Source organism: Vibrio hyugaensis, assembly GCF_002906655.1.
GTDB classification, from domain to species: domain Bacteria; phylum Pseudomonadota; class Gammaproteobacteria; order Enterobacterales; family Vibrionaceae; genus Vibrio; species Vibrio hyugaensis.
Genome location: NZ_CP025795.1, coordinates 922,742 through 1,038,084, shown reverse-complemented (window position 1 = coordinate 1,038,084; position 115,343 = coordinate 922,742). Strand labels below are relative to the sequence as shown.

The 115,343-nt window shown below is 43.6% G+C and carries 82 protein-coding genes and 7 pseudogenes (2 of these 89 running past the window's edge); 28 read left to right on the top strand and 61 right to left on the bottom strand.

Annotated elements, in window-relative coordinates; all coding sequences use genetic code 11:
• The 5 genes and pseudogenes from C1S74_RS21745 to C1S74_RS21725 all read left to right on the top strand — a co-directional run.
• A protein-coding gene (locus tag C1S74_RS21745) for a serine/threonine-protein kinase (protein WP_045399862.1) crosses the window boundary here: on the top strand, positions 1 to 1,904 show its 3' portion. It extends 241 nt beyond the left edge of the window; only the last 1,904 of its 2,145 coding nucleotides appear in the window; the start codon falls outside the window, past its left edge; its stop codon occupies positions 1,902 to 1,904.
• A 122-nt stretch (positions 1,905 to 2,026) separates the two neighbouring features.
• Positions 2,027 to 3,571, top strand: coding sequence for a response regulator (locus C1S74_RS21740; protein ID WP_045399859.1), 1,545 nt, complete (start codon positions 2,027 to 2,029; stop codon positions 3,569 to 3,571).
• Positions 3,572 to 3,574: 3 nt separating this feature from the next.
• On the top strand, positions 3,575 to 3,910 hold the full coding sequence (locus C1S74_RS21735) for an Hpt domain-containing protein (protein ID WP_045399856.1): 336 nt from the start codon (positions 3,575 to 3,577) through the stop codon (positions 3,908 to 3,910).
• A gap of 45 nt (positions 3,911 to 3,955) precedes the next feature.
• On the top strand, positions 3,956 to 4,144 hold the full coding sequence (locus tag C1S74_RS21730) for a hypothetical protein (RefSeq protein WP_045399854.1): 189 nt from the start codon (positions 3,956 to 3,958) through the stop codon (positions 4,142 to 4,144).
• 154 nt (positions 4,145 to 4,298) lie between these two features.
• Positions 4,299 to 4,449, top strand: a pseudogene (locus C1S74_RS21725) (IS256 family transposase); the annotation flags it as partial.
• Positions 4,450 to 4,481: 32 nt separating this feature from the next.
• Here C1S74_RS21725 and C1S74_RS21720 read toward each other — a convergent pair.
• Both C1S74_RS21720 and C1S74_RS21715 read right to left on the bottom strand, forming a co-directional pair.
• A pseudogene (locus tag C1S74_RS21720) lies at positions 4,482 to 4,679 on the bottom strand (DUF3465 domain-containing protein); the annotation flags it as partial.
• A gap of 127 nt (positions 4,680 to 4,806) precedes the next feature.
• A pseudogene (locus C1S74_RS21715) lies at positions 4,807 to 5,106 on the bottom strand (MazG nucleotide pyrophosphohydrolase domain-containing protein); the annotation flags it as partial.
• A 293-nt stretch (positions 5,107 to 5,399) separates the two neighbouring features.
• Here C1S74_RS21715 and gloA point away from each other — a divergent pair.
• Together gloA and C1S74_RS21705 are read left to right on the top strand one after the other, a co-directional pair.
• The gene (gloA, locus tag C1S74_RS21710) at positions 5,400 to 5,786 is read left to right on the top strand and encodes a lactoylglutathione lyase (protein ID WP_045399852.1); all 387 of its coding nucleotides are present in this window, start codon (positions 5,400 to 5,402) and stop codon (positions 5,784 to 5,786) included.
• Between the two features lie 11 nt (positions 5,787 to 5,797).
• Complete coding sequence (locus C1S74_RS21705) at positions 5,798 to 6,898, top strand: alkene reductase (protein ID WP_045399849.1); 1,101 nt, start codon at positions 5,798 to 5,800, stop codon at positions 6,896 to 6,898.
• Positions 6,899 to 7,003: 105 nt separating this feature from the next.
• On the opposite strand, the gene C1S74_RS21700 is transcribed toward C1S74_RS21705, so the two are convergent.
• On the bottom strand, positions 7,004 to 7,279 hold the full coding sequence (locus C1S74_RS21700; protein WP_045399846.1) for a nitrogenase-stabilizing/protective protein NifW: 276 nt from the start codon (positions 7,277 to 7,279) through the stop codon (positions 7,004 to 7,006).
• 128 nt (positions 7,280 to 7,407) lie between these two features.
• Positions 7,408 to 8,349, bottom strand: coding sequence for a glycosyltransferase family 2 protein (locus tag C1S74_RS21695; protein WP_045399844.1), 942 nt, complete (start codon positions 8,347 to 8,349; stop codon positions 7,408 to 7,410).
• Between the two features lie 286 nt (positions 8,350 to 8,635).
• Here C1S74_RS21695 and C1S74_RS21690 point away from each other — a divergent pair, with 286 nt between their 5' ends.
• Together C1S74_RS21690 and C1S74_RS21685 are read left to right on the top strand one after the other, a co-directional pair.
• Positions 8,636 to 9,787: a glycosyltransferase family 4 protein gene (locus tag C1S74_RS21690; protein ID WP_045399932.1), complete on the top strand. Its 1,152-nt coding sequence runs from the start codon at positions 8,636 to 8,638 to the stop codon at positions 9,785 to 9,787.
• A gap of 55 nt (positions 9,788 to 9,842) precedes the next feature.
• The gene (locus tag C1S74_RS21685) at positions 9,843 to 11,690 is read left to right on the top strand and encodes an acyltransferase family protein (protein ID WP_045399842.1); all 1,848 of its coding nucleotides are present in this window, start codon (positions 9,843 to 9,845) and stop codon (positions 11,688 to 11,690) included.
• Positions 11,691 to 11,760: 70 nt separating this feature from the next.
• Here the strand turns inward: C1S74_RS21685 and C1S74_RS21680 are convergent, their stop codons facing one another.
• From C1S74_RS21680 to C1S74_RS21655, 6 genes are all read right to left on the bottom strand, one after another.
• Positions 11,761 to 12,231, bottom strand: coding sequence for an RES family NAD+ phosphorylase (locus C1S74_RS21680; RefSeq protein WP_045399840.1), 471 nt, complete (start codon positions 12,229 to 12,231; stop codon positions 11,761 to 11,763).
• Between the two features lies 1 nt (position 12,232).
• Complete coding sequence (parS, locus tag C1S74_RS21675; protein WP_045399837.1) at positions 12,233 to 12,685, bottom strand: type II RES/Xre toxin-antitoxin system antitoxin; 453 nt, start codon at positions 12,683 to 12,685, stop codon at positions 12,233 to 12,235.
• 274 nt (positions 12,686 to 12,959) lie between these two features.
• A complete protein-coding gene (locus C1S74_RS21670; protein ID WP_045399834.1) occupies positions 12,960 to 14,372 on the bottom strand; it encodes a coniferyl aldehyde dehydrogenase in 1,413 nt (470 codons plus the stop codon).
• A 128-nt stretch (positions 14,373 to 14,500) separates the two neighbouring features.
• Positions 14,501 to 14,911 carry a GNAT family N-acetyltransferase gene (locus C1S74_RS21665; RefSeq protein WP_045399832.1) on the bottom strand — a complete coding sequence of 137 codons (411 nt, stop codon included), beginning with the start codon at positions 14,909 to 14,911 and terminating at the stop codon, positions 14,501 to 14,503.
• 65 nt (positions 14,912 to 14,976) lie between these two features.
• Entirely contained in the window at positions 14,977 to 15,537 is a 561-nt protein-coding gene (locus C1S74_RS21660) for a GNAT family N-acetyltransferase (RefSeq protein WP_045399830.1), read from the bottom strand.
• Positions 15,538 to 15,555: 18 nt separating this feature from the next.
• Complete coding sequence (locus C1S74_RS21655; protein WP_045399828.1) at positions 15,556 to 16,008, bottom strand: NUDIX hydrolase; 453 nt, start codon at positions 16,006 to 16,008, stop codon at positions 15,556 to 15,558.
• Positions 16,009 to 16,158: 150 nt separating this feature from the next.
• Here C1S74_RS21655 and C1S74_RS21650 point away from each other — a divergent pair, with 150 nt between their 5' ends.
• A complete protein-coding gene (locus C1S74_RS21650) occupies positions 16,159 to 17,058 on the top strand; it encodes a DMT family transporter (RefSeq protein WP_045399825.1) in 900 nt (299 codons plus the stop codon).
• A 74-nt stretch (positions 17,059 to 17,132) separates the two neighbouring features.
• Here C1S74_RS21650 and C1S74_RS21645 read toward each other — a convergent pair whose 3' ends face one another.
• On the bottom strand, positions 17,133 to 17,447 hold the full coding sequence (locus C1S74_RS21645) for a DMT family transporter (RefSeq protein WP_045399823.1): 315 nt from the start codon (positions 17,445 to 17,447) through the stop codon (positions 17,133 to 17,135).
• A 367-nt stretch (positions 17,448 to 17,814) separates the two neighbouring features.
• Between C1S74_RS21645 and C1S74_RS21635 the strand changes: the two genes are divergently transcribed.
• Positions 17,815 to 19,179: an endonuclease/exonuclease/phosphatase family protein gene (locus tag C1S74_RS21635; protein ID WP_045399820.1), complete on the top strand. Its 1,365-nt coding sequence runs from the start codon at positions 17,815 to 17,817 to the stop codon at positions 19,177 to 19,179.
• A gap of 79 nt (positions 19,180 to 19,258) precedes the next feature.
• Here the strand turns inward: C1S74_RS21635 and C1S74_RS21630 are convergent, their stop codons facing one another.
• The 5 genes from C1S74_RS21630 to C1S74_RS21610 form a co-directional block, all read right to left on the bottom strand.
• Complete coding sequence (locus tag C1S74_RS21630) at positions 19,259 to 19,798, bottom strand: phosphatase PAP2 family protein (RefSeq protein ID WP_045399819.1); 540 nt, start codon at positions 19,796 to 19,798, stop codon at positions 19,259 to 19,261.
• 362 nt (positions 19,799 to 20,160) lie between these two features.
• Positions 20,161 to 20,694 (bottom strand): hypothetical protein, encoded by a 534-nt coding sequence (locus C1S74_RS21625; protein ID WP_045399816.1) that lies wholly within the window; start codon positions 20,692 to 20,694, stop codon positions 20,161 to 20,163.
• Entirely contained in the window at positions 20,688 to 21,074 is a 387-nt protein-coding gene (locus tag C1S74_RS21620; protein ID WP_038867763.1) for an MAPEG family protein, read from the bottom strand. The genes C1S74_RS21625 and C1S74_RS21620 overlap by 7 nt, the downstream gene beginning before the upstream one ends.
• An 82-nt stretch (positions 21,075 to 21,156) precedes the next feature.
• Entirely contained in the window at positions 21,157 to 22,062 is a 906-nt protein-coding gene (gene rarD, locus C1S74_RS21615) for an EamA family transporter RarD (protein WP_045399815.1), read from the bottom strand.
• 79 nt (positions 22,063 to 22,141) lie between these two features.
• Positions 22,142 to 22,864 carry a sulfite exporter TauE/SafE family protein gene (locus tag C1S74_RS21610; RefSeq protein WP_038867766.1) on the bottom strand — a complete coding sequence of 241 codons (723 nt, stop codon included), beginning with the start codon at positions 22,862 to 22,864 and terminating at the stop codon, positions 22,142 to 22,144.
• A 356-nt stretch (positions 22,865 to 23,220) separates the two neighbouring features.
• Here C1S74_RS21610 and C1S74_RS21605 point away from each other — a divergent pair, with 356 nt between their 5' ends.
• Positions 23,221 to 23,766 (top strand): type II secretion system protein, encoded by a 546-nt coding sequence (locus C1S74_RS21605; RefSeq protein WP_038867769.1) that lies wholly within the window; start codon positions 23,221 to 23,223, stop codon positions 23,764 to 23,766.
• A gap of 47 nt (positions 23,767 to 23,813) precedes the next feature.
• Here C1S74_RS21605 and C1S74_RS21600 read toward each other — a convergent pair whose 3' ends face one another.
• Entirely contained in the window at positions 23,814 to 24,794 is a 981-nt protein-coding gene (locus C1S74_RS21600; RefSeq protein WP_038867771.1) for a chemotaxis protein, read from the bottom strand.
• Positions 24,795 to 25,056: 262 nt separating this feature from the next.
• A complete protein-coding gene (locus C1S74_RS21590; protein WP_045399813.1) occupies positions 25,057 to 25,779 on the bottom strand; it encodes a nitroreductase family protein in 723 nt (240 codons plus the stop codon).
• A 695-nt stretch (positions 25,780 to 26,474) separates the two neighbouring features.
• Between C1S74_RS21590 and C1S74_RS21580 the strand changes: the two genes are divergently transcribed.
• Positions 26,475 to 27,083 (top strand): response regulator transcription factor, encoded by a 609-nt coding sequence (locus tag C1S74_RS21580; protein ID WP_045399811.1) that lies wholly within the window; start codon positions 26,475 to 26,477, stop codon positions 27,081 to 27,083.
• Here the strand turns inward: C1S74_RS21580 and C1S74_RS21575 are convergent.
• From C1S74_RS21575 to C1S74_RS21480, 20 genes and pseudogenes are all read right to left on the bottom strand, one after another.
• The gene (locus C1S74_RS21575) at positions 27,080 to 27,967 is read right to left on the bottom strand and encodes a LysR family transcriptional regulator (protein ID WP_045399929.1); all 888 of its coding nucleotides are present in this window, start codon (positions 27,965 to 27,967) and stop codon (positions 27,080 to 27,082) included. The two genes, C1S74_RS21580 and C1S74_RS21575, sit on opposite strands and share 4 nt — an antisense overlap.
• Before the next feature lie 182 nt (positions 27,968 to 28,149).
• Positions 28,150 to 29,532 (bottom strand): GGDEF domain-containing protein, encoded by a 1,383-nt coding sequence (locus tag C1S74_RS21570; RefSeq protein WP_045399810.1) that lies wholly within the window; start codon positions 29,530 to 29,532, stop codon positions 28,150 to 28,152.
• A 10-nt stretch (positions 29,533 to 29,542) separates the two neighbouring features.
• Positions 29,543 to 30,139, bottom strand: a complete 597-nt coding sequence (locus C1S74_RS21565) for a response regulator transcription factor (RefSeq protein WP_045399807.1) — start codon at positions 30,137 to 30,139, stop codon at positions 29,543 to 29,545.
• 4 nt (positions 30,140 to 30,143) lie between these two features.
• Positions 30,144 to 31,298: an EAL domain-containing response regulator gene (locus C1S74_RS21560; protein ID WP_045399806.1), complete on the bottom strand. Its 1,155-nt coding sequence runs from the start codon at positions 31,296 to 31,298 to the stop codon at positions 30,144 to 30,146.
• A complete protein-coding gene (locus C1S74_RS21555; RefSeq protein WP_045399804.1) occupies positions 31,291 to 34,941 on the bottom strand; it encodes an ATP-binding protein in 3,651 nt (1,216 codons plus the stop codon). Before C1S74_RS21555 ends, C1S74_RS21560 begins: the two co-directional genes overlap by 8 nt.
• Before the next feature lie 290 nt (positions 34,942 to 35,231).
• A complete protein-coding gene (locus tag C1S74_RS21550) occupies positions 35,232 to 37,157 on the bottom strand; it encodes a diguanylate cyclase domain-containing protein (RefSeq protein WP_045399803.1) in 1,926 nt (641 codons plus the stop codon).
• Complete coding sequence (locus C1S74_RS21545) at positions 37,154 to 37,693, bottom strand: YfiR family protein (RefSeq protein ID WP_045399801.1); 540 nt, start codon at positions 37,691 to 37,693, stop codon at positions 37,154 to 37,156. The genes C1S74_RS21550 and C1S74_RS21545 overlap by 4 nt, the downstream gene beginning before the upstream one ends.
• Positions 37,687 to 39,843 carry a TonB-dependent receptor plug domain-containing protein gene (locus C1S74_RS21540; RefSeq protein WP_045399799.1) on the bottom strand — a complete coding sequence of 719 codons (2,157 nt, stop codon included), beginning with the start codon at positions 39,841 to 39,843 and terminating at the stop codon, positions 37,687 to 37,689. The genes C1S74_RS21545 and C1S74_RS21540 overlap by 7 nt, the downstream gene beginning before the upstream one ends.
• Before the next feature lie 244 nt (positions 39,844 to 40,087).
• Positions 40,088 to 40,498, bottom strand: a complete 411-nt coding sequence (locus tag C1S74_RS21535) for a hypothetical protein (protein ID WP_045399797.1) — start codon at positions 40,496 to 40,498, stop codon at positions 40,088 to 40,090.
• A 99-nt stretch (positions 40,499 to 40,597) separates the two neighbouring features.
• A pseudogene (locus C1S74_RS21530) lies at positions 40,598 to 41,084 on the bottom strand (hypothetical protein).
• Positions 41,085 to 41,105: 21 nt separating this feature from the next.
• On the bottom strand, positions 41,106 to 41,549 hold the full coding sequence (locus C1S74_RS21525) for an imm11 family protein (RefSeq protein ID WP_045399928.1): 444 nt from the start codon (positions 41,547 to 41,549) through the stop codon (positions 41,106 to 41,108).
• A 202-nt stretch (positions 41,550 to 41,751) separates the two neighbouring features.
• Positions 41,752 to 42,105, bottom strand: coding sequence for a hypothetical protein (locus tag C1S74_RS21520; protein ID WP_045399796.1), 354 nt, complete (start codon positions 42,103 to 42,105; stop codon positions 41,752 to 41,754).
• Complete coding sequence (locus C1S74_RS21515; RefSeq protein ID WP_045399795.1) at positions 42,102 to 42,629, bottom strand: hypothetical protein; 528 nt, start codon at positions 42,627 to 42,629, stop codon at positions 42,102 to 42,104. The genes C1S74_RS21520 and C1S74_RS21515 overlap by 4 nt, the downstream gene beginning before the upstream one ends.
• Complete coding sequence (locus tag C1S74_RS21510; RefSeq protein WP_045399794.1) at positions 42,619 to 43,401, bottom strand: AHH domain-containing protein; 783 nt, start codon at positions 43,399 to 43,401, stop codon at positions 42,619 to 42,621. Before C1S74_RS21510 ends, C1S74_RS21515 begins: the two co-directional genes overlap by 11 nt.
• Positions 43,401 to 44,918 carry a PAAR-like domain-containing protein gene (locus C1S74_RS21505; RefSeq protein WP_082039049.1) on the bottom strand — a complete coding sequence of 506 codons (1,518 nt, stop codon included), beginning with the start codon at positions 44,916 to 44,918 and terminating at the stop codon, positions 43,401 to 43,403. Before C1S74_RS21505 ends, C1S74_RS21510 begins: the two co-directional genes overlap by 1 nt.
• A 149-nt stretch (positions 44,919 to 45,067) precedes the next feature.
• Entirely contained in the window at positions 45,068 to 45,859 is a 792-nt protein-coding gene (gene icmH / locus C1S74_RS21500; RefSeq protein ID WP_045399793.1) for a type IVB secretion system protein IcmH/DotU, read from the bottom strand.
• A complete protein-coding gene (gene tssK, locus C1S74_RS21495; protein ID WP_045399792.1) occupies positions 45,856 to 47,181 on the bottom strand; it encodes a type VI secretion system baseplate subunit TssK in 1,326 nt (441 codons plus the stop codon). Before tssK ends, icmH begins: the two co-directional genes overlap by 4 nt.
• An 11-nt stretch (positions 47,182 to 47,192) precedes the next feature.
• The gene (gene tssJ, locus C1S74_RS21490) at positions 47,193 to 47,693 is read right to left on the bottom strand and encodes a type VI secretion system lipoprotein TssJ (protein ID WP_081094945.1); all 501 of its coding nucleotides are present in this window, start codon (positions 47,691 to 47,693) and stop codon (positions 47,193 to 47,195) included.
• 59 nt (positions 47,694 to 47,752) lie between these two features.
• A complete protein-coding gene (locus C1S74_RS21485; protein WP_425275345.1) occupies positions 47,753 to 49,204 on the bottom strand; it encodes an FHA domain-containing protein in 1,452 nt (483 codons plus the stop codon).
• A 9-nt stretch (positions 49,205 to 49,213) separates the two neighbouring features.
• On the bottom strand, positions 49,214 to 49,813 hold the full coding sequence (locus tag C1S74_RS21480) for a hypothetical protein (protein WP_045399790.1): 600 nt from the start codon (positions 49,811 to 49,813) through the stop codon (positions 49,214 to 49,216).
• Positions 49,814 to 50,437: 624 nt separating this feature from the next.
• Between C1S74_RS21480 and C1S74_RS21475 the strand changes: the two genes are divergently transcribed.
• From C1S74_RS21475 to C1S74_RS21465, 3 genes are read left to right on the top strand one after another with little or no spacing between them, the layout of a single operon-like run.
• Positions 50,438 to 51,745 (top strand): type VI secretion system ImpA family N-terminal domain-containing protein, encoded by a 1,308-nt coding sequence (locus tag C1S74_RS21475; protein WP_045399787.1) that lies wholly within the window; start codon positions 50,438 to 50,440, stop codon positions 51,743 to 51,745.
• Between the two features lie 28 nt (positions 51,746 to 51,773).
• Positions 51,774 to 55,163, top strand: coding sequence for a type VI secretion system membrane subunit TssM (tssM, locus tag C1S74_RS21470; protein ID WP_045399784.1), 3,390 nt, complete (start codon positions 51,774 to 51,776; stop codon positions 55,161 to 55,163).
• Positions 55,164 to 55,195: 32 nt separating this feature from the next.
• Entirely contained in the window at positions 55,196 to 55,648 is a 453-nt protein-coding gene (locus C1S74_RS21465) for an Lrp/AsnC family transcriptional regulator (protein ID WP_009705245.1), read from the top strand.
• A 66-nt stretch (positions 55,649 to 55,714) separates the two neighbouring features.
• On the opposite strand, the gene tssG is transcribed toward C1S74_RS21465, so the two are convergent.
• The 13 genes from tssG to C1S74_RS21400 form a co-directional block, all read right to left on the bottom strand.
• Positions 55,715 to 56,713: a type VI secretion system baseplate subunit TssG gene (gene tssG, locus C1S74_RS21460; RefSeq protein WP_045399781.1), complete on the bottom strand. Its 999-nt coding sequence runs from the start codon at positions 56,711 to 56,713 to the stop codon at positions 55,715 to 55,717.
• Entirely contained in the window at positions 56,710 to 58,458 is a 1,749-nt protein-coding gene (gene tssF / locus C1S74_RS21455; protein WP_045399778.1) for a type VI secretion system baseplate subunit TssF, read from the bottom strand. The genes tssG and tssF overlap by 4 nt, the downstream gene beginning before the upstream one ends.
• A gap of 13 nt (positions 58,459 to 58,471) precedes the next feature.
• Complete coding sequence (gene tssE / locus C1S74_RS21450) at positions 58,472 to 58,882, bottom strand: type VI secretion system baseplate subunit TssE (RefSeq protein ID WP_045399776.1); 411 nt, start codon at positions 58,880 to 58,882, stop codon at positions 58,472 to 58,474.
• A 61-nt stretch (positions 58,883 to 58,943) separates the two neighbouring features.
• Positions 58,944 to 60,419 carry a type VI secretion system contractile sheath large subunit gene (tssC, locus tag C1S74_RS21445; RefSeq protein WP_045399773.1) on the bottom strand — a complete coding sequence of 492 codons (1,476 nt, stop codon included), beginning with the start codon at positions 60,417 to 60,419 and terminating at the stop codon, positions 58,944 to 58,946.
• Between the two features lie 8 nt (positions 60,420 to 60,427).
• A complete protein-coding gene (tssB, locus tag C1S74_RS21440; protein WP_045399771.1) occupies positions 60,428 to 60,934 on the bottom strand; it encodes a type VI secretion system contractile sheath small subunit in 507 nt (168 codons plus the stop codon).
• Between the two features lie 26 nt (positions 60,935 to 60,960).
• Positions 60,961 to 62,538: a type VI secretion system protein TssA gene (tssA, locus tag C1S74_RS21435; RefSeq protein ID WP_045399768.1), complete on the bottom strand. Its 1,578-nt coding sequence runs from the start codon at positions 62,536 to 62,538 to the stop codon at positions 60,961 to 60,963.
• A 2-nt stretch (positions 62,539 to 62,540) separates the two neighbouring features.
• Complete coding sequence (locus C1S74_RS21430; protein WP_045399765.1) at positions 62,541 to 64,547, bottom strand: serine/threonine protein kinase; 2,007 nt, start codon at positions 64,545 to 64,547, stop codon at positions 62,541 to 62,543.
• A gap of 230 nt (positions 64,548 to 64,777) precedes the next feature.
• Positions 64,778 to 65,722: a hypothetical protein gene (locus tag C1S74_RS21425; RefSeq protein WP_045399762.1), complete on the bottom strand. Its 945-nt coding sequence runs from the start codon at positions 65,720 to 65,722 to the stop codon at positions 64,778 to 64,780.
• Positions 65,715 to 66,707 carry a DUF2169 family type VI secretion system accessory protein gene (locus C1S74_RS21420; protein WP_045399759.1) on the bottom strand — a complete coding sequence of 331 codons (993 nt, stop codon included), beginning with the start codon at positions 66,705 to 66,707 and terminating at the stop codon, positions 65,715 to 65,717. The genes C1S74_RS21425 and C1S74_RS21420 overlap by 8 nt, the downstream gene beginning before the upstream one ends.
• Positions 66,688 to 68,007, bottom strand: coding sequence for a hypothetical protein (locus C1S74_RS21415; protein ID WP_045399756.1), 1,320 nt, complete (start codon positions 68,005 to 68,007; stop codon positions 66,688 to 66,690). The genes C1S74_RS21420 and C1S74_RS21415 overlap by 20 nt, the downstream gene beginning before the upstream one ends.
• Before the next feature lie 57 nt (positions 68,008 to 68,064).
• Positions 68,065 to 68,550 carry a hypothetical protein gene (locus tag C1S74_RS21410; RefSeq protein WP_038867841.1) on the bottom strand — a complete coding sequence of 162 codons (486 nt, stop codon included), beginning with the start codon at positions 68,548 to 68,550 and terminating at the stop codon, positions 68,065 to 68,067.
• Complete coding sequence (locus C1S74_RS21405; RefSeq protein ID WP_045399753.1) at positions 68,550 to 70,628, bottom strand: type VI secretion system Vgr family protein; 2,079 nt, start codon at positions 70,626 to 70,628, stop codon at positions 68,550 to 68,552. Before C1S74_RS21405 ends, C1S74_RS21410 begins: the two co-directional genes overlap by 1 nt.
• A gap of 72 nt (positions 70,629 to 70,700) precedes the next feature.
• Positions 70,701 to 71,219 (bottom strand): Hcp family type VI secretion system effector, encoded by a 519-nt coding sequence (locus tag C1S74_RS21400; RefSeq protein WP_038867845.1) that lies wholly within the window; start codon positions 71,217 to 71,219, stop codon positions 70,701 to 70,703.
• Positions 71,220 to 71,673: 454 nt separating this feature from the next.
• Between C1S74_RS21400 and tssH the strand changes: the two genes are divergently transcribed.
• Positions 71,674 to 74,355 (top strand): type VI secretion system ATPase TssH, encoded by a 2,682-nt coding sequence (gene tssH / locus C1S74_RS21395; RefSeq protein WP_045399923.1) that lies wholly within the window; start codon positions 71,674 to 71,676, stop codon positions 74,353 to 74,355.
• Positions 74,342 to 75,970: a sigma-54-dependent Fis family transcriptional regulator gene (locus C1S74_RS21390; protein WP_045399750.1), complete on the top strand. Its 1,629-nt coding sequence runs from the start codon at positions 74,342 to 74,344 to the stop codon at positions 75,968 to 75,970. The genes tssH and C1S74_RS21390 overlap by 14 nt, the downstream gene beginning before the upstream one ends.
• A gap of 91 nt (positions 75,971 to 76,061) precedes the next feature.
• On the opposite strand, the gene C1S74_RS21385 is transcribed toward C1S74_RS21390, so the two are convergent.
• From C1S74_RS21385 to C1S74_RS21365, 6 genes and pseudogenes are all read right to left on the bottom strand, one after another.
• Positions 76,062 to 80,819, bottom strand: a complete 4,758-nt coding sequence (locus C1S74_RS21385) for an OmpA family protein (RefSeq protein ID WP_231578846.1) — start codon at positions 80,817 to 80,819, stop codon at positions 76,062 to 76,064.
• A complete protein-coding gene (locus C1S74_RS21380) occupies positions 80,813 to 82,120 on the bottom strand; it encodes a TolB family protein (RefSeq protein ID WP_045399747.1) in 1,308 nt (435 codons plus the stop codon). Before C1S74_RS21380 ends, C1S74_RS21385 begins: the two co-directional genes overlap by 7 nt.
• A 65-nt stretch (positions 82,121 to 82,185) precedes the next feature.
• Positions 82,186 to 82,716: a hypothetical protein gene (locus C1S74_RS21375; protein ID WP_045399744.1), complete on the bottom strand. Its 531-nt coding sequence runs from the start codon at positions 82,714 to 82,716 to the stop codon at positions 82,186 to 82,188.
• Positions 82,717 to 82,793: 77 nt separating this feature from the next.
• A complete protein-coding gene (locus C1S74_RS27145) occupies positions 82,794 to 82,958 on the bottom strand; it encodes a hypothetical protein (RefSeq protein WP_425275344.1) in 165 nt (54 codons plus the stop codon).
• 220 nt (positions 82,959 to 83,178) lie between these two features.
• A pseudogene (locus C1S74_RS21370) lies at positions 83,179 to 84,490 on the bottom strand (hypothetical protein); the annotation flags it as partial.
• A gap of 770 nt (positions 84,491 to 85,260) precedes the next feature.
• Positions 85,261 to 97,467 (bottom strand): tandem large repeat, encoded by a 12,207-nt coding sequence (locus tag C1S74_RS21365; protein WP_103415409.1) that lies wholly within the window; start codon positions 97,465 to 97,467, stop codon positions 85,261 to 85,263.
• 293 nt (positions 97,468 to 97,760) lie between these two features.
• On the opposite strand from C1S74_RS21365, the pseudogene C1S74_RS21360 reads away from it, so the two are divergent.
• The 3 genes and pseudogenes from C1S74_RS21360 to cqsA all read left to right on the top strand — a co-directional run bounded on the left by C1S74_RS21360 (position 97,761) and on the right by cqsA (position 101,559).
• A pseudogene (locus tag C1S74_RS21360) lies at positions 97,761 to 98,725 on the top strand (peptidoglycan DD-metalloendopeptidase family protein).
• A 288-nt stretch (positions 98,726 to 99,013) separates the two neighbouring features.
• On the top strand, positions 99,014 to 99,958 hold the full coding sequence (gene ylqF, locus C1S74_RS21355; protein ID WP_045402784.1) for a ribosome biogenesis GTPase YlqF: 945 nt from the start codon (positions 99,014 to 99,016) through the stop codon (positions 99,956 to 99,958).
• A 418-nt stretch (positions 99,959 to 100,376) separates the two neighbouring features.
• A pseudogene (cqsA, locus tag C1S74_RS21350) lies at positions 100,377 to 101,559 on the top strand (alpha-hydroxyketone-type quorum-sensing autoinducer synthase).
• Between the two features lie 100 nt (positions 101,560 to 101,659).
• Here cqsA and C1S74_RS21345 read toward each other — a convergent pair.
• Positions 101,660 to 103,705, bottom strand: coding sequence for a hybrid sensor histidine kinase/response regulator (locus tag C1S74_RS21345; RefSeq protein WP_045402779.1), 2,046 nt, complete (start codon positions 103,703 to 103,705; stop codon positions 101,660 to 101,662).
• Positions 103,706 to 104,008: 303 nt separating this feature from the next.
• Between C1S74_RS21345 and C1S74_RS21340 the strand changes: the two genes are divergently transcribed.
• On the top strand, positions 104,009 to 104,644 hold the full coding sequence (locus C1S74_RS21340) for an HAD family hydrolase (RefSeq protein ID WP_045402778.1): 636 nt from the start codon (positions 104,009 to 104,011) through the stop codon (positions 104,642 to 104,644).
• A 62-nt stretch (positions 104,645 to 104,706) separates the two neighbouring features.
• On the opposite strand, the gene C1S74_RS21335 is transcribed toward C1S74_RS21340, so the two are convergent.
• Complete coding sequence (locus C1S74_RS21335) at positions 104,707 to 105,255, bottom strand: GNAT family N-acetyltransferase (RefSeq protein WP_045402775.1); 549 nt, start codon at positions 105,253 to 105,255, stop codon at positions 104,707 to 104,709.
• Between the two features lie 293 nt (positions 105,256 to 105,548).
• On the opposite strand from C1S74_RS21335, the gene C1S74_RS21330 reads away from it, so the two are divergent.
• From C1S74_RS21330 to C1S74_RS21315, 4 genes are all read left to right on the top strand, one after another.
• A complete protein-coding gene (locus tag C1S74_RS21330) occupies positions 105,549 to 106,673 on the top strand; it encodes an acyl-CoA desaturase (RefSeq protein ID WP_045402773.1) in 1,125 nt (374 codons plus the stop codon).
• A 381-nt stretch (positions 106,674 to 107,054) separates the two neighbouring features.
• On the top strand, positions 107,055 to 108,422 hold the full coding sequence (dcuC, locus tag C1S74_RS21325; protein WP_045402770.1) for an anaerobic C4-dicarboxylate transporter DcuC: 1,368 nt from the start codon (positions 107,055 to 107,057) through the stop codon (positions 108,420 to 108,422).
• Positions 108,423 to 108,648: 226 nt separating this feature from the next.
• Positions 108,649 to 109,239, top strand: a complete 591-nt coding sequence (locus tag C1S74_RS21320; RefSeq protein WP_045402766.1) for a LemA family protein — start codon at positions 108,649 to 108,651, stop codon at positions 109,237 to 109,239.
• A complete protein-coding gene (locus tag C1S74_RS21315; RefSeq protein ID WP_045402764.1) occupies positions 109,239 to 111,107 on the top strand; it encodes a M48 family metallopeptidase in 1,869 nt (622 codons plus the stop codon). The genes C1S74_RS21320 and C1S74_RS21315 overlap by 1 nt, the downstream gene beginning before the upstream one ends.
• Before the next feature lie 99 nt (positions 111,108 to 111,206).
• Here C1S74_RS21315 and C1S74_RS21310 read toward each other — a convergent pair whose 3' ends face one another.
• Positions 111,207 to 111,563 carry a hypothetical protein gene (locus C1S74_RS21310; RefSeq protein WP_045402763.1) on the bottom strand — a complete coding sequence of 119 codons (357 nt, stop codon included), beginning with the start codon at positions 111,561 to 111,563 and terminating at the stop codon, positions 111,207 to 111,209.
• A 576-nt stretch (positions 111,564 to 112,139) separates the two neighbouring features.
• Here C1S74_RS21310 and C1S74_RS21305 point away from each other — a divergent pair.
• Both C1S74_RS21305 and C1S74_RS21300 read left to right on the top strand, forming a co-directional pair.
• The gene (locus C1S74_RS21305) at positions 112,140 to 113,372 is read left to right on the top strand and encodes an L-lactate MFS transporter (RefSeq protein WP_045402759.1); all 1,233 of its coding nucleotides are present in this window, start codon (positions 112,140 to 112,142) and stop codon (positions 113,370 to 113,372) included.
• Between the two features lie 106 nt (positions 113,373 to 113,478).
• Positions 113,479 to 115,119: a VRR-NUC domain-containing protein gene (locus tag C1S74_RS21300; protein ID WP_045402758.1), complete on the top strand. Its 1,641-nt coding sequence runs from the start codon at positions 113,479 to 113,481 to the stop codon at positions 115,117 to 115,119.
• Here the strand turns inward: C1S74_RS21300 and C1S74_RS21295 are convergent.
• Positions 115,116 to 115,343, bottom strand: partial view of a tetratricopeptide repeat protein gene (locus tag C1S74_RS21295; RefSeq protein ID WP_045402757.1) — the 3' end only. Its footprint extends 846 nt past the window's final position; the window shows 228 of its 1,074 coding nt (coding positions 847-1,074); its start codon lies beyond the right edge, outside the window — the gene reads right to left on this strand; the stop codon is at positions 115,116 to 115,118. The genes C1S74_RS21300 and C1S74_RS21295 overlap by 4 nt on opposite strands.

Sequence of the window (115,343 nt, the reverse complement as noted above, 5' to 3'; positions counted from 1 at the left end):
CTTTGCTTGGTGAAACCATTAAGAACCGCTATGAGATCGAATCACTCATCGGGCATGGCGGTTTATGTGATGTTTACCTGGCCAAAGATAAAATTCTTGAGTCATCAGGAGCGGAAACGCCCTACGTCGCACTAAAAATTCTACAAGAAGAGTTTTCTTCTCAACCAGAAACAGCACGTATGCTTATTCGAGAAGCACAGCAAACTCAGAAGCTTAGCCATCCAAATATTATTCGAGTTTACGATTTCGGGGTAGATGGTAACGTGTACTTTCTAGTAATGGAGTACGTTGATGGTGAAACATTAGAAACTTTGATTCAACGCTCAAGACCCGATGGGCTTAAGTTTAAACCGTCTCGATCCATCTTGAACGAAACACTGGACGCACTCTCGTACGCCCATTCTCTCGGCGTAGTGCACGCTGACCTTAAGCCTGCGAACATCATTCTGACTTCTGAAGGAAAAGTTAAACTTCTAGACTTTGGGGTCTCCAAAACACAGCAGCTAAAACATGACCAATATGCCGCGAAACGCAAAGCTCAACAAAGTGACACGTTAGGCTATACGCCCAATTACGCTTCGCTTGATATTCTTGCTGGGAAAGAGCCTCAATTTAGTGATGACATATTTGCTTTCTGCTGCATCACCTATGAGTTATTGAGTTGTAAGCACCCCTTCTCTCGCACACCCGTTGACGAGGCATTAAAGAAGAACATTCGTGCGGCTAAACCAGCAAACTTACCCTTCATTAAATGGCCTTTGTTCTCGAAAGTGTTAACCAATGGGGTGGCACCTAAACACCTTAGCGCTGAATACATTAAACAGCACATTAATAGAGCACGATGGCCAGTTTTGACGAGTGTCGCGGCCTCATTTGCCGTTGCCACACTTTTAGGATTGCTATTTCAACAGCAACAACGCCAAATTACTCAGCTTGAAGTCGCACTTGATCAACAAGCTGCAAACATTACATCAGCCCAAGCGCTACTTGATACCGTACCAGAAAACACTAAATTGCTCATTGATACACAAGGTGACTTACACCCTGTCATCAAGTCTGGCTTTTTACGATTATATAAACCCTATCTACTTGGCGAGTTTGAATCAAAGATTGACGATGTACTCAACTCTGATGTCACCACCTATCCAAACTACGACAAAATTGAAGACATTCTTCAACAAGCCAAAGTCTATTACCCAGATTCACATAAGATCGAAGTACTCGCATTGGATATTCAATCCAGCAAGCATTCAACATTGCTCTCGATTGCAAGGCAGATTAACAGCCAACTCGAGAAATCAAGTTACAGCAAATTGGAAGGTTCGAAATCAATTTACGACCTCAAGCAAGAATTACATCAAATTCATCAGGAGTACCCGTTTGTCCCAAGCTCACTTGCTAGTGAGGTGTTTGGCCAACACTTAAATGAAGCCTTACAACTGAGAGATGCTGCAGCCTTGGTTACATTAATCAAAGTAGGAAATACCTTCTTCGCAGATTCCGAAGAACATCGCCAAAATATCGCAATCAGCAATGCGATGAAAGATGCAGTTTTGGAGATGAAGCTCTATGAGACTGCGAAAGATAGCCAAAGTCCGCTGCCTTTCCCGGCCGATGCCGCACGCCTACTTTATCAAGAAGAATTTGAGGGCCTCTATTACCGTTTAAAACAAGCAAGAACAACAGTAAACTTGGACAAACTGGTTAAAGATATTGACCTATTTGCTGAAAACTTTCCGAACGGATTTCAAGATATTAACGATTTAAGATTCCAAACCGCAGATAAGTATCTGCAATTCTCCGACATCCTTTTGAACAAAAGGAAGTCTAAAAGTGCAAGACGAGCGATGAAGAAGGCAAATGAGCTTCTAAAAAGAGTAGAAACGGACTCAGTACAGAGTTAATTAGCGCAAATGTTGATGAGGGGCATATTGCCCCTTTTTAATCGCAGAAACAGCTTGCCTTTATGCAATCCGATGACTAGTTTTATTTTAGAGGGTACTAATCTGTAAAAATAGGAAGAAGTTTGACCACAGGGAAGATCGAAGTCGATAACATCAACATTTTGGTGATAGATGACTGCTCAACATCATCAACGTTGATCAGGCATCAACTTGTTGCGCTCGGCGCGAAGGTTTCCAACATTACTTGTGTAAACAGTGCGCAAGAATCACTTTTGGCTGTCAAAACTCGTTTCTATTCGTTTATTGTCATGGATTACCACTTGTCGACCAAACTGACTGGCTTAGATCTGATCAACTTGATGAGTCGTGCAAAACTCATTTCAGACACTACAGCCGTATTGATGATCTCTGGCGATGCAACGCAAGAGACCGTGTTAACTGCCCTGTCTGGACGAGTTCGTCACTTACTGACAAAGCCCCTTCAAACCAAAGCGCTGAAGAACAAAATGTTAACGGCCTTACAGGAACAACATCAACTTGCGGAAGTTCGTCACCAGTTGAATAAGACGGACAAACTCACGCTCGCAGGTGTCGCACGCCTTCATAAAAACTATGCACAAAGCGTGTGTGTTGAATCTTTACTTATCGACACACTTATCGAATCTAAGCAGTTTGATGTGCTGGAAAACTTTTTACCTTTTTGTGCTGAAAAGGAACATGCAAGCCGCATTTGCGCAGAAGCTTTTGTGCAGCACAAACAAGGCAATATTCGTGAAGCTGTCACTATCCTCGCCGACTACGTTACGCGTAACCCGCTTTGCTTGCGTGCAATAGATAACCTAGTTGGTCTTTATGAAAATCTTGGTCAGCAAAACAATGCATCTATATTAGCCATTCGAGCGTTTGAGTTAACACCAAGTAGCAGCACCAGGTTGGTTACGGTATCGAGAATCCTTTCCAAGCTCGGACAAGTAGATCGACTGTATGACGTTGGCTATATGTACGCATCAAATGTCTCATCTACAGATCCACATTGGTTGTCAGCGATGAATGCTTATGTCGATACAATCAGTGAGCACTTTAAAACGATGAGCTCGACTAATGATAAGAAGCGCGTCCTTTTGAAACTGAATGAGTTTTGTTTGTTGGCAGAGAAACAGTTGAATCGAAGTCAACAAGTTGATCTCGCGGCCTTAAAGCAGATGATGCAATGCAAGCTACTGTTGCTAGAATCAAGGCCAGAGCATGCGCATAAAAAACTAATGCAATCTTTGAGCTATTACTACTCAGTACCCAGCCAAACGCCTTTATTACTGTTAAAGCAAGCCATTCCGCTGATGGATTTTTTTGGCGAGTTTGCAATAAAACGCAGTCTACTTACTTTAGTCGCAGCTAAGTCTGCGGTTCCTTTAAAAGAGCAAAGTCATCACAACATGAGTGAGCTAGAACTGAGGAAGAAGTACCCTTTCTCAACAGAGATTAGATTGAGAAACCTTTCCGATAGCAACATATCAGCGCCGGATACCATCTTGGATGAAAGTATCGAATTTCTAACACAGCGACCGCTACCACCAAACTGGTCAAACTGGTTGAAAGATTACCTTTCTGGTTCCTGCTCGACGCGGTTACCTGTGCCTTTTAACTTACACATGCCACAGTGGAGATGAGATATGATCAATTTCGAAGTACTTAACACCTACATGGACAACGATGTCGACATTATCTTTGCTGTTTTTTCAACCTATATGGAGGACTACGAGGACGGTTTAGATAGGATTAATCAATTAAATGCAGAACAAAATTGGCCGGAACTCTTCCTACTTTCTCATAGTTTGAAAGGCATACTTTCCAGCTTTGGAGAAGAGGCTGCGGTTTCCGCTCTTGGTAAAGTTGAAGAACACACACGTGACAATATCGCTCCCGATACCGCAGATATCGCTATAATTAATAAAGAGCTTGTCACCATTAATAAACAAATTAACGATTATTTAGTCAATATGGACTGAAAACGATTGGAAAACAGCAAAACGTCAACGGGGAAAAGCTAGGCTATGAACACAAACCACTTCCAAGAGTTAATAGATTCTTTAAAGGATCTTACCCCAACTCAAAAGAAATACTTGATAAACAAGACTCGATTATCTTTGGAGCAGAGTGATATTTTGCAAAAGAAGGATTTACTCACCCCAGAGGAATTGGAGGCGTTACTTGCTCCAATGCCAACAACAAATACTAAATAAATTCAGTAAACGCGATAGTAAGATTAAGAGACACAACAGACCTGTGAATAAGAGTCTGATACTTATTAATAAGCTATCGACACGGAAAAACGAGACTGTTCTGAATTCTGTGTAACTGTCTAAACTTAAGCCAACATGGCTAAGAATGGACACTATGGATAAGAAAGCACTTGAAGCTTTTGCTCGTGAAGGTGCGAAGTCAATCAAAACCGAATCTGATATTGAAAATGTTAATCAAGGTGACCGTTGAAACAGCGCTCAATGCTGAACTGGATGAGCACCTTGGTTATGAAAAGCACTCTTCATAAACTCGCCCCAATACTCGTAATGGATACTCGGCCAAATCAATGTTGTGCGCGACGAGAAGAGTTTGATGGGAGTCGAGCTTGAGAATGAATTTTTGGTGTCGAGAGCCTTGATTATCACCTGGCAGTATATGAACAACCGTTCTAACTCCTCTCACCTGAACATCACTTTGATGCGATTGATACGCTTATTTCAGGACTTGATCATTCGCGATCGAGACACTTGGCATCCCAACAGCTCAGCCAACCATTAGCGTGAATAAGTATTTAGTCAGTTTAATTTTTGTTGCCTTGTTTTACCTCGAATTCATTTTTCATTTTCGACTTTTGTTCAGCTTTTACGTCTGCCCAACTTCAACCGTTTTCAATTGCGGTCACTCGCGCTTGGTACTTCTCTACCGCTCGATTGAGTACAGATTTAGCGTTGATGCCCTCCTCTTTTTCTAGCGCTATAAGAAGATTCAGATAGTTCCACAGTACATCACCCAGTTCGTCTTCTAAGTAGCATGCTCGCCCTTTGGCTTTCTCTTCACTCACTTCTTCAAGTTCTTGGTATAAGGCTTCGAAATAGGTGTTGGAACCTTGATACCATGTGTTGTTCTTGTCGTATTCAGCTTTTCGCTGAGCAACTTCGAACAAGGCTTTAAAGCTGTCCATTCCTTTCTCCCTTTCTACACCATGATTTATGCATTCAATCTGATAGATTGTTCACTCTAAGTAATTTAAATTCTAAATAAAAGTGCCAATCATTCAGTACGTTTATACCATTATCAGAATAAACAAAAGCAACCTAAAACCGCCAAGTTAATAACGATTTATTATGCAAACAATAATTAATGACAATTTGATGTTTTTACACTTAATCATTATCTTATTAACCAATAACGTTGTTTGTTGGGATGCAGTTGATACTCCAGCAGCCGCTCAAAGCCGAGATAAGAAGGTTAAATATGAAATTTCTTCACACCATGATCCGTGTTGCTGATCTTGATAAATCAATTGAGTTCTATACCAAGGTGCTTGGCATGACTGAACTTGACCGTTTCGAGAACCCTGAATACCGTTACACATTAGTTTTTGTTGGTAACGCAAACCAACCAGACAGCGCAACGATCGAACTGACTTATAACTGGGATACAGATAGCTATGAGCTCGGAAACGCGTTTGGTCATATGGCTTTAGGTTGTGAAGATATTTACGCGGCATGCGACAAAATCAAAGCGCTTGGCGGCAATATCACACGTGAACCGGGTCCGATGAAAGGCGGCGAAACGCACATAGCCTTCATCAAAGACCCTGACGGTTACCAAATCGAATTAATCCAAACTAGCAAATAACGAGGTTTCTCATGAAAGATGTATTGTTCCAACCCGTTCAACTGGGTTCTCTAACACTTCAAAACCGTATCGTTATGCCGCCAATGACCCGATCACGAGCGAGCCAACCAGGTAACGTAGCAAACGATATGATGGCGGAATACTACGCTCAGCGAGCATCTGCTGGTTTGATCGTCGCTGAAGGTACTCAAATCTCACCAATGGGCCAAGGCTATGCTTGGACCCCTGGTATTTACAGCCAAGAACAAATTGCAGGCTGGAAAAAAGTGACTGATGCGGTTCACGTTAAAGGCGGCGCTATCTTTGCTCAACTTTGGCACGTAGGCCGTGTCACCCACCCTGACAACATTGGTGGTCAACAACCGATTTCACCTTCTGCATTGAGAGCACAAAATGTAAAAGTATTCATCGACAATGGTAGTGACGAACCAGGTTTTGTTGACGTAGTCGAGCCGCGTGAAATGACTCAAGCAGACATCAAAGTCGTTATCGAAGAATATCGCCAAGCAGCATTGAATGCGATTAAAGCAGGATTTGATGGCATCGAATTACACGCAGCCAATGGTTACCTTGTCAATCAGTTCATCGATTCTGAAGCAAACAACCGCACAGATGAATACGGTGGCTCTATCGAAAACCGTCTGCGCTTTTTAGGTGAAGTGGTTGAAGCAATGACTCAAGCGATTGGAGCTGAGCGCGTTGGTGTTCGTCTTGCTCCGTTTACTTCACTCAACGGCACGGTCGATAAAACACCGGTAGAAACATACACCGCTGCAGCAGCCTTACTAGATGAGCTTAACGTTGTGTACATGCACATTGCTGAAGTAGACTGGGACGATGCACCAGATACGCCGACTGAGTTTAAAGCTGCGGTTCGTGAAGCTTACAAAGGCACCATTATTTACGCAGGTCGTTACAACACTGAAAAAGCGGCAGAAGCACTACAAAGTGGCCAGGCAGATATGGTTGGTTTTGGCCGTCCATTCATCGCAAACCCTGACTTACCAAACCGTATTAAAAACGACTATCCGTTAGCTGCACACGATCCAGCAACCTTGTTTGGTGGCGCTGAGAAAGGCTTAGTTGACTACCCAGAATATCAAGCAAGTTAACTTTTCCGTTCACAAAAATAATAGAACCCCGCTATCATTGGCGGGGTTCTTTTTTATGTCGAAGTTTAACAATGTCGTCAACGGTAACTGAGGCAATGGTACCCCTTACCTTCTTTGGCATGTGGTACACCCACGACAAGCTGAGCGCGTAGTTTTGTCCAACAAGCTACGCTGCACTTTACAGTAAGCGTTTTTCAAAGCGCGACGAGCAGAAAACCAATCTTCTGGTTTAGTCAAAATCAAATAGCCATTGAAGCGTTTCACTAACTCGACTCGGTGTTTATCAATAAAGCGACTATCAAAACCGATATCAAAATACTCCAACGCTTCTTCTATATGGGTAAAGCTGGCAATTTTCGCTTGAATATCACTTTCACTCATAACCTTGTTTATTCTAAGTAGTCGAGAAGTAACTTAACCACGAGTGTATTGCGCTTTCCAATTTCAATCTTTGATTTTGTACAGCTTCCGGCCCTCTCTTCATCGCTTAAACATTCGCGCTAGCACCACTATTCCGGAATAAACTTTACATTCGATAACACTAACGCTTTGCCATCCACCATAATGCGTCGTAACCGTCGAGGTTGAGGGTCTTGAATCCAAGAGCGCATGTTGAGTGCTATCGCCTTTGAGTAAGACTTAGCTCCTCGATAGTAGTCAGCATATCCTTCTAAGATTCTTGCGTTCGCTTTTTTAAGCGCTGAGGGAGAAATATCATATTTTGATGCACTCTTTCGATAGGTATCTAGAATGCCATTCAAACAAGCTAATTGTTGCAGTTTACGACTTTTGGTATTGGTGATGGACCCTTGACGAATCAGATAACCCACTTGGATAGAATTCACCACGCCCACTTGGTAATTTTCACATATTCTTAGCCACAACTCCCAATCCTCAGCGTAGGGCAATTCCGCTTTGAACATAGGGAACGCTTCTATAAGCTTTGCATCCAGCATAACCGTGGATGTTCCAATAATATTATTGGCAATGATCGTATCCAGTGGCTTACTAAGCAGCAGTACTTCATCTGGCTCGTTCTGGAGTTGGTTCCAAAACTGAAAACAGTCAGTAAACGCCTCATAGCTTTCCGAAACATGAACATAGTTGCTAAAGCTAAGTGCCAAGTCAGGATGACTTTTGTGCAAGGCGACCTGGATTTTCAACTTATCAGGCAACCAAAAGTCATCCGCATCAAGAAAAGCAATGTAGTCGCCCGTTGCCTCTTTTACTCCCAAGTTTCTCGCCTCTGCTACACCCACCCCTTCAGTATTCAGGTATCTGAGCCTGTGGTCGAGCAATGATTCGAGATAGCGCTGTGTACTAAGGTCACCGCCATCATTAATGACGATAACCTCAAAGTTACGGTGCGTTTGATGGAACACACTGTCTAGAGCTTTGGGTAAGTATTCCAAGCATTGATAAGTTGGAATGATAATAGTGACTTTGTCCATGTCCCGATGCCTCTCAACCTGTCAGTTCGTTTTTGACTCATTGAGGCTAGCAATAACCAGACCAAGCCAATTTAGGATTAATTTCTTATTATCAAACTCAATTTGCCAAGTGTTAGCAGTTTTTCTCAATACAGGAGATCAATTTGAGAACAGCGGGAATTTTCCAATCATTTTTGTTCTCAAAATAGAAATTAATCGCCAACCCATTGATTTTATGCCCATAATACTTTGGTTTGTTTTTTGCAGCTCCCTCTTCGACCGTGAACAAAAAGAGGCGAGCAATAATATGAAAAAAGTCGCGTTTATTACTCCTAGTTACCCCGTGCTAAGTGAAACTTTCATTCAAACCGAAGTGGATGCAATTCAAGCATGCGGTCACGATGTAACGGTTTTTACGTTTGAAATCGAGCCTTGCGAAGCGTTTTTTAATTACGATGTTATCGAAATTGGCTCTCACATTCAGGTTGAGAATTGGAATCATCTTCATATACCCGGCTTTTTCAAAGCGTGTAGCTTTGCCTTCAAACAATCTGGTATTCCTAAAAAATCGTTAATGGGAACGGGGTTAAAACTGGCGATGCAACTTGCAGATCAAGGAATCGGTCACGTTCACGCTCATTTCTGTCAGCACACCGCAGCACATGCGATTGTCGCCGCCAAGTTACTCAACATTTCTTGCTCTTTTGTAGCTCACGGACACGACGTGTATGAATCTCCGTTTGATGTAAAAGAGAAAATTAACGCCAGTGACTTCACAATAGCCGTTTGTGATGACATGTATAACGACTTCAAAAGCATGACAAATGGAAACGTAAAGCTACTCCACTGTGGCGTGAAACCTGAACAGTTTACACCAGAGAAAAGAACAGACTCAGACCAATTACGATTGGTTTTTTTAGGGCGCTTCGTTGAGCAAAAAGGCCTTCAATATTTACTCGAAGCGTTGGTCCCTATCGCCAACAAACTCAATGTTCATCTTGATGTTATTGGCACTGGGCCGATGAAAAAAGAGTTTGTATCGCTAACCAGCCAACTTGGATTGACTCACTGTGTCTCATTTCTTGGCGCTAAGCCCCATAGTTGGGTAAAAGAAAATTTATCAAAATACGATTGCCTCGTGGCACCATTTTGCTTCTCACGTACTGGCTGTGTCGACACTGGCCCCCTAGTGCTCAAAGAGGCGATGGCAGTTGGAACACCGGTTATTACCTCAAATGTTATGGGCTGCAAAGAGATAGTGACTAATGAGACGGGCTTATTTGTAAAGCAGCACAGTATCGAAGATATCACTCAATGCATCAATCAATTCGCTGAGTTACCTCAGAATAAACGTAAAGAAATGGGAAAATGCGGACGACAGAGAGTGCTCAAGTACTTTAATGCTTATCGACAAGCTCAGAAGCTTTCTCAGTGGATAGAACAACCGAATAGTAATTAAGTCCCCCCGGTCTGGGGATGAACGACAAACGTTGGCAGAATGGATGGAGAAGATTATGACTTACCGAGCAGAAATTGATGGATTGAGGGCACTGGCGGTCATACTCGTGATCTTGTTTCATGCAGACATTGAAGCCTTTGCTGGTGGCTTTATCGGTGTCGATGTCTTTTTCGTGATCAGTGGCTATCTCATTACCACAATCGTCATTAACGATTTAGACAAAAACCAATTTAGTCTTGCTGACTTTTATGAGCGTCGTATCCGCAGAATATTACCCTTATTATTGCTTGTAATCGCTGTGAGCTACGTATTGTCCTGGTGGCTATTCCTCCCTCAAGCGCACAAAGAAGTAAGTGAGTTTTCTGTCTCGTCCATTTTATCCGCGTCTAACGTTTTGCTTTACCTCAAAGGACACAATTACTTTGGTTTAGAAGAGCAAGCCAACCCGCTCTTTCATACTTGGAGCCTAGGTGTTGAGGAGCAATACTACATTGTCATCCCATTGCTACTGATGCTGCTTGCTCGCAACAATGTTATGTCCTACCTCACTTTTTTTATCGGCGTATTTTTACTGAGCTTAATGACGGTCTGGTATGCGAGCGGCGACCCAGATTTCGCCTTCTATATGATTTTCTCACGTGCATGGGAACTAGCTGCGGGGTCAATGCTTGCGCTCGTAATGCGAAAAACCGTCGTAAAACCAAATAATACGCTCGCAATGATCGGCATTGTTTTGGTCATGGCCTCAGCACTTTTATTCGACAAATCCAAAGACGGCGCAGGCATCATGTTAATGATTCCTGTCATAGGCACAGCACTGATCATTCTATTCTCGGCCAGCGATAATATTTGTGGTAAGACGCTTAGCCTTAAATGGGTCGTATTTATTGGTTTAATCAGTTACAGCCTGTACCTTTGGCACATTCCACTTTTGGTATTTTATCGATATGTTCTGACTGCAGGGCAAGAATTTAGCTTCCTCACCTATGTCGGTATATTATCTTTGCTGTCCTACATAACTTGGCGGTTTGTGGAAAAACCGTTCCGTAGTCGAAGAAAAATCGGCATGAAAACATTAACAGCCTCGCTCATATTGATGACCATGCCCCTCCTTACTTTTGGCTTTATTGGACATACAAGTGGAGGATTCCCTGATAGAAATGCTTTCTTTGAAGCCATGCGTGTCAACAATGGTTATGGTCTGGCTTGCAACGGTAACACAGAAGTTAATGAGAGCTGTTCTTCATCGTCAGAACCGACTGTTGCAGTGCTAGGGAACAGTCATAGCATGGTGTTTGTTCAACAACTGGCGTATGAAACCCCAACAGGTGTCGTTCAACTAACCCAAGACTCTTGTGCTGTGGGTTATGTTGATGTCACTCCTGGCGTTAGCGGGCAATCTTGCAACGATTTCTTCACCGACGCTATCGAGACCATTGTAAATACCCCTTCTATTCGCCAAGTTGTGATTTCATCTAACTTTGGTAAAGAGCTTTCCACCCAAAGCTATCGAGCTTCGTTTACTCAACTTTTAAATGGGTTGAAAGACAAAGAAGTTGTGGTATTTGGCCCAACTCCATCAGCCCCTTTTGCTATTGGAGAGTGCTTATGGAAAGTCCGCTTGTTCGGAGAAGAAAAAGGGACAGAATGCGACTTTGCCCCTAAGCGAACACACCAGCAAAATATCACAATGCTTGCCCAATACTTCGAGCAATTCGAACACGTAGAGTTTGTCGACCTTACCGATTACATTTGTCAAAAAGGCAATTGTACGATGAAAATCGGCACCAACAATGCCATGTACACCGATGCGAGCCACTTATCCTACAAGGGTGCAGAAGTAGTATTGAACAGTTATCAAAGCGAAGCGGTGGGGATTCAACAACTGACCGCAAAGAACTAAGAAGCGCAACGCCAAAGCGTAATTAAAAATAGAAAGCTCAGCGTCCTATTCCAATTAAAGCTGAGCCTCTTTATTTAAAGATTCTAGGGTCGAAAGCAAAGTCGAGCTTCTCCGCCTTTTTCAGGATGTCCTTCATCTTTGGATGGTTAGGATTAACGACATAATTATTATCACGAGGAGAAATCGTCGAAGGTACTTGCAATGCCGAAAACTCTGGGTGTGGATCATTAAGGAATTGATCGCCAATGTACTGGGTAGACTCACTGGCAGGAATGGCTCGCCAAGTCACTGGCAAGTCTTCTTCATCCAAAGCGGCGATCAGATATTCTGGCATCTCGATACGATATAAATCGTAGAGTTTGGTGATCGCAGGATCGTTGTTGACGTGAACAAACACTTCTAAAGAGCAAAGTGATTCAGATTCCGAAAAATAGAGGGCTTCGGTCCCTTTTGAATTCCATCGCCCTCCGTAAAGCTTTGCCCCGATCGGGCTAAATGGGGATTCAGAAAACTTCTTTTGCGTAAGTCGATAGAGCTTCATACTACGAGAATACCCCGTGCTCTAATCGTCCAATCAAGTCTTTGACTATCTCGAAATCAACCGTAGTTGATACCATATCGAGTGGGCGCTTTCCCCCTAAGCCATATACGTTTTCTCGCATCCAACTCAGAGCGCGCTCTTCATCATCAAACAACTCGGTTGCCAGTTTGAGCAGCATCGCCAAACGGTAGATGGCATCACTCTCTTGTGTATTAAAACGTTCTTCGTTTTTTAAACGTCGTTTAATCGTACTGACCGGGATAAGCGTAACGTGTTGGAATTCGTTTTGAGAGAGTTTCACACGCTCAACGATATTACGATACACCTTTGGTTCAAAGCCTTTATGAACTGCATCGGTACGACCGGTTTCGGCATCTTCAATGCCCAGCATAAACCAAAAATTTGCCTTGGCTGGCAGCTTAGGTTTAAAGCTTTTTAATGTTGCTGTTGCCATATTGAACTCCTGCAGACCAAATGGTCTTATTATTATGGTCCATATGAGCCATATTAGCAATCGAACAAAATACGTTCAGAGTACACTTGTCAGTTTGAACTCGTATCGCTCTGTATCCAGGCACTATCCATCTCATTCAACACAGTAATGTGGCAAGATCGCGCGCCAATAAAGGATGACCTTCACACACCGCTCTTGCCTCTGTCGAATTTTCTCAATCGACAAAAGGTATCGGGACTGAAGTGATAACGAGGGCGCTAAATCTCCAACAAAGTTAACGCAAAAAGAACTTTTGCAACGCTTTGATGGCCATACTACGACGCTCCATCAACATCCCTACACGTGGTAGCCACGTTGGAGTATGCAAAATAGTTTTAGCATGACTAAAGGTTCTAAAACCTTCTTCACCGTGATAGCGACCGATACCAGATTCACCGATACCGCCAAATGGTGCGTCTTCTGCGCCTACATGCAAGATGGTATCATTCACGCCAACCCCGCCACTGTGGGTGTTACGGGTAATATGCTCAACAGTGCGTTTGTCGTCTGACATGATGTAGAGCGCAAGTGGGCGTTGATTCTGGTTGATATAGCTGATGACTTCTTGCATATCACGGTAAGGCTTAATTGGCATAAGGGGGCCAAAAATCTCTTCCTGCATAATAGTCATCTCTTCTGAAACATTGGTGACCAAATGCGGGTATAATCGTCGGCCTTCTGAACTCGTCTCGGGCACGGTATGTACTTCTGCGCCCTTGGCTTTAGCATCTTCCAGCACAGCCTTTAAACGGTCGTACTGGCGTTGGTTGATGATGTGAGTAAAGCCTTGGTCGTTTTGATCTTTTAAGTAAAGCGCGTCAAAACGCTGTAGGAAGAGCGCAACAAACTCATTGACTCTTCCCTCCGGTACAAAAGCATAATCTGGAGCAACGCAAATTTGCCCCGCATTAATACACTTACCGAACAAAATAGCATCGACCGCTTTATTTAAGTTGGCGTCTTCCGCCACGATAACCGGAGACTTTCCGCCAAGCTCCAATGTAATTGGCGTTAAGTTCTCTGCCGCGGCACGAGCAACCGCACGGCCAACATTGGTTGATCCAGTAAACAGCAAGTGATCAAACGGTAACTTGCTGAATGCTTGAGCAACCTCTGCTTCCCCTTCGACAACAATGACATCATCGGGCAATGCTCGACATATCTCAGTGATCACTTTATTTGTGAGTGGCGTAAATTCACTCAGCTTCATCATGACTCGGTTTCCGGCTGCAAGAGCTGTTACCAAAGGGGACAAGCTAAGAATGACCGGGAAATTCCAAGGAGAAATAATGCCAACAACACCAACAGGTTGGTACTCCACCGTAACTTTTGAGGGAGCAAGCAATAAACCAGCATGACGACGGCTTGGTTTACACCATTTGTTGAGGCGTTTTAGGGTGTAGTTGATTTGAGCAACGGTCGGCAGTACATCTGTCATTGCTGTATCAAACTCAGAGCGGTAGCCAAAATCTTCACTCAACGCTTCAACTAAATCTTGTTGGTTATCCAAGATAGTCTGCTTGAGAAGATTAAGCTTTTGCTTTCTGGCGTCTAAGCTCGGGAATGGTTCTGAGTTATACGCCGCTCTGACTTTATCTAACTTCTGCTGTAGTAATTGACCCACTTCGACGTCGACGATCGCGTTCATGTTTATCTCCTTGTGCACCCGATAACGGGCAATGTCGCACTTATGTACGATTCAAAGTTAACACAAGGGCAACATTCTGACTATTAACGCAATAAGGAAGTTAGAGTTCAAACTCAGATTTATTTTGCTTAAAGCGCAAGCTTCATTTTGTAGTAAGGAATTTCAGATTTGTAGAAGCGTTCACCCTCAACTTGCATCCCAAACTTTTCATAGAAAGCCAGAGCAGATTCCCTCGCATCACACCAAAAATATTCAACGGGTGACAACTGTAGATTCGCTAAAATATATCGAATCAGCGAAGACCCAATGCTTAATCTTCGAAACTCCGGCAACACCGCAAATTTGCGCAGTCTTGCTTTGTTGTCATCAAGATAGATTGAGGCAATACCAACCAAAACATCATTCACAAACGCCCCAAAGTGTTCAGCGTCTTCATCACCCTCTACTATGCAATGCTCGATAGCCTTCTGGGGCCACAATACCTTATGGCGAATAGGCATTACTTCTTGCCAAGTAATGGGACGAATACTTATTTCCATCGCTCTGTTCCTTTGCTATTTGTTCTTTCTTTTATATCGCCACATTTACTTTTAGGTTATGTTTATCAAACACTGATTTCAGCTAATTTCAATTCATAAATGCCTAATCGCTGAGAAGGGTCCAACGTTTCAAAATCATGATCAACGTATTCTTTTAAAGAGGCTCCCGCTCGTTCCGCTACTTTAATACTCGCGATGTTATCTTCCATACAATGAAACTGAATCAAGCTCGCGTGCCCTCTTCCCTTCACTAACGGGATAATGACAGAGAGCACTTGATTGACGACACGATGACCACGCCCACTTTCTGCAAGCCAATAACCCACCTCTGTTACGCGTGTCTCTTCGTTCACACCTTTAATACCGAGAACGCCGACAAATTGATTATCCAGTAAAAGCGCAAACCAGTGTGCTTCGCTTGCACGACTGTTGATACGTTGAGAAATGTAACGCACGGCTTCGCGTCGATTCTTTACGAACTCTGTCCATGGCAGATAACGAGACAGGCTGTCGCGGCTTTTATTGACAACTTCAAGTAACGTATTGGCGTGCTTGGTCATTAATGGCTCTATCGTAATACGTTCAGAGATTTGCAGCGGTTGACGCGTTTCATACCCTTCGTACATCGTTTTTCCTGTTTGAATCTAGCTCTGTTTAATAAGAGTAAATGGTGTTGGTGCTTTATCTACATAGTTTTGCCACACATGATCATACAGTTGATGCTGGTTAGCAAAAGGAGCAAGTTGTTTTGCCTCTTCTAACGAACACCAACGGTAATCGATATGTTCGTGGTTCAATACCACTTCTTGGTTGGGTTTACAAAACATAACAAAGCAAGGAATGACCATGATTCGGTTCTTATGGGCTTCATAAAACTGCTCAAGAAAATCCGCACTGTGAAGCTCGACGTCTTCAATTTGTGTTTCTTCTTTGAGCTCTCGAACGATCGTTTGCCAGCCAATTTCCTCTTCTTCGACACCACCAGCTACATGACACCAATAACCACCTTTGACTCGCTCTAACAACAACATCTTCTTTATGCCGTCGAATTCGGAAATCACCACACCAGATACATGCGTTGCTTGAATAGGAATCATCCCTTTCTCCTTATGTATTTATTATTTTTATATCTAAACGAGACAGTCTACCTTGGTTCAAGAAGATCCGGAGCCTTAATCACAAGGTGCTGATCTTTTTGTCAGTCTAGTATGCTAAAGTGCGATCTCCCTCAATAAACGAGCCGTAAGATGCCTAATTCAATCAACTCGATGATTCCCATTGGCGTGCGCTTTATGGTGCTCTCTGCCTTTGGTTTCGCTCTCATGTCAGCCACTGTTAAGCATGTCAGCTTACATGGCATACCTGTATTTGAAATTGTCGCAGCAAGGGCTTTAGTTTCACTCGTGATCAGTTACCTAGATGTAAAACGCAAAGGCATATCGGTTTGGGGCAATAACAAACCCTTGTTGTTTGCGCGAGGCGCGGTTGGCACGATGGCGCTCATGTGTGTGTACTATTCCGTTACGACGCTGCCATTAGCAGAAGCAACTATTTTTCAGTACATTCACCCTGTATTTACAGCACTACTCGCGGTCTTCTTCCTTAAAGAACGCATTCAGTTTTCCACTCTAATTTGTATTGTGCTGTGTTTATTGGGTGTCTACGTCATGGTCAGTTCGGAAACGGGCCCTAATGCTGAACATGCCCTTCCGATGTTCAGTGTTATGATCGCGATATTAGGTGCATTTGGTAGTTCGATTGCGTACGTGATTGTTCGGAAGCTCAGTCAGACAGAAGACAGCTCCGTTATTATCTTCTATTTTCCATTGGTTGCGCTTCCAGCATCTATCCTGCTCATCGGAGATCAGTTCGTGATGCCGGATTTGTACTTAACCTTGATGCTCGTTCTCGTTGGTGTATTTACCCAAATTGGCCAACTTGGTTTAACCAAGGCCATGCAAACTCAGGAAGCCGGTAAAGCCTCCGCCTACTCTTATGTCCAAATCATATTCTCTGTACTGCTGGGGATCATATTCTTTGGTGAGTTACCGTCCGCTTGGACTTACTTAGGGGGAGCACTGATTGTTACAGGCGCGCTTATCAACGTATTTGGACAGCACTTAAAGTTGCCATTTATCAAACGCTAACAAGGCAAGAACCTGCTTTAAAATGCGAAAAGCCAGAGTCTGACTCTGGCTTTTACTTATCAGTGATTGAGAGCTTAAGCCGCAAACTTTAAGCCTGCAATACCAGCAACAATCAACAGTAAGCTGATGAGCTTGACCAATGTCGCTGGTTCATTGAATAAATAGATACTGGCAATCGCCGTCCCTATCGCACCAATCCCCACCCAAACACCATAAGCAATACCAAGTGGTAATGTTCTAAGCGCAATACCAAGCAACCAAAAGCTTAACGCCATAAAGCCAATAGTGAATGCTGACGCGCCAAGCTTGCTGAAGCCTTCTGAGTATTTAAGCCCAACAGCCCATGCTACTTCGCATAGACCCGCAAGAAAAAGAATTGCCCAAGCCATTAAGAGATTCCTAGCAATTGGGGCCGTCCCCGATAGTGATGAGAGCGGTGAGGTCGTCCTCACTTCTGGTACGTGCACAGTATAAAGAAAAACGTCTCCCACCTAAACTCAGTTTGTATGCGAACAAAATCCATCTAATTCAATCAATAAACCCTATAAATCTGTTCCAATTAAATAAAATAGACATCATTATTTAACAGATTGTATATAACCTTCTGCTGTTGAAAATGATGCACTTATTGCATTAATCACACAAAACCTGATCATTAGTGCAACTACGCAATCGTTTGTGTGACAAAGATCGCTTACAAAAGTTACTGATAACTTTAGTATTTGCGCGAACCCAATTATAAGGTATTGCATACTAATGAAATACATCAAAACCCCTTTAGCTCTCCTAATCGGCGCTGCGTTACTTACTGGCTGCAACGACGACACTGAATACGTAGATGTTCAACCTAAAGAAGTAAAGATCGCCACTTATAACCTCTCTTTTGATCGTAATACTTTTGAAGATCTCGTTGCAGAAATGCAAGTTGAACCAGCGAAGCAAACTGAGCTGGTAACCGCTTACCTTGACGGCACAATCGCCGACGAAGATAAAACAATGGCTGAGAAAGTCATTCAAATTCGTAACGTCGCAGCCATCATTCAAAAAAACCGACCTGATGTTCTGATGATGGCGGAATTCAATAATGATGGTACTGGAGAAGATAAAGTCGCACTGGAAGGTTTCCAGAAAAACTACCTATCTATCGCACAAAGCCTTGAAGGCGCCGGTGGCGAAGCTAACCTTGAGCCTATTGAGTATCCTTACGCAGAATCTTACTCAACCAACACAGGCTTAAACAGTGACCTTGACCTAGATAACAATGGCACTGCAGGCCAACTTCCTGGCGATGCATGGGGCTTTGGTTTCTATCATGGTCAATACGCATTTGCACTGATGTCTAAATACAAAATTGACACAGAAAACACACGAACTTTCCAAGAGTTCAAGTGGAAAGACATGGAAGGGGCAGAAATCCCAACCATCACTATCTGTGACGGTTCACAAACGATCCCTGATGGCATGGCCTGTGGTGACGATTGGTACACAGCAGAAGAGTGGGATGTTGTTCGTCTGTCTTCTAAAAACCACGTAGATGCGCCGATTATTATCCCAACAGAAAAAGGCGACGAAGTTGTCCATCTATTGATGTCTCACCCTACTCCACCAGTATTCGATCCAGGCAAAAACAAAGTTCAAAACGGTGCAGAAGTTGAGTTCTGGCATCACTATGTACAAGGTAAAGAATACTTCTACGATGATGCAGGCAACAAAGGTGGCTTAGCTGAAGGTGCGAAGTTTGTGATGATGGGTGACCAAAACCTTGACCCATTGGATGGCGATGGCTTTAGTGAAATCATGCAAGACTTCCACAATGATCCGTTGGTAAACCAAGATGTGATGAATGGCGAGCTTTACCCAACAAGCTATGGTGCAGCCGAGCACGCGGTAGACAAAAATTCAACACATCCAATTCCAAACCGCATTACGTCTACATTCGGTCTTGGTGTTGACTATGCGATGCCATCAGCGAACCTAAACGTGGCTGATTCTGGTGTTTACTGGGCAGCGTCATATGAAGAAGGTCGTAAGCTGTTTAACGACGACCGTATCGGTAAGTACGGCAATGGCAAAGATGTCTCTTCAGACCACCGTATGATTTGGATTAAAGCTCAGTTCTAAAAACTGCGCTTAGAAAAGAAGAATCATAAAACAGGAGCCTCGGGTATGCCGAGGCTCTTTTGATCGTGATAGCAGAAGTTTACCAATGATAAGTTAGCGATACACCAACGTCTTCACTCGTCACCCATGGGACAAGCTGCACATTTTCATCATAAGCGTCAGTGAAGACATACGCGCTCAACGTACCTAAAGCAGCACCAGCAAGAACATCACGCCAATAATGTTTTTTGGCCTCCACACGCCCTACACCCACCAGTGCTGCAACGCCATATGCAGGTAAACCAGCTTCCCAACCATAACGTAAATAAAGGTTTGTTGCCGAAGCAAAAGCGTTAGCCGTATGGTTGGATGGGAAACTGTCGTTACCACTTTTATCCGGACGTTCTGCATCTATAGTGGTTTTACCGATCAAACCGATGCCTGAAGCAGCACCAATGCTGAACCCCGCTTGCCAAAAGCCTTCCCAATCCCCTTTGTAAGCAGGGACGGCCGCTGCGGTAGCAACCAGGCCATACGCACCAATGTCTGTCAGAACATCCCAATCTTTTTCACTCATTGCATACACAGACTGAGACCCCATTATGGAGACCACACCAACCAAACGTACAATTTTCTTCATTAATACAACCAATTATGATTAAACTCGGGCGAAAACTATCACAGCTATCGCGACTCTTCGACCCGAAACTGTAACAATTCATCCGTGAATTGATTGTGAAAAAAAAGCCAAACACAAGAGATGTGATTGGCTATATATACTTGTGAACAATCTGGTTCACTAACAACGTCAGTTGGCTAGGTGACCCTCGGCTTAAAGGGTCACCCTAACTTAAGCATTAGATGTGCCAATTTTCAGTTACAACTCAACCAATTGATATTCAACTAATGTCAATTAATCAACACGAATAGCCATCAATTGAACATTATTGAAAGTGCAATATGCGAACGTATTTTCGCAAATAGCAACCAATAAGGGAAAATTCAGGGGTTACGAGCCAAATCTCTCGCTAAAATTAACGCCAAACCAAACACTTGAAGAAACAAGCCAATACTTTTATACCAAGCCATGTTTTCCTCCAACTCTGACATCACTTCACTGATCTCCAAGTTTTCAAGGTAATAGCTATCAATTCTATTTCGATCGTTACCTTGAGCGTGATTAATTTCTGCCATCAGAGTTGGAAGTTGAGTGATTTCGATTGGGCTGACCTTTTCACCAGTCCAAGCAGACAAATGCGCTCTGAGTACCTTGTTCATTTCTTCGGAGACACTCTGGCTTTGAGCTAAATGTAAATGCAATAACAGCACTTCTCGTTTTCGCTCTAGCGTTTCAACCCTGTTCCAAGCAAGTTGAATCGAATAAAGATTATCAGCTTTTTGATCAGCAAGAAGGCTTGTCTCTTTTCCAAGTTTATCCAACACCACACTGGTTAAGATAATTGCTGCTATGTTCAGTACTAAGCCAACCAGAACAAGCAGCCAAGCTGGGGGTAAATACGTTGATTTTTTTACCATAAGTGATCGTAGGGCAAGTAGATTAAGTTAAGTGCAACTAAACCAATCATAGTCAAGAAGGTTAACTTCATCCCGGTAACACGACCTTTCAGCTCTTCTCCAAGTATCCCTTTTGCATGAATGACGCGGCCAATGACGAACGTGATACCAGCAAGATGTATCCACCAGACTGGGGCGCCATTGTATTCAAGTAATGCCATGAGAATGAGGGTGATGGGAATATATTCGCTTGCATTACTTTGCGCACTGCGAGCAATTTGAAGCGCTTCAACGCCCCCGTCAGCATAAGCAATTTTGTTACTTCGTCTTTGTTTGATGACTTGAAAAGCAAGCCAGATGAGCAGTAATGTGAGGACAGAAGCGTAGAGAGCGGTAATCATGACAATTCCTTCTTTAGAGTTCATTATGGGTTAACTATATATTAAATATAAGCTAGCCCTATGAACCTAAAGAAGGAATCAATTAAAGTGAGTGGTTGGCAAGCTTTTTTCGCTTGGCAAGTTTGGCGATCCCTTCAAAGATAGTAAATAGCAGCCCTACCCAAATAAATGCAAATGTCACGGCTTTTACGCTATCGAATACTTCTCCAAAAAATACAACGGCTAAAACAAACTGTAAACTCGGCTCGATGTATTGCATCAAACCAACCGTTGATAAGTTAGTAATACGAATAGCAATGGAGTAGAAAATTAACGGTAATAGCGTAACCGGAGCACTCCCCAAATAGAGCATAAATGTTGTTACATCAACCGTTGATGCTAGTTGACCAAAGCTCCACTGTTTAATAAATAAATACGTTAAGGCAAACGGTGTTAACACAATGGCTTCGACAAAAAGCGTTGTACTCCAGTCATAATTGATCTTTTTCTTGAATAAGCCATAGAGTGAAAAGAACAACCCCATCGTCAACGCAACTAAAGGTAACTGACCATATTGAATCACCTGGTAGATAACACCAATTGATGCCAGTAATATCGCAATAAACTGCCCTTTTGAAAGCTTATCACCTAAGACAAACACCCCAAGGGCCACTGAGACAAGCGGGCCTATAAAAAAGCCTAAGCTAGCATCAATAACACGGTTATTCGTTAACGCCCACGTAAACGCCACCCAGGATATACACATCAAACTACTGGCAACAAACGTATACCATAGTGATTTTTTATCTTGCCAAATTGCCGTCCATTTAGGCCAATGGCGGGTGATCGCCAAAACCATAATAAAACCAACCGGAACTGAACCAATAATGCGCAGTGCCAATAGTTCATCCATTGAAGCATTAGGTAAAAAACGATAGTAAATAGGCAGTAATCCCCAGATTACAAAGGACAACGCTGCCATGAAATTGCCGTAACGACTGTTGTTCATAACTAACTCGACAAAGAAAAGTGACGCGATTCTATAGTGAGAACGCGTTTTGTAAAGCGAATTTGACCTTCTCGGATAACTACAAAGAGAGACCTTGGATCACCGCAGTAATACCACTAACAAAGCACAGTGTGAGAGCGCCAAAACGAATCTTTTCTTTTGGTAAAGACTGCGTTGTTTTTACCGCTAACCAGTAACCAAGTGCGGCCGCTGGTAGCAAGGGCAAAGTAATCACCAGATGATGTAAGTTAAAGAAACCCACAGGGATCTGAACAATCAAAGAGATAATAGAACTGAACACAAAAAACGCTGACAGGTTACCACGTAACTGATTTGCTTCTTGATGCTGCAATAAAAGCGCCATTGGTGGTCCACCAATAGCAGAACTCGTACCAAATAAACCAGAAAAGAATCCAGCAAAAGTCATACGACCTGGCGTAGGTTCAATACGAAATGGCAACACGCTGACGGAAACGGCAAACAGAACCAAAAAGCCAATCCATAAAGTTAATGCTTCTGTCGAAACGAAAAACAGTAAGACACCACCAGCAATTGATCCGGGAACACGTCCAATCAGTGCCATCTTTAAACCGCCAATTTCGACGCTGCTTCTGTGCTTCATCGCATTCATTAACGAGATAAACAATGCGACCAAACAGATAGGTGCAGGCACATACTCTGGAGCCCAGAGAATGAGTAGTGGCGCGGCGACAATAGCAAGGCCAAATCCAATCGCGGTTTGAACGTAAGAGCCTAAGAAGATCAGCCCCATAGCAAGCAAGTTTGTAGAATCGAATTCCATCGATGTCATTCTTATATTTGATTTTATGATTAGAAAGCAGAATGAATATCAGATAGTAATAATTCCCCTACTCTCGCCCTGCGTAGGATTCATCAAAGCGCACTAAAACACAATCAAAATGTGTCAACATTTGAACTTCTTAGTCTCAGTTTCTACGACTTTACAATTCATACAGATTTGCAACGCTAGATTTACGATTTCCGCACTATTCAGCACAAATAAACGGCACTATAATCACACTCCATTTTAGAGTGGATGCACCATATAAATTCACCATTAATGGAAATTAATAGTCTATAGCACCATATAAATTAAAAACATTAGACTATCGTATCAACCTAATTAAAAGATGATTTATGAAAAGAAAATCAGGTTTTACTTTAATTGAGCTTGTTGTTGTTATCGTTATCCTTGGTATTTTGGCTGTCACCGCTGCTCCGCGCTTTTTAAACATTCAAGACGATGCTCGTGAAGCTCGCTTGGAAGGGATGAAAGGTGCGATAGCTTCTGGCCTAGGGATCGGTTTTGGGAAAATGGCTGTAGCGGGTTTAGAGCACTATCGTTACGTCTCGAATATTGGTCCTGATACCGGAATTACACCAAACACACCAGCAATGGATCTTCCGTTTCCTGGCTGTGAGGTCAATGGAAGCAACAGTTGTACTTTTCGTTATGGTTATGCCGACGCCGATGAATCTAGTCTAAGTATTCTCGTAGCAGAGTTAGACGATAGACACGGTGAAAGTGATTGGCGTGTCGAATCTGACGAAGATGAGATCACTGCCTATATCTACGCTCGAGACGACGGTAAATCAGATGCGACACAATGCGCAATTAAATATACGCCGCCAGTCAACCAAAGTGGGGAATATACGTTAGAGATTTTACCTTGCTCTAAATAACCAAAAGGCTGCCAAATTGGCAGCCTTTTTGTTCACTGTCGGATAGACTACGCAAAATTAAACACGTGTTTATCCATCATATTCACCATACGACCTATCTCAGGCTTGGTGATGGTGTCATTCGCACCAAGAGATAATGCCTTCGCGCGGTTGTCTTCACTCATCAAAGAAGAGAACATCACAATTGGAGTTTGGTTGTACGCTTCTGTATCACGCAGTCGTTTCACTAAGTGCATGCCGTCCATACGAGGCATCTCAACGTCAGTGACGACAGCATCAAGCAACTCACGCACTGGTAAGTTTTCTTCTTTCGCCACTTCAATCAAGCTCATTAGCTTTTCATACGCTTCACCACCATCTTTACAAGTGATCACGTTATAACCCGCAGAAGCCAAGGTATCTTGAATCAAAGAACGAATAAATGCAGAGTCATCCACAACCATAATAGTTTTAGCATTACGTTTGCCAACCATTCGCTGGTTCAAATCAACCGATTTATCGCCCGTCACATCGTATTTTTCCATGCTCAGTTCTGGGTTGATGTCAGCAATGATTTTTTCGAAATCGAGAATCATGATTAAGTTGCCATCTTTACGCACAACGGCAACGACACAATCTTGCTCCCCAGCTTCTAGAAACTGGCTTGGAGATTCAACATCATTCCAAGAAATACGATGAATACGAGAAATACTGTCGATCAAGAAGCCATTAGTCATCTTGTTAAAGTCAGTAACGATAACAAACTTACGTTCTAAATCACGGCGTGTCGGGACACCTAACCAACCAGCAAGATCAACAAGAGGCGTAAGCACTTCACGAGAAGAAAAGACACCAATCATGTGCGGTTGGGCGTTCGGATAATCAGTCGTCTCTGGGACGCGAATCACTTCACGAACCTTAGCGACGTTAATGCCGTAAAAACATGTTTTTGTGCTGCCATCTGGCATTTGTTTTTCTAGATGGAACTCAATGATTTCAAGTTCATTGGTGCCACTTTCAGTCAAAATGGTGCTGGTTACGTTACTCATAAACCCAATTATCCAAAATACGCATCAAGAAAAAGAGGCTTGATGCAATGCCACAGAGAATCACTTCACAGGCGAAAAATCCAAGAGTCCTTTTGTAGTCGTTGAGACAGAATTTGTAAATAATCAAAAGGATGCGAACTGCACACTTCTCTATCAAATGCTGAAATTTTGTCTCATTTTTGAACAAAACACATTCAACGACTCAATATCGCAGTTTACTCACTACTGTTAACGGCATAGCGACAGAAAAGTTTAGTGTTAATTAATGTGATTTAATCACGCTGTCGTTAGCAACGCGATGACGTTCTCCATACACGCCTTCTTCACTTCTTACACCGCAGCTGATGATCATGGTGATCTGGTCACTACCACGTAACCCAAGAAGCTGCTTTACTCGTTTTGAATCAAAGCCTTCCATTGGGCACGTGTCGTACCCCTTTTCACGCATCGCATACATAAACGTCATCGCGGCTAAAGAAACACTCTTGTGCAAACAAACACGAATATCCGACTTACTGACTTCGCGAACCATTGGCTTATTGCGCCCCAACCACCAACTGTATAACTTGCGTACAACGCCACGAAGACCAAATGCATCATTGTTGTAAACCATTGGAATCAGTTTTTCGTAATACATAAGAGCGCGCTTAGCCGCAGCGTCGTCACGGTTTTCAAAAGCTTGACGCACAGTCTCTGCGTTGCGCTTGGCGCGCTCTTGCCAGTTATGAGTCGTAGCAACAAACACAACCAGTTCATTCGCCGTTTTCGCTGCATTTTGCCCCATACAAAACTCTGCAAGTTGCTCACGTTTTTCAGATGAAATAACACGATGAAATTCCCACATCTGCATGTTGCTGCTGTTTGGGCTTAATGTTGTCAGCTCAAGGGCATCCGCGACATCATTGTGGTTAAAATCAGCACTGGCATCGTACTTACGTACAGAACGACGGGAGTGAACAATGGATTCAAAAGAAGGTTGGCTCATAACAGACTCAAAATAGAACAAAAAAGGGATCTTTACTGATTCATCTCAGCACTGCAAGAGATGACTTCAGAAACGGTGTCATTGATAGTGTGAAAGTCGACAAAGTTTGAATTGATGGTTTGGGCTGTAAGAGCACCGACTACGGTAATCGTAAACGTACTAAAATAACGGCACCTAAAATCAGGAAACAAATTTATTGTATTTTTTATCCTATTTAGCACTTCTTCTGCTCCATAAGAGCAGTAAGACAGAAACACTCAAAACAATGATTGCTGACTGCAAATCACTCCTTTTATTTTAAATGAGTGATGTCATCGTAATTGAGGTCTGTTGACCTTTCGAGCTGATTTTTGCAGCGAATTGTTGGATATTTATACAAGACAGAGACTTTGCTGTGTAGCTAGCCTACATGAGAAGTCGATAACGCAGTAGAAATGACCAACAAACGCTGCCCAAAGGGTTCGGCTAAAAAAGAGACGGGCAGATTGATATACAACAACCGAACTATAAAAGATTTCATCCAATTGATTTAATTAGCATTACAATAGACCATTCCAACATATGAGACAGTAAGTTTCAAATAATGAAATTGTCATTTTCACCAATTCCACACAGATTTTTCCTACAATCCTCCTACGTTAAATGAGTGCTGAAAGGAAGCAGCGGTAAATTGAAATATAAGGTGAGGCATAACTATGAATAACGTTCTTATTATCGACGACCAACCGTTATATAGTGAAGCTCTGGCTTCTCTCGTTCAAAGCGCATTCCCATCCGTCAACATTGTCGAATCAATCGACAGTGCAGAGGTGATGGAGTTAATTCGTACTCAACCGATCGATTTGGTTATTTTAGATGTTGTGCTTGGGGACAGAGACGGTATGCGTTTAGCTAAGAATATTCTGGCAACAGGTTACCAAGGAAAGATCCTGTTTATTTCATCCCGAGATTATTCAAGCTTATCTAAAGCCGCATTTGAAATGGGTGCACACGGCTTTTTGAATAAGAATGAAGCGAAAGCGACGATCATGGATGCGATTCTGAGCGTGACACGTGGTTATTCAATGTTTAAAGCGACGCACAACCAATCATCAAGTAACGTCACTTTATCCAATCGTGAAGCCATGGTTTTCCACTATTTAACGCAAGGTTACTCAAATAAAAAGATTTCTGAGCAACTGTCACTAAGCGCGAAAACCATCAGCACTTACAAAACACGTATCCTCAAAAAGTACCATGCAGAATCCGTTGTTGAACTGCTCAACACGCTGCCTCAAGAGGAATTCGGCACCTTGTACTGTTAACGGAACACATATTTCGAGATAGCATCGGTGAGTAGCTGATGCATCGAATTGTAGCGATGAGTTTGCTTCATCTGTACCACAACTTTGGGGCGGCCATTTGGGTAAAAGCTCTCTGGTACTGGGATAAAACAATAGCCTTTAATCGGATTTTGATATTCAAGTAAGATCGTCGCTGCATTTTTGAGTTTAATCGCCTCCAACAAGCTTGTAATATTCCCCATCGTAGCCACTCGGTTTACATTCAATCCTCTTTGTTCCAACGCACGCTCCGTCACTTGCTCTCGCTCTTTCCAACCACTCATTTCTAATAAGATGAAAGGAAGATTGCAGGCTTTCTCTAACTCATTGATACCCAACTCTTCAGGTACAACAATAACAGTTGGTGCATAACCAACGAACTGTTGATGAATTGCTTTAGGATACTCTTCATTAAAGTAATGCAGTTGCATGTCCACTTTGCCTTCCAAGATGTCCTCAATCGTGTGATCGGTATTGCTAAACACACTGATGTGGGCATTTGGAAACAGAGCCATCAAATCCACAAGAAGAAGGTGCCCGAAAGAATATTGCGCAGATTGAGGTAAGCAGATCGTAATATTCTTTTCATAAGAAAGAGGATCAAATTCACGTCGAATCAAGCAAGATTCGAGCTGATCCAGTACACTAGTAATTTCCGGCAACTTACGCTTTAAATAGTCTGTGGGTTCAAAATGATGGGCATGACGTATAAAAAGCTCGTCTTCTAATTGAGTGCGCAATCGAGTGAGATATTTGCTGATAGACGCCTCACTTTTACCTAGGGCTTTCGCCACAGGTTTTAGTTGCCGATGACGCTCCAGTAGCACCAGTATTTTTAGGAGGTTTAGGTCGAGATCTTTATTCACAGTGTCGTTACCAAATCGAATCAAAGATAAAAGTTGTTTTTTATACTTACCTTCAGCCAAAGACAAAGAAAGCAGCCTTTGCATTGGCTGCTCTACTATAAAAGACCAAAGTAACTTTTAGGTCAAGTTTATCAAACTCTTATCTCACGACTTAATGACAATAAAGTGAATCAGATTAATTATCAGCTTTGGGACACAACCTTATCGCTGCGGTGACGTTTAGTCTCATAGAGATCCTCATCAGCACGCATGATGACATCATTTAATGTTTCATGTTCAGAACTCGTTGCAAGCCCGGTACTCACGCTCACGTCAATATTTAAGGTTTTTAAACGGTTCTCTCCCACTGCAAATTGCAGCTTCTTCGCTAACATCAGTGACTTGCTCTCACTGCACCGAGGTAGGATGGCAATAAACTCATCTCCTCCCGTCCGGATAAGGTAATCCGTCGTCCTAAACACTTTCTTCATTGCGTCAGCAATAATGACAATCACCTCGTCCCCAACATGGTGACCGTATTTGTCATTGATACGCTTCACTCTATCGCCATCAATTGCAATCACGGTGAAAGGTGTCATTTTGATTTTGTTCTTAAATGCTTGCTCCTTAAACACCTTGCGATTAAACAGGCCTGTCAGTTCATCTTTCGTTGCATCGCTGATTGCATTCGCTAATTGAATCTTGCTCTCTTTTGACTCTTGCGCCTTCGAGTAGTAGCCATAAATTGAGGCAAACATGATCAGGAATAAAAAACCAAAATCGATCAGTATCTTACTGAATGGGTACTTGTAGACGATTAAGTTGTTGTTATCGGCAACATAGGTTTGCGTGTAGGCAAAATCAGGCCAAGGATAACGCGGATAATACACAACGACGTGCTTATTACCGTTATTGATATCCACTTTCAACGCTTTACCTTCTTCCGTGAGTGAGTCAAGAAAGATTTGTTCGCCAAACTCGCCGACAATATCTCCCTGATAGTAGACCGGGCTAATAACATTAAACGCCCGACTGTCAGAATATGTCGTCTTAAACGGCTGAGAAATTAAAATACGATCAGCTAGCTGATTCTTCCAAGCCGCCAATACACACGATTTAGTTTCTTTACACCAATCGATGTCAAAAGGCGCAGACAAATTCTCAAGCTCATCGATTGGGCTCTCGAGTATGAGTTTATTTGCCGTGTAAGAACGAAAATAGAGCACAACATCAATACGCTCATAAACGTTTGATAAATATCCTTCTGCTTCATTCAGTACTTTGCGCGCTACCGCTTCGACGTAATCCAGCTCGCTGCCTGGCTCTAGTGCATAAATGGCGTCTTGAATACTGAACTCTGTGATGTCACTAATTTCCTGTGCGGTCAGGCCTTCATAACGGGCCAGTTCTGACTCCATTAATAGACCAAGCAACGTCACCTTTTGCTTGGTCTTGGAGATACCCTGTGTATAGATTTTGAATTGCTTCACTTCATGAGAAATCAACATGGCACCAATCATGGTTATTGAACTTATGAACAAAAGCGCTGCAAAGAAAAAAGATAAGTAAATATTTTTGAGATTCATCCTTTACCTTCTATGTATCAACAACTTTTGAAAGCTCCACGATGTTTTTCACGTTGAACTTCACCATTACCCTGCGCTTATAAGTGCTGACTGTCTTATCACTGATCGACAACACATCAGCAATATCGCGGTTACTTTTCCCTTGAAGTAACAGCTTCATTACTGCACTCTCTCGGCTCGATAGCATTGGGACATTTCTGTCTTCCTCTACCGTTTGTTTGAACTTGAAAAACGAATACCCTTTCATAACTGCTTCTATGGCATCTTTTAAGATTTCGTGATTTTCTGATTTACAGACATAGCCATCGGCACCAGAGCGAAATGCCATTTGGCTATACATGTGGCTTGTCTCGGCAGAAAAGAAAATGACTTTTCCATTAAAGCCGTGGGATTTAATACGCTTATAAAAATCGTATCCATCACAATCAGCAAGGTTTACGTCTAAGATCAATAAGCCTATGCTTCCTTTGAGTATTCTTAACGCCTCTTTTGAGCTTGTTGCTGTCATCACCTCATTGGCGATATCCAAACTTTCTACAAGCGATTTAATGGCAACACTAACAAGTGGGTGATCATCAAAGATCAGGCAGTTCATTTTATTCATCATTCTTTTAATTCAGTATCGTTATAGCTTCTAAAGGCATTGGTTTATCGATGTAATAACCTTGGAAAACATCGATTGTGTATTGGCGCATGGTTTGCAGCGTAACCTCGTCTTCCACCCCCTCTGCGACAACGCTAATGTTGAGACTTTTTGCTAATGCGCATATCGCCAACACAATGTTTTTCTTTTTCGGATCGTTTACTAACCCCTGTATAAACGAACGGTCGATTTTCAGTTCGTTAAAAGGCAATTGTGCGAGTTTTTCTAGCGATGACGAACCCGTACCAAAATCATCGATACTGACCGTCACGCCACTCATTCTGAACTTAAGTAGGTTTTTGTAGAGTGCCGCACTGGTTTGAAAGGTATCACGCTCAGTAATTTCAATCGTAAACCGATCTGGGCTAATACCATTTTCGCAGCAACGCTGAATAAACTGGCTGGCAAAATCACAATCTTCTAGATTATCGTGATCAACGTTAATAGAGATTTTTTGGTTTAACCCATGATGCTTAATGTCGTTTAACGCATTACTAAACACAGCATCAAACAGATCCGCTGACAAATGACAACGTTCGACAATAGACAAAAAACTGTCTGGCGGCAGTACACCATGAGTAGGATGAAACCAACGGGCTAAGGCTTCATACCCAATGATTTCGCCAGTATGTGCATCCGCCAACGGTTGATAGTAGTTTTTTATTCGCCCTTCTCTCAATGCGAGCAAAAACTCTTGGTCTTGAACATCAAAACATTGATCAAACTGAGAAACTTTTTCAGGTTCACGCCTTGCAAGGGTTAGCATGTCGATAACTTGTTGCTCTTCATAAGGTTTTAACAACTTGCCAAGCACTTCAAAGCTAAAGGTTTCACACATAGCACGAACTGCCGTCACTATCGATAGCTCCATTGCACTCACAAGAACAACATTTCCTTGGTAGTCAATGTGATCGAGCATCTCCATCATGTCGATTCCATCTTTCTCTGGCATCTGCAAATCACAAAAGATAATGTCGATATAAACGTCTTTCGCATACGCAATCGCACTATCTGCGTTATCAAATGTAACTACATCAACACCGTTACGCAGCAGCATCTGCTTTAGTAAAGTAATCTGTAATGGATGGTCATCGATCACCATCGCTTTAAGTGGTTTATTCATGCGCTTTAATCCAGTGTCCTGCGAGGTCGATTTCTTGTTCTATACGGTTAATAAGTCCTGTGACATGCGAGTCAAAATCAGCGTCACTTGCTTGTTCAGCTTCAACACATAATTCAACCAAGAGGGTGATTCCTATCGCGCCTAGCGCCCCTTTAATTCCGTGGATAATTTGCGCCTTCTCTTGTTTACTTTCTGCCACTTTTAAGTTTGTTACGTCTTGCGTCATTGAGCTTTTAAACACATTGGCGATCTCTTTTGCATCTTGCGCTCGGAACTTACCTATCCATTCGGGCCATAGGTTTGATTTTTGTTCACTTAAGTAAGGCAATAGCTTCAACTTGAGTTGCTCTAGGTCATATGGCTTATAAAGAATGTCGTCAATGCCAATGTTTTTTGCGCGTTCGTTTGCTAGTCGAGAATCCTCCGCAGTCACGCCAATGACAGGGATTTTAGAAAGCGTCGCGCTCGCTTTGAGTTTGTTCACCAACGCAAAGCCATCCATCTCTGGCATATGGAAATCAGTTAAGACTAAGGTAACGTGCTCATCTTGATTTACGTATTGCCATGCTTCTAAACCATTACTCACAATGACAGGCTCTATACCCAGTTCTCGTAATTGCATGGTAATAACGCTTTGGTTGATTGGGTTGTCTTCTGCAACCAAGACCGTGCCATGCTTCCATGAGACGTTGTCTGCAGGCTTGATTATCTCTACAGCAGGTGTACAACCTTGACTCAACAGATTTAGTAACGAATCCGGGTATTTAGCTTCTGTTGCGGTCAACGAACATATGACATCACAACCACAATTCAAATTAAGCCCTTGATACTTACCTTCCTCAGAAAACTTTCCAGTTAGACTTGAGGATATGTCCGTCGACTCCATCCCCCAGACCGCACACCAGTCACGGATATTGGCAGGCAACGTTGGTGAGTAGCTATAAGCAATCGCAGGTTGCGCTTGGGGCTGACACAACTTGATAGGCAGTTTGACAACAATGGTAGTACCGAGGCCAAACTCAGAGTTAATCTGAAGATCACCTCCCATGCATTCTACAAGGCCATCGACAATACTAAGTCCCAACCCAGTACCACCGAATTTGCGTGTGATCGTATCGTCTGCTTGAACAAAGGGTTGGAGGATTCCATCGAGCTGCGCTTCCGTCATTCCTATACCTGTGTCCGCAATTTTTAGAATCAGTTGTTCTTGATTGAGTGCAATGCTGATACGAATTTCACCATCAGACGTAAACTTCACCGCATTTGACAGAATATTGGTCGTAATTTGAACTAAGCGAACCGCATCCACTTTCAACCATGGGTTGATAAAAGGCTTGATAGTGACACGATAATCCAACCCTTTACTCTGCGCTTTTGGCTCGAAGCTACGCACGACATCGCACAAGGTAGTTACGATGTTGGTTTTGATTGGCGTCACCTTTAATTGGCCAGCTTCCAGTTTTGAATAATCTAAGATTTCATCCACCAGCAAATTGAGGTGATTAAGTGAACGCATTGCCTGTGTAACAATTTCTTTATTAGTGTCGCAGCGCGCCTGTCGCTCTAGTAGGTCTAGCAAGCCATGTGCAGCGGATAGCGGCGTTCTTAGTTCATGACTCATGGTAGCTAAAAAGTTTTCACGTGCTCGAACAGCGGTTTGGGCTTTTTCTTGTGCATCAATCAGCGCGAATTCACGTTCTTTTTGTTCTGTAATATCTTGAAGCACAGTGAGAACGAACTTCTTCTTACTGCTTGGCGAAAGAATGGTTTTTCGCTCACGATACACGTGCTGGATACCAACTTTACAGCCGGTAGATGCGGTTGTATCTGTAATGCGTTTGCCTCCGATGACTTCACCAAGTTCGCGAGCATTATCTACCAATGGTTTTGCGGTTTTGCGATCTAGAATTGTGCAGCCCTTGCATCGCCCATTGAGATACAAAGAGCAATTACTCATTTGAATCTGGTTGTCTTCTCCATGAATGAAAACGATGCTGTTGATCTCTTGAATAATTCCCATCAACCACTGTTTCTCTTTCTCTTCATTGGTGGCATTGAGTTCAGCGAGGTTCACTTTCAATTTGAGGTGCGCTAATACGAAGTAGACCACAGCAAGAAGAGCTACAAAGATGACAGCAATAAACAGAACAATGATGGTGATCTCTTGTTCGTCGTAACCATAGACAAGGTTGAAGTTTCGGTACGTTCGGCTTAGCTTGTCGATCTCTTTGGCATCTATCGTGTCTATGATGCTGTCTAAGATTTTCTTTAAATTGGTATTGTGGTTAGCAACCGCGAAGGCAATCGACAGCGTCAGAACGTCCTTTTCACTGATCAACAACCCATCAATGTTATCTTGTGCGATCATGCTATGAACAATGTCATCAGGCACGTAAGCAACATCGATCCCACCCGATTTCAAGTCACTCAGCAACTTTTTTAAGTCGTCATAGCGTGTAAACCGCTCTTCTTTCCAAGAATCAAGATTAACTAATCCCTGCTTTTTCAAGCTCATTAATATGCCCGACTTTGCATCGTGTCGTGGATAGTTCTCAACATCTAATGCTTCGATCGCAACAAAGTTGTTATGCATAAAAGGTTTAGTAATCAACCAATCTGACGAGCGAGCATAGTCAACATAAGCAACAGGCACTAGATCAGAAGAGAATGCGGTTAAGCCGCTATCTAGGCTGTTCGTTGGTGGCACGTACTCAAACTTTAAGCCCGTTCTTGAACGAATAAGGTCAATGAAATCTGGAAGAAAGCCGTCCAAACTGCCCGAATGCGGGTTCCGATAGAGAAACGGAAATGCTTCTTCGCTGCTGCTGTAAGTAATGGCTTTATTGCTATCTAGCTCACGACGGTACTCAACCAACAACTTGTCATTTACGTGGTAAGGATTTTTCGAAGCCACTGAACGGATGTTCTTTCCGCGGCGCTCCCAATTTAAGATCTTGTTGATTCGCTTTACAAGATCTTGGTTGGATTTTGAGGTGATGAAGCTTACCTCTTCGGCATTGAGCCAACTAGGAATATCTACCGTTCCTTCTACAATGTCATTCTGATCCAAGTATTGGTTGATGGCGACGTACGTCGAGATTAGCGCGTTTGCACGACCGCTACGCACTTCCTCAAATGCCTTAATACGCGTTTTAACCGTGCGTACTTTAGTCGCTCCCGCTTCTTTTACGGAATCACAGTATACTGAGCCCTCTACGCAAACCCATTGAAGCTCTCGAGGATCACGTTGGTTATAACTGCTGTCTCGATACCAAACAGCAACCGTGCTAGAAAAAAACGGTTCGGAAAACAAGAAGCGGCGGGTTCTTTCCGGTGTTTTGCTAAAACCAACGGCACCATCAACCGTACCATTTTCGATGTCAGCTAAAAGTGCGGGAATCGTACCGTAAGGACGAAGCTCCAGCTTGAGGTTGAGTACCTTGGCAATATTCGTCAGGTACTCTAGATTGATACCATAGAAAACACCGATTTCATTACGAACGTCGGAATTATCTGAATGCTGAGCGATAACCCCTACAACAACCGTTTCTTCTGGCCCACCCGCTGCAAAAGAGCAACTTGAAAGCGCAATAACGAAGAATGCGAAAATGATTACAATGTTTTTTCTTAGAATGCTAAGCATAACTGACTTCCACGATTTGGGAGGCCAGACTAATTTGCACAGCTTAAATGTCAAACTTCGAAACTTAGAGGATTGGGTTTATCCTATTGATAACATTGCGCTTTTTGAATAAAAGTAGGACGATTCTTACAACATTATCCAACTTAGACTACAACATAATTGCGTTCACCATCTCATCATCAACATAATTCAGGTAATCCAACGACTGAAGAGCACAACATGGGTTGCATACTTTGAAGTTTGAGATTACCAATGGAGTAACCACACACCTTGCATTCGTGACCGTTGATTTAGTCCATGATACAAGAAGGTTCCAAACAACCCTGATATTGATTCTTCCCGCTCTTTTTCGCAAGATACATAGCCATGTCTGCTGCATTGATTTTTTCATCTAATGTCGCGTTGTCTTCTCGCGCCCAATAACTCATACCAATACTTGCGGAAATATGGCAAGTAACGTTACCAAAATGAAACGGCTTCGCTAAGCTTTCTATAATGCGCTGAGCAATCGGCTCACAACTTGAAGCATCACGAACAGCTATCAAGAATTCGTCACCCGCTAGGCGAGACACAAGATCCCTTCGCGCGACACAATTCACCAAACGCTGAGCAACGACCTTCAATAGTTGATCACCAATCGAATGCCCATATTGGTCATTGACGGCTTTAAAACCGTCTAAATCTAAGAACAAAATATGCTGCGATGCACCTACATCATGCTTTTCTTGTAGTCGGCGTAACGCTTTTGAACGATTCGCTAAACCTGTTAAAGGATCGTGGTTCGCTTGATAGTTAAGACGTTTTAATTCGATATCAACCGCCAAATCCGTAAATGAAACGACAAACGCTTCTGCACGGCCATTTTCACTCTTCAAAGCTCGAACCTTCAGCTCACACGGCATCACACGCCCTTGTTGGTTTTTTACATCAACGTGCGTTTTGTAGTGACCCGTTTTCAATAACCTTAATTTAATCGCTTTCGTCACTTCAAAAGGTGAAAACAATTCTAGACCTTTTAGTGCATTAACCTCACCAAACCACTGTGTCGCAGATTGATTTTGAGTTTGAACGCTTAAAGCTCGATTCAATACCAATATCGCGTCTTGGTTTTGGTCAAACATCAAGTCGAGTAGCTTACGTCTTTGCTCTGATAACGTTTGCTCAGTGATGTCCTGAAGCTGAATCAAGCTGCTCTTTTCAGTGTCCATCGGATTGCAAGAAATAAGATAACGTTTAGTTTTATCTAAACTGCGAACCTCTAACCCTTTCACCGTTGTGTGAGTGTCGATCGCAAACATAATACGCTCTACTTTCAGCACAGGTTCAAAGTGGCTCATGAGAAGACTTCTTGCATCCAAATTGGCTTCCACTCCTTTTAGTTCTTTTGCTGCTATTGGGTTGAAGTACGTTACCTGATGATGTGAAGACACGACCAAAACACAACGTTGCATTGCATCCAATGCACTGTGGATATAGCGGTTTTTGTCCTCAACTCGCTTCAATACCTGCGCTACTTGAGATTCACGTTCAGCAAGGCTCATCGTCATTTCATTAAAGCATTCTGTCAGTTTGCCCACTTCATCTTGATGGTATACTGGCAGCGCTTTACGGATTACCCCAACACGACTCATATGCTCGACAGAGCGATGCAAAGACAAAAGTGGCAACGAAATTAATGAGTGTAGTAACTTTGCCAACGCCCACGCACACAACGAAAGTAAGAAAACGATAACGCCAAGCGATAACCACATTTTCCGTTCGTTTATTAATAGGTTCTCTAAAGAAACCCATATTTCGAGTGCGCCCAACTTCTCATCGCCTAATAAGACATCGTTATGACGCATCACAACGTTGAGATGTGAACAAATCACCTGACGCTCTTGCCAATGGCAACCTGCTGGCAAATCTTCTATCGACGCAATTGTTTTGTCATGCTGATTGATCACGACCGCGGAAATAATGTCAGGGTCGAAACTCAGGTTGGTCAGTTGCTCTTTTGCCGTGTATGCATCATCAAACATCAATGCCGCTTGTAGGGTGTTCGCCACCCCTTGGCCAAGAATATCAATACGACGCTCCAACGCCTTTTCTTGTGCAAGTACCACGTATTGAATCGCGAGCGTACCAAGACCAATGACAATAAGAGTAATCATTAGCCATGTAGGCAACATCATCTTATGCCTTAAAGGCAAACGAGCGAGACGAGAGCGGATCATGGCGCGACCTCATCTTCAACCAATAAGGAGATACTCAATAGTTGGGCACGCAGTTGTATCTGTGTTGGCGCGACGTGACTACGAGATACCATAGGACGAATACGATTGTTTACCTTAACAAAAGCGACCATGCCCCCTATTTTCACGAACTCTTCGCCATTACTGATCAACAACGAATGAGGGTATTGATCGCGCAACACTAAGATTTGGGACTTCTTTGCTTGCGGTATGTACAAGATATGGCAGGTGTTCGGCGTCACCGGATTTGATAAATCATAGTAACGAGACAACTGCGGCTTACGAGCAACGATGTTTTTAAGGTGCTCGCCAACAGAGTCACTTTCAGACACACAATACTCAACTGGGGCGATGGATTCCCCCGTCGCCATCCAATCGGCGAGCAAAGCAAAACGATATAAATAAACGGCTTTCAGATCCGCATCATCGTATTGAGCGAAGGCAAACGTCGCGCTGAGCAGTGCCCAAATCGTTATTACCCATTTCACTGCTGAGCTTCGCTCAAACCGTTTTACCATTGGGCGTAGTTCCAATCGAGCGTTAGCCAGTATTGCGTTCCATTAGCGAAAGGGTTGTAGTTGTTGGGAAACTCTTTGCTTTGGTCTGCACCTAGATTTTCTACCGACGCTGTAATTTGTGGCAAACAATCGTTGTATTGCCAACTTACCGATGCATCAAAGGAAACCACTTCTGGCCAGTTATAGTCTTTATTCGCTACGTTAACCGGATTCAAAGCCGACTCGTAATCATCGTGTAACTTAGATTCAGAAACATACTGACCAGTCACACTGACCCACCATTGTGGCGTGATGTCCCACATTACCTGTGCATTAACAAAATGATTCGGTTCATTTTCAATCATACGTTTCACGGCCTTGTTGTTAGAGCAAATGGCACCCTCACAATGGCCAACAATACGCTTGTAACTGTAATTGGCGTTTATTTGAATGTCTTGACGAGGTTGCCACTTCACAGAAACCTCCCCACCAAAACTTTCACTCCAGATCGGATCAACTAAGCTGGATGTGTATTGCTCTACAACAGTACCAACCGTGCCCGGTGATGAGTCACCAGTAACAATCGCTTGTGTCGCAGAATCCGTTTTATAAACACGAATATTTTCATGACGAGTATAAAAGCCACCAATATTGAATTGCAGTTTGTTCTCATCCCACAAACGGTATCCAAGCTCGTAGGTCGAGACTGATTCTACATCTAGGTCTTCATTCCCTTTTAATAGGTAACTGTAATAGTAGTCATAATAATTACCGTCGCTGAACTGTACGTTTTCCATATAATGGTTTTCACGCATATACGTATTCAGTTCCAATCGTGACGGCGTCACTATTGCTTTACCCCAACCCGCCCACAATCGTTGGTTATTCGCGAGCTCATAACTCAAACGCACCTGTGGTTGTGGATCGAGATGATGAGTAAGGTTGTTGTATTGCCAGCGATTACCTAATGTCAGTTTGGTTCTCTCGTCCAACGGAATACTCCAGTTGGCATACAGACCATACGATTGGTTGAGAAAATCTGGACTGTCCGATAAGCGCAAATAAGGCATCGTCATTTCATCGTGTTTATCGAAAGTTCCAAACTGTTCATCAATAAGCCGAATATTGGCACCAACAGTAAACTCGGTTCCCCATAGATTTGAAAAGGTATAATGGGAGTCTAGATCTGTTCGGAAAAATCGCGCATTATCGTGTGAAATGTCGTTAGAGCTGTAGGTTAACCAAACTTCATTTTCCCATCGGTCTCCGCTAGGACGATCAAAAATATGATGCCCCCCAACGAAGTACTCTTGCATGGTCATTTCGGTTTCATAAAAGTTGACCGGTTCTGCTCCGGGCATGACAAAGTGAGGCTGATAATTACCCCAGTTGTAGTCTTCGCGAGAGCGAATACCACCAGCTTGTAAACTCAACGTGTGTTCATGCTTTTGATAATCTAATCGGCCACCAAAGCGTTCAGTGTATGCGTTAAAGTGTTGCAGCGGTGCCACGCGGGCCTCATCACTTGTCCAAGGCATGTGATCAACAAACTCACCATAAACACTGTAGTTGGTGTACTCACCAATCGATCCTGCATGATGCAATTGATATTCACTGTAGCCATAATTACCAAAGCTTGCTGACACCTTCCCTTTTGCTGAGCCTTCTGCTTCTTTAGTGATGACGTTGATGACTCCTGTTACGGCATTACCACCCCACACTGTCCCAACCGGGCCCAATACGATTTCTATTTGGGCAATGTTGTCCATGCTAACGGGAATTAAATCCCAATTAACGCCGGATGACATTGGATTGAACACACTGCGGCCATCTACCATGACCAACATCTTGTTGTTAAGTGTTTCATTATTGCCACGCACACTGACCCCCCAATCGTAATTGGAGAACTTGGCGACATGAAGACCGGGTGCCAAAGATAATGCATCAGCCACAGAACGAGCACCAGAGCGTTGGATCTCTTTGGCTGTAATCACATAAACCGAAGCTGGCGTGTCCGCAAGGGATTGAGAGGTACGAGTTGCCGAAACAACTTTAGTGTCTGCCAACGAGCACAGTGGCATCTCTAGCAGGGAATCAAGATCATAGTTAGCATCAGCTGGAGCAACAGCTATAAAAGTGGATGCAATCACGAGGTTTAACGACAAACGCATATGGGTTTTCTCAACGTTTGAACGCTAAATATCAATGTTATGGGGAAGAGGTTCAAACGCTAATTTACAGTGTATCTATATGAGTACAGTGTACCATTTGCCCTAGTGTGGTTCATTTTAAACCAACGCCAATTACGCTGAGTTATTTTTGTCGATACGATTAATGGATATGTCAGATAGTGAGTGTAATGGGTGTTGGATGTAGAGAGTAAAAAGCGCCGAAAGGCGCTTTAATAGAAACGTTTTAATTCCAAACGGGCTCGCCGTACTCTTCACAGCGTTTTTTATCATAGTATTCAATACGCCCACCTTTACCGACAAACTGTGCCTGCACTACCATTCCTGCATCCACAAACTCTCGGAAATAATCACATGACACATGAAAACTGCTGTCCTGAATGACTACAGGTACCCATTCGTAACCGCCGCTACGAGGTAAGTAAGACTTGAATACAATGACCCCGTCATCAGAAACCTCAATCGCTTGATCATATTCATTAAGTTTGTAGAAACGCTGCCCATCAAGTTCGGCTTTCGCATGTTCAATAGTTTCTTGAGTTGCCGTAGAAGTCAGTGTTTGATTCGGCATTGTTTGACAGCCGACGACCGATGTTGCCGCCGCCAAAAGCAAAGTTAATTTCATTGTTCTATTCATTATTTCCTAACCACTATGTATTCATTAGCCACGTTCACATCTTTTATTTGTTAGAGTTGTATCCGATTGAATAAAAGAAAAAGCGCCTTTCGGCGCTTATTATACATCTCTTACCCAAACGTCTTTGACGTCTTTTTTAAGAAGGTCAATCACACTTTGGTGAATGAAAACCAGGCCAAAATCTTCTTCTAGTTTAAATATTAATCGTTCTTCTAAGGGAATATTTTCTAATTTAGAGAAGTCAAACGCTGTTGACTCGATGTCTAACCAGCTCAACTTGCCGTATTGTTTTTTTATCCGTCAATTTATAAGTTTGATGGATGTAAGGCATACGATAATCTTCGTAAACTTTAATTTCATCATCAGATGGCTGGCTTGGAGAACAATCCACGCGAGCGTCTAACCACTCTACTCCGTGTACGACCAGTTTCTCCTCTTTTGACGCAATATCGCTGATGATAAATAGCTTTGGAGAAAAGGTCATTTCCAAAAGCAAATCGGGCTCTACTGGCACTATTGGCTTAGGGCTTTGCTGGAATGGGAAGTCAGTCAAAGATTGTTTAGATAAAACTACGTAGTTAGTCATTATTATATTTACCTACTTACACTAGACTCGGGGCGTCTCTTCGGATGTATCAAATGAAAAGGCAACGATACTAGTATTTATTTTACCCTCCTCATCTAAACGGACAAGCGCTTCAAACAACTCGATTGAGAAGAACGTTTTTGTCATTCCGACAGGTTTAAAAACGTGCCTCTTGCTATCCGAAAGTTCCTTGATCTTTTCATCAGATAAGTAAAAACGAGTAGTTACGTCAGTCACTTTTATGCTTTTATCATATTCAACCACATCTACTAAGTTATCTACTGCTATTATGTAGCGCTCAGTTAACACTCCGCCTCCGGAACAGGTTAATTTTGCGGGATAAACTTCAACACCATATGGGTCGAAACTCATAATTAGTTCAGCAATAGGCTTACTGACATTAAAAGCACCGCCTCTGATTAAATCTAATGCTTCAATTTCATAGGTATCATCATCTTTCCACACAATCTCACTTTTACAAGAAGTGGGAGTGAAATCATTATCATCATAGAAAGACGACCGACTATCAACGGAAGTAAATAATGATTCACCCTCGTTAAAGTCCTCATTTATGTATGCTATTTGCATTTTAAACGTGGAAAGCTCCAAATTTCATAACGTAAACTAGGTTGACAACCAGTACAAATACGATCAGTTATGTTGGAAACTAAAAATCAATCAAAACATCAAATTTATTTGTAAATAGGTCTTCATATAAGTCTTTAGAAAAAAAAACATGCCCTTCTTCATTTGTAAAAAATGAACCTCCATCTCGTGATATTAGTTCTAATTTATAATAACCAGACAAAAAATCATCTGGTTTAAAGTAACGGATTGATATAACACTCTCAGTTAAATTAAGAGCATCAATATGACGTATTTTCCTTTTGACATAATCATTTATAAAAATACTTAATCCGTATGTTTGGGATATATATATATCCGGCTCAACTTTAACAAGTCGGATTTTATAATTATCCAAGCTAGCTAGGTCATCAATTTTAAGCACTGTATAATTCATGACATTTCCCATTCAACTGACCAATCGGAAACCTTTTGATACTTTGCATATGAAAAACTCTTAACAGAATTGATTTTCTCTATAATTGATTTATGAAAAAAAACAACGATAGCCCCATAAGAGGGCTTGAATACCAACCTTTCCTCGATGGGTATTTCTGATAAGAGATCAAAGTTAAACCCCTTAACTTCATCCTCTATATCGATAATATTATAACAATGAAGATAAACAAACTCTTTCTCTTTAATCTTAGCAGGAACAAGTGAGTTTTTGTATAGCATTAATTCTGATAACACTGCAAGAAAATCCAGGTCAAATAATATCTCAGTGTTGACAGAAACATCAAATGGAGCATCGATAGCGCTGAAACTCTTTAAGCTAATACATTCAAAGTTAACATGCATGGTTGTAGATATAGCTTTATCCATTAACAAACTAAATCCACGTTCGTCTTCCATGTTCACTACAAAATTTACCTTTGAGTAGTCATTTGATAACACATAATATTCTTCACTAATTGGCATTATATACAACCCTTGAATTTTCTATTTCGTAGATAGTTAACAACCTAGAATGGTCACTTGTCATTAAGTCATTTTTACTAAATGGGTAACTGTGTAATCTTGTTTCACACTCTCTCCCCTCTTTCTTTAGACTTTCTTTTTCCACACCACCACAACCAATATTTCCTTTCAAATAATCAACTCCCGTTTTATGTAAAACGATCTTAAAGTTGGTTATATATTTCAATTTTATAGCTGATATGTAATCGATATTCAGTAATACTTTCTTTTGCTCTTCTAAGGAATCACCTGGACATATCCCCTTACTTAACAAAAGTGAGATCATTTTTTTTATCAGCATTGATGATATTACATGATAAGAAGGCGAGTCTTCAATAGTCGGTATCGCATCACTAGTATGACTACTATAATGAAGAGGTACATTCAATTGACAAGCGACTTGAGGAGACGTCGGTAAACCAACAATATTCCTCGGATGATTTACATTGTACTTACTGAGACGCAATAGTGTTTTATAGTCACTTTTTAGTGTTTTTAGACTTGCCACTGATATAATGTGATGCCCTGTGATGTGACTTGATAATGCTTTGGAGTGCCACGGATGTCTATCTGGGTACTTGATACTTGGCTTCAAGACCTTATTAGCAATAGGCCAATAGTCTTTTCGTCCCAAGACACCTTGACTACCAATCTTAATGTTATTAATTATCTGATTTTTGTTTTCTTTCTCGTATAGCTTTACAGATAAAAGCTTTGCCATTAGCACTGTCATTATTTTTTCCTAGAGCCTAGCCTTGCCTTACAAGGGTGGAGTTTGCTTTTCTTATTTTTGCCGCACAACTTGCATACATAGTCTGCTTTGTTTTTGTCCTCATTCGCCTTTGCAGAGTTCCTTCCTGACTGAGCAGACTCACCGGTATTATGTTTTACTTTTGCTGGGTAAGTTTTCTCGCCCTTACCTAAGATACGAGCAAAAAGATCATCAAACTCGCCCATCGCTTCTTTTAGTTTGTCCGGTACCATCTTATCGATGATTTTTACCTCATCCGCTAACTTCAAGAAATACGCACCGAGCTCATCTGCTCCCATTCTGTTTGCGTATGAAGCCAACTCAGTTGCGACTTCAATACAAGGTTTTAGAACATCGCTAACAATCTGGCTGGTTTGCTTGGCGTAATCCACCCAATCTAACGTACGCAAGAATTTTTCAGGATCGCCTTTACCCATGCCTCTTAAAACAGCTAGCAAAGTATCTTTTGATGTTCCTTTGCCGCCTTTTAGCGCAACTTTACACGTACCTTTGACTGCACTACCAAATGTTGGAACGCAGCCGACAAGGGTAAGTGAAAGCGCTAACCAGTTTTCAGGCTTATCGCGCTCTTCTTCAGTCAACAAGGTCATAATGTTCGCAGATAAATCGCGCACGTCAGCGGCTTGGTCCACCACTGGAATCATTGTCAGAGCAGTGTTGGCTATGATCTGCTCAACCGAAGCGTCATCGTTGAAATCACCAAGAATCACCCCCCAAATCCAGCTGGCAGCACCAGACATTCGCGTCCAAGCATTTTCCCAGAAACCAACCTCGCCTTTCTTTGTTTCTTCAATGATCAGTTGAGCGTTCGCACTCGGATTAAAGTTCGGATTGGTCTTAGTTGGGACATTCGGCATGAAGTCGCGGATGTCCTCACCGTACTCTATGGCAAACTCACCCGGAGCTACCCCGCCAACCGATGCTTTACCACTGTTATCCAATGTACCTTCAAATACGGCGCCAGATTGATCAGTGAGAGTGTAAGTTGCGCCTTGAACGGGTTCACCGTCTGAATATGAGAGGTATAAGTCTACCGTATACGTCCCTTCCTGGTCTTCCGTAACAGAAACCGATGGGTTTTGTGCGCCACCCAAACACATGGTGTTGGCTTTGTTCATGGTCATTTGATCGGATAGGCGACATACGCCCTTGCCTTCAAACTTAACCGTTGGTGAGGCTGAAATGAATTTTGCTTCGGCTTCTATGGTGCCGGATGCGACGCCTTTTTTATCACCGCCCGCATCGCCGGTACTTTTTGAAAACGTACTGCCTTTGATTGCGACACTGTTACCACCATCCATAGAGATAGTCGTTGTGCCACCGGCAAGGTCTGCTGATTTAGCATTGTTGCCATAAGGGATAGGAACGATCGGCTTACCGACCTTCGTTAAACAAACATCTGGGAGCGTTGCATTCGCTTCACCACCTGAGCCTTTATGAACTATTGAAAGTCCATTTGCACCAACTGTTACGCCCATAACCAATCCATTTGAATTTTGTTGATTGAATAATAAAAGAGATCGCATATTGCAACCTCTCTAAATGACTAGTGAATACCACTAAATCGCCAGTGATATTCACGATAAAACTTAAAACTGGCAGAAGATCTCAATTTGAGATCTTCTGGTTATTGATACATTTCCAACAACTTTTGAAACTTAAGGTCGATCACCATGTAGGTCGCGACATACATGATCCCAAAGGTGATCGCGCTCACCCCTAAAATCAGCTTGGGTGAAATCACCCTTTTTAACGGCTTCTTAAGGTATTTGGCCTTAAGGTTAACGAGAGAGACTTTCTCTTGCTCGGCTAAACGTTCATCACGCACGAGTCGATAGATAGTGCTACCGATTTCCGCGAGTTTTTCGTTGCCTCGCTCTTCGCGTCCGTACTTACCTTGGAAGCCAAGTTGAAGCAGTAAATAGAGGAACTCGATGACGTGTCGGTACTTGCGAGGGTCTGCTTTTAAGCGCTCCAAAATCACGAAGAACTTGTCACCACCAGAGGTCTCATTATGGAACTCTGACAACAAACTGTTCTGGCTCCAATGACTGTTTGCTCCCCACTCCTGACGACAGACAGACTCATCTATTGCTGCGCACAAGCAGTAGCGGATAACCAAAATGGATGCGCGATCCAATTCCATTTCGTTGAGCTTACGTTCGCCCTTTCTGATCTCACGAGCCACTTGTTCACGAAACGGCATTGGGTCATCTAGCCATGGAATCGACGACATACAAGACAGACTCGCGATCAACCAAGAGAATTGGTCGACTAACGGGTTGATACCCATACTCTCGATGTTGAGGTCTTGAACGGCGATATTGCGCGACAAATCAGGCGCTGGCATCACCTCCATCGGTTTGCCAGGCTCTGGTTGAAATAGAACGACGGTTACATCGGTTTCTGCATAACTCATAGACGTACAGCCCAAAGTTGCAATGACAAGTTAGCGAAATCACCCGCGACATGAATCGCAATCGCCGCTGTGTTTTTCAGTGCTGACCACTCTTCGCCCGTCTTATCCAGCTCGAAGTAGGTGTAACCCGCATGGTATGGCAGCGCACGAGGTACAACTGGCATTGGTTTGATCTCGATACCTGGTAACTGCAGGTTAATCAGATCACGAATGTTATCGATAGAACCGATCTTCGTTTGGCTAACAAACTGGGTATGTAAGATATCCAGCGTAACATCAGCTTTAACGGCAAGAATAAAGGTCGTAGTATCGATGATCTTGCTGTCTGGGATTGCTGCTGTTCGAATGCCGTAGTTTTGGTCTCTCAACGTGAGTGGCATTGCGCGCTGTTCAGACATCACACTTAGTGTCATCTTCGCGCTATCAAGCGTTCGCGATAGACAGCTGGTCAAATCGCCGTGATTGTACTTAGTGAACTCGACTGGTCGACGAGATGCCGAACACAAAGTTGAAAGCTCTCCTTCTGCTTGAAGAAGAATGCGGTAAAACGATTCTGGATGAACCCCCTCAGCACTCGCAAAGTGCCAGAATAGCGGCTCATATCGGTTTAGGGCTTGAAGCAGCATGAAATCGGAAACCGATGACACGCCCTGCTGGTCAACCACACCCAAGCGCTGAACAATTGATTCTGCGCGGTGTTTCAACATAGACGCGAATTCGGTTGCGAACTTGTTTAGTACGGTTGAGGCGTGAATATCAATACACGTCGGGATGAAGCTCTCATCTAAGATAACACTGCCATCTGGCTTTACTTCTGAGATTTTTAGGATCGGAATCGATGTGTATGCACTCTTGTCTTCATGGTCATACATCAAACAGAAGTTAAGCTTACCGACTACGATATTTGCCATGTCTTCTGAATCATAACAAGCGTCAACCGCTTCTTGAGATTCCATCGTGTAACGCGCGCCGTCTTTCTTCGTTCCGAACAGTTCAGAACGCTCGGAAGGTAACGGACAACAAAGATAAACGACTTTGTCGGCAATCGAAGGATCAACGTCTTTCACTTCTGGCAATTCTGCAAGCAGTGGCAAATCAAAAGGCGTTCTGTCTTGCAAAATACCTTCTGCTCGTGTGATGCCAATCTTGCCTAGCGCGAGTAACTGCGAGTTAATCTCTAAACGCTTAATGCCCCAATGCAGGGGCGAGGCGTTTGAACTCAACATACTAGAAAGTTTACTTTGTGAACGATCGAGCTGTTGAAAATGCTGCGGCTTCATGAACATTCCATCTTGCCAAACAACTGGATTGTATAAAGACATGCTTTTATTCCTTAAAAGTAAACTTGTTCAATGCCGCGAGTATTATCAGAAATTAACTCACTGCCTTCTAATTTGAGCTTTAGGTAGTACTCGCTCTTCTCTTCAATGACTTCGACTTTTCGCCATGACGACCCATCTATGTCACGGAAAGCAACCGAGAAGCCAACAGCGCGAGTGGCGGGATCGAGCGTTAACATCTCGTGGATTTTGTCGCCTGGCTGGATTTGGTACTCGTAACGCTTGATATATTCGTCACCCAGTGACGCTTTATCGTTCTCAAACAATGCAAAAAAGTCTAGGCTACGAAAAAGTACTGGCGAGCTTAGCTCATGAACGCGAAGGATAACTGGCGACGATTGGCCTCCTTCACGTACGTTTAAGACCGACGACGCCTCGATGACTAACTCAATAGAAGAGGTTTCTGGCGTGATGCCTGTTGATTCTTTTAACTGGTCCCACATGGAACATCCGGATAGCAATGCAAATCCGAGTAATACAGCGATACTACGCATGGCTTCCCTTAATCGCTTTGTTGTAGTTCTTTTTAATAAGACCTTTCAACGATGTTTCATTAAACTGGCGGCGGTTTTTTCGCGTAAAACTCCAAATACTCGCCCCAGAGCTTGGACTTAGTCGCAAACATCGATTTGCTTGCCACATCATTTGCAAACGTGACAGGGTCATTAGTTTCTGATTGCTCTAATAGCAACTCATTGAGTGCCTTATTAAAAATGATTTGGTGGTCATTAAGTTCATCAAGCATCTGTTCAACCAGTTCGTTTGGCGCGAGCAAATTCTGGCTATTTAACGTCAACATTAACTCGGCAAGATTAGACTCTGCTTGACTTAACCCTTCCTCTTCTTTTAAAGATTCCACTTCGTGAAGATCTTTCTGCAAGTTGTCGATACACAAACGTAAGCAGGTACCCATTTGTTTAAACAGTAACGCTTCATTACTGATTAAATCGGGATTAGTAATGCCAAGTCCTTCGTAAAATGCTTGGCTAATATCATTATAAGTTTCACTTCCAGAGCCATCGAAGGACGCATTTGATACAAAGCCAACTTTCGTTTCTGATGCTGGTTGCTGAGTTTTCTCTGTGGTTTGTGAAGCAGGAATAAACGCTTGCGTAACCTCTTCCCATTTTTGTCCAACCGGTTCGCTTTTAGACGCACTCTGTTGATATGAAGCATCACCGTTCGCTTGATGACTTGGCGAACGGTCGCTCATCGTTGGCGCTTCAACATTTGGTAAAGTCTCTTTACTGTAAAAATCGTCTGGAATGCGTTGCGCGTTTACTTGGGGCTGTAAATCGACTTTGGTCTGAACAGGCGCTGATTCATTACTCTTGGTCTCACCACCTAACCAATCTTCTGGGATCAGGTTAGGTAAGTCCAACTCAGAATGGATACTGAAGCTGTCGTCTACGATTTGACGCGTATTTTCGATAGGGCTCGGTTGAGACTCTTGGTCCCTTTCTTCATTTCTGATTAGGTAGTCATCATCACGCTGCATGGAAAACTTTAGATGCGCGATAGGATCGTGGCTATCAACGTCATCCTGCTTCGTTTCCATAAACAAATCTTCTAACGCGCCTACTTTTTCTTCCTCTTCAACAACCGCCTCACCTAAATTAATAAGGGGATCGTTAGATACGCGTTCAGGAGCAATATCTGCGGCAATGTCTTGTGACGCTGTGACATGCTCTAACGATACACCAATTTCGTACTGGCCTAATGAGACAATGTCACCGTCGACAATGGATACTGGTTGATTTTTAAGGATCTTATTGCCATTTACCATGGTGCCATTAGTACTGACATCGCTGATATAATACGTATCACCGTAAACACTGATCAGACAATGTGTGCCTGAAATAAAGCGGTTGTGATCCACTAACGGCAAGGTACAACTGGATGCTCGCCCTACTGAGCCGCCACCTTCCGGCATTTCAATATGCTTCGCACCCGTGTATTCCTCTGGGCATTTAGAAATGAATAGGACTAGCTGATGTAAGCGCATTGCTAAACCTTAAAATAGCAGTGAAACAGAGAGTTCAACGCCACCCACTCCGTCATTTACAACAGGAAGAATGTAGGAAGCTTGCGGAATGATTTGAATGTGAGCGTCTGGATTGCTACCAAGCTTGATCGCGGTACCTAAAGTAACAACGGCACCAAGTTCAAACTGGTCTATATCTTCAATTGGTTCATAGCGAAAGCCATCTTGGTCCACCTTCCAGCGATTTGAATACTGGGAGTAACCAAAAGAGAGGCCCGCACCAACGTAAGGGGTAAAGATGCTCCAAGAGCTGAGCGCGTATTGTGGTACAACACGAAGTTCGTAGTTGGTGACTTCTTCATAAACACCATTTGCAGGAGCATCGATGTCTTCTGTTAGATAATTTAAGCCCAACCACCAGCGCCAACGGTTATTATTTTCATCGATTGGTCGCGTATGCACTAAACCAAACCGCAAAGCATCTTGATCACCGCTAGAACCTTCGTCATAGTCGTGGCTTTCCATCATAATCATGTTTACTGACCCGCCATACCGTTCCCCTTTTGCCACTGCAAAAGTAGAAAACAGACACATGGCTGAAATCAGCCCCACTTGACTTGGTTTTAGCATTTCGTCCCTCTAGGTAAGCCTTGTAATAATACTTAGAGACGAACGATATCAACTCTCTTTTCTTTTTCAATATGGTAAAAAATAGCGCCATCAAATAAGGCAATTAACCTACAAATAAAATCAATTTAACTATCATTAATTGCAGAAAGCAGGAGGGCAAATTAAGAATAAGCAAGGAATATCCATTCAACTACTATCTATTCATAGAAATTGATGTTAGAACAAAAATGATAAGGAAAATCTCAAAATCAGCATAAGATTAATAAGCCAACCCTATTAAAGCCAATGCTAATCAAGAGGAATTTAATTTAGTTGCTGCAATACTGCTTCCGATTTTGGTTACATTTGATAAGCAGAAACTATGATTTACCGCCGATTAATTGCTCTACCAAAAAGCATTTATGCGACAGACATCACTGTTGCTAATACGTTACCAATCAATACAGACAATAAGAAATGTGAACGAAGATCACACCAAATTAAATTATATTGATTTGGATATTATTTATTATTCAATTTCTTTCTTTTGCCTATAAAATCCCTCAAAAAAAAGACGATAGCATCTCGCTCATATTTTATTCGAGTATCGCTATCTTTATATATAATCAGTTGGAATTAGACATTATGTTTTTCAGCGACTTCACTAGAAGACCGATCGATGAAAGTAATCCCAGCGGTTCAAACCCTAATGGCTTAGACGATTTTGACGAAATAAAGCGTCAAATAAATAACCTAAATAAGGTCACTGGACGTGTTTCATGGAAGACGGTTCAAACGCTCTCAAAGAAGATTTTAAGTACACAAGGGAAAGACTTTCGCTGTAGCTGTTACTTTACTGTCGCAGCCACGCATAACGAAGGATTAAAAGGACTTGTTGAAGGGTTAAACTCCCTACTCGATTTGTGTGTTGTGTATTGGTATACCGCCTACCCAGAGCACTCCAAAACTAATGCTCGCATGGGAGCAATCGAATGGATGGTAGAAAACACCGAAAAACGTATCAACAAGCACAAAGTACGCCCTGAAGAGTTACCGCTGATTGAAGCGGCTCATCAATTGTGCTTGAGAATCGAAGAAGAACTTCGCCTTCACTACGGTATCAAAGCCCCTTCGTTTGGTCGTATTCGTCGTATTTTGAATCAATGGATTGAAGAGCTTAAAGAGACAAAGGCAAAAGAAAACAAAGCGATAGAAGCAAAACAAGCCAAGCCAGTGGAAAGTACAGGCATTAAAGTAGAGATCGCTCCTCCAACAAAGGCGGTTGCTGCCAAAACTCAACCAAAAGTCGATGAAGAGAAAGAAGTTGAATCCTCTAAGTCGAGCAAAGTAATGGTTTACTCTGTTATTGGTTTAATGGTTGCCGCTTTTGCGTCGCACTTCATTTATAAACAACACCAATACCAAACACTCAAAGGTCAAATTGAACACGCCTCTTTAAGCGAATTGACGACATTGGTTGATTCCCTGAGCGTTAAAAACAAGGAATACCTTACGTCTCTTAGATCAACCACGGTGGATCGTCTCGACGTTCTGATGACAGATTGGACAATCGATCCGGTCAAAGTCAGTAAGGTAAATACGATAGATAAGCTAACCAGTGAATTAACTGTACTTTATCCAGACTCATCGTCTGCGCAGCAACTTCGTGAGAATTTTTTAGAGCAACGTTCTCGTTTCGAGGCTGAATTCGATGTTATATATAAACGATTTGCCTATGCTAGGACCGTATTTGCCAATGTAGCGAAGCAAAATTCAGATAAAGATTCAAAGAAAGCGTATGAGTACAGCAATTCACTCTTTCCGCTTCTTGGTCGAATTGAATACGCTGAAAAGAATACCCAGCAAAAGGAAATTGATCGCTCTCTCCTTTTACTGAACACCTACCTATATAAGATAAACCAGCTACAAACTGCGACAACCGACAATAAATAACGATACAAGTAAAAGAAGTTATAGGCTTATGTTCAAACAAAAAATACTCAGAAACCCGATCGTGGTTTCGACCTTTGTGGCACTGATATTCGCCGCAATACTTGCTGCGGTATATTTATTCTGGCTTGAAGACGCAGACAAGCTTTACCTTTGGGTTGGCCTTGGTGTTATTGCCACCTTCTACATTATTTTTCAATTCACTTTGTGGTTTAAGAAAAAGAATAACGCTAAGGCACAACGCCTAGAAACAGAGGAAGAAGCGCTGTCCATGGTGATTCGCCCTCTCCTCTCTAACGTGGGTAAAAAACCAATCTATCTGATGATTGGTAATAAAGGGTCTGGACGACGTCAATTTTTGTTTAATTCCAGTGCAATTAAACCAATGGATAGAACGCGTACAGCCAAAAACGATTTCTTTGAATGGTACGAGTCCGACAGTGCGGTCTACATTAAGCCCGATCAGCGTTTGGTATTCCAAGAAGTATCGAGTAGCGATGCTTCGCTGTGGAACACGTTTATTAACGAAGTCATCCTCCATCGTCCTAGAAAGCCTTTTGCTGGTTGCCTGTTCTTTATCGACTTTGAGTTCCTGATCGTTTCTGAGCCAGAGCAGAAAGACTACACCATGACAGCGTTGCTACAGCGTATGACGTCAATCAGCGAAAAAACGTCATCTGCACTGCCAGTTTATTTGATGATGTCTAAGTTAGATAAACTGGACGGCTTTAAAGAATACGTGCATTTCAGCTCGCTGAAGACGCGTGTTGAATTCCTTTCTATTCCCCTCAAAGAAGCAAAAGGCGTGATCACTGAGTACTACAAAGACGGCTACCGTAATCTAGTAAAAGTACTGGAAAGCAACGCCTTGGATTCTTCTGCTAACTCAACCGAGATCGACGAAAAGCAAGCTATCCTTTCTTTCCCTAAGCAGTTTGAGCTTGCTCAATCTGAGGTAAGCTACACCCTTGAACGCTTATGTGAGTCAAACAGCGGTGTTTACGCATTGGATATTCGTGAAATTTTCTTCTGTTCGAGTTTACAAGGCGGTCGCAAATATAACCTGCTGGCGAAGAGTTGCAGTAACTACTTCAACTTACCGATTATCGCATCTGAGCATACTCAGTTAACGGAAACGCCCTACTTCTCAAGATTCCTAATCGATTCTCAGATCCTTCCTGAGAGCGACTTTGCGGGTGAGAACAAAACCTACCTGCGCTTGATTCAACGACAAAGTCATCTTGCGATGTTCGTGTCTGTCGTCATTCTCGCGGGCGGTGGTTATTTCTTCGTTAAAACACTCGACAGTAACTTACGAGTGATCAACCAATTGCTTGGTATCGACGACGCTGCTCAGGCAGAGCAAGAAGCGAGCTTCAATCAACTGCTGGTCAATGCAACTCGAGCAATCCAACCGTCTTATAGTGCCTGGTTAGAAGGCTCAAAAGAGCTAGATAACGAAGTACTACCACTGAATATCAGTCGTTTAGATAAGAGCACTAAGATCGCGTACGAGGCGCTACTAAAAGAAGTGGCTCAGCAGCTGATGCCCGTTGTCGAAAAAGGTTACCGCCTACAACTGACTCATAGCCAAGATGACTTTAGCCACTCATTGCCTTTGCTGAAAGGCTATTTGATGCTGAACGATCCTTCTAAACGCGACATTCAATTCTTGCGTCATCAAACGTTGGCCATGATGAATGATCTAAGCAGTCAACCTGACGTTGTAAACCAAGCAATGCGCTATCTTGATGCTTACTTTCGTACGCAGTTCGCTCCTGTCGACATTAGCATGGACATCGTTCGCGCAACTCGACGTTCATTACTCGCAAACTCAAACGTAGACTTGGTTTACGCTGGCATTTTGAATCAAGCCGATGCCATCGACCTCGGTACGCTTGATCTTCAACGTGCAGTGGGTTTTGAGTTTAATAACGTCTTTAACGAACCATTGGACGACAACCGTCTGATCATCAATAAAATCTATACTTCGACTGGCTTTAGCACCTTCTATCGTCCACGTGTCGACTTGATGTCACAACACGTCATCACTGATAACTGGGTTCTTGGCCTGTCAAATCATGTTATCCCAACCAAACCAGAGCAAGATGCTTTCAAGACGCAAGTGCGTAAGAAATACACCGATGATTACATCAACTACTGGCGAAACGCACTGGGCGAACTCAAAGTTCAGCACTACAGCAATGTAGGTGATTTAACAAACGCGATTGACCTGATTTCAGGCCCTTCATCTCCGATGACAACGGTGTTGAAACAAGTGTATGCCAACACTCAATTTTCGCCGATTGGAGAGAAGAACGCTCTGATTTCGCAAGTCAATCCTAAGTTGTTAGAAGTAGCTGATTCTGCTTCGGAAGCGGTTGAAGAAGCCGTGAAACCTGACTACTTGCTCATGAAGCGCGTAGAACAAGCGTTCCACTTACTCAACCAATTACAAGTCAGTGAAACACCGAACTCCCCTACTCCATGGGATGAAACCATTGCAGCATTGAGCCGCGTTCGTACTTACATGAAAGACATTGCGGACGCGCCAGATCCACAAATGGCCGCTTTGGCAGCCGCTCAGCGCAGAATGAACAGTACCGAAGCTGACCCATTGATCAAGCTTAAGCAGATTGCTCAGAAGTCACCGGAGCCAGTACGTAGCTGGTTGTTAGATGTGGTACAGCAAAGTTGGTCCGTGATGATTGCTGAATCTTCAAAAGGCATTCAAACCCAATGGTACAGCGAGATTTACACCAAGTTTAAAGAGCTAGGGCTTGGTAAATATCCATTTGATCTCACCGCAACTGAAGAAATTTCAATCGAAGATTTCGAATTGCTGTTTGCATCAGGTGGTTTGTTAGACACATTTATTCAGAAAAACTTTGCGCCGTTTTACGACACAAACTTATGGACACCGAAACAGGTAGATGGCGAAACAATGCCACTGTCACCTGCCCTTTTGGTACAGTTGCGTAATTACAATGTTATCCGCGATACGTTGATTAATAAGAGCACAAACCGAGTTTATATTCCGTTTAGCGCCAAAGTATTAGATCTTGATTCTAGTGCGATCAGAGCCAGCTTAAAAATCGCTGACACTGATATTAACTACTATCACGGTCCAAGCCGAATTCGTGAAATGGAGTGGCCACCGCAGAATGGCGACTTCAACATTAGCATCACGATACAAGATGTAACCGACGAGGGTAAGCAACACGTTCTTAATAAGAGTGGTCAGTGGGCGATATACAGATTGCTAGGTGATTCGACCCTGACAAACACTCATAACGGTAGCTTCGTCAGTGACATAAAAGTGTCAGGAAGGGATTTGAGCCTACGTATCACCCCATTGACACAGAAAAACCCATTCACTCTGGCTGAGCTGTATAACTTTACACTTCCAGAGTCGATTTAATAACAATATAAAAACCAGAATAGGCAGAACACATGATTTCTAACATGACTTTACAAGGCTTAGATAAGTTGGATCGCAAAATCCTTTCCAGTCTGTTATCAAACGGACGCGAATCAATTGCGAACCTATCTAGAAACATCGGTTTGTCACGTACTGCTGTTGCAGAAAGAATTAACAGGCTAGAAAAGACAGGGATCATCAAAGGCTATACCGCTCAGATCCGAGTAGAAAATGAAGGTCGAAAGGCTGCGAGTTACCTGCTCATCTCTTGCGAAAAGGGCAAAAAAAATGAAGTAACAAGTGCCTTAAAAGAGATTCCTGAAGTTCGTTTAACCAGCGTTGTTGGTGGTAGCTTCGACATCATTGCTCTTATCGAAGCGCCGGACTTGCAATCAATTCACCACCTATGTAACGAGATTGAATCATTCAGTGGGATTCAAAAGCTCGATACAACCGTGGTTCTGCACCAGCCAATCAGTCGCTAAGCTGAATTACTGCTTAATCAGTAAAGTTGTTCCCAAACGAAAAGCCGCTCAAAATGAGCGGTTTTCTTATATGCTTCCAATGACGCGAATCTTGGCGTCTTTATCACTAGGATTTCCAAGCCAAAAGGTTTGTCCTAGGCTATTCCCTTCACCTTGACCGAGATTGTTTTCTGGTATTGAGTCTAAGTTAACCGTTAGCTTGAGGTCCCAAGACATTGGGTCTCGTAAAATAAACCGCATCAGTCCCACCAGCGTATTGTGTAACTCGCCATCGTAAGAGAACTTCCTAAACGTTTCGAAATCGATGTTGTCGATGCACAGATTAAACTTTCCGTTCAAATCCGAAATGCTTTGGCCAAGGTGCAAGCTCTGACCTAACACACAGTTCGCTCGATTTAGCTTATTGCGTTGGCATTCTGCAATTTCCACTCGGCGATGAACCCACTCTTCAATTCTAACGCTCGGTAAAGAGAAGTAGTGAGCAACAATGCCGGAGATAAGCTTGGGTGAACGCGTTCGCGTTGAGAGTTGGTTTACATAAGAGAGGATTTTCGCTCTATCCAACTCCGCGACATCGCTATCTTGCATCACGCCAGACAAGCCAGCTAGATGCAGAATGCGACCAGAAAACGCATCACTTGCGCCACTTTGATATTGCACGTGATAGCGGTATTTCTTCCATACTCGGTACAGCAAACTGGTATAACGGTTATGGAAGAAATCGAAGAAATCTTTAACAGGGTTATCTTCTGGATCGCGGCCTGCGAGTTTTTCAGTATAAGACGCAGGCAGTGGCGAGCTAGAACCATGTAAACCCAGAAAATTCGTCTCTACGCGAGAGTATTGTTGCCCGTTTCTTTCCATGTGAGCGATAAAGTCCATATCGCTCTTCGGAAAAGACAAATTCGGCGAAACACTAAACTCGATGCGTTCTTGATGAAAATATTTGTTTTCACCAACAGCGACAAAGTTTGTTTCAGGTTGCAGTTGGTAATGCTTCTCCAACAGTAAGACCGCTTGATAGAAGCTAAATTCATTCGACTTATCAGAGAGTGTATTAATCATAGAATCGTCTGCTGCCCAATTAGGCTCGTCCAGTTATAGACTTCACCGCTGGCTTCATCAAAAACTTCCAGTTCAGTAAACGAATTCACACTTGAATACAAACGGATGAACTCGTTCAATACGTTCGCCATAAGGAACATGTCACCTTCGTTGACGAAGAACTTGGAGTTCGTCACGAGCTTAAACTGGTTACCCCTTACGGAGACACCGCGGAACACACGATCAATAGGCTTCATTTCCGACGAGATAATGCCATCTAAACGATGAATCGATGCTCGATGTGCCTGTCTGTCAACACGCGAGTGGAAGTCATACGTTGATAGCAGCACTTTAAGCACGTCAATGTTTGCCAATGACAAATAGTTAAGCGACATATTCGCAATGAGTTGCCACTGCAGCTCACCGTTCACTTGGGGACTCACCGACTGCGTTGGCTTAGTGATGTTTTTAAACGTTGCGTACGTTGGGGATTTATGGGTTGCGTAAGTAATATCCCCTACTGACAAACGCTCGGCCAAATCCGCGTTGCTGCATTGCAGTTTCATCAGTACGGTCTCAGTACCTAGGTCTGCAATATCACCATTGTGCGTGTGGAATGAAATATAGCGTTCGAGCCCGCGACCACTCACGCGCTCGCCGACTTTGGATTTGTAGAACTCGCGTTTGTCTCGCTGGTTGATTTGGTGCTCGAACGATTCGAACTCAATCAACGGTTTACGACGACGCTCATCTTTGCTCCAACTTTCTACCTGCTCGATAGAATACACTTCATAGTGTTCTTGGTTGTTGCTTTGCGGGCGAACTTTGTATTCGTTTCGGCGATGCTCTAAGCGAATAGGGTCGCCGTCTTTCTCGAACAAGTTAACCGCCGGCGTACAATGCAATCGTAAGTGCTTGTCTTTGAGTACCACTTCCGAAGGTAAAGCGCGTTTAAAATGGAACTTCACCTTAAGCGTGCTGCGTTGAGGAATCCCTTTTAGCCATTCTAGACCTTTGATGTCAAAAAACATGAACTTGTCTGGAAGAGAGAAGAATTCTTGCAGTAAGCGATAACCGGCAAACGAGTTTTTGCTGTAAGGCAACAGCGCTTCATCTTCTTCATGCCCAACTGGCACGACATATTCAGGGCCAAGGCGATGCTTGTAGCCACCACCAACATCCAGCTCAACGTAATCTAAATAGCGGAATAACCAAAGAAAAACGGTGCGCGTAATATGAATTTCACCATGAAGGTGAAGACGTAATGTATCCAAACCAATGCGCGAAAGTTCCAAACCATGTTCTGTTGATAACGTCACATCAATCGCGGAGCTGGTGCGGCTGTTGGTTTGTTCAATATTGGTAAGCGTAATTGGGTAAAGGTTGACGTCATAACATGTACGGAATAAACACTGCGTTCCCTCTACCTGCTCGCTCGCCATTTCTGCGCCCCGTTTTACCACGGTTTTTTCAGTGACACTGCCAGTGTGAGGTTTAAGTTCACTGACGCACAGAGAAGGAATGGAACGCATGTAATGCGGCCACAACAACGTCATAAGAGATTGCGTAAGCTCAGGCAGTTCATCGTCAATCTTCTCGCGGATTCGGCCAGTTAAAAAGGCAAAACCTTCAAGCAATCGCTCAACGTCTGGGTCGAAGGTTCCTTCTGACAGAAAGTGAGTTAACTTAGGATGGTATTTGGCAAACTCACTACCCGATTCGCGCAAATACGTGAGTTCATCTTGAAAGTATTTACTGTTACTCAAGTGGCACCTACTACTAAACGTTAAATTGGCCGTCAGTTCCCATGTAGACATCGATTGACATTGGGACCTTACCGCCGTTATGGGAAACTTCGCCTCGAATACCAAAACCAAGCTGTAAAGGGTTGTGGTGGTCTTCGCGGTAGTGAACCTCGACATTAAGCAATCGCGGTTCAAAGCGTTCTATGGTTGATGTGATGTTTTTTTGAATGTGGCGAACGAGGTTCGTATTGTTGGAGAGCACATCATTAAAATCGGGTAAGCCGTATTCATTATCTATCATCGCGTTGCCCGAATGCGTGTTTAGCAAATCCGCCAAATGCGAGTGAATCGACTCAATTAGATGGCGATGAGAAACGACTTTCTCGTAGCAGTTTTTGGGCTCACCAAGCTCGATGCGCTCTAAAAGACGATAACCTTTTTCCATATTCGGTCCTACGAAAAAAGCAGCCAGTCTTCACTGGCTGCTTGATATTATCAGTAATGGGTTATTGATCTAGCTTGCCTACCAGTGACAAGTCAAAGCTCGCGCCCATGTACTTAAAGTGAGGACGTACAGACATTGATACTTTGTACCAACCTGGATCGCCTTCTACGTCTGATACCTCAACCTTAGCAGCACGTAGTGGACGACGACCGCGTACTTCTGCTGGCGGGTTTTCCTGGTCAGAAACGTATTGACGAATCCACTTGTTCAATTCGATTTCTAGGTCTGAGCGCTCTTTCCAAGAACCGATTTGTTCGCGCTGTAGTACTTTGATGTAATGCGCTAGACGGTTGATGATGAACATGTAAGGTAGCTGAGTACCTAGCTTGTAGTTCATCTCTGCTTGCTTGCCTTCTGGCGTATTCGCAAACACTTTTGGTTTTTGAATAGAGTTTGCCGAGAAGAATGCAGCGTTGTCAGAACCTTTACGCATAGTTAGAGCAATAAAGCCCTCTTCTGCTAGTTCGTATTCGCGACGGTCAGAAACAAGAATCTCTGTAGGGATCTTAGTTTCAATTTGACCCATTGCTTCAAAGTTGTAAACCGGTAGATCTTGAACCGCACCACCACTTTGAGGGCCGATGATGTTTGGACACCAACGGTACTTAGCGAATGATTCACTGATCTTAGACGCCATTGCGTACGCTGAGTTACCCCATAGGTAGTTATCATGGCTGTCTGTTACTTGCTCATCGTAGTCAAACGCTTTAATTGGGTTATCTTCTACTGAGTAAGGCGTACGAAGCATAAAGCGTGACGTACATAGACCTAGGTAACGCGCATCTTCGTGCTCACGTAGACCACGCCATTTCGTATACTGTGGACCTTCAAAGACTGACTTAAGATCTTTCAGGTTTGGCAGTTCTTCGTAGCTGTCTAGGCCGAAGAACTTCGAAGACGCAGACGTGATGAACGGCGCGTGAGACATTGCACCCACGTTTGCCATGTATTCCATCAGTTTGATGTCTGGAGACGACGCTGACAGGTCGTAATCACAGATTACAGCGCCAACTGGTTTACCACCGAATTGACCGTATTCACGAGTGTAGATCTGTTTGTATAGACCAGACTTCACCACTTCAGGCGCGTCTTCAAAATCGTCTAGCACTTCGTCTTTCTTCGCAGAGATCAATTCAATCTGAATGTTCTCACGGAAGTCAGTATGATCGACAAGGTACTTAAGACCACGCCACGTTGATTCAATCGCTTGAACTTCTTCGTTATGAAGAATCGCGTCAACTTGCTTAGACAATTTTTGGTCAATTTCAGAAATCATAAGATCAACCAAAGACTGATCCACTTTCTCTGTGTTTGAGCTGCTTAGTAGCTCACTGATGAATGCTTCAACGCCGCGCTTTGCGACATCAAAACCTTCATCACTTGGCTTTAAACGAGTTTCGTTAAGAATGCTATCCAGAAGTGAGCCTGATTCAACTAAGGCTGCTTCTTGTTCTGGCGCTTGTGCTTCTGCAGACATGATATCCCTTACTCTTCTTTCGCTTCTTGGTCGTTGCCAATGCTTAGTTCATCCAACAGTTTCTTTCTCGCATCTTCGTCTTGAAGAACCGAAGCGATCTTCTTACGGAATGCAGGAACGTTACCTAGTGGGCCTTTCAACGCGACCAACGCTTCACGAAGCTCTAGCAAGCTGTTTAGCTCTGGAACGCTCTTAGCGATAGCTTCAGGAGAGAAGTCCTTCATGTTCTCAAACGTTAGATCAACACCGATTTGCGCACCTTCTTCATCAGAAAGACGGTTTTCAACATTTACTCTAACGTTCGGAGACATGCCTTCTAGCACTTCGTTAAAGTTGTCTTTGTCGATGTTAATTGGCGTACGTTCTTCGATTGGCGTCTCATCTGCACGTGCAGTAAAGTCACCAACCACCATCATGCTCAGCGGCAGTTCTACGTCGTCTTGCGTATCACCAGTTGCTGGAACATAACGGATATTAATTCGCTCTTTAGGAGCCACCGAGCCGTCACGTGACATAATTAGTTCCTTATCTAACTCTGTAATCAGTCATAAATTGCTTTCCACTGTTCATACTTGGCAGGCAAAAGATCCTTAGTTCGGAATAACGGATGGAGTGTTTTTCGAATTAAGTCTTTTAGTTGCAAAGATAAGTGTGGTTCCCAGCTCTCAAGATTAAATTCCTGATGTACGTCCCAACTCTTCTCAAGATACGGTAAGCACAACGGGTATAACCCAACAGACTGGTAAGCTGTTATCAATTGTAAATACAGCATAAATTGCCCACGTCCCGAGCTATCCAGTTCGAGTTTGCGAGCAAGTTCTGCGGCACGTTCCCCTAGGTTCTCTAGGGTGATATCCTCCATCAGCGAAGAATCTTCTTCGGCAATCACCACTGTCTGAATGACAGAAGCTGAGCTCGATGAACCTGCAACTTGAGTCGATAGCCAACTCAAGGTTGCTTCATCCGCAAATGGTATAGAATTCTTAAATGAAAGGTGTTCGATGCCTTCCAGTGAATCAACGAAACGTTTCACCTCTTGCATCACCGCGGTTGCAGCATCATCAAAGCCCAAGTTAGTGAGCATTGAATACACATAGAAATGACCCGTCAGCCAAAAAGGCGCATCGGTCAGTGTGCGTTCTAAGCGCTTAATCGTGTCGATATCACTTTCTTGATTGGCTTTGTCCCGATACTCCGCTTGTTGATCGGAAGAAACCGCTAAACTCAACGGTGTTTCGTTGTTTTGATGGTCTGGTAAATCATCAATGTCATCCCAAGTCAGATGACGATAAATTCGATAGGCCAGAGGATCGCTTGCATTGGAATAAAGCATAACCTCTGCGACCTTCTTTAAAGTGCGCTTAGATGCTGTAGGCGAAGAGAAATCCGTATCAACGTCAACCGTTTGGGTAACAGTCTTCTTTACCACGGTAGGTTTTGCTGCAACAGGCGCAGGCTTGCTTACCGCGGCTTGTTCAGAGCTCGGATTATGTGTTCCTGTCGCTGTTTCTGTTGGTACAGCTTGTGCTGGCGCGCTTTGCTCAAAAGAGGCAGTATCTTCAGTCTCTGTAGACTCAACACCTGCTTGTTGCGATAACATATTCAGTTGGGTGCGAATCTCAAAAAGGTCCGCTTCCGAGTCTTGGAATACATCATCAAACTGGCGCTGAACGTCTTCAATCGTGCTAATACAGCGGGATACAAGTTCCCAAGGCTGCGAACTTTCCGATAACTTACCGCTCACCAGCTTAAACTGATGGTTCAGCCACTCGACTGCACCATCTCTACCCCGCTTTCGAGTTGGGTAAAGATTTGAACCAAAATGCGTTAACGCCCCATTAAGCAACAATAAACCTTGCTCAAACCCTTCTAAATCGGATTCTTCTGTAAGCGCTCGAATGAGATAACAGATTGCCTTGAGATCTTTGCTGTGCAATTCAAGAACTTCCGTTGCATGCGTTTTTACAACGTCCCATTCGACTGTTTCACCAAACAAAGAGCCAAACTTCTTCACTTCGGCTTCCATCATTTCATAGCAAAACTCATAACGCGCGTCTTCGCCGACTGGATTTGCATCGGAAATAGGGGTAAGTAAACGTTCGATATCAATCACTGACATAACTAACCTCGTCCTTCCGACAACAAGTAATCTTTGATTGCTCTTTCGACAGCAATCGCACCATGTGCAGGTTTAGAAAGTTGATGACTTTTATCGATAGAATCCGAAGCCATACCGTTTAGCAACTCAGTAATTTCACGAAATTTCTTAGGTGCGTTACGCTCTAGATCCGCCAAAGAGTCATGCAATTTCTGCTGTTCAAAAACGGATTGTTCTGTCACCGTACTAAACAAGATGTATTCACTTCTTGCGACAATTAGATCTTTTACTTTTTTACTTAGTTCCGGCGTATTTCCGAAGTAGGCTTTTGCGGCTTTCGCTTCGTCAATTGCTTTGGTGTAATAGTGATCTTTGGCATGCTGCTCAATGGATTCATTGATGCTTTTCAATACCTTCTTCGGTAGCACTTGGCTGTAGAAGTAAGCCTCAGATTGGTTAAGCAACCAAGCCGCTTTCATTTCATCGTCCGCTTGTTTCGCTTCACCTGCCAAAATCAAATTGGCAATTTGCTCATCTTTGCTACCCGCAACCGCAGACAGCTTCATTGAGTCAACCGTAGCAACATTTAAGCCTGCCATCACTTTGGTCAGCGTTTTATCGGCGTAAGGGAACAACGCGCCATCGTCGACCAGGTTCTCGCGCAGCGTGACCAGCTCTTTACGAATATCGACCAAGGTTTTTGGCAAGTCGTCAGCTAAATTTTGGTACGCCGTCAGTTGGCTTTGATTCTTCTTGTACAACTTAGACAGTTTCATCTGCTGAACTTGGAAAGCCTCTCGATATGGTGCGGTGGTCACCACATTTTTTTCCATATCGTTGAGCGCGTATTCAATATCCCAAGGCGGTTGCGCTAAGAAAGAAGCGGTTTGTGCTGGTTTGATCGTACTCACCAATGGCGTTTCAGTCTGTGAAATCGATTGCTCAGTCTTAACGATGGTTTTCCATTCTGGTTGATTTTGTTGGTACAAGTAACTGCCCGTAATAGCAACCACGCTAAGCACTAGGCTCGCCTCTAAGATTTTGAAACGTCCGTAGCTCGATTTATCTTGCGGCCTGCAATGAGTAAGAAGTAAGTCTGCGTTACGCAAGCTACTGAAAATAGGAGCGTTCGATTGTGAGTCAATAGACTGCGTATCAATACGAGCAAGTTGCTGAGCAAAAGAAATCGCCGTATAGCCATGCCCTCTCGGGTTTTTGATCACTTGTTTCAGCAATTTCCAAATATGGTTTGGAATGAGTGCGGGACGCTTGCGGTCCTTCAACTGTTTATGCCAAGCATCACCAAAGATAGAGCCCAAAAACAAATGCCCTGTGAGCAACGCCAAGGAATAAACATCGTCTTGAGGTTCTGTTGTGCCCGTTTCTAGGTAGAGTGGCGACGCATAGCTCAGACTCGCTTCGGCGTGAGACTCTGTCTCACCGATGTAGCGAGCAGCACCGAAATCGATCAGTTTGACGTAATCGCCCTCACTCACCAAAACATTCGATGGTTTGATATCGAGATGGCAGATGCCTCTGGTGTGCATAAATTCAAGCGCACCCGCTAATTGGTAAACCAACCAAGCAATATGATCGTGACGGAAGCCTTTGGTTGAATGACGCTCCATCTTTTCTGCCAGTGATTCACCTTGGATCCACTCGTACATTAAATATGGGCGCTCGAACTCATTGCCGACTTTAATGAAATCCGCAACACTAGGGTGCTGAGAGATCTCTAAGCGACTGGCTTCATTAACCAACATTTTATTGGCCATTTCTGGTGCATCCTCGTTGACGACTTTGCAGCAGATCTGTTTTTCCGGCTGGCCTTTTTTGGCGAGATGGTAAACCGTAGTTCTACCATTTTTTGAAGGTAGCGTGTCTAGTACATCAAATTGCGAAAAAAGAACGTACTCAAGCTTTGGCTTATTCTTTTGCGCCAATCTTTGCTCGTTCTGTTTCTTTTTCTCAATGGCTTTAACAACCAATTGATCAATATATCCTTTGGCTGCTCCCTGCTTATCAGACACTTTGCACTCTTTCATCGAACAAATATTATTAGGGTGGAATAATATTGGCTGAAACATCCTTGTTTCAAGGCTGGTATTTAAAACGAACAGTAAGTCTATTACTTTAGTGATTATTACTAATTTATCAGACTCTTTGACTTACGCTTTCACTACATTAGTTACGTTGTTTTGACGCTTTAAATACCAATCAAACAAACTGTGCCTTTATTTATTTTACGTGTGTAGTCCAATTAACAAGACAATAATTGGAGTAGCCCTTTATCACCATTTAAATCAAACATTAACAATGACGTAGGTTGATTAAAGTGATGAGTTTTAACCGCATAAGCGACTAGTGCAAGCGAGGAGCAGCTACCCATTGTTCCCCATAACTCATTGATAAGTTGAGGTTGTTCGGGATAAGTAAAGCGTTCTGCTTTTGCACCCAATGCAAAGCCATAATCTTCAGTTTGAGCACGAAGGTTCGACATATCCGAAAAAACCTCACCAAAGGATGCCAGTTTTTTACTTGAACGTTGAACCAGCCGAAACATCCCTCTTCTATCTGACGTATTTAATTCCGTATCGATATAGCCTAATTGCGCTTGGGGTTTGAGTTTTAATGTTTCTACTGTATTTCTTCTACATAAAATTAACCCAGCACCACCTTCACTAGGAATAACGCCCCATGGATTATTGGTGCTCATTACCATCGCCTCGTTAATCAACGATTGTAGTGAACTCACCAAAGAGTCGACGCTAATACACATCATGGCGTCGTATTTATCGAGTGACTTCATTGCTTGTAACACAAAGCGAGGGCCACTCGCGTGCACTGCTTCGACCACAGAAAGAAAGTCAGAATAGTCACTTTCTCCAAGCCATTCTTGCATTTTCACTAATGAAATTGACGTTGGCACTGCGATCAATAATGGAATCGGCTTCAAAGAACGCGGCAATTGCAACAATAAAGAGTCCAGTAGATTGCTCGTTATCTCACAAGTTTTCTCAAACAACTCGTTCTCTTTGGTGTAGTCAATTTTCGCGTAGGTAAAGCGCTCAATACCATCATCACCGACTACTTGTTCAAATCGAGCTAAATCGGCATGAGCAACGCTACTTGCGATATCGAGGTTCATCCCCATTGGCGTCATTACTTCCATGCCCAAAACATAGCGACCAGTCGAGTTATGCATGTTCACTTACCTCTTCCAGTTTGGAAATTGCAGTCGATACAAGCAAGTGCTCTTTACCCTGACAAGGGAACGCTGAGGTATAACTGATTGAAACGGTTTTCTTTTCAGCATCAACAAACAAGGTATACATCGACATATCGGCTTGGTAGCTATCGTCTTTGAACGTTGCAATCACGCGGTACTTTTCTTTTGGGATGCGGAATGAAATGGTGTCGTCGTGACAAAAACCACTCATCATTAACCTTTCACCACCATGAAGAAAGCCTTTGCACTGCTGGTCTACAGGTGCACTTTGGAAAAAACGTCTATCAAAGTCCACAGGCAACATCGGTTTACGGTTCTCTATCCAATCCTCATCAAATGTGCCAGCGAGTTTTTGGCGAGACTCAAAGAAAGGCGGAACAGGACCAAAACCAGCGACACGCAGCTTTTTCGTAGTAGCACTCCAATCTTCTCTTGGATAAAACACCGAAGGCACCGGTTGATCGAGTAATTCTTTGCTAGAGTCTGCAACACCACCACCAACGCGGTTACGTAAATCGCCGCCTATGGCACAGGTATAATCGATGTCTTTTTCGATAAAAGGAATCGGCTTACTGAGCGTAATACTGCCACCATGTTCAACCCATACACGTTCACCGTGAATAGCTAAGGTCTTGTCGATATGGCCATCAATCAACACTCGGCACTCTTGATAAGTCACTGGCTTCTTCGCGTAGCTACGTGCTTTGCCGTAAATGAGCACATCAGTATTGGTTTTGGTGTATACGAATTCATGATCGACTTTCATTGCCGAGAAACCTTCTTCCCCCAAGTATTGAGGATCATCGAAAATCTCACTTTCACCAAGTTCATGCCATACGGCGCCGTCAAACTGCCAAGTACGTTTAGCTACAACAACCCACACTTCATCGCCGTTTTCATCACGTTGAAAGCGCCCTTTAAGCGATAGCTCAGGGTGTGCTTCAATATCCCATAACTGCATTGCTATTCCTTAAATTAAATCGCTCGCTTGCCGAAGGCGCTGCCTTCAAGTTGTTGAAATTCCAATCTTGCTGATGGATTGGCATCGCCATATCCCAAGGGACATAAGCTCTGGATTGAATGCAAATTTGTCGCCACAACCATTCACGAAACATGACATCAACATTGGCATCTTGCATCGCTGTCAATGTTGACTCGAAGCTCAACGCAAAGCCCAAACGGCTTGGCAGGTTTTGAACGTGCTTTTCGTCTTCAAGCCACTCATTGAGTAAATCGACAATCTCTTCCCATTCATACTCAACACCCACTTCTTGAGGAGTAAGAGGAAGGAGCTTTCCGTAGACGACATACAGGGCTTGAATCCAAACCTCACCTTCGTCTTCTTCTAGGCGTTCTAACTGCTCGATGATCTCAGGCACCAGTTTCCAATCACCCGTTAGTGCAAAATCAACAGGCGCCAGCGATGAAGATATATCAAAGGATTCAAACTCTTTGAGCTCCAAAAGTTTGGCGAAAGTTAGCACTTGTGCCGAAGGCAATCCACTCGGGTCAATACCAAAACATTGGCGGAACCAAGTGTTTCTGTCACGTTTGGTGATCAAACGTTCGAACAGGTACTGCTCACCATTTGCATGCTCGTTGATCCACTCAATGCCCTCTTCTACATCTTGCAGTGCCAACAGGGGTAATGCGACATTGGAACGAATGATATCTGCTTTATGCCAACGCTTGATCAGGGCAACGCTCAATGCCTGCCGTACTCGCAAGCATTCAAAGTAAAACGCGCTCGATTTCGCTTTACCTTCAATCAACTCAGACATCACGCTATCTAGGTGTTCAACAGGTGATTGCGTCACGAACACCATCGCGGTTTTGGTGTCTAGCTCTTCAAGTAAATTCAAGCCACACAACAGATTATCAATCTCTGCACCTAGCTCATTCTGCAACGTGAGCCAAACATAAATGTCTGGTTCCTGGCTTTTTAGTTGGTGAATCAATCCCGGAGCGAGCCGGTAGAAAGAAAGATAAACCTGTTTGATTTCTTCAATTTGACGTTCTATCAATTTGAGATAATCAATCTCTCGACTTGGGTAACCTTTTTTATGAATTTGGACACGTTGTCTTAGTAAAAAACCGAGACTTTCAGACGCTATCGACAGTTTCTCATGACAGAAATCCAGCCAAGGTGCTGGTAATTGGGAAAGCTCGTTAATCGCGAGCTCTGCATTTGCTAAAGCGCTTTCAACGAGTTGGTTGGTTATGGGTGCATTCAGGTGTTCGACACCTATTCTTTGTCGCATCTACTTATCCGTTATTAGCGTGCGATAATTCGATTACAATTAGTTAACACGAGGTAATCAGTTAATTGCGATCGTTCCGCCTTGAATCTTTTGAGCTTTTTCTGCTTGTGAGGTGACGTATTTCGCTTTTGTCGTAATTCGGCCATCACGCCCACTGTAGCGCGTTTCTGTCTCACCGCTTTTGACGATCAGTTCTTGCTCGGTTTCTATCACCATCTTTTTCGCTCTCAACACGAACTCATCAGAGTCATTCAGAATGGAGAAAAAAATGTCCGTCACGAGAGGCAAGCTTAAGTCGTCGTTCATAAATTCAATACGACAACTCAGTTTGTTATCTATTGCCATCTGTAATTCACTGCGACGAAAGCCACGCCCTAACCTTGCAGTGAGCGGTTGATTAAATGGATTGCCATCAAAATCGACACGGACACTTCCCGTCGATTCGTTGATGGCGACTATGGTTCCAAAACGCGAAAAGCAAGCCGGTGATTCGGCTTGCTGTTTCGTGATGGTTTCTGCAATAAGAGGTTGTTTTTCCATCATTAGTTAATCGCTACGTTACCACCTTTCACGACGACTTTATCACTGCCTTCAATGGTGATTGAAGAGCCAGAAAGCTTGATTGAACCGTCACTGTTCATCACTAGGGAAGAACCTCCCGTTTTCAATACAATCTTGTCACCACTGATAATTTGCGTCGCACCATCGGCTTTATAAGACGTGTTACCTTTCACCGATACGGTTAAGTTACCACCTACCGTTTGGTTATCGTCAGCACCAATATCAGAGCTCTTAGAAGCGCCGACAGTCAGGTTGCTGTTTTCACCCACATCCAAGTCGTCGTTCTTACCGATCTTGGTTGTGCGGTTATCACCAATTTCCAAATCAGAATTGTTCTTCACATACTGAGTTTCGTTGGCGTTGTAAGTAACAGTGACGTCTTGCTCCACTGTCTCGGTAAACGTGCTGTTTACTTGTGTTGTCTTGTGACCATCAATGGTTTCTTTATGGTCACCATGCACTTCGTTGGTTTGGTGACGCGCGACCTTTAAGAACTCATCCTGACCGATATCTCGGTAACGGTTGTTGAGTACCTTCGTCGACATGTCTTTTTGAGCGTGAATGTAGACTTCTTCTTGGTTCGCTTCGTCTTCAAAGCTCAGCTCGTTGTAACCTGTACCTTTGTGCGTTTGAGTACGGAATGTGGTACGCGTTTTGTTTTCTGGCAATGAGTACGGAGGGAAATGAAGACCGTTGTATACCGCACCAGTTACTAGCGGACGGTCTGGGTCACCCTCAAGGAAGGTCACTACCACTTCATGGCCAATACGTGGCAAGTAAACGGCCCCCCAAGTCGGAGCCGCCATTGATTGGCTTACACGAATCCAGCAGCTTGCGTGTTCGTCGTTATCACCGTAACGGTCCCAATGGAACTGAACTTTGATTCGTCCAAGCTTATCGGTGTAGATCTCTTCACCTGCAGGACCAACAACCACCGCCGTTTGCGGGCCATCGACAATCGGAGCCGCCAGTTTAGGCGCTTTGAATACCACATCGCGAGGGATGCAAGAGAACTGGTTGTAGTATGTGGTTGGCATACCACTCGTTTCGTCTTCATGCACTTGTGGGTCTTGTCCCGTGTGCATCACCGACAACATGATGTAATCACGGTTGATTTCAGAACGAGGATGATCGCTGATGTTAAAGCTGTAGCCAGATGCCAAGCGCATTACATCGCTGCTTGCTTCGACTTGTTGGTTATCAACAATGTGTTCTGACATCCACTCAGTTGTTCTCACCTGCCCCATTGCAGGGTCGACATAACGTCCAGGGTAATCAAACTGTTTTAAATCCTGATCGAGATCACCTGCATGGGTCATCTCTTGAGGGATCTTAGGCTGTTCGTAGTTGTAATCGGTGTACGTTACCTGGCCTGTTCTCACTCGATTTACGAGCTCGAGATCAGAAATATGTTCACGATCAGCAGCACCGCCGCCGTCAGTATGGTAAACGATAGGACCGATGTAAGAAGCGTTAATTGGAGAACTGACTAATGGTGCAATCGCATCGTTGCTATCCACAATCACCATCGTGTGGTTAGAGTCGGTGTGATCAAAGTAATACCACATACCGTGTTCAGCCATCATTCGCTGAACGAACTGAAGGTCAGATTCACGATATTGCAGTACGTATTCTTTCGGAGGATAAGTACCCGAGACTTCAAATCGATAGTCGGTTACTGCGCCATCATCAAGCACTTCCGTGATGATGTCTTGCGCAGACTTCTGTTGGAAGATGCGACAATCTTGACGCTGTGATAAGAACCAAGCTTGAGGAACCAAAACCAATTGATAGCGAGAGAATCGACGGCCCGTTCCAAGGTAACGAACTTCGTTTACGACACCGTTAAATACACGCGCAACCCCTACCCCTTGGCCATAAAGAGTCAGTGTGCCCGCTTTACGAATTAACGCATCAAAAGAAATATCTGGATCAAGTGAAAGTAATGAGAGACTGATGTGAAAAGGTTTCGAAAGCTCTTCATTCACTTGAAAGCTCTCTACCCGAAAATCATGCCCACATCCTGGCACTTCAAATTTAAATTCTACGTCATTCACCATATCTTTTACCTGATACAAATAATCGAATTAGGGCCAACAATTGTTGGCCCTGAATCTTTACGCAAAAAGCAATTAAGCTTCGCGTGGAGCACGCCAGTCATCGTTACCAGCTGTACCACAATTTTCGTGAGTTACTTCGATTGCACGGTAAGTCAGCTTAAGAACTTCTTCTGTCACGCGGTCTGCTGTTGCAGCGTCTTGACAGTGGTTCATACGAGTTTGGATGTCTACAAGTAGCGCATCAATCAGTTTGATTGAGTAGTAGTGCTCTTGCTTACCTTGAACCGAAGTACGGTAGAAACGGATTACACACTCAGGAAGTTTTTCGCCAGATACTAGTGCGTTGAATAGTAGCGGAGAAGAACGGTCTTGAACTTTAGTTACAACAACTGGACGGTGTACACGTTGACCAGTTGGCTGACCGCTTTGTGGGTCACGTGGCACTGTTAGTACGTGATCAAGTTCTTGTACTAGGAACTCATCAACGTGAGCTTCTTGCCAAGTGTTACCTACAGAATCTGCAGAGTAAGTATCTTTAGTGATGTGACCTTGAGTTTCACCTTTGATAGACATATATGCTGGAGTTGGCATCGTTATTTCCTTTTTTAAATCTGTATTTGTTTAATCACCAAATCGCTTATCACCGCGACTACTTACTATATTCAAACTCCGTGCCAACTTTTATAAGCCTTACAATACAATCACTTAGCTAAAAACCGGCTTTATTTATCAATTTATTAAGTACAATTTATTGGATAAAAAACCAAAAAGTTGGATTCAAATAATAATAAATTGTTTCAATAATAAAAAGTGAAAATAACCATATATCAAGAGTAGAATAAAGTTAATAAACCTAGTAATTTAGTCACATTAACTAAGAATTAATTCAGAATAACAAATCAAGATTATCATTCGTAAATATTCCCACTAATTTTGTTATTAAAATCACCAACAAACGCTAGGCAAAATATCTTGATAAAAAAAGTGTGTTATCACTTTTAGTATAATAGCGGCTACCTCTTTTCCTCTAAAGAATAAAATGGCTATGATAAATATAAACCTTTCTTCATTAATTCAGCGTCTCCACCCAATTGCAAAAGTGGCATTAGAAGACGCAGCTGCGCTTGCAGTCTCCGAAAAAGCAACCGAAGTTCAAATCGAGCATTATCTACTGAGTCTATTAGAAAGGCCAAACAGTGATTTTGACGTCTTATTAAGTCATTTTGATTGTTCTGAGAACCTATTAAGACAATCGATTCGCTCCACACTCGATAGCAACGCCAAAGGAAATGGCAGCAAACCTGTTTTTTCTGCTTTATTAATCGAATGGTTACAAGAAAGCTGGCTGGTTTCTTCTTTAGATCTGTCCGAAACACAAATCCGCTCTGGCGCCCTACTCCTTACTCTTGTTAGCAACCCACTTCGTTATGGCCAACACGGTTACGCTTCTATCCTGGAAGCTGTGAACCCAGACAGCCTAAAGCGCAACTTTGCTGAGCTAACCAGCCACTCTATTGAAGCGCAAGTAGCCACTTCAGAGAAAACACAAGCGCGTGAAGATGGCTCTGCACTGAGCAAATTCACAACCGACTTCACGGGTAAAGCACGTAAAGGTGAAATCGATCCCGTTTTCTGCCGTGACCAAGAAATCCGCCAAATCGTGGACATTCTTGCTCGTCGCCGTAAAAACAACCCTATTGCTGTTGGTGAACCAGGCGTTGGTAAAACCGCAGTAGTAGAAGGCTTGGCACTTAAGATTGTACAAGGTGACGTACCAGACAACCTCAAAGGTGTTGAGCTTTACGGCCTGGACATGGGCCTTCTTCAAGCAGGTGCAAGCGTAAAAGGTGAGTTCGAAAAACGCCTAAACGCTGTATTGGATGAAGTGAAAAACTCGCCAACCCCTATCATTCTTTTCATCGATGAAGCGCACACCCTAGTCGGCGGCGGTAACCAAGCGGGCGGCAGCGACGCTGCAAACTTGTTAAAACCTGCCCTAGCACGTGGTGAAGTGAAAACCATCGCTGCGACAACATGGTCGGAATACAAAAAGTACTTTGAGAAAGATCCTGCCCTTGCGCGTCGTTTCCAACTGGTGAAACTCGACGAACCGTCTCCAGAACAAGCAGCATTGATCATTCGTGGTCTGCGCCCAGCATACGAGAAGTCACACAATGTTTACGTGCGTGACGACGCCATCACTGCGGCGGCAGCGCTTTCAGCACGTTACATCTCTGGTCGCCAACTGCCAGACAAAGCGATCGATGTACTAGATACGGCGTGTGCACGAGTGAACATCAGCCTTAATGCCATTCCTGCTTCTGTAGAGACCCTGCAACAAGAACTTGCAGCTCAACAGCGCGAGCTTGAAGCACTTGAGCGTGATGCTCTGCAGCAAACTGGCGACAAGCACAGTCTTGCTAACATTCCAGACCTAAAACTGGCAATGGAAACAACGAAAGAAGAGCTAGCAGAACAAGAAGCGCAATGGCACAAAGAAAAAGAGCAGATCCAAGAGATGATTGCTCTGCGTTCTCGCTTGCATGAACTGGTCTTTGGCGAAACAAATGAAGAAGAGATTGTTGCAGAAGACGAAGATTCAGAACAAGAGCAAGACGCTTCTCCATATGCAGAAATGGATGAAGAAGCGGTTCGCATTGCGATTTCAACATGCCAAGAACAGTTAGACGCGATCCGAAACGGCAATCCATTGGTTCACTTTGAAGTTGGGCCAGATGAAGTCAGCCACGTGATCTCGGACTGGACTGGTATTCCAATGGGTAAGATGCTTCAAGACGAAGCGGAAACCACGCTAAAACTGAAAGAAAGCCTAACACAAAGCATCAAAGGCCAAGAATACGCTATTGATGCACTGTCTGAAGGCATTCAAACCGCAAAAGCAGGCTTAGGCAACCCAGACGCACCGACAGGCGTATTCCTGCTGGTTGGCCCAAGTGGTGTGGGTAAAACCGAAACTGCTCGTGCGATCGCTGATCAAATGTTTGGCGGCGAGCGCTTTATGACGACCATTAACATGTCTGAGTTCCAAGAGAAGCACACGGTATCTCGCCTAATCGGTTCACCTCCAGGTTACGTAGGTTACGGTGAAGGCGGCATGCTGACAGAAGCGGTTCGTCAACGTCCATATTCTGTTGTACTTCTTGATGAAGTAGAAAAAGCCGATCCAGAAGTGTTGAACCTGTTCTACCAAGTGTTCGACAAAGGTACGCTGAACGACGGCGAAGGGCGCACCATCGACTTCAAGAACACGCTGATCATCATGACCAGTAACCTTGCGACGCACGAGATTGAATCTTTGGTCCATCAATCAAAAGACATCGATGCAAACATCATCGCAGAAGCCATCCGCCCGACGTTGAACCAACACTTCAAGCCGGCGCTGTTGGCACGTATGTCAGTACTGCCATTTGTTCCACTGTCTGACGAAGCAATGACAGAAATTATTCACCACAAACTGAACAAAGTTTCTCAGCGTCTTCAGAGCCATCACAAGTTGTCGCTAAGCTATGAAGAAAGCTTGGTAGAGTTCGTACTAGGTAACTGTCGCCTTGCTGAAACGGGCGCGCGTAACATCGACGCGGTAATCAACCGTCAGTTACTGCCTCAGCTATCGACTCAGCTCTTAGTGCATGACAAGGATGATTCACATACGCAAATCGCAGTGTCTGTCGATGAGCAAGGAACTCTAACCTATGCGTTCAGCTAACCATAGCGAACTTAGCAACGCCCTACTTGCGATCAGCCAGTCTTTGGCTGATCGCAGCCAGCTTACCCAAACGTTGGATGCTGTGTTGACCGCGGCGAGACAAATGACCCTCGCAAAACACGGCATCATTTATGTTTTGGACCAGACTGGTCAGGCGTTGATTCCAAGTACCGCTCACCATAACGATAAAACGATTGTTTCTCACCCTTGGGAGGCATTGCAGATAGATTCTGCCAGTGAAAACGACCCATTTAACTTTGCGATCCGCAATGGTGAAGTGGTGTTGATCAACGAGCTGTATAAGTACAACGGCTACGACTGTGACAGCATTTATCAAACAGAGCAGACGCTTGGATTAAAAAGCGAGAACTTACTGGCTTGGCCTTTGATTGATAGCGAAAGTAAGACCATTGGACTCTTGGTCTTGCTCGATTTGAGTGTTATCGACAATGAGGCTGCATTGACTGAGTTTTGTCGTATGGCCGCGAGTAATATTCGCCAAGCAGTTTGGTTAGAGCAATATGGGCAAGTGATTAAAAGCCTCAGTGCAGACAATCAAGCGCTAGTCCGTGAGAACACGCAGCTTAAAAAACGTACTCAAAAAACTTATCAAGGCCCGATTGCAGAGAGCGAAGAAATGCTCAATGTCTTGAATCGTCTTGATAAGGTACTATCTCTTCCCGTCGATGTCCTTTTACGCGGTGAAACTGGCGCCGGTAAAGAGGTGATCGCGAAATACATTCACGAAAACTCTAACCGAGCAGAACAGCCTTTGATCGTTCAAAACTGTGCCGCAATCCCAGAGCAGTTATTGGAATCTGAGCTTTTTGGGCATAAGAAAGGTTCATTCACTGGCGCAGACAAAGATAAAGTCGGCCTGTTTGAAGCTGCCAACGGCGGCACGCTATTCCTAGATGAGATTGGTGATATGCCAATGCTACTGCAGGCAAAATTGCTGCGTGTACTTCAGGAACGTAAAGTTCGCCCAATCGGCACTAGCAAAGAGATTGAAGTGGACGTTCGCGTTATCGCCGCAACCCACTGTAATCTTATGCAGCAAATCAAAGATGGCGGATTCCGTGCAGACTTGTTCTATCGCTTGAATGTATTCCCGATTACATTGCCGCCTTTAAGAGCACGCAAGTCGGACATCCTCCCTCTCGCAGAGCACTTCGTGCAACACACCACCAACACGCTAGGTTTACCGCAAGCACCAGGGTTAAGTGCCAACGTGCGTAAACAGCTTCTTGCATACCCATACCCAGGTAACGTGCGTGAGCTTAAAAACATCATCGAACGCTCAGTGCTACTGTCCGATTTTGAAACCATCACTCACATTGAGTTTGGTGAACAAATCCCAGAAGATACGCCAAGTGTTGAAGTAAAAGCAGCACCACCTACCCCAGAACAACCTGCTTACGAGCCAGCACAAGCGGATTTGGAAGACGCTTCGATGGGCCTTAAGGACGTTGTCAGTCAATACGAGCGCACAGTGATCATCGACTGCTTAAATGCATGTAATTGGCACACCAAGAAAGCCGCTGAGCAATTGGCACTGCCAATGAGCACACTTAACCACAAAATGAAGAAATACGATATTTCTGCAGCTGGTTAAGCGAGAAGCGAGAAGCGAGAAAATCTTACTTCAGTTTCCATTGATAAAAAAACCGCCCGAAGGCGGTTTTTTTTATCCAAGTACTCAAGTACTAATTCTCTACCCAGCTATCAATCATATCTCTCCTCGCTTCGATCAAGTTATCAAAGTAGTCGTTGTAGCTCATCCACTTCTGAAGGTTGATGTGGGGTTTAAATTTAATTTCCTTAGAATGATCAGCATACTCAAGGTCTGTGTTGAGCTTATTAAGCTGTTTAGCAGCCTCAACTTCGTCTTCTTTGTACTTGAGTTTGATCCAGTTACTTGGAATTCTAGCCACACCACTATCGACCATGTGCATTCCATCACCTTTCTCTAAATCTAGCCCTGCTCCAAAAGGAGCATTGACTTGTATACCAAAGTTGATACCTTTCCTTGAACTGCTTGGTGCAATCATCGGCCTTAAGCCATTTACTTTGTGACCAAATAGATTGATATAAGAAAGCTCTTCCACACTGGCAAACAAAGTGGTTTCTTCTTCCCTTGCACCGCTCCATGTCGATAGTGCTATATGTTCTAAACTTTCTGAATTCATCTTAACCAGATCTTCTTGAAGCTCAGATAGTGACTTAGGAATTTTTTCGATTTCAGATTTTTCAAAGATAAAAGAGTCACCCACCTTTTTCACTGTTCCGAGTCGTGCGACTGCTTTAAAATCTGTCACTGGACATAGGTTTGAGCCAGGCCATAAGTTTGGATCATAAGAAAATTGAACGTGAATTGGGATTAGGTTTTTGTCAAAACCTTGCTCCTCTAAATTATCAGGATCACACGGCTTTGAACGAATCAGTAGAGTTGCCGTCGTTTCTTTATTCCAGTCAAACGCCGTAACTTTACCACTCATGCGCTTATCAGCTTTTAGGAGAGGGTCATCCCCACCTTTCTTAGCAGAGGCGTATTTTAAGCCACTTTGCCCTAAGTAAAGGCTCACTTTTGCCCCATCAAAAACCTGTGGATATCGTACTTTCTTACCCTCAGGTGGCATTAAAAATGTCTTCTCATAGAAGAGACCATCGCCAAAAATAGCGCCGCTAAAATTGATAAAGTCTTTTGTTAACTCATATTGACGAGATGGCGACAACGTCACGTTAAATCGGTCGATGGTTCTCTCTTTGCTATCTGCCGAACCAAACGAGCGCAGCACATTGACACGCTTTTCTGTCTTACTTTGACCTGGCACTTTTAACTCAAAAAAGTAGCTCAGGAATTTGAAACCACCCGAGACGGTCGAGCTAGCAGCTGTATCAAAGAGACTCTTCAACGCAACGTCGTCGTAATTAGCAACTGGTCGAATGCCAAATACACGTTTAGTACCAAAGAAATAACTTGGCTGAATAATGACGCCAAGTTTCTTCGCATTATTGTCATCACCAAAAATCACTTTTCTCTCTTGTTCAGAAAAGTTCACAGGTGTTAACTCTGATACATATTCTATATGAGTAGAGGCAACACTATCACTCCACTTCCAGTTTCCTTCATTTGAACTATGTGAGATGACATCAAGACAAATCGGCAACTGACCAATAACGTTGCTGTTATCTTCGCTCCCAACCCCATCTTTTACCAACGCTACGACCTTAATATTGTCATAGGGTGTCAGCATTGCACCGTTATCTAGATAATACTGCTCAAACGGCACCCAATCATCATACTTCGGAAATGAACCATTCTTCTTATAAGGGCGACGAACAAAGACTTCAACTCTCTCGAAGATACTCTCATCTAGGCCTTTTGGCGGTTTATCTCCTAGTAATGCCTCAAAATGGCTGTCGTCTTGACTAGCCCTGTAATGAATTGGAAAGTAGTGGTTATATCGCTGGGCTTTCCCAGTCATTGAATCGGTTAAATCATCGGATACATAATGGCGGTAAACATTAACACCTTGAGCGTATATTCTGTCAACCGAAGCGCTGCCAACTTGCTTGTGTGTTTGGCTGTAGCCATTTTTTCCCATCCAAATTTCATCTAAGTGTTCAGCACCCAATAATGAGATATCGACACTCCAATCATCATTGAGGATAAACTCATCAATATAATCCAGCACCCGGAGATCGCTGAACTGTTTAGGCCCACTGAACAAATTGCCATCACTCAATAACCCACCACTGCTAAAAGTAGGCATTACTTTGGTGGCGTGAAAGCCCTTAATCAATCGAATCAAGCCATTCAACGCAATCATTCGCTTCATATACGATTTTAAGTACACTCGGGTCGCATTGGGGATATCCGGTTGTGCTAAAAATTGGTTAAACGCCATAAGATCTTGGTGGCGGATGGAATCAACCTGCTTAACGTATTTTTGATATTCAGTGTTTGGCTTTAAGAGGTCCATAATGGCAGTAGCAAGCTTTACACCTTCTACCCCAGCGGCAATGACTTTTGCTGGCGGGAAGGCCATGGCCGCCCCACCAATTAATGCATTCAAACCGGATTGGATGAACTCCAGCATCGCCTGATCTTCGTTCATGTCTTTGGCAATTTTTATCTTTGCCGCCTTTTCAACATTCATCAGGCCTGCACGACACGGTGGATATTCCACAGAACGGCTAAACGCGAGATAGATTTCAACCCGACGGTTTTTCACCCGCTCTTCAATCATACGGTTGGTATTACCAGGTAATGAAGCTGCATACCCTTTTGCTACAATTTTGAACATAGGAGACCAAACGCTTTGAGCGTCCGGAGACATCGCATCAAGGATGGCCTCTTTGACAGAAACAGCACGCTTTTCCGATAAAGCCAAGTTGTAGGCTTCTGACCCCATATTACAGGTATGGCCTGTTATGACAATTTCGAAAGGGTTACTGATTAACTCCTGTAACTGGTTAGCGATTCTTTTGTGCGCACTACTTTTTTCAGTGACTTGGTAAGAATCGAACTCAAAAAATGTCATGTTCAACCGAAGTAACACGTCTTCTACACGCTGGTCTAGTGAAACGCTGCCTTCTTCTACAAACAAATCTGGCATTTCATTTCTTAGTTGATTGACAGCATTTTGATACTTCTCTTCCGTTCCCTGAAAAGCTTGTGCTTTATCTGCCTGTACAGAAGCGGTTGTTGCCATGTATTCCTGTATTTTAGATAGTAAATCTCCGTGTGCTGAGCCTTGAGCTGCTTGATTTCCGCTCCAATTGGCATAGCTATTTACCGCATCGTAACCCAGCTCCGCAATAGTTAGCGGTTTATCTAACATGTCTAACGCTTTCGTTCCGATCCGCCCCGCGCCGTTAAGGTATGGCAGAATGGAAGTGCTCCATAACGGAGAGACTCTATCCATCTGCGCGTGAAACTTCTGACTAAACCACACTATTTGTGCATTAATTTGACCGTACATAAAGTGAGCAGATTGGGTCACTTCGTTCGGATAATGATTTTTTAGCTCCTTTACCGCTTTGATGAAAGCTGTAGATGCTTGTGTTACACCTAATGTCTTTGTAGCGACTAGGGCAACGTCCCTAAGTTCGGCTTTTTCACTGTCTTTGAACAGCTCTGTAGCTGATGCCGCAAATTTACTTAACGTCACCCAACTGATGCCATCTTTTAACACACCGGAAGTTGTCTCCAAACTGCCTTTTACCGTTTGAAACGTCGCCCACGTTGAGTTTGGTAAACTGGTTTTAGTCTCCTTTCGTTCAATCAGTTTTTCCGGACTGTCGTAAGGGAATGCTTCTAAATCGGCATTCAAATGAGGGAAGAATTGTGGGGCATGATTAATTAAGGCTTCTTCAACGGAGATAGGATCACCATTAACAACGGATGTACGCCCCGCGGTTGTGTGAATATCCAAAGCAAGGGCATTTTCTTTTAAGCTGTAGCGGACAGGAATACTCTTAGCCTTTAAAGCAGCCTCAACCTCTCCGGTCTCATCTGTGCTTATGACTTTCGAAAAATCAATATCAAACCGAACAGAGGTTAGTCGGTCATTTAAAACTAAAACACTTTCCGAATTAAGCCAAAACGTCGCGACATACATAGACTCGTCTTGACTAACCTGACCATCTGTAGAGTACTTGTATAAAACTTCTTTAACCATCGATGTTGGTAAAACACCATGACTCTCTGTCTCAGAGCCTTGAATATTAATACCTTTTGGCAAATCAGCTAATGTCACTTCAGCGCCAATATAATCCTTTGAAGAAAAAACAACTTGAATAGTATAAAACTGCGGAACTTCAACTACATGTATCTGTTTAGAGTGGCTCTTGTTGTGCCACTTTGCGTAGTTGTTAAAAAAATCACTGCCTTTGTCAACTTGGTCCGAGGGGGGAGCCAGGCAATCTTGCTCGACGCTAACACGCTTAACGCTTAAATCGGTTACACAAGCAGGTTGCCCTTTATCATCCTTTATCTCCTTAAGATCCTTATAAGACAACAAGTTGTAGAGTTTAGTTAACCATGGCTCTTGGTCTTTACTTTCTTGGGCGGCATTCGCCATCTGGCTTAATGGCACCAAATAGCTCGGGAAAAACAGCACGTCTTGCACGGCGCCCTTGTTAATCGCGGCTTCCACACAACCCTTTGCCAAAGGAGCCCTCAGTAACTCAGCGCCTATCTGATCAGCGTTGAATTCGCGAGCCGCTAAAATATTAAGCTTACCCAACTCATCACTAACCGCGATCGGATTTTTACTGCTGGTAGATATCTGTTTGTTAGTAGTACTGTGGTCTGCAACAAACTCCTGTTTGACTTCCAAGCTAGGAATGACCAATGTTTCATGGGCTAATGGGAAAAGGCGGCCAACGGGTTTGCCATCCCTGTCATGCAATCTCCCCATTAGATAAAGGCCCGGAATATCGTAACGTTTTACCATTTCTTAACCCCCATATATTCCCTAACTTGATCCATGTCTTTAAACAGCGCTTTCATATCGTAATACTGAGCACAATTCCGGAACTCTCCTCGGCTCCTTGCGCAATCCCAACGCATCTTTTCGGTCACTTTAGGCACCAGCTCATCGAATTGTGCCTTGGTAGGGATAGGAGGCATAAAAGGACGCAAATCCATATTCTCAAAGTCTTCGTAAATATCAGCTGGTATGTAAAAGTTGATTCGATTTAATTTCTTGTAGTCAAACTCGCCACTACCGATTTTTAACGCGTAGTAATAGCTCAAACCATCAAACATCCCAACTTCTTCAGGTTGCTTTAATCTCAACAATCGATTTCCGTATGCTCTGGCATACCATTTACCGCGTTGAAGGGGATACCTCTCAGGGGAGTCTTCCAGCTTTTCATTGGGAGTTTGAAACGAAAATAGTTCGTATGGTTTTCGGTCACCACACATCATATAGCTATATATCGGACCGCGTGTATAACCCTGTTGACATTGATCTGCTACATACTTTTCTTGATTGATAAACGTCATTTCTGGAAAGCTAAATACCAGCTGTTTTACTTTTCCTCGTTCACCGCGCCCATCTCTTTTTGCGACGCTATAGATAAACCGCCCGTTCAGTTGGTCGATAATAAAAGCGACGCCATCTTTTGATGGGTTCCAGATTTCGCCATTAACCTCGAGCTCCCCTTCAAATGTATGCTTAGGTTTTTTGGTTTTTAAATCAAGAAAGTATGGATTTCCATCTTGGAAATTTAAATAGTAATATTTACTGCTATCAAGGGTAAATGTCCCTGAGTGGCATGCATCCATTTTCGCCAAAATTTCTCTATCTTTAAGATCGTAAACCAAACAATGTCGGATACCAAAAGATGAATAATTGAAAGCTACGTATCGCCCATCGGCGGTGCGCTGCGTGTTGCCCCCTTCAGGTAGTTCGCCAACCTCATCTCGACTCAATAATAGGCGAACATCACTACCATCTAAGTTCATGGTGTACATATTAGAGTCGGAGCCATAGTTAAACATCACTTGAGGTTGAGTGTGCGTTGCGTTCCACTTTTCTTTGGGGACACCTTCAAGGGTTTCTATGTCGATTCGCCAACCACGAATTTTTGAAAGGGACTCTCTTTGTTTACTGAACAAAGTAGATGTCACTGTGTAACCGAGGTTTCTTTTATAGGCTTCACCCATTTGAGGCTTGCTTTGCCAATGCAAAACACCAGCCCCAGCCAATAAGGTAGCAACAATGGTGCTGCCTATTATGATTTTTTTCATATTTCGCTCATTCTCTTCATGATTTAATAAACCGAGGTCTAAAGCAAATTCCCCGTATTATCTCTTTAATTGGCGTTGATAAGCTCTAGCATCATGTCTAATGTTTTCTTTTGACGCTCTCTTTCTTCATTAACTTCATCAGGCACTCGCTGTTCTTCGTGCTTAGAAATCATCGGTAATTCTGGTGGTTCTGCGATGATCTCTTGGTACGTCAGCCCTTCAAACATCATCACCGCGCTGTCTTGCCCCCCAAGGTGCGAAAGCACAAGTGTAAACTTTCCTTTGGGAGGCATACCTGTCACTAAGGCACTGATATAACCATCTTTACTGGTTAACTCAAAGGGCTCGGTAACTCGCCAGTCACTTTCAGAATCTTCCATAATGGCAACTAAGCCGTCATAGGAAGCAAACGAGTAAGGGTCTAGCTGTTCTTCCAATGGGCCATCTGCCAAACCAACCTCTAAACGAACAAGGAGTTTATCTTCCTCATTGCTTATCGTTGATGCATTATTAGCAATAGTTTGAGCTTGGAAATAGTCATCATCGACTGCCGGTTTTGGTTTTCCGTGAGCTACCCCAAATCCCAGAGACATCATTATAATAAGCGTATATAAAGTGATTAATCTTTTCATTTTCAACCTGTTATTTCTAATAGACCAAATAGCCTAATGCGTTAATTGTTATTGATAAGCCCTAGCATCATGTCTAATGTTTTCTTTTGACGCTCTCTTTCTTCATTAACTTCATCAGGCACTCGCTGTTCTTCGTGCTTAGAAATCATCGGTAATTCTGGTGGTTCTGCGATAATCTCTTGGTACGTCAGCCCTTCAAACATCATCACCGCACTGTCTTGCCCCCAAGGTGCGAAAGCACAAGTGTAAACTTTCCTTTGGGAGGCATACCTGTCACTAAGGCACTGATATAACCATCTTTACTGGTTAACTCAAAAGGCTCGGTAACTCGCCAGTCACTTTCAGAATCTTCCATAATGGCAACTAAGCCGTCATACGAAGCTAACGAGTAAGGGTCTAGCTGTTCTGCCAATGGGCCGTCTGCCAAGCCAACTTCCAAGCGGACGAGAAAGCCACTGTTTTTTCCATCCACATAAGCAATGACCGTATTACTCTGGTCGTAACTTCGAACGATGGCTTGTTGGTCACTCAACCATGGCATGTCGTCTTCGGTAACTTTGTGGATGGCGGCACTGTCTACATCGGAGGTAAATTGTTGTGCACTGAATGACTGTGCGTCACTGTAACTACTTAATTCATCTAATGGTGTGCTGGATTTCTCTAGCAAAGCAGCATCCGATTCTAATGCTTCAATCTGGGCAAAGCGCTTTTGCTTTGGTGAGAAAATGATCTTGAGTCCATTTTCCCCCTGTTGGACTTCACCCGAAATTTTGTAAGGTGCCCAGAAATGCGCCATGGCAAAACCGCTTGCGCTTCTTTGTATCACCTGAGGTATGTCTTTTTTCTTTTCTTCTTGCTCTAAGGTACGGTAGTACTCGACGTCAACATCTTGGTAGTAACCTTTCTCGGTTATCGCCATCTCTCGCCAAAGCTTCCCTTTCCAAAAGACATAGAGGAAACCACCACAAAGATCGGAGGCTTTTGCTTTGTCATTGCTGCCATCTAAGTAAGCCAATGGTCTCACCGGCACCAACACGTTATCCCACTCATCCATCTGAGTTTCTTTATCAACGGGTTGCAGGCCTTCGGCTAATCTAAGCAAGATTGGCTGAGGCTGATCGGAACAAGGGATTTTGATATAAAGCGTTTTACCCTCAGCTTCGAGATCTTTAAAGGTCGCGAGGCTGCGGTGCTTGTTTTCGGTATCGGCCTTACCTACGGTGACTTTTTCTTTTTGAGCGTCCGTTTTGCCCAACATCAAACATGCCGCATTGCTAGACCACTGCCCTGCAAACTCGACAACGATTTTTTGATCTGGGCTTGGCTCATATGGCACGTGGGTGTAACTGCGGACTAAAGCAACATCGTCCGTTACCTGCTTATATCCGGCTTTGAAAACTTTACTTTCATTCGAAGCAGATACAGAGTCAACGAGTGTTTTGAGTCTAGGGAAACTTTGCAACTGAGAGTCCGTCAATGGCGACCGGCGAGCAAAGGAAGATAATGAGACCCAACTGCCTTTCCCAAGCTCGGTTCTGATCGCTGTTAGCAATCCGCTGGTCGTTTTTTTAGAAGAAAGAGAAATCTTCTGCGCCAGTTCTTTAGGGAGGTTTTTAAGGATGTCATCTGGATTTCGCAAACGCGAAAGCTGCCCTATACACTCATCCGGTGTAAGGACATAAGATAGCTCGTTGGAGGATAGCTTCGAGCTAGGTATAAATTTGCAAACTAAATGCATTTGAATTCTCCACAACCAACATCGTAAATATGGTTGCGGTGACGTTTAAGCTGATAAGGCTTACAAGTACGATTTGGTGAGCTAATCCTACTTATTTAACTATTAACTTTCAATGAGATAGAAAAGCCGCCAGAGCATACCCAACAACACAAATAGTCATTATTACTGCCAATTTAGTTTATTTAACTACCACAAAACAGCAAATAACAATCAAAACAGTGACTATGTGGGATTTTGTTGATTCTCGAAAAATTTCATTTATGGGCAGAAGTTAACAAAGTTGGTGGTAATCCATTTTTTAATCAATGGACTTTTAAAGAAAAGTGGATTGGAGAGATATCTTCTCCAGTAGCAAACAATGCGTGCATACTACTGAAGAAGCGTAAATAAAAAGGTGAGCGCGTGTCACACTCACAAAAAGGCGCAACTGTTTTGAAGCAATGCTAGGCTGGTGTCACTTCATCACAGTCACAAAACGTCAGGTAGTACCCACTACCTAATGCAGAACTCTATACTTGGGGTATAGGATTAATCCTAACTATATAATATTGAGACATATTCTCAACATGACACATTCACCACGACATCTCTCAAATAACCACCACAATCACGCTAACCGCTCCCAAAAACAAAATTGTTGTAGGTATTCTAGATGTTTTGCCTTGTATAAAGACGATGAAACCATCCATATCAATCATGAGAAAAAGCTATTCGTTTGACTTAGATCACCTAAACAAGAAAAAGAAAGCGAGCTAAACGCTCGCTTTCTTTTATGCAGCCTTATCTAAGGTTAAGTTGCCGCTGTATCGCTCCCAATAACCAGGCCTTATTAGAGCTGTCACGGTACTATCGTAATTAAACGTTGCCTGGGCTTGTTCAGCGCTAGCAGATAATACGTTCGTTCCGTTCGCATAAACTGTTATTGAGCCGTCTTTCATCATAGAAAGGTCAAGATCAGTCGTCCATGCTCCGCCGGATAGTACGGTTGCACTACCTGTGATTTCAGTGCCATCCGTATCGACTGCTTTAAGTTCTATCTTATCATCGACCTCAAAGCGTGTGCTTGTTCCGTTGACTGTTACGCTTGTTGACACTGTGACGTCATTGATCGTTCCTAGGACGATGGTTGGCGTGATTGGCATGGAATACGTGCTGTCTTGTGCGCCAGTATTACCTGAGAGGTCTTGGTAATCTTTCACTACTAAACCGACGGTTAGCTCAGACGTTGCTGGCACCACTACATCACCTGTCCAGATACTCGCATCTACCGTCTTCGTTAACACAACAACTGAGCCACCGAGCTCTGCACTTGCCGCTTGAAGCTCTTTATCGAATTCCAACCTTACAGCCACACTTTGCCCTTCCGCTTGGTGGGTTGGGTTAAATGTTGCACTCGTCAGTGTTGGCAATGCCTGCGATAGCGTAAAGGTAGTTGTTTGTGTTGCTTCTACATTAGATGCATTAGTTCCCTTCACAACAGCGGTGTACGTGCCGTTTGGCTGACCGCTGATGTCCATCGCATCGCTCGTCCAAGCGCCACCACTTTGAACAGTGGCATTGCCACTGGCGATAACCGTTTCACTGCCTTGCGCTTTGATTTCTACGCTCAACGTTTGGCCATCAAAGCGTGTTGAGGTACCCGCAATCTGCAATGACGCTGAGTTACTGCCGTCTACTGTACCCACCGAACTGATCGCCAAGGTTGGTGTGATTGGCATGGAATACGTGCTGTCTTGTGCGCCGGTGTTGCCCGATAGGTCTTGGTAATCTTTCACTACTAAACCGACGGTGAGCTCAGACGTTGCTGGCACCACTACATCACCGGTCCAGATACTCGCATCTGCCGTCTTCGTTAACGTGATGGCTGAGCCACCCAACGCTGCGCTCGCCGCTTGGAGTTCTTTATCGAACTCAAGTCTGACCGCCACGCTATCCCCGACCGCTTGGTGCGTTGGGTTAAATGTTGCACTCGTCAGTGTTGGCAACGCCTGCGATAGCGTAAAGGTAGTTGTTTGTGTTGCTTCTACATTAGATGCATTAGTTCCCTTCACAACAGCGGTGTACGTGCCGTTTGGCTGACCGCTGATGTCCATCGCGCTGCTCGTCCAAGCGCCACCACTTTGAACAGTGGCATTGCCGCTGGCGATAACCGTTTCACTGCCTTGCGCTTTGATTTCTACGCTCAACGTTTGGCCATCAAAGCGTGTTGAGGTACCCGCGACTTGCAATGAGGCAGCGTTACTACCATCGACATTACCCACTGGCGTGATCGCCAAGGTTGGTGTGATTGGCATGGAATACGTGCTGTCTTGTGCGCCGGTGTTGCCCGATAGGTCTAGGTAATCTTTCACCACCAAGCCTACGGTCAGCTCTGACGACACTGGCACGACAACATCACCTGTCCAGATACTCGCATCTACCGTCTTCGTTAACGTGATGGCTGAGCCACCCAACGCTGCGCTCGCCGCTTGGAGTTCTTTATCGAATTCCAACCTTACAGCCACACTTTGCCCTTCCGCTTGGTGGGTTGGGTTAAATGTTGCACTCGTCAGTGTTGGCAATGCCTGCGATAGCGTAAAGGTAGTTGTTTGTGTTGCTTCTACATTAGATGCATTAGTTCCCTTCACAACAGCGGTGTACGTGCCGTTTGGCTGACCGCTGATGTCCATCGCGCTGCTCGTCCAAGCGCCACCACTTTGAACAGTGGCATTGCCGCTGGCGATAACCGTTTCACTGCCTTGCGCTTTGATTTCTACGCTCAACGTTTGGCCATCAAAGCGTGTTGAGGTACCCGCGACTTGCAATGAGGCAGCGTTACTACCATCGACATTACCCACTGGCGTGATCGCCAAGGTTGGTGTGATTGGCATGGAATACGTGCTGTCTTGTGCACCAGTATTACCTGATAAGTCTAGGTAATCTTTCACCACCAAGCCTACGGTCAGCTCTGACGACACTGGCACGACAACGTCACCGGTCCAGATACTCGCATCTGCCGTTTTGGTTAGTGTCACTGCTGAGCCACCGAGCTCTGCACTTGCCGCTTGGAGCTCTTTATCGAATTCCAACCTTACAGCCACACTTTGCCCTTCCGCTTGGTGGGTTGGGTTAAATGTTGCACTCGTCAGTGTTGGCAATGCCTGCGATAGCGTAAAGGTAGTTGTTTGTGTTGCTTCTACATTAGATGCATTAGTTCCCTTCACAACAGCGGTGTACGTGCCGTTTGGCTGACCGCTGATGTCCATCGCGCTGCTCGTCCAAGCGCCACCACTTTGAACAGTGGCATTGCCGCTGGCGATAACCGTTTCACTGCCTTGCGCTTTGATTTCTACGCTCAACGTTTGGCCATCAAAGCGTGTTGAGGTACCCGCGACTTGCAATGAGGCAGCGTTACTACCATCGACATTACCCACTGGCGTGATCGCCAAGGTTGGTGTGATTGGCATGGAATACGTGCTGTCTTGTGCGCCAGTATTACCTGATAAGTCTAGGTAATCTTTCACCACCAAGCCTACGGTCAGCTCTGACGACACTGGCACGACAACGTCACCGGTCCAGATACTCGCATCTGCCGTTTTGGTTAGTGTCACTGCTGAGCCACCGAGCTCTGCACTTGCCGCTTGGAGCTCTTTATCGAATTCCAACCTTACAGCCACACTTTGCCCTTCCGCTTGGTGGGTTGGGTTAAATGTTGCACTCGTCAGTGTTGGCAACGCCTGCGATAGCGTAAAGGTAGTTGTTTGTGTTGCTTCTACATTAGATGCATTAGTTCCCTTCACAACAGCGGTATACGTGCCGTTTGGCTGACCGCTGATGTCCATCGCGCTGCTCGTCCAAGCGCCACCACTTTGAACAGTGGCATTGCCGCTGGCGATAACCGTTTCACTGCCTTGCGCTTTGATTTCTACGCTCAACGTTTGGCCATCAAAGCGTGTTGAGGTACCCGCGACTTGCAATGAGGCAGCGTTACTACCATCGACATTACCCACTGGCGTGATCGCCAAGGTTGGTGTGATTGGCATGGAATACGTGCTGTCTTGTGCGCCAGTATTACCTGATAAGTCTAGGTAATCTTTCACCACCAAGCCTACGGTCAGCTCTGACGACACTGGCACGACAACGTCACCGGTCCAGATACTCGCATCTGCCGTTTTGGTTAGTGTCACTGCTGAGCCACCGAGCTCTGCACTTGCCGCTTGGAGCTCTTTATCGAATTCCAACCTTACAGCCACACTTTGCCCTTCCGCTTGGTGGGTTGGGTTAAATGTTGCACTCGTCAGTGTTGGCAACGCCTGCGATAGCGTAAAGGTAGTTGTTTGTGTTGCTTCTACATTAGATGCATTAGTTCCCTTCACAACAGCGGTATACGTGCCGTTTGGCTGACCGCTGATGTCCATCGCGCTGCTCGTCCAAGCGCCACCACTTTGAACAGTGGCATTGCCGCTGGCGATAACCGTTTCACTGCCTTGCGCTTTGATTTCTACGCTCAACGTTTGGCCATCAAAGCGTGTTGAAGTACCCGCAATCTGCAATGAGGCAGCATTATTGCCATCCACATTTCCTACTGGCGTGATCGCCAAGGTTGGTGTGATTGGCATCGAGTGTGTGCTGTCTTGTGCGCCAGTATTACCTGATAAGTCTAGGTAATCTTTCACCACCAAGCCGACGGTCAACTCTGACGACACTGGTACGACTACGTCACCGGTCCAGACTTTCGCATCCGCTGTCTTGGTCAGTGTGACGGCGGAACCACCAAGCTCTGCACTTGCTGCTTGCAACGCTTTATCAAACTCCAGTGTGACCGCCACACTTTGCCCTTCCGCTTGGTGCGTTGGGTTAAAGGTCGCGCTGGTCAAGGTTGGCAATGCCTGTGCTAACGTGAAGGTGGCAGTGTCTATGGCTTCGACATTAGAAGCATTAGTTCCCTTCACAACAGCTGTGTACTTGCCGTTTGGCTGACCGCTTATGTCCATCGCGCTGCTCGTCCAAGCGCCACCACTTTGAACAATGGCATTGCCGCTGACGATAACCGTTTCACTACCTTGCGCTTTGATTTCTACGCTCAACGTTTGGCCATCAAAGCGTGTTGAGGTACCCGCGACTTGCAATGAGGCAGCGTTACTACCATCGACATTACCCACTGGCGTGATCGCCAAGGTTGGCGTGATTGGCAATTCGTTTGAAGTATTTTCTTCGCCCACGTTACCAACCAAGTCTTTGTATTGACTAACGACTAAACCAACACTTAGTTCCGGTACATTTGGCACGTTAACTGTGCCAATCCAAACTTTCTTATCTGCAGTAACGGCTAGCGAAGTGATATCATTACTTCCCAACGTTGCCGTTGCTTCTTGCAGTTCTTTATCGAACTCAAGCTTAACGTCAACAGGCTTTCCTATGTCTTGATGTGTTGGATCAAACGTTACTTTGGTCAGTGTTGGCAGCACACCTTCTACCTCCAGAAGTAAACTATCCCCTTTTCCGGGGATAGTGTTGATGCTCTTGTAGCTATCATCAACGACCCGTATCGTTACGTCTTTATTTTCTTTTTCTGGGGTTATGTATTTGACCGTCCAAGTTATGTTGTCAGTGGTACTCCAAGATAAAGGATTCAACTCACCAGTCTCACCACCATCACTCGCTTCTAGTTTTACGTCTGAAATATCAAATTCAGTGACTTCTTCGGTAAAAGTAAACGTGAGCGGGACTTCAACGCCACCAGCCAAAGGAGTGGGCGCAGTGCTCGAGATTGTCAGTTCAGGTACAGTTGCTGCGTCTACCGTTGGCGTTATAGTTTCCTCAGCCTGGTTGTTGACGAGATCAGAGGCCACTACTTTTATCGTGTAATCTCCTGGCGATAACAAGTAGTGCATTACATAGGGGTCGCCAGCGTTAGCTGGTTTTGTGATAAACTGCGGCCCCACAGTGAAACCAGCCCCGTTGTCGGCAGTTGATGTCACTGAACTCAGGTTTTTATCCGCAACGTACGCAGTAACATCTAAGTAATACTTATCATCCGCTGGAGTCATAGATATTTGATTTGCAGTAACACCAGATATAACTGGCAACTCATAATCAATAACAGATTCGATACCTTTGGCATCATAAGTTTCACTAAAAAGCCCAAAGTCTTTAACAGAACGCCCTATGGAATCTATGACCGTCACTTTATACATATACTCGGCCTGGTCATCGACATCAAAAACCATGGTATCTGAACCTGTTGATAACACGATATTTCCATTGAAGTTAAGCGTGTCTCCGGAGCTTGGGACCATATCAATGGAATAATGAGAAGCCTTGACATGTTCCCCCTCGGTAGATGTAATCGTGAACGATTGGCTTTCTTTAGTGAATGCTAGCTTGCCTCCTTGCAAGCTAGTTATGCCATCAAAAGTAAGTGCGACGGTAGGAAGCCTCAAATCGATAGTTTTAATATCATCAGAAGAGTTATCTACCGCGTCAACAGCGATAACCTCAACTTTGATTTCATCACGGCCTAGAAGCTGATCTTTGGACAATTCGAAATAGGTAACGTTTTCCGTTTTTTCTTCTTCAAAGTCCAGTACTCGCACTGTGTATTTAACTCTAGCTAGGCCACTGACCTCATCTCTCATCTCATCAAAAGTGAACCTAACTTTGTCGCTTGGCTGTTCCGTGACCGTGATTGAATCTCCAATAATTGGATCTGTATTATCAAACCTAATATCTTCGACTAAATCTGTCCCACGGTTTTCCCAAACGTCAGTGGCCAGAACCTCGATTGTTAACGCTTTATTTTCTAGACCAGCATCCAACTCATCACTATGAAATGTTGAACAGCGATACTTTGGATCGTCAGAACAGGTGGTGAAATTTCTGAAGTTATCAGCGTTATTTTTTAAATCGTAAGACTCACCACCAAAGGTAACGCTCACGTTTTCTAGGTCCGAGTTTTCGGCGAGCTTAACTCTAAAGTCTACATTGAGGAATTTTCCATTTAATACCTGCCCTTCTTTAGGGTTTGTAATGTCAACAACTGGGTCTTCAGTTGGTAACAAAAACTCAAACTCATGATCTGCCGCTAAATTTCCGGCATTATCAGTAATGTTGGAAATTTTGTAAGCATGCTTAACGGCTGCCTTTTGAATAATATCTGCATACTTCTCTTTGTAACGACAAACAGCCTCACCCTTGGCATTTAAAACACAACTCTCGGCACTAAATGGAATAGACCCAGCAGTCCTAATTAGCTTAGGGTAATTCTCTTGGTCTGTAATATTTACTCCCGACAACTCATCTTCGAATATAAGATCGAACGCAAGGTACTTAGTTGGGTCATCTAAGTCGTACGTCACCTCACCACCTGAAAATTGGTAAGTATTGGATTCAGGGCGAACGACAGCTGGAGAACCTGCATCCATCATTTTAAAGTCAAACTTCTGAACCGCTACTGCCCCATTTGTGCCCTTAGTTTGAACAATCAATACTGCTGGCGAGAATGAGACATTTTCAGAATCAACGGTACAACTAGGTTCTTGTCCTGATGAGATGTTCTTCTCGCCAGAAGTCGGCTTTTCGTCGATTGGAGGTGCATCATTACCACTGTGTTCTTGACGAACCCAACACTGAATTTTATCCGCTTTGACTTCACTTAGTGTTTTGAATGTGACATCTAGTACACCATTGGACACATAGTTCTGAAAATCTTCAGTTGGCCCTACAATATCAAGAGCTACACCATTACGCTGGACGCTTAGCGTGTGGTTAATCTTACTGACTAGTGGCTCATCATCGCTGTTATATTGGACATTATTGTAAACACTAATACTTAGTTCATAGTTGCCGTCAGCTTTTAATTGGTCTTCGCGTAATATGGCTTCCCAAGTATCTTCCGCTCCAGCTTGTCTGAACGAAAAGTTGGTACCTTCACTTTCGCTAGAGTATTTGTAAGTAGAGTCAATACGTTTAACACCGCTTACATCGGTTACTTTTAAAGTGAGTTTGATGTTACCTTCGTTATATACAACACGATCAATTGGTTCACCGCTATCGGCATAAGCGATGGTTAAGTCCAGTAGAGGAAGCTTGTTACTTACATTAAATCTAAAGTCTTCTTCAGAAGTGTTACCGCGTAAGTCGTGACCTTTAACCCTAATAGTATGTTCACCATCATCCTCCCCACCTAACGGGATCTTGAGAGCTTCATCATTAACTATGCCCTTTTCTACCTCGCTTGGAGGTGGAGCATCACCCTCAAATATCAAGTACTTCAAGTTTTCTCGATCCACACCTTCAGTAGAAACGCTACCATTCGAGCCTAAGTCAACTGCTCGTAGCTCAAACACATAATCTCCGATGTAATAACTATTTACATCATGTCCCACTAAACTAAAACTTGGGCCTTGCTTGTCAAAAATCACACTGTTTATATTGGATTCTCTTTCAAAACCATGAACATCTTTTGCTTTAACATAAAGACTGACACTGTTTCCCTCACCCGACAGTTCAATTTTGTCAGTATCACTTGCTATAAGTGGTATTGAAAATTTTTGACTCGGGTCAGTTGGCTTGAAAGTTTTCAGTGCCTCTGGATTGTCTACCTGGAATAACGATACTTCTGTGATGTCAGAATCATCCGTCACCGATTCCAAAAGGACATTGAACTTGCGTCCAACCACGGTGCTTTCTTTAGTTAAAGCATCTTCAATCCAAGGGGTAGAAAGTAAAATTATTGGGCCTTTATTATCGACTTTGAAGCTAAACGTACCCTTCCTACTTTCGTTTACTGGATAAGCTTTGTCTGCCGCTGTCACGTAGAATTCATTGATGGCATCATAACTAAAGGCTTCCGCAACCAATTGGACTTTGACATCTGGCTGGTCGCCAATTAAGTATGGTTCGTCACAAGTGCTTGTTGCAGGGTCACAACTTTCTAATGTTTGGGTCTGGCCCGAACCTTTCCTCAATTCAACCTTTACATTGTTACCTTGACTAAGCTCGCCCCAATCGATAACTGGCGTCCAAACACTGTTGCCACCCAATCGCTCTGTAATTTCCGCATCATTAACAACTGGTGCTTCAGAATCAATATAGATACGAAATCTTGGGGCACCATTATCAGCATCAGATACAGAGTTCCCCAAGTTGTCTTCAGCGCTAACGACTGCAATCCAGTTACCGTCCCCCGGATTGATTGTCGTCCCTTGAGCCGAGCAGTCTTCTTGACTGCATAGTCGGACAACAAACTTCTTGGTTTGATTCGCATAAAACTGCTCATACGAAACTGGGTATTTTTCTCCTGAGCTCTTGTAGAACAGAAGACTACGCTTATCGAGCTTGTCGCCAACCACATCATCCAACTCAAAGGTTAGATCGTGAATATTATTTTTAACGCTAAGATAAACACCCTCTTGTATCTCTTCATCATTAATATCTTTAGGCGGACTGTAACTCGCTTCCGGATAGTCATTGTCAACGTATAGGCGCTCTACGAGCGGATCCGCTTCGGTATAGCCATTACCTTTGGTATCAAACGCACTTGTCTCTAGAGCAAATTCAATGATATCGGTTAGGTCTGTTGACTCTGTATTGAGCGAAAATAAGTATTCTTTCTTGAACTTATTACTCTCGCCAGATTCTTCTAATCTCAAATCCAACGGAATAGCTGTATTTGGATCGCTCTCTGCGTACCACATACTTTGGAATTTAGGCGCATTATCACCCTCTTCAACAATACCTGATGGGTCTTCCAACACAACTTTAGAAACCACTTCACCCGCGACATAGCGTTTGTTACCAACCATCGTTTCACGGCCAGTCACTATCGTTAGCGTTTGTTCCGGCGCTTTATCATCGATACTTCCGCCTTCACCATCGATGATATCGTCTTCACCAAGTTTTGGATCTGCCTGAGAGATATCATCGGCATAAAGCTGAGCGAGATTATCTGGGATACCGTATTTGTCAGTCATAATGTTATAGTACGACTGAGCCAGGTCGTTACGGTAGGTATTAGAACTGAACTTATAATCATCCAATTTGATTTGGTTCCCACCAGCGCCAATACCGTTTGCTTTACCATCGTAGCTAAGATCGTCATAGATAGCAGAAGCGAAATCAGAAGAGTTGTTACGTGGCGTGCCTTGTGCTAAGTCATCAATAGCCTCAACAAGGAATCGGTGCAGATAGTCGTTGGATAAATCGTTTGGAATTGTCTCCTCGAGCATTTCGTTTGTAGCATAAGCCGTCACTGTTGGATCGAATCCAAAGAATGAATCGTTACCACCAGCCAGAGCGTATTTCACATCCGTAAGAATTTGCAACGCTTTCTCTGATGTTTTCTCACCAGCTTCCACTTGGTTCCAACGATAATCAAACAGTCCCGTCTGGTAAGTGGCAAGCTCGGTAACGTAATAAGTGTTTGAACCATCAAGTTCAAAATACGCCCCGATGTTGGCATTGTTTAGGTTAACGCTCGCTTTGGCTCCTTCATCATCTTTCCATTGGTAGTAATGAGGGTCCGTCCCTTCTACGCCAATTAAACGCACTCGCATGAAATCGTAATTTACAACGTCCGTTGTGGTTTCACACGACGCGACATCCAGCGCGGTAGTCTTATCACTTTCTGACTGTTGAATCGTGGTACAGCTTGCAAGAGAAGTGAATTCACCATTAGGATTCAAACCTTCTAACTGCACACGTGCACCAATGAAAGGTGTCACAACGGTCATCGTAGGCAAATCAAAACTGCTTCGGAAGTAGACTTCTTGGGTCGCACTTTCATTGTCGGACTCGTCGATGGTTTGAATTACCAGTTTTTGGCTTGCGTTTTCTGAAACGTTTTTGAAGCCATCACCCAAGATTTCTTTTACGAAAGGCACATAATAGATAACTTCATCGACTCTTCCGTCACTGTCTAAGATGGTTTCGTGAGGTATGCTCGCAGTGATGGTATCGGTCGATGCCAGAGTATCGGTTGTTTTTTGCAGACCGTAGTTGTCGTCATTGTTTTGGCTTACGTAGTACTTTACAACCAGCTTAAGCTTGTCGGCACTAGAGCCTAAAACAGTCTCTGAGTTCACATCAGCAACTCGAACTCGTACGTAAGGAATTTTGTTTTCTTTTAATAGGTTGACGTTAAAGTTCGCAAAGTCGACACCATCAATCGATTGGAGACCAACACTCGCATAGACATAGCCTATTTTCAAGTAATCCCTGCTGGACTGAACGTTGTCAGCGGTATAAGTATCTTGCGTGTAAACGCCTTCATAAGTGGTTCGCTCCCCAGCAAGGTTAACGTTTACGTAGTTCATTGACGTCCCTTCTGGGTAGCCGATGACCTGAACTGGAGCTTGATCGTCGCGACTTACCGCATGTTGAAGTTCACCAACATTATCTTTTGTATCGGTAGCCTTAATATCGAACGTAGTCGTAGATAGGAACTCATCTGTCGAATACGCTTTGCTAAATTCACAAGCACTCCCCGACGCTACCGTAACCGGAGAACAAGCCACATCTTCTGGTAGCCCACTCTTAAATGACACGCTGACGGATTTAATGTCTTGAGACGCTTCTTTTACAATGCCTTTTAATACGTACTCTTTAAGTTGATTGTTGATAGCGCTCGCCGAAGTCACGGAAATAACAGGCGCGTCATTATCCCAATCAAAATTAACGTAATGGCCTGTATTACTACCAGGGACAAGTTCATTGCCTAAAACGTCCGCTGTATAAAAAACCAAACGAGCGGCAGTAACATTGGAAAGCCCCGTGTCCGGGTTGACCTCAACGGCATCAATCGCTTTTGTATTGATGCTTACTTTGATGTTTGTTTCACGCACGCCAATCTCAAAACCGCTTGCGTCTACCGAACAGAACTCACTGCCAGAAGTCTGTTGATCATTACATTTGAACTCGTCTGACCATGAGCCGTTAAGCTGGTATTCAACATATGCAGACACAGATTGAACACCAATATCGTCATTGAGTCTGATATCCACGTTATCTGTGCCGGCCAACACATCGCTGTCTGTGCGGGTTACAGTTGGTGGGGTGGTATCAATATCCGTATCGTTACGAGGTGGAATAACACCATCAGTCTCGCCATTTGTTCCTAGGCCATTTATTTTTTGACTAAACGAAACGTAATCATCAGCATCTGTGCCTGAGACGTTAAGCGTAGGATCGTTTACCACAATCAAAACGTGCTGAGAGAGATCTTGAGTGTAAACGTCACTGGTGATTTTCTGTTGACCAAAGGTAAGCGGCGTAACCGCTCCTGTCGATTCGCTGATCTCTAGACCATCTAAAAGACCATCTGCGATGACATCACGAAATTGAATGTCTGCAAAGTGCATTGAGGTGTAGACGTTGTCCTCAGACTGACCATACTTTTCAATCAGATCATAAGAGTAAGAAGAGTACGCGGTTAACAACGCACCATACTGGTGCCCTGGCGTGGCAAAGCTACTCTGCCCCCCTTTAGTAATATCAATAGGTGTGGTTTCATTGACATTAAAACCGTACATACCATTGATGCTATCTAGCGCTTCAGAAACAGCATCCGAGCCAGACTCTCCGCCCGAAATTTTGTATTTCGCCAAACCAGAAACGATATTGGTCAACGGCGTTAGCATTAATTTTTGGTCATTGCCTTCACTGAAGTTCACCACTCCTTCTAAGCGCAAAGTCTTGCCAGCGCTCGATGACACAATCTCTTTTGTCAGAGGATCGGTGTAGCTACCTTGTTGTGCTACGACATAAAGTGGCATCGAAGAAGATTCGAATTCAAGCTTATAGTCACCAAAAGCGTCTGAAGTTGTGTTGCCCAACTTCCTACCTAGCTTTCCGTCCTTGTATTCAAACACCTCGATTTGGGCACCGTTGACTGGGGCGTCAAAAACGTTACCTGAGATGCTTCCGGTATTCCTTGCTGGCGGGGTGTTATCACCGCCATCACCACCACCACATGCGCTTAATAAAAGCGATGCAGTCATAAGACCTAACGTTGGTTTGAGCGTATTTTTAGTGAACATAATAATTTGGCAGAGTATATTTTTCCGCGATTATATTATTGTCCAAGATTTTCTCAACGTGACACAATAACCACCAAATCAAACACAAAGTCTATTCGAACCGTTATTTTTTGACAACTTAAGCAGCTTTACTTCACATCTATAATTATTTGATTAGTAAAAATACAGGAATTGAACCCAATCACGTGTAAGATTTTATTTTAAATATTATACTCACCCTCAACTTTTTCGCCTCGAAGCACAATTTTTATTTAATGACAAGTTTAATATTAAGACAACATGCGCAAAACTTTGCTCTACCCCTTGTTATCATTGCGCTAGCGATTATTACTGGCGTGTCGATCACCCATCAATTACTTTCACCGAAAGAAGAACCTCAACCTGTTGTTCCTAAAGTAGTAATTCATAGTGACATTGCAAAGATCTATAAGGCTAACTTTCGCCGTACAACCATTAAAACTGGCCGCATAGACTATTCTTTTGTCACCTCTTTGATTAACGCCGGACTATCTCAAAAAGAAATAAAATCACTGTTAAAATTAATTGAAAATGAATTCGACATTATCGGCTCAGTCCGTAAAGGTGATAAATTCTCTATTAAGACTAAAACCAACCGTCACAATGAAAAATACATCAGTTCTTTTTACTATTCCGGCAGTCAAAAAGACTTTTTTGTAATTAATGACGGAAACAATAATGCTTATGATGAGTATGGAAATAAGTTAATTCGAAAGCCCTATTATTCATTTCCACTAGATAAACAGTTCAAAGTAAGTTCAGGCTTCAATTTAACACGTAGACATCCCGTTACCAATCTTGTTGCGCCTCATTTAGGGACTGACTATGCCGTACCAATTGGGACTCCTATTCATAGTATTGCAGACGGCGTTGTGATTAAATCTCGTTACAATAGATTTGCTGGCAACTACATTAATATCCGCCATTCCAATGGAGCCGTTTCTCGCTACCTGCATCTTTCACACCGCAGTGTTCACGTTGGCGAACCAGTATCAAAAGGGCAACTCATTGGGCGAACCGGAAACAGCGGAAGAACGACAGGTCCTCATTTGCACCTCGAGTTGATTATTGATGGCACTCCCGTTAATTATGAACGATACATACGAACTACCCCAACGCCCCCGCTAATACTCGTCTGCTGCTTGCTGCAAAAAAAGAAAGGGCAGAGTTAATCAGGAAATTACAGAAGTACTCTTCGTAACATCCAATCTTGGTCTTTATTGGTTTGATTTTTATCGTTGATAGAACGAAATGGCAATTACCGTTGTTCGTAGAGAACAGTAATTGCCCCCTCCTCTTTGTTTATCTATCTGATTGGAAGTTCTAACATTCCCGCCCCTGCAATAAAGTGTTAAGATCATCACATGAACAGCTGTCGTGGTTTGGAGCTGAGGCTTTTATCGCTCACTCACTAACATCTCAATGAAAGAGATGCGTTGAATTTGAAATACCACCAGCATGACCATGAAACAATAAGGCGATTTTTCAAATGGTTAACAACTCTATCCAGTGGTTTCCTGGCCACATGCACAAAGCACGTAAAGAGATCGAAGAAGCCATCCCTCAAGTGGATGTGATCATCGAAGTACTGGATGCTCGTATTCCTTTCAGTAGCGAAAACCCGATGATTTCAAAAATTCGCGGTGATAAGCCGGTGGTTAAGGTACTGAACAAACGCGATTTGGCTGATCCTGAACTGACTCAACTCTGGATTGACCATCTAGAGAAGGAACAAAACGTAAAGGCAATGGCCATTACGACTTCTGAAACGAGTGAAGTACATAAGATTATGGAGCTTTGTCGTAAGCTCGCTCCACACCGTGAAGAGATTGGTAAGAATATTCGTACCATGATCATGGGTATTCCTAACGTTGGTAAGTCAACGATCATCAATACGCTAGCAGGACGCACAATTGCCGTGACCGGTAACCAACCTGCAGTAACGCGTCGTCAACAACGTATCAACCTACAAAACGGCATCGTACTCTCTGATACTCCAGGAATCTTGTGGCCGAAAGTAGAAAACCCACACAGTGGTTTCCGTTTGGCAGCAACGGGAGCTGTGAAAGATACAGCAATGGAATACGATGAAGTGGCCTTCTACACAGTGGAATACCTAGCGGCTCATTACCCGGAAAAACTTAAAGAACGCTACCAGATTGAAGAGCTTCCAGAATCGGACATCGAAATCATTGAAGAGATTGGGCGTCGTCGCGGAGCATTACGGGCAGGAGGCCGTGTCGACCTTCATAAAGTGTCTGAGATTCTTTTGCATGAGCTTCGCCAAGGTATATTGGGGCAAATCACACTAGAACTGCCTGAAATGATCACTCAAGAGCTAATTGAAGTAGAAATAGAAACTGCTCGTAAAGAAGAAGAAAAAGCGAAACGCAAAGAAGAGCGTCGTAAACGTTACCTTCGCAACAAACGTTAACCCAGTCTGTTTTCCACTCATATTATTTAGAGGGCGCGTGTTTATCGCGCCTTTTTTCTAGCAAAAATATATTCACCTCTTTGTAAAAATCGTACTTTCGTTCTCATATTTAGCGGAACTAATACCTCTAAAAACACACCTCTAACGGTCACCTCAATTTGCCTTTTTCGTTAAGTTTTGTAGGAAAAATCAAACAAAATCATAAATATTTATTATGTAATTTAACGGTTATTTTTTAATCGCGATCTTAGTTAGACCCCCGAATGGTAAGGAGTTACAAACGTCACCCAACCCTTAAATACCGAGTTTGCAAGCACACGCAAACTTATGCAACTTGGTTAATGACAGTTAATTCATATTCGTCAAACTATATAACTGTCAGCGCTGGCGTTTTTCTGTATTACGAAGAGAGCTTATTATGAGTGATAAATCGAAAACGAAACTACTTCCTTCTTTTGTTGAGGAACGCCTGGATTTTTATATTCAAGATTTGATTGAACAAAACGAAAACCAAAAGCACTTGGTTTTAGGTAAACGTCCAAAACGCAACGCCGTTGTCATGCAGAGCAATGACTATCTCGCGTTGTCCCATAACAAGCAAATCCAGAAAGCACATCGAGACGCGATCTTTGAACACGACGACAACGTGGTTATGTCTGCAATATTCTTACAAGACGATTCGTCAAAACCCGCCTTCGAAACACAACTAGCCGACTACGTAGGTATGGATAGTTGCTTATTGTCTCAATCAGGCTGGGCCGCCAACATCGGCTTACTACAAACCATTTGCGCACCTAACACGCCGGTATACATTGATTTTTTTGCGCATATGTCTTTATGGGAGGGAATTCGTGCAGCAGGCGCGATTGCACACCCGTTTATGCACAACAACATGAATCATTTGCGTAAACAGCTGCAACGTCATGGTTCTGGTGTCATTGTGGTGGACTCCGTCTACAGCACTATCGGCACTATCGCTCCACTACGCGACATCTACGAAATGGCGCAAGAGTTTGATTGTGCATTGGTGGTTGATGAGTCCCATTCTCTAGGTACACATGGTCCCAACGGCGCAGGGTTAGTTCAAGCTTTGGGGCTAACCGATAAGGTAGACTTTATTACTGTTAGCTTAGCTAAGACATTTGCTTATCGAGCTGGCGCGATCCTCGGTCCGGAAAAAACTGGCAAAAACGCTTCCTTTTGTTGCGTTTCCAGCCATTTTCAGCTCGACCGTGTTGCCACAAGAAGTGATTCGCTTAGAGAAAACCTTGGAAGTCATTAAAACGTCCGATCATAAACGTGAGATACTCTTTCAGCGTGCCAAGGAGCTTACTACGGGCTTGAAACAAATCGGTTTCCAGATCCGTAGCGAGTCTCAGATTGTCGCTTTAGAATGTGGTAGCGAGCGAAATACTGAGCGCGTACGAGACTTTCTAGAAGAGCGCGATGTCTTTGGCGCGGTATTTTGTCGGCCTGCAACAGGAAAGAACAAAAACATCATACGATTCTCTATTAATTCAGACATGACATCCCGAGACGTAGACCTCGTCCTTACTGTATGCCAAGAAGCGTTTAACCACCCGGAATTAGAATTTGCATAACAACAAAGGGTAAAGGCATATTTGAATGGAAGCTTGTGTATTGTCGCTAAAACAAAAGAGCTCAGCGTGTTGCTGAGCTCTATTTTTTAATTCGGTGATTTTAGATCCAGCTTGCGATTTTATCGAAAAGCCGATTCTTATCCGCTGGCTTAACGATGAAATCAGACATGCCTGAAGACCCAATTTTATCCAATGTGATTGGGGAACTGTCTCCTGTATGAGCAATAATCGGAACCGTAGAATACGCTCTGTTTGCAGCTCGAATACGACGCGACGCTTCTACCCCATCCATGATTGGCATCTCGATATCCATTAAGATCAAGTCTATCGTATCAGTATTCAAAGCGTCTAAAGCCTGCTGACCATCTTCTTTTTGGATAACATCAAAGCCTTGCTTTTCAAGCAGCATCGCGGTGAATTTGCGTAGCGATTCATTATCATCCACAACCATGATCGTTCGCTTATTCGTTGCGTCCAAAGGTTTTGCTGGCATTGCTGGTACGACATAGCTGGCGTCGTAGAGCAACCGGTCAATGGTTGCTTTGGTGTTCAATAGCCACGCTTGAGTTTCAACCCAAATCGGCTCAAAGCTAACATTACGAGCGCGTTCAATCGGATGGTGTTCAAACAAGTACACGATGCGCGCCTCAGTGAAAGACAGTAAAGATTCGATTTTATCAAGGTGGCTTCCTCTCGAATCTAAGCTTTCCATATCGACAAAAATTAAATCAAACTCGAATTCATACTCTTTCTTTTTGAGAGTCGAAGCGATATCTAGAACCGTCAGTTCAAACCCCATCAATCGCGCAATATCAGTGGCTTTCGCAACGAGGATATTTTGCTCTGAAACCACTAACACCGTCTTCAACTTGTTGAGTTCGTTCTTAATTTCCTTGACCGCGTTTGAGGTAATCAACGGAAAGGTCATGGTGAACTGTGACCACTCCCCAACTTCAGACTGACATTTAATATCACCGCCAAATGAGCGCATTACCTTTTTACAAAATGGCAAACCTAACCCGTAATTGCCTGACTTCCCTGTTGTATAAAAGTCTCTGAAGATACTTCGAATCACATCACTGGAGATACCAGACCCATTGTCCGTTACGACAATTTGATTGACTACATCATCGCTATACATCGTGACATGGATATGGAAGTCTTCGGAGCGTCGGTGGTGGAAGGCATTCTTAAACAGGTTGTACATAACGTACTTTAGCAACGTGTCACTACCAAGAAAATCGAATTCACTGCGTACATCCAATGAAATGGCAAAACGGTCAGTTGAGCGTTTATAACTAAAGCTCTCGATGGCACTTTCCACAACAGTTTGTGCGGAATGCTTCTTGAACGTTGAGCGAGAAACACGATTTTCATCTATCGAGGTAAGCAACAAATCAATCGTCTCATTACCAGAGTGAATGATGTTCATCGCGTCATCGCTCACCTCACGTAACAGTGTCACGTCTTCACCACTCAAAACATATTGGTCTTTTTTACCCTGTTTAGGGTTCGGCAGTACTGATTGAATAACATCTATCGATGTTAGCAAACCACTTAGAGGGTTACGCATCTCATGTGCAATACCAGCACCAAAAGATTTCGCTAACGAAACTTTCGCTTCGTGCTCTACCTGGTTTCGGAAATAGAACAAATTGCCAAACAAGTAAATAAATAAGAAGATTGGCACGTGCGTCCAATCCATTGTGAGTTCTAGGTGAAACCCTTGAGCAACCCAGGCAAAAAAGGTCGCTAATCCAATCCCTGCAAACGTCTGAGCGAACATCACTCGCGTAATGTGTACCAACAAAATATGCAAGAAGATCGCCGACATAAATGACATGACCCAAACATTGGACCAATTGTTCATCAACAACATGTAGAAGAAGAAGCACGGTAAACAGAGCGTGACTGCCACTTGATAGTAAGCAGGTAGATATTTACGCCATTGAAACGGCATGCGATTACGAGCAATGATACCGAAAAACAAAACGGAACAAAGTAAACGTAATGCTAGATTTTCATAAGGTTGAGGGAACAGAAACTCCCAAACCACGTAATAGATAGGGAATCCAACAAAGCCCATCCACCCCACTAGGGTTAGGTTTGGTTCTGCGTACTGATAAACTTTGCGAATCGCGTCCATATTGAATACTTTGTTAACTAAGCCTTAACGTTGACTGGTTTTATGGTTTGCTTTATTTTTTTATATTTGCTACCAATTATATATTACTTGGCAGGCATAAGCAGTGAGACTTCAATCAAATATTTCGCGACGCTCTACTTTAAATTCAACCCTTTATATTCACAGGGCTAATAAGTTAAATGAACCTGAATATTAAATAAGCAAAAACGCGAAGTAGCGCAATGTCTCATACAGAAAAATCGTGCAACATCATTCTCTAAAAAATGCACTCTCACCTATTCAACTTATCAAACAAGAAAACATATGCAACCAATAGCAATAAAAAATGTCGTATTCGATGTTGGAAATGTGCTCGTTCGATGGTCTCCGCTCGAAATTGTTCGATTAACATTTGGCAATAACGTCGATGCAGAGGGCCTAGCAAAAGAATTGTTCATGAGTTCGATATGGTCAGATTTGAACAAGGGTCTAATCAGTGAGTCGCAAGCTAAACAACGTTATCAAGAAGAAAAACAGTTTTCAGAAGCGGATTGTGAACGGTTCTTCTATTACGTAAAACAAACGCAGTTGCTTATTTACGGCAGTGTCGACCTGCTTAAACGCATAAAGACCGCAGGCTATCAAGTGTATGCGTTAACTGATAACGTCGTAGAAATTGTCGAGTACTTAAAATCGACGTATGATTTTTGGCCATTGTTTAATGGTACAACTGTCTCTGCTGAACTTGGATTATTAAAACCTCAACCAGAGATCTACCAAAACCTTCTTAAAACTCACCACCTTTTAGCTTCAGAAACGGTGTTTCTTGATGACATGCCCCACAACGTAGAAGGCGCACAAGCGGTGGGGATTTTAGCTATTCAATTTGAGCACGCAGAACAATGCGAGCGTGCATTAAAAGCAATGGGTTTAAGCTTCTCGTCGAATCGTTCAAAATAAAAAAGAGCAGCTCGTGGCTGCTCTTATCTGCTCTATGAGATAGTCCTTGTTAACTATGATAGCTAGGAGTAAATCACATTCTCTTCAATCCCATTTACCAAGGATTGCGCACTGGACCAACGAAACACTTTTTCCATGACTTCACTGCCCCCTGGCGCTTTCCAACTTCGCTCTTGGCACTCTTGCCCGCCAATGTGTTGGTAAAACTCTACCGCAGGTTCGTTTTGTGAAATCACCTCTAGGTACAAGCCACTGTCTTTAAAATACTGTTGGTGCCATTCGGCAACGGCAAGTAACAGTTGCTTACCTATCCCCCGTCCTTGATAACCATCATCTACGTGCAAAGCTTCAATAAAACTGCCGCGCTCAAAGTCATGATTGCCGAACACACAAACGAAACCAAGAAGAAGGCCACCCTCTTCTGCTAAAACGACGTGTTGGTTAAATGGCGGGTTAGTTAAGCGCGTTTGCCAAATCAACAATTTGTCATCGATGGCTTCGCTATCAAGATATCCGTCACTCAACATACCACGATAGTGACGCTTCCAACTGTCCGCGTGTAACTGCGCGATGCGTTCATAATCCTTATATTCCGCTAATCGTAATTCCATTACGTATTCCTATGTTCTTTTATTGCTTCTCTATCGAGCTTTGGCATTTTCCACCTCATTAACTACATATTATTGGCAGATTTTACAAATCTAAAGCCCCAGCTCATTGATTAATACTACTCATTATTCGTTTAAAAGCAAAATATCCCACCAATAAGCGCGACGAATCATGAACTTTGGTGGGGCGATAGAACAGTCACAACTCGAAACAAAGTCATCTAACTTTAGTTTGACTTACACGTGTACGCTGATATTCTAGCGAACAGTTGTTAGCTCAAAGTTAGGGACACATTGTGACGCATAATAAACCGCCTCTTATCTGGTTGAATATATTGATATTTTCTGCCAGTTTCATTCTGACCTTTATTGTATTGCCTTGGTATGCATACCATCATGGTTTAGGTTGGGAGCACCTTATCTGGGGCATCATCGCCTTCAGTTTTACTAACCTTTCCATTACTGCGGGATACCACCGTTTATGGAGCCACAAAACCTACGAAGCTCACCCAGTTTTACGATTCATCTTTGCCATCGGTGGTGCTTTCTCTCTTCAAAACAGCGCAATGCATTGGTCATCCGATCATCGAGTTCATCACAAGCATGTCGATGACAACGACAAAGACCCATATTCAGCAAAGCGTGGCTTTTGGTATTCGCATATCGGCTGGATGCTACGCGACTACAACAAATCGAGTAAGAATGAATACACCAACTGTCGAGATTTAAAGCGAGATAAAATCGTTGCATGGCAACACAAGTATTACGTCCCTTTAGCCATCGCAACTAATATCGGTTTTCCACTGGCTCTCGGCCTTATCTACGGAGATATCTGGGGGATGTTCTTGATCGTAGGTGCCGCACGTCTTTTCTTGAGCCATCACACCACCTTCTTTATTAATTCACTCGCACATGTTTGGGGTAAGCAAACCTTTACCGATAAGAACACCGCTCGTGACAATGGTATTTTGGCTTTATTTACCTTTGGCGAGGGCTACCATAACTTCCACCATATTTTTGAGAACGATTACCGTAACGGTGTGTATTGGTGGCATTACGATCCAACTAAATGGCTGATCAAGTCATGCTCTTGGCTAGGATTGACGACCAAACTTCGCACAACGTCGACCTTCCGTATCGAAAAGGCACGCGCAACCCAGTTGCTGAAAAAGGCGAAAGAGAAATTGGAAACAAAACCAAACAGCCAATCGATTCGTGATCAACTGCAACAAGAGTTCGATGCTTTAGTCCATCACATGCAGGAATACTACGAAGTTCGTAAAGAAGTTCTCGGAGAGAAAACGGCAACCGTAGTAAAAAAATACGAACGCTCCGTTTCCAAAATTAAATACCAACAGATCAAAGATGAATTTGAACGCCAACAACGTAGCTGGAACTTGCTAGTGCGCCGATACGCGTAATTTATGACAGGTAAGTCGCGCCTCAATCTATTGAAGTCAAAACAAAAGCTCCGTCAGTCGGAGCTTTTTTGTTCAACAAACCCCCTTTAACGTGATCTAGCTCGAACTATCACTTTTCTCACTTTTTAATCATTTCGTATGATTTTCATTCGATAAAATGTTCATATTTTCGTTTCTTTAAAATCAATAAAACCAGTACATAACACCTAGAAAACGTAATTTAAACAATATAATTCAGTGTAATTATTTATTAATCTATTATTTGTTTTAGATCATGCTAGCTCTAATTTAGTCTCGTGCCACAAGAAAGAATTCTGTAAATTCTCTGACATAAACTGAAACAGTTTCTTTCTTTTTTTCATAATATCTGGAGACAACCCTATGTTAGAGCTCTTAATTGGCTTGGTAGTGACCATTGCTGTGGGTTATTTCATTGTCAAAGGCTACAAAGCCGCTGGCGTGTTATTAACCGCAGGTATCAGTTTGCTTCTTATGACAGGTCTGCTTGGCCATGACGTTCTGCCATCAAAAATAACCTCAACGGGTAATATGGTGACGGACGCACTAGAGTACGTAAAATACATGCTTCAATACCGTGGTGGTGGCCTTGGTATGCAAATCATGCTGCTTTGTGGCTTTGCGTCTTACATGACACACATCGGCGCAAACAATGTTGTAGTAAAACAGTTCTCTAAACCGCTTTCTGTTATCAAGTCTCCATACGTCCTTTTGGTAGCGGCTTACATCGTGGCATGTTTGATGTCTCTTGCAGTGAGTTCAGCAACGGGTCTAGGTGTGCTATTAATGGCTACCCTATTCCCAATGATGACGGCAATGGGTATCTCTCGCCCAGCAGCGGTTGCTGTGTGTGCTTCTCCAGCGGCAATCATTCTTTCACCAACTTCTGGTGACGTGGTAATTGCAGCGGAGAAATCAGGTCTAGCATTGGATGTATTCGCGGTTCAAACCGTACTTCCTGTTTCTATCTGTGCGATCATCGTGATGGCGGCGGCGGCTTTCTTCTGGAACAAATATCTAGATAAAAAAGACAACACACCAATGGAAAAAATTGACGTGTCTGAAATCAAAGCAGATGCGCCAGCGTTCTACGCGGTTCTTCCTTTCTTACCAATCATCGGTGTATTCCTATTCAACGGTCGTACGATTCCTGGCCTGACTCTAGACATCTACACTATCGTGGTAGGTTCTATCTTCTTGGGTGCTGTGATTCACTATGTGGTGAACAAGTTTGACGGTAAGAAGTCACTTGAGGATCTTGATTCTTGTTATGCGGGCATGGCAGATGCGTTTAAAGGCGTGGTAATGCTGTTGGTTGCGGCGGGTGTATTTGCACAAGGTCTCATGTCAATTGGTGCTATCGATAACCTACTACACCTTGCAGACAACGCGGGTGCTGGCGGTATTGCTCTAATGCTTATCCTTACTGGTCTTACTGTTGCTGCAGCTATCGCAACAGGTTCTGGTAACGCGCCTTTCTACGCGTTCGTAGAGCTTGCTCCTTCTCTAGCAGCGAAAATGGGGCTGAACCCTGCGTTCCTTATCATCCCAATGCTACAAGCATCAAACCTAGGTCGTACTATCTCGCCAGTATCTGGTGTAATCGTAGCAACGTCTGGTATGGCAAACATTAGCCCATTCGAAGTGGTAAAGCGTACCTCAGTGCCAGTACTAGCTGGTCTAATTACGGTAATCATCGGTACTATGGTTCTTGTACCTATGTCAGCGTAACACACACTACACGGTCCTAGATCATTTAGGCTCGGCGCTCTCGTCGAGCCTTTTTATTTGGCTCAATTCACACATTCCTTTTACTTTTGTAACCTACCCATATCTACATTAGATACGCAACACCTCTCTTATTTTCAAAACACTACACATTATAAGCAAGTCCGATTTGCTTAATATCTCAAGTATTTATATAAAGCTTCAATACATTCACAAAATGGAACTTACTATGACTTCACTTATTGTTTTTATCGTCATCATTTTGCTTATCGCGGTGTTCGCAGTCAACATTTACAACAAACTAGTGACACTACGTAATCGCTTTAAAAACAGCTTTGCTCAGATTGAGGTTCAGCTAAAACGTCGTTATGACCTGATCCCAAACCTTGTTAGCACAGCGAAGGGCTACATGGAGCATGAAAAAGAAACCTTCGAGCGTGTCATCCAAGCGCGTAATCAAGCGATTTCAGGCTTAAAAGCAGCAAGTGATGCACCAGACAGCGACGCAGCTATCAGCCAACTAGCGCAAGCAGAAGGCATGCTACAAAATGCGCTAGGCAAGTTAAATGTGGTTGTAGAAGCGTACCCAGAAGTGAAAGCCAACGAAACCATGACCCAGCTGCAAGAAGAGCTGACCAGCACAGAGAATAAAGTCGCTTTTGCTCGCCAAGCCTTTAACGATGCAGTTACCAGCTACAACACCTACAAGCAAACTTTCCCACCTGTCTTGTTTGCCAATCTGTTTGGTTTCCAAGACGGCAAGTTGTTGGAATTTGCAGACACTGAAGCCATCCAAGAAGCACCTAAGGTTGAGTTCTAATGAATTTCTTTGACCATCAAGATACCGCGCGACAACGCACCGGGCTTTTGGTGTTTCTGTTCTCCTTAGCAGTATTAATCATCACAGGTTTGGTCAGCGTACTGTCGATTGCCATTTATTACGGGGTCACTGGTGAGCCGTTTGATCAACGAACCGCTATCACCTACACCTTGCTGTGCTTTGCGGGTGTAGCGCTGATTGTCGCAATCAGTTCTATGATTCGCCTATCTGAGCTCTCTTCCAATGGCGGTCGAGGTGTCGCTGAGAGTATCGGCGGCAAACTCATCTCATCAAATACATTAGATACAAAACATAGACAGTTACTCAACGTCGTAGAAGAAATGGCGATCGCTTCTGGAATTCCCGTTCCTTCTGTTTATGTAATGCAAGAAGAGCGTGGCATTAATGCGTTCGCCGCAGGCATGAGTATTGATGATGCCGTCATCGGTGTAACACAAGGCGCGCTAGACAGCTTTTCCCGTGATGAACTGCAAGGCGTCATTGCTCACGAGTACAGCCACGTATTAAATGGCGATATGCGCTTGAATACGCGCTTGATTGGCGTACTATTCGGCATTACGTGTATTGCGCATTTTGGACACTTGGTTCTAGACAATACACACCATACCAGTCGTGCTTCAAGAAGCTCTTCAGATTCCGATAAAGGCTTCGCTGTCATCATGTTGATCGCGATTGTGTGTTTAGTGCTTGGTTGGGTTGGTACTTTATTTGGCTCAATGATCAAAGCAGCTATCTCACGACAACGTGAGTTCTTGGCGGATGCGAGTGCCGTTCAATTTACTCGTAATGACCAAGGTATTTCAGGTGCTCTGAAGAAGATTGGCGGTCACGCATCTGGCTCTAGCTTGGATGCGCAAGCGAGTAGTCAAATGAGTCACATGATGTTTGGGCAGAGCAACTTATCTGGCTTTACTGGCCTATTTGCAACTCACCCACCACTTGAAGAAAGGATTCGCCGCATTGAGCCTAATTGGGATGGTAGCTTTTTGAGTAAGAAGCGTAGCCAAGGAGCAACTTTCGGTAATGAACAAGTCAGTGGATTTGCGTCGGATGCCGACTTTGGTGCTCAGGACGTTGAGTCACAAAGTGTCGCGCCAACTTCCTCAGAGTTAACTGAGACAGGGAAACAACTCATCAGCCAGTTACCACAAGACTTAGTCGATATAGCACGTGAACCTTATAGCGCTCGTTTTATTGCGTTACTACTGACTTTTGATGGCAGCGAAGTGCAACGTGAGATGATCAAAGGGCACATTCCGATGGTCTCCCACGCGACGTTATTGCCGTGGTTAGACTATGATGTACCACTTCACTTGCGTCTGCCGTTGTTAGAGTTAGCCATCCCCGCGCTGAAATCTCTCAGTGAGGGACAAAAGAACAGGCTTTGCCAAGTGCTGCGAGAGTTATCTCAAACTGACAATCATTACTCTCTGGGAGAGTGGTGCGTAATCAACTTATTAGAGAAGCAAATTCTTGTTTCGTTTGGTGTAACTCGCCAAAACAAAAGCTTGAAGCAGCTTAAACAGAGCGTTCATTGGCTATTAAGGGAGTTGTCTTGGGTAAGTCACTCAAGCCCCGAGCAAGCACAAAGCGCTTTCGACAACGCCATCGCCTCGCTCGGCTTACCGGAAGTCGCGTTGGAACCGGCAAACAACAACTGGCGTTTGAGCCGTGCCGCTTTGGAGCTGTTACTTCAACTTAAACCACAGGAACGGCGATTGTTTGTGAGAGCCTGTCGTTTAGCGATTGAGTCAGACGGAAAGATCACGGTTGCAGAAGGTGAATTGTATCGGGTGATTGCGTGTTTCCTAGAAGTACCGGAACCACCACTTACTGTAACTCTATAAAACGAGGGCTTTGTGCTCACGCCTATCTATCTCAAAGAGCAAACGCATAAAGTAAAACGCCAGCGAATAGTCGCTGGCGTTTTTGTATTCTTGAATTGATTAAGCGGCTTTAAAGCGCTCTGGAATCTTAGTGATGTTTTGACGGTAGTTGAACCACAAGTAGGTTACGGCTAGTGAAAAGAACAAATAAGACAAAGCAAACACAATTGGAGAAGTAATCAGCTCTGCTGACATACCCCACATCACGCCAATTACCGTGATCGTCAATTTTGACAACATGCCACATATCAGTAAGAACAAAGCAAGCTGCGGGAAACGCGAACTACGGAATGCAAAGAAGTAGCAACTGCCAACGGCAAGTGATGCAATAGACAAACCTAGCATGAATGAATGGATGTGATCTGCTGATGCAACACCTGCAGAAACAGAAGCCATAAGTAATAGGAACAATTTCATAAGTCACCTCACTACAAGTAGAGAAAAGCATCCTTTCATTAATGAAAACTCATTTTGCGCCCTATTTTGCTTATCTATTTAGCAATTACAAGCACAAATTTCGTTCATTTTATGTACAAGCCCACCCCTCGAATTAAGTTATCACAAGCATTTAACATTCTCAATTTTATAAACCCTTTAGATCCTGCACTTACAGAAAACAGTCTCTATTTTACCCACTTTTGTTACAGAAAATTAACACTAAAATATTTTGAAACTTTTTGCTTAAACTGTGAGCCAAACACTCAGCTTCACGCTATCAACTTTGTTTCACTTAGGATCTCACTACCAAACCAATGCTTCTTTACGTTAGATCAACATTTTATTCATATATAAAACCCTCTCATTACAAACGTTTTTAATGTTTCAAATTATTTTTAGTAACAGAGGTAAAAAGAGATTCCAATCACACATTTATTGGTTATAATCCGCGCTCATTACGTTATGTGTTGAAAAACGCAAACTTATTTTGAGCAAACCTTATCTTTAAACCGACCCCTCTTTGCTATCTGCCAAGAGGTATTACTGAGAACAAAAATGAGCAAGATTGATAAAGCTATGCGCATCCTGTTAGCAGGATTCTGTATCAACCTTTGTCTTGGCATCCTGTATGCTTGGAGTGTATTCAACAAAGCACTAGTAACAGAGTCAGGTTGGAGCGCGGCAGAAGCATCTGCACCTTACGCGACTGCAACCATCACTTTCTCTATCTGTCTTCTTGTTGCAGGTATTCTTCAAGACCGTATGGGCCCACGTCTGATCCTTATCCTAGGTACAGTACTGACTGGTCTAGGCATGATCGCGTCTGGTTTTGTTAACTCACCACTAATGCTGAACATCACTTTCGGTGTGATCACTGGTGCAGGTATCGGTTTTGGTTACGCGTGTCTTTCTCCTTCAGCAATGAAGTGGTTCCACTCGTCTAAGAAAGGTATGGTTAACGGCATCATCGCAGCAGGTTTTGGTCTAGCAGCTATTTACCTAGCACCTGTGACTTCTGCGCTGATCGACAGCATGGGCATCCAAACGAGCTTCCTAGTTCTTGGTGTTGGTATCCTTGCTATCGCTGTTCCTCTAGCAGCAACAATCAACAACCCACCAGCGGATTACACGCCAGCTGAACCTAAAGTAAAAGAAGGCCAAGCACCTAAGGTTGTGAAAAAGTCTGACGACCTAACGTGGAAAGCAATGCTTAAAACGCCACAGTTCTACTCACTATGGATCATGTACGCGTTTGCAGCTTCTGTTGGTCTAATGATCATCGGTAACATTACGACTATCGCAAGCGTTCAAGCAAACCTGCCGAATGCGGTTTACCTAGCGTCTATCCTTGCGGTATTCAACTCAGGCGGTCGTGTTGCAGCCGGTATGCTTGCAGACAAGATCGGTGGCGTACGTACTCTTCTTCTAGCGTTCGTTCTTCAGGGCATCAACATGGTTCTGTTCGCAACGTTCAAAACTGAGTTCACGCTGATCATAGGTACTGCAATTGCAGCAGTAGGTTACGGTACGCTTCTAGCAGTATTCCCTACTCTAACGGCTGAATTCTACGGCCTTAAGAACTACGGAACTAACTACGGTGTGTTATACACAGCATGGGGTATCGGTGGTGCAATCGGCGCTGCAGTTGTCGGTTTCTCTATGACAAACGGCGAAGGCTACACGCTTGCTTACACGGTATCAGCGGTAATGATGGCAGTATGTATCGTACTAGCGTTCATCACTAAGCCACTGACTGAAGCAAAAGTAGCACAGCTGAAAAACGCGTAATTACTTAGTCAACACACACTGAGATCTGTTTATCTAATAGATTTGCAGAAATTGATTCGAAAAAGGCTTAACCTATAGGTTAAGCCTTTTTTATTGTTAGTTGGTTATGGAAAACACCGTCGAACTCGCGCCAGATTACTATCTCGATAACTTCTTTAAGCTCACACAACACGCTACCGAGTGGTACAGCGACTTGCTTACCTCGGATGAACACCAATGGCTATCCGCGTTTGAAAACTTAAACAAACCAGCACAGTGTCTTCTCGTGCGCCTATACAGCCGTAAAGGGTGTTGGTTTCGCAGTGATAAACTCAATTATCAAGAAATCAAGGATATCCAGTATGCGTTAGACGAGCTGGCAGCTCACGACTTTATTACCCTCTCACCTAAGCTTTCAGTACAAGAATTAGCGGAAAATCTACTGACAAAGCCGGAGATCTTAGGGCTTTACCCTCATCATCCTAAGTCACTCAAGAAAGAGGCGTTAGTCACCTGCTTGAACAAGGAATACTTTGAACAATTTGAGGCTTTGGATTTCACCGTTATCAAGCTCAATTCCGAACATATGATTGATGTATTGCTGGCCTTGTTTTTCGCCAATACACACCAAGATCTCAGCCAGTTCGTTTTAGATGATTTAGGTTTGCATCAATTCGAACAATACCAGCTAAGTAAGGCACGCCGATTCTTTGAAAGCAGAGAACAAATCGATCGCCTTATCGAACTTAGCCAACTCTCCAATCTCTATTGGCAATGCGATAGAAAGCAGAAAGCCAACCTCGATATTCTTATCGCGGTGATGCCAGAGCGCGTTGAACATCGCTACGTTGACCGTAAACGCGAACACATGATTAACGATATTGCTCGTGACTACGAACGCTTAAATGAGCTTGAGATAGCGATTTCTTTGTTTGAACAAACTACGCTCGCTCCAAGCCGAGAACGCCGCTCACGCATCTACGACAAGTTGGTGCAAAATGATTCATTTAGTGACATTGTCACTGATATGTTAGCTCACCCTATTGATGTATCCGAGTTTGAAGTAGCAGAAAAACTTGAGCAACGAGTAAAGCGTAAACAAGGCATAAAGGTTCCTAGAGCAACTAAACCAAAGTGCAACGAATACTACATCGAACTGGATCTCTCACAGCAACGTGTAGAGTTTGCCACCAAAGCGCATTTCGAAAGTTTGGGCTGGACAGTTTTCTATGCGGAGAACGCCCTACTCAATAGCTTGTTGGGACTAACGCTTTGGGGGGCTATCTTTGCTCCGATTGAAGGAGCATTTATTAACGCCTATCAGCATCGTCCACTCGATTTGTATCATTCTGATTTTACCGATAAGAGAGCATCACTGGTCGCAGAGGCGTTGCAAGATATTAAGCAAGGCAAGACTGAGAGCGTGTTTGAGAACTTTAAACACAAACAAGGAATCAGCAATCCTCTCGTCAGCTGGGGTTACATCAGTGAAGAACTGTTAGCCCTAGCACTTAACCACATTCCTAATGACATGTTGGTTGAACTGTTTAAGGTGCAGTTAAGTGATTTAAAACTCTACCGCAACGGCATGCCAGATCTCATCGCATTTAAAGATGGGAAATTTGAATGGATAGAAGTGAAAGGTCCAGGCGATAAACTCCAAGATAACCAATGGCGCTGGATCAAGGAGTTCAATCGCCTCAATGTACCGTTTTCTGTGTGTTATGTAACGGCACAAAACTTAGAAAGAGATTCGTCACAGACTTAACTGTTCACTTTGGCGTTCTTCTGACCTTTCTTCTCTTTAAGTTGATCAATCACGTAGCTTGGTGCGACTTTCTCTAACTCGCCTAAGCACTCGTCTGTTTTCGGGTTGTTGTAACGAACGTAGATATCACACACCGCGTATAACTGCTCTGGCGCACCAGAAATCAAGTACGCTTGCTCAAAGGACTTCACAGACTTATCTAAGTTGAAGTCTTCTTGCAATAC

What these genes read in the sequence shown, in the direction of transcription:
- C1S74_RS21735 (WP_045399856.1), top strand. Translation starts at nt 3,575, where the DNA reads ATGATCAATTTCGAAGTACTTAACACCTACATGGACAACGATGTCGAC.
- C1S74_RS21730 (WP_045399854.1), top strand. Translation starts at nt 3,956, where the DNA reads ATGAACACAAACCACTTCCAAGAGTTAATAGATTCTTTAAAGGATCTT.
- gloA (WP_045399852.1), top strand. Translation starts at nt 5,400, where the DNA reads ATGAAATTTCTTCACACCATGATCCGTGTTGCTGATCTTGATAAATCA.
- C1S74_RS21705 (WP_045399849.1), top strand. Translation starts at nt 5,798, where the DNA reads ATGAAAGATGTATTGTTCCAACCCGTTCAACTGGGTTCTCTAACACTT.
- C1S74_RS21700 (WP_045399846.1), bottom strand. Translation starts at nt 7,279, where the DNA reads ATGAGTGAAAGTGATATTCAAGCGAAAATTGCCAGCTTTACCCATATA.
- C1S74_RS21695 (WP_045399844.1), bottom strand. Translation starts at nt 8,349, where the DNA reads ATGGACAAAGTCACTATTATCATTCCAACTTATCAATGCTTGGAATAC.
- C1S74_RS21690 (WP_045399932.1), top strand. Translation starts at nt 8,636, where the DNA reads ATGAAAAAAGTCGCGTTTATTACTCCTAGTTACCCCGTGCTAAGTGAA.
- C1S74_RS21685 (WP_045399842.1), top strand. Translation starts at nt 9,843, where the DNA reads ATGACTTACCGAGCAGAAATTGATGGATTGAGGGCACTGGCGGTCATA.
- C1S74_RS21680 (WP_045399840.1), bottom strand. Translation starts at nt 12,231, where the DNA reads ATGAAGCTCTATCGACTTACGCAAAAGAAGTTTTCTGAATCCCCATTT.
- parS (WP_045399837.1), bottom strand. Translation starts at nt 12,685, where the DNA reads ATGGCAACAGCAACATTAAAAAGCTTTAAACCTAAGCTGCCAGCCAAG.
- C1S74_RS21670 (WP_045399834.1), bottom strand. Translation starts at nt 14,372, where the DNA reads ATGAACGCGATCGTCGACGTCGAAGTGGGTCAATTACTACAGCAGAAG.
- C1S74_RS21665 (WP_045399832.1), bottom strand. Translation starts at nt 14,911, where the DNA reads ATGGAAATAAGTATTCGTCCCATTACTTGGCAAGAAGTAATGCCTATT.
- C1S74_RS21660 (WP_045399830.1), bottom strand. Translation starts at nt 15,537, where the DNA reads ATGTACGAAGGGTATGAAACGCGTCAACCGCTGCAAATCTCTGAACGT.
- C1S74_RS21655 (WP_045399828.1), bottom strand. Translation starts at nt 16,008, where the DNA reads ATGATTCCTATTCAAGCAACGCATGTATCTGGTGTGGTGATTTCCGAA.
- C1S74_RS21650 (WP_045399825.1), top strand. Translation starts at nt 16,159, where the DNA reads ATGCCTAATTCAATCAACTCGATGATTCCCATTGGCGTGCGCTTTATG.
- C1S74_RS21645 (WP_045399823.1), bottom strand. Translation starts at nt 17,447, where the DNA reads ATGGCTTGGGCAATTCTTTTTCTTGCGGGTCTATGCGAAGTAGCATGG.
- C1S74_RS21635 (WP_045399820.1), top strand. Translation starts at nt 17,815, where the DNA reads ATGAAATACATCAAAACCCCTTTAGCTCTCCTAATCGGCGCTGCGTTA.
- C1S74_RS21630 (WP_045399819.1), bottom strand. Translation starts at nt 19,798, where the DNA reads ATGAAGAAAATTGTACGTTTGGTTGGTGTGGTCTCCATAATGGGGTCT.
- C1S74_RS21625 (WP_045399816.1), bottom strand. Translation starts at nt 20,694, where the DNA reads ATGGTAAAAAAATCAACGTATTTACCCCCAGCTTGGCTGCTTGTTCTG.
- C1S74_RS21620 (WP_038867763.1), bottom strand. Translation starts at nt 21,074, where the DNA reads ATGATTACCGCTCTCTACGCTTCTGTCCTCACATTACTGCTCATCTGG.
- rarD (WP_045399815.1), bottom strand. Translation starts at nt 22,062, where the DNA reads ATGAACAACAGTCGTTACGGCAATTTCATGGCAGCGTTGTCCTTTGTA.
- C1S74_RS21610 (WP_038867766.1), bottom strand. Translation starts at nt 22,864, where the DNA reads ATGGAATTCGATTCTACAAACTTGCTTGCTATGGGGCTGATCTTCTTA.
- C1S74_RS21605 (WP_038867769.1), top strand. Translation starts at nt 23,221, where the DNA reads ATGAAAAGAAAATCAGGTTTTACTTTAATTGAGCTTGTTGTTGTTATC.
- C1S74_RS21600 (WP_038867771.1), bottom strand. Translation starts at nt 24,794, where the DNA reads ATGAGTAACGTAACCAGCACCATTTTGACTGAAAGTGGCACCAATGAA.
- C1S74_RS21590 (WP_045399813.1), bottom strand. Translation starts at nt 25,779, where the DNA reads ATGAGCCAACCTTCTTTTGAATCCATTGTTCACTCCCGTCGTTCTGTA.
- C1S74_RS21580 (WP_045399811.1), top strand. Translation starts at nt 26,475, where the DNA reads ATGAATAACGTTCTTATTATCGACGACCAACCGTTATATAGTGAAGCT.
- C1S74_RS21570 (WP_045399810.1), bottom strand. Translation starts at nt 29,532, where the DNA reads ATGAATCTCAAAAATATTTACTTATCTTTTTTCTTTGCAGCGCTTTTG.
- C1S74_RS21565 (WP_045399807.1), bottom strand. Translation starts at nt 30,139, where the DNA reads ATGATGAATAAAATGAACTGCCTGATCTTTGATGATCACCCACTTGTT.
- C1S74_RS21560 (WP_045399806.1), bottom strand. Translation starts at nt 31,298, where the DNA reads ATGAATAAACCACTTAAAGCGATGGTGATCGATGACCATCCATTACAG.
- C1S74_RS21555 (WP_045399804.1), bottom strand. Translation starts at nt 34,941, where the DNA reads ATGCTTAGCATTCTAAGAAAAAACATTGTAATCATTTTCGCATTCTTC.
- C1S74_RS21550 (WP_045399803.1), bottom strand. Translation starts at nt 37,157, where the DNA reads ATGATCCGCTCTCGTCTCGCTCGTTTGCCTTTAAGGCATAAGATGATG.
- C1S74_RS21545 (WP_045399801.1), bottom strand. Translation starts at nt 37,693, where the DNA reads ATGGTAAAACGGTTTGAGCGAAGCTCAGCAGTGAAATGGGTAATAACG.
- C1S74_RS21540 (WP_045399799.1), bottom strand. Translation starts at nt 39,843, where the DNA reads ATGCGTTTGTCGTTAAACCTCGTGATTGCATCCACTTTTATAGCTGTT.
- C1S74_RS21535 (WP_045399797.1), bottom strand. Translation starts at nt 40,498, where the DNA reads ATGAATAGAACAATGAAATTAACTTTGCTTTTGGCGGCGGCAACATCG.
- C1S74_RS21520 (WP_045399796.1), bottom strand. Translation starts at nt 42,105, where the DNA reads ATGAATTATACAGTGCTTAAAATTGATGACCTAGCTAGCTTGGATAAT.
- C1S74_RS21515 (WP_045399795.1), bottom strand. Translation starts at nt 42,629, where the DNA reads ATGCCAATTAGTGAAGAATATTATGTGTTATCAAATGACTACTCAAAG.
- C1S74_RS21510 (WP_045399794.1), bottom strand. Translation starts at nt 43,401, where the DNA reads ATGACAGTGCTAATGGCAAAGCTTTTATCTGTAAAGCTATACGAGAAA.
- C1S74_RS21505 (WP_082039049.1), bottom strand. Translation starts at nt 44,918, where the DNA reads ATGGGCGTAACAGTTGGTGCAAATGGACTTTCAATAGTTCATAAAGGC.
- icmH (WP_045399793.1), bottom strand. Translation starts at nt 45,859, where the DNA reads ATGAGTTATGCAGAAACCGATGTAACCGTCGTTCTATTTCAACCAGAG.
- tssK (WP_045399792.1), bottom strand. Translation starts at nt 47,181, where the DNA reads ATGTCTTTATACAATCCAGTTGTTTGGCAAGATGGAATGTTCATGAAG.
- tssJ (WP_081094945.1), bottom strand. Translation starts at nt 47,693, where the DNA reads ATGCGTAGTATCGCTGTATTACTCGGATTTGCATTGCTATCCGGATGT.
- C1S74_RS21485 (WP_425275345.1), bottom strand. Translation starts at nt 49,204, where the DNA reads ATGCGCTTACATCAGCTAGTCCTATTCATTTCTAAATGCCCAGAGGAA.
- C1S74_RS21480 (WP_045399790.1), bottom strand. Translation starts at nt 49,813, where the DNA reads ATGCTAAAACCAAGTCAAGTGGGGCTGATTTCAGCCATGTGTCTGTTT.
- C1S74_RS21475 (WP_045399787.1), top strand. Translation starts at nt 50,438, where the DNA reads ATGTTTTTCAGCGACTTCACTAGAAGACCGATCGATGAAAGTAATCCC.
- tssM (WP_045399784.1), top strand. Translation starts at nt 51,774, where the DNA reads ATGTTCAAACAAAAAATACTCAGAAACCCGATCGTGGTTTCGACCTTT.
- C1S74_RS21465 (WP_009705245.1), top strand. Translation starts at nt 55,196, where the DNA reads ATGATTTCTAACATGACTTTACAAGGCTTAGATAAGTTGGATCGCAAA.
- tssG (WP_045399781.1), bottom strand. Translation starts at nt 56,713, where the DNA reads ATGATTAATACACTCTCTGATAAGTCGAATGAATTTAGCTTCTATCAA.
- tssE (WP_045399776.1), bottom strand. Translation starts at nt 58,882, where the DNA reads ATGGAAAAAGGTTATCGTCTTTTAGAGCGCATCGAGCTTGGTGAGCCC.
- tssC (WP_045399773.1), bottom strand. Translation starts at nt 60,419, where the DNA reads ATGTCTGCAGAAGCACAAGCGCCAGAACAAGAAGCAGCCTTAGTTGAA.
- tssB (WP_045399771.1), bottom strand. Translation starts at nt 60,934, where the DNA reads ATGTCACGTGACGGCTCGGTGGCTCCTAAAGAGCGAATTAATATCCGT.
- tssA (WP_045399768.1), bottom strand. Translation starts at nt 62,538, where the DNA reads ATGTCAGTGATTGATATCGAACGTTTACTTACCCCTATTTCCGATGCA.
- C1S74_RS21425 (WP_045399762.1), bottom strand. Translation starts at nt 65,722, where the DNA reads ATGCATAACTCGACTGGTCGCTATGTTTTGGGCATGGAAGTAATGACG.
- C1S74_RS21420 (WP_045399759.1), bottom strand. Translation starts at nt 66,707, where the DNA reads ATGCAGTTATGGGATATTGAAGCACACCCTGAGCTATCGCTTAAAGGG.
- C1S74_RS21415 (WP_045399756.1), bottom strand. Translation starts at nt 68,007, where the DNA reads ATGCGACAAAGAATAGGTGTCGAACACCTGAATGCACCCATAACCAAC.
- C1S74_RS21410 (WP_038867841.1), bottom strand. Translation starts at nt 68,550, where the DNA reads ATGATGGAAAAACAACCTCTTATTGCAGAAACCATCACGAAACAGCAA.
- C1S74_RS21405 (WP_045399753.1), bottom strand. Translation starts at nt 70,628, where the DNA reads ATGGTGAATGACGTAGAATTTAAATTTGAAGTGCCAGGATGTGGGCAT.
- C1S74_RS21400 (WP_038867845.1), bottom strand. Translation starts at nt 71,219, where the DNA reads ATGCCAACTCCAGCATATATGTCTATCAAAGGTGAAACTCAAGGTCAC.
- tssH (WP_045399923.1), top strand. Translation starts at nt 71,674, where the DNA reads ATGATAAATATAAACCTTTCTTCATTAATTCAGCGTCTCCACCCAATT.
- C1S74_RS21390 (WP_045399750.1), top strand. Translation starts at nt 74,342, where the DNA reads ATGCGTTCAGCTAACCATAGCGAACTTAGCAACGCCCTACTTGCGATC.
- C1S74_RS21385 (WP_231578846.1), bottom strand. Translation starts at nt 80,819, where the DNA reads ATGGTAAAACGTTACGATATTCCGGGCCTTTATCTAATGGGGAGATTG.
- C1S74_RS21380 (WP_045399747.1), bottom strand. Translation starts at nt 82,120, where the DNA reads ATGAAAAAAATCATAATAGGCAGCACCATTGTTGCTACCTTATTGGCT.
- C1S74_RS21375 (WP_045399744.1), bottom strand. Translation starts at nt 82,716, where the DNA reads ATGATGTCTCTGGGATTTGGGGTAGCTCACGGAAAACCAAAACCGGCA.
- C1S74_RS27145 (WP_425275344.1), bottom strand. Translation starts at nt 82,958, where the DNA reads ATGATGTTTGAAGGGCTGACGTACCAAGAGATTATCGCAGAACCACCA.
- C1S74_RS21365 (WP_103415409.1), bottom strand. Translation starts at nt 97,467, where the DNA reads ATGACTGCATCGCTTTTATTAAGCGCATGTGGTGGTGGTGATGGCGGT.
- ylqF (WP_045402784.1), top strand. Translation starts at nt 99,014, where the DNA reads ATGGTTAACAACTCTATCCAGTGGTTTCCTGGCCACATGCACAAAGCA.
- C1S74_RS21345 (WP_045402779.1), bottom strand. Translation starts at nt 103,705, where the DNA reads ATGGACGCGATTCGCAAAGTTTATCAGTACGCAGAACCAAACCTAACC.
- C1S74_RS21340 (WP_045402778.1), top strand. Translation starts at nt 104,009, where the DNA reads ATGCAACCAATAGCAATAAAAAATGTCGTATTCGATGTTGGAAATGTG.
- C1S74_RS21335 (WP_045402775.1), bottom strand. Translation starts at nt 105,255, where the DNA reads ATGGAATTACGATTAGCGGAATATAAGGATTATGAACGCATCGCGCAG.
- dcuC (WP_045402770.1), top strand. Translation starts at nt 107,055, where the DNA reads ATGTTAGAGCTCTTAATTGGCTTGGTAGTGACCATTGCTGTGGGTTAT.
- C1S74_RS21320 (WP_045402766.1), top strand. Translation starts at nt 108,649, where the DNA reads ATGACTTCACTTATTGTTTTTATCGTCATCATTTTGCTTATCGCGGTG.
- C1S74_RS21315 (WP_045402764.1), top strand. Translation starts at nt 109,239, where the DNA reads ATGAATTTCTTTGACCATCAAGATACCGCGCGACAACGCACCGGGCTT.
- C1S74_RS21310 (WP_045402763.1), bottom strand. Translation starts at nt 111,563, where the DNA reads ATGAAATTGTTCCTATTACTTATGGCTTCTGTTTCTGCAGGTGTTGCA.
- C1S74_RS21305 (WP_045402759.1), top strand. Translation starts at nt 112,140, where the DNA reads ATGAGCAAGATTGATAAAGCTATGCGCATCCTGTTAGCAGGATTCTGT.
- C1S74_RS21300 (WP_045402758.1), top strand. Translation starts at nt 113,479, where the DNA reads ATGGAAAACACCGTCGAACTCGCGCCAGATTACTATCTCGATAACTTC.